This window comes from Sphingobium limneticum, from assembly GCF_008710155.1.
Lineage (GTDB): Bacteria > Pseudomonadota > Alphaproteobacteria > Sphingomonadales > Sphingomonadaceae > Sphingobium > Sphingobium limneticum.
This window is the reverse complement of record NZ_VYPZ01000008.1, coordinates 111,303-225,910: the sequence shown is the minus strand read 5'-3', so window position 1 is coordinate 225,910 and position 114,608 is coordinate 111,303. Positions and strand designations below refer to the sequence as shown.

General features: G+C 64.8%; 99 protein-coding genes, 5 tRNA genes, 2 rRNA genes and 1 riboswitch (1 of these 107 only partly in view). Of the genes, 40 read left to right on the top strand and 66 right to left on the bottom strand.

Annotated features, from left to right (window positions below):
• From F4U94_RS12495 to F4U94_RS12485, 3 genes are all read left to right on the top strand, one after another.
• A 23S ribosomal RNA gene (locus tag F4U94_RS12495) occupies positions 1-93 on the top strand; the annotation flags it as partial.
• Between the two features lie 174 nt (positions 94-267).
• Positions 268-382 (top strand): 5S ribosomal RNA (gene rrf, locus F4U94_RS12490).
• Positions 383-473: 91 nt separating this feature from the next.
• Positions 474-550: transfer RNA gene (locus F4U94_RS12485), tRNA-Met, on the top strand.
• A gap of 39 nt (positions 551-589) precedes the next feature.
• Here F4U94_RS12485 and F4U94_RS12480 read toward each other — a convergent pair.
• The gene (locus tag F4U94_RS12480; protein ID WP_150411922.1) at positions 590-2,698 is read right to left on the bottom strand and encodes a prolyl oligopeptidase family serine peptidase; all 2,109 of its coding nucleotides are present in this window, start codon (positions 2,696-2,698) and stop codon (positions 590-592) included.
• On the bottom strand, positions 2,698-2,991 hold the full coding sequence (locus tag F4U94_RS12475) for a hypothetical protein (protein ID WP_120252254.1): 294 nt from the start codon (positions 2,989-2,991) through the stop codon (positions 2,698-2,700). The genes F4U94_RS12480 and F4U94_RS12475 overlap by 1 nt, the downstream gene beginning before the upstream one ends.
• Positions 2,992-3,029: 38 nt before the next feature.
• Positions 3,030-3,140, top strand: a riboswitch (TPP riboswitch).
• Between the two features lie 55 nt (positions 3,141-3,195).
• Here F4U94_RS12475 and F4U94_RS12470 point away from each other — a divergent pair.
• The 3 genes from F4U94_RS12470 (at position 3,196) to F4U94_RS12455 (ending at position 6,595) form a co-directional block, all read left to right on the top strand.
• Complete coding sequence (locus F4U94_RS12470) at positions 3,196-3,603, top strand: DUF2065 domain-containing protein (RefSeq protein ID WP_120251402.1); 408 nt, start codon at positions 3,196-3,198, stop codon at positions 3,601-3,603.
• 11 nt (positions 3,604-3,614) lie between these two features.
• A complete protein-coding gene (gene thiC, locus F4U94_RS12465) occupies positions 3,615-5,588 on the top strand; it encodes a phosphomethylpyrimidine synthase ThiC (RefSeq protein ID WP_427771765.1) in 1,974 nt (657 codons plus the stop codon).
• Between the two features lie 686 nt (positions 5,589-6,274).
• Positions 6,275-6,595 carry a LysR family transcriptional regulator gene (locus tag F4U94_RS12455; protein ID WP_232015757.1) on the top strand — a complete coding sequence of 107 codons (321 nt, stop codon included), beginning with the start codon at positions 6,275-6,277 and terminating at the stop codon, positions 6,593-6,595.
• Positions 6,596-6,746: 151 nt separating this feature from the next.
• Here F4U94_RS12455 and F4U94_RS12450 read toward each other — a convergent pair whose 3' ends face one another.
• Positions 6,747-7,451 carry a DUF6891 domain-containing protein gene (locus F4U94_RS12450; protein ID WP_120251403.1) on the bottom strand — a complete coding sequence of 235 codons (705 nt, stop codon included), beginning with the start codon at positions 7,449-7,451 and terminating at the stop codon, positions 6,747-6,749.
• 400 nt (positions 7,452-7,851) lie between these two features.
• Between F4U94_RS12450 and F4U94_RS12445 the strand changes: the two genes are divergently transcribed.
• The gene (locus F4U94_RS12445; RefSeq protein WP_120251404.1) at positions 7,852-9,696 is read left to right on the top strand and encodes an ABCB family ABC transporter ATP-binding protein/permease; all 1,845 of its coding nucleotides are present in this window, start codon (positions 7,852-7,854) and stop codon (positions 9,694-9,696) included.
• Between the two features lie 18 nt (positions 9,697-9,714).
• On the opposite strand, the gene F4U94_RS12440 is transcribed toward F4U94_RS12445, so the two are convergent.
• On the bottom strand, positions 9,715-10,110 hold the full coding sequence (locus F4U94_RS12440) for an acyl-CoA thioesterase (RefSeq protein WP_120251405.1): 396 nt from the start codon (positions 10,108-10,110) through the stop codon (positions 9,715-9,717).
• The gene (locus tag F4U94_RS12435) at positions 10,110-12,170 is read right to left on the bottom strand and encodes a S9 family peptidase (RefSeq protein ID WP_120251406.1); all 2,061 of its coding nucleotides are present in this window, start codon (positions 12,168-12,170) and stop codon (positions 10,110-10,112) included. Before F4U94_RS12435 ends, F4U94_RS12440 begins: the two co-directional genes overlap by 1 nt.
• 110 nt (positions 12,171-12,280) lie before the next feature.
• Between F4U94_RS12435 and F4U94_RS12430 the strand changes: the two genes are divergently transcribed.
• Positions 12,281-14,062 carry an aminopeptidase P family protein gene (locus tag F4U94_RS12430; RefSeq protein WP_120251407.1) on the top strand — a complete coding sequence of 594 codons (1,782 nt, stop codon included), beginning with the start codon at positions 12,281-12,283 and terminating at the stop codon, positions 14,060-14,062.
• A gap of 3 nt (positions 14,063-14,065) precedes the next feature.
• Here F4U94_RS12430 and F4U94_RS25360 read toward each other — a convergent pair whose 3' ends face one another.
• Positions 14,066-14,194 carry a hypothetical protein gene (locus tag F4U94_RS25360; RefSeq protein ID WP_269462513.1) on the bottom strand — a complete coding sequence of 43 codons (129 nt, stop codon included), beginning with the start codon at positions 14,192-14,194 and terminating at the stop codon, positions 14,066-14,068.
• Positions 14,195-14,310: 116 nt separating this feature from the next.
• Between F4U94_RS25360 and F4U94_RS12425 the strand changes: the two genes are divergently transcribed.
• Positions 14,311-14,385 (top strand) — tRNA-Thr (locus F4U94_RS12425).
• A 23-nt stretch (positions 14,386-14,408) separates the two neighbouring features.
• Here the strand turns inward: F4U94_RS12425 and F4U94_RS12420 are convergent.
• From F4U94_RS12420 to F4U94_RS12405, 4 genes are all read right to left on the bottom strand, one after another.
• Positions 14,409-14,711, bottom strand: coding sequence for a DUF1294 domain-containing protein (locus F4U94_RS12420; RefSeq protein ID WP_346266169.1), 303 nt, complete (start codon positions 14,709-14,711; stop codon positions 14,409-14,411).
• Complete coding sequence (locus tag F4U94_RS12415; RefSeq protein ID WP_120251409.1) at positions 14,684-16,699, bottom strand: TonB-dependent receptor; 2,016 nt, start codon at positions 16,697-16,699, stop codon at positions 14,684-14,686. The genes F4U94_RS12420 and F4U94_RS12415 overlap by 28 nt, the downstream gene beginning before the upstream one ends.
• A gap of 115 nt (positions 16,700-16,814) precedes the next feature.
• A complete protein-coding gene (locus tag F4U94_RS12410; protein WP_120251410.1) occupies positions 16,815-18,212 on the bottom strand; it encodes a porin family protein in 1,398 nt (465 codons plus the stop codon).
• Between the two features lie 123 nt (positions 18,213-18,335).
• On the bottom strand, positions 18,336-19,292 hold the full coding sequence (locus F4U94_RS12405) for a PQQ-dependent catabolism-associated beta-propeller protein (protein WP_120251411.1): 957 nt from the start codon (positions 19,290-19,292) through the stop codon (positions 18,336-18,338).
• A gap of 152 nt (positions 19,293-19,444) precedes the next feature.
• On the opposite strand from F4U94_RS12405, the gene pedF reads away from it, so the two are divergent.
• From pedF to F4U94_RS12385, 4 genes are all read left to right on the top strand, one after another.
• Entirely contained in the window at positions 19,445-19,870 is a 426-nt protein-coding gene (gene pedF, locus F4U94_RS12400) for a cytochrome c-550 PedF (protein WP_172598838.1), read from the top strand.
• A gap of 5 nt (positions 19,871-19,875) precedes the next feature.
• A complete protein-coding gene (locus F4U94_RS12395) occupies positions 19,876-20,733 on the top strand; it encodes a substrate-binding periplasmic protein (RefSeq protein ID WP_120251413.1) in 858 nt (285 codons plus the stop codon).
• A 92-nt stretch (positions 20,734-20,825) separates the two neighbouring features.
• The gene (locus F4U94_RS12390; protein ID WP_120251414.1) at positions 20,826-22,565 is read left to right on the top strand and encodes a methanol/ethanol family PQQ-dependent dehydrogenase; all 1,740 of its coding nucleotides are present in this window, start codon (positions 20,826-20,828) and stop codon (positions 22,563-22,565) included.
• 13 nt (positions 22,566-22,578) lie between these two features.
• Positions 22,579-23,361 carry a response regulator gene (locus F4U94_RS12385; RefSeq protein ID WP_120251415.1) on the top strand — a complete coding sequence of 261 codons (783 nt, stop codon included), beginning with the start codon at positions 22,579-22,581 and terminating at the stop codon, positions 23,359-23,361.
• Positions 23,362-23,420: 59 nt separating this feature from the next.
• Here the strand turns inward: F4U94_RS12385 and F4U94_RS12380 are convergent, their stop codons facing one another.
• The 7 genes from F4U94_RS12380 to F4U94_RS12350 form a co-directional block, all read right to left on the bottom strand.
• Positions 23,421-25,004 carry a Na+/H+ antiporter gene (locus F4U94_RS12380; RefSeq protein ID WP_120251416.1) on the bottom strand — a complete coding sequence of 528 codons (1,584 nt, stop codon included), beginning with the start codon at positions 25,002-25,004 and terminating at the stop codon, positions 23,421-23,423.
• Positions 25,005-25,083: 79 nt separating this feature from the next.
• Complete coding sequence (locus F4U94_RS12375; RefSeq protein WP_150411921.1) at positions 25,084-27,297, bottom strand: hybrid sensor histidine kinase/response regulator; 2,214 nt, start codon at positions 27,295-27,297, stop codon at positions 25,084-25,086.
• Positions 27,294-28,436 (bottom strand): FIST N-terminal domain-containing protein, encoded by a 1,143-nt coding sequence (locus F4U94_RS12370; RefSeq protein WP_120251418.1) that lies wholly within the window; start codon positions 28,434-28,436, stop codon positions 27,294-27,296. The genes F4U94_RS12375 and F4U94_RS12370 overlap by 4 nt, the downstream gene beginning before the upstream one ends.
• A gap of 60 nt (positions 28,437-28,496) precedes the next feature.
• The gene (locus F4U94_RS12365; RefSeq protein ID WP_120251419.1) at positions 28,497-28,901 is read right to left on the bottom strand and encodes a DUF779 domain-containing protein; all 405 of its coding nucleotides are present in this window, start codon (positions 28,899-28,901) and stop codon (positions 28,497-28,499) included.
• Positions 28,902-29,014: 113 nt separating this feature from the next.
• Positions 29,015-30,535, bottom strand: coding sequence for an aldehyde dehydrogenase (gene adh / locus F4U94_RS12360; protein ID WP_120251420.1), 1,521 nt, complete (start codon positions 30,533-30,535; stop codon positions 29,015-29,017).
• A gap of 45 nt (positions 30,536-30,580) precedes the next feature.
• A complete protein-coding gene (locus tag F4U94_RS12355; protein WP_172598797.1) occupies positions 30,581-31,039 on the bottom strand; it encodes a pseudoazurin in 459 nt (152 codons plus the stop codon).
• 77 nt (positions 31,040-31,116) lie between these two features.
• Positions 31,117-31,644, bottom strand: a complete 528-nt coding sequence (locus F4U94_RS12350) for a rhodanese-like domain-containing protein (RefSeq protein ID WP_197716455.1) — start codon at positions 31,642-31,644, stop codon at positions 31,117-31,119.
• A 103-nt stretch (positions 31,645-31,747) separates the two neighbouring features.
• Between F4U94_RS12350 and F4U94_RS12345 the strand changes: the two genes are divergently transcribed.
• Together F4U94_RS12345 and F4U94_RS12340 are read left to right on the top strand one after the other, a co-directional pair.
• Positions 31,748-32,545 carry a quinoprotein dehydrogenase-associated SoxYZ-like carrier gene (locus F4U94_RS12345; protein WP_170271934.1) on the top strand — a complete coding sequence of 266 codons (798 nt, stop codon included), beginning with the start codon at positions 31,748-31,750 and terminating at the stop codon, positions 32,543-32,545.
• On the top strand, positions 32,542-33,483 hold the full coding sequence (locus F4U94_RS12340) for a quinoprotein relay system zinc metallohydrolase 1 (protein ID WP_120251422.1): 942 nt from the start codon (positions 32,542-32,544) through the stop codon (positions 33,481-33,483). Before F4U94_RS12345 ends, F4U94_RS12340 begins: the two co-directional genes overlap by 4 nt.
• 154 nt (positions 33,484-33,637) lie before the next feature.
• Here the strand turns inward: F4U94_RS12340 and F4U94_RS12335 are convergent, their stop codons facing one another.
• The 6 genes from F4U94_RS12335 to F4U94_RS12310 form a co-directional block, all read right to left on the bottom strand.
• A complete protein-coding gene (locus F4U94_RS12335) occupies positions 33,638-33,928 on the bottom strand; it encodes a DUF1330 domain-containing protein (RefSeq protein WP_120251423.1) in 291 nt (96 codons plus the stop codon).
• Between the two features lie 27 nt (positions 33,929-33,955).
• Positions 33,956-36,274, bottom strand: a complete 2,319-nt coding sequence (locus F4U94_RS12330; protein WP_120251424.1) for a TonB-dependent receptor — start codon at positions 36,272-36,274, stop codon at positions 33,956-33,958.
• Between the two features lie 196 nt (positions 36,275-36,470).
• Positions 36,471-38,663 (bottom strand): aldehyde oxidoreductase molybdenum-binding subunit PaoC, encoded by a 2,193-nt coding sequence (paoC, locus tag F4U94_RS12325; RefSeq protein ID WP_120251425.1) that lies wholly within the window; start codon positions 38,661-38,663, stop codon positions 36,471-36,473.
• A complete protein-coding gene (locus F4U94_RS12320) occupies positions 38,660-39,616 on the bottom strand; it encodes an FAD binding domain-containing protein (RefSeq protein WP_120251426.1) in 957 nt (318 codons plus the stop codon). Before F4U94_RS12320 ends, paoC begins: the two co-directional genes overlap by 4 nt.
• Positions 39,613-40,239, bottom strand: a complete 627-nt coding sequence (gene paoA, locus F4U94_RS12315) for an aldehyde dehydrogenase iron-sulfur subunit PaoA (protein ID WP_120251427.1) — start codon at positions 40,237-40,239, stop codon at positions 39,613-39,615. The genes F4U94_RS12320 and paoA overlap by 4 nt, the downstream gene beginning before the upstream one ends.
• Positions 40,240-40,278: 39 nt before the next feature.
• Entirely contained in the window at positions 40,279-40,497 is a 219-nt protein-coding gene (locus F4U94_RS12310) for a hypothetical protein (protein ID WP_145986241.1), read from the bottom strand.
• Positions 40,498-40,578: 81 nt separating this feature from the next.
• On the opposite strand from F4U94_RS12310, the gene F4U94_RS12305 reads away from it, so the two are divergent.
• Positions 40,579-40,653: transfer RNA gene (locus F4U94_RS12305), tRNA-Gly, on the top strand.
• A gap of 53 nt (positions 40,654-40,706) precedes the next feature.
• Positions 40,707-40,781: transfer RNA gene (locus F4U94_RS12300), tRNA-Gly, on the top strand.
• Positions 40,782-40,829: 48 nt separating this feature from the next.
• On the opposite strand, the gene F4U94_RS12295 is transcribed toward F4U94_RS12300, so the two are convergent.
• Genes F4U94_RS12295 through mutY form a run of 4 tightly spaced genes read right to left on the bottom strand, consistent with a single transcriptional unit; the run spans position 40,830 to position 45,003 of the window.
• Positions 40,830-41,633, bottom strand: a complete 804-nt coding sequence (locus F4U94_RS12295; protein ID WP_120251428.1) for an inositol monophosphatase family protein — start codon at positions 41,631-41,633, stop codon at positions 40,830-40,832.
• Positions 41,620-42,966: a TldD/PmbA family protein gene (locus F4U94_RS12290; protein ID WP_120251429.1), complete on the bottom strand. Its 1,347-nt coding sequence runs from the start codon at positions 42,964-42,966 to the stop codon at positions 41,620-41,622. Before F4U94_RS12290 ends, F4U94_RS12295 begins: the two co-directional genes overlap by 14 nt.
• Before the next feature lie 44 nt (positions 42,967-43,010).
• Entirely contained in the window at positions 43,011-43,949 is a 939-nt protein-coding gene (gene nudC / locus F4U94_RS12285; protein WP_120251430.1) for an NAD(+) diphosphatase, read from the bottom strand.
• The gene (mutY, locus tag F4U94_RS12280) at positions 43,936-45,003 is read right to left on the bottom strand and encodes an A/G-specific adenine glycosylase (RefSeq protein ID WP_120251431.1); all 1,068 of its coding nucleotides are present in this window, start codon (positions 45,001-45,003) and stop codon (positions 43,936-43,938) included. Before mutY ends, nudC begins: the two co-directional genes overlap by 14 nt.
• A gap of 26 nt (positions 45,004-45,029) precedes the next feature.
• Between mutY and F4U94_RS12275 the strand changes: the two genes are divergently transcribed.
• From F4U94_RS12275 to F4U94_RS12260, 4 genes are all read left to right on the top strand, one after another.
• On the top strand, positions 45,030-45,572 hold the full coding sequence (locus F4U94_RS12275) for a DUF721 domain-containing protein (protein ID WP_120251432.1): 543 nt from the start codon (positions 45,030-45,032) through the stop codon (positions 45,570-45,572).
• Positions 45,573-45,665: 93 nt separating this feature from the next.
• Positions 45,666-46,334, top strand: a complete 669-nt coding sequence (locus tag F4U94_RS12270) for a thioredoxin domain-containing protein (RefSeq protein WP_120251433.1) — start codon at positions 45,666-45,668, stop codon at positions 46,332-46,334.
• A 45-nt stretch (positions 46,335-46,379) separates the two neighbouring features.
• Entirely contained in the window at positions 46,380-47,111 is a 732-nt protein-coding gene (locus F4U94_RS12265) for a thioredoxin domain-containing protein (RefSeq protein WP_120252259.1), read from the top strand.
• A 74-nt stretch (positions 47,112-47,185) separates the two neighbouring features.
• Entirely contained in the window at positions 47,186-50,629 is a 3,444-nt protein-coding gene (locus tag F4U94_RS12260) for a chromosome segregation SMC family protein (RefSeq protein WP_120251434.1), read from the top strand.
• A 235-nt stretch (positions 50,630-50,864) separates the two neighbouring features.
• On the opposite strand, the gene F4U94_RS12255 is transcribed toward F4U94_RS12260, so the two are convergent.
• On the bottom strand, positions 50,865-52,319 hold the full coding sequence (locus F4U94_RS12255) for a phospholipase D-like domain-containing protein (protein ID WP_120251435.1): 1,455 nt from the start codon (positions 52,317-52,319) through the stop codon (positions 50,865-50,867).
• Positions 52,316-53,212: a 4-hydroxybenzoate octaprenyltransferase gene (ubiA, locus tag F4U94_RS12250; RefSeq protein WP_249042046.1), complete on the bottom strand. Its 897-nt coding sequence runs from the start codon at positions 53,210-53,212 to the stop codon at positions 52,316-52,318. Before ubiA ends, F4U94_RS12255 begins: the two co-directional genes overlap by 4 nt.
• A gap of 107 nt (positions 53,213-53,319) precedes the next feature.
• Between ubiA and F4U94_RS12245 the strand changes: the two genes are divergently transcribed.
• Positions 53,320-54,066, top strand: a complete 747-nt coding sequence (locus tag F4U94_RS12245; protein WP_120251437.1) for a 16S rRNA (uracil(1498)-N(3))-methyltransferase — start codon at positions 53,320-53,322, stop codon at positions 54,064-54,066.
• Between the two features lie 99 nt (positions 54,067-54,165).
• Positions 54,166-55,539: a glutamate--cysteine ligase gene (locus tag F4U94_RS12240; RefSeq protein ID WP_120251438.1), complete on the top strand. Its 1,374-nt coding sequence runs from the start codon at positions 54,166-54,168 to the stop codon at positions 55,537-55,539.
• Positions 55,540-55,637: 98 nt separating this feature from the next.
• Here the strand turns inward: F4U94_RS12240 and F4U94_RS12235 are convergent, their stop codons facing one another.
• The 17 genes from F4U94_RS12235 to F4U94_RS12150 all read right to left on the bottom strand — a co-directional run bounded on the left by F4U94_RS12235 (position 55,638) and on the right by F4U94_RS12150 (position 75,240).
• Positions 55,638-56,951 (bottom strand): methyltransferase family protein, encoded by a 1,314-nt coding sequence (locus F4U94_RS12235; protein WP_120252260.1) that lies wholly within the window; start codon positions 56,949-56,951, stop codon positions 55,638-55,640.
• A gap of 77 nt (positions 56,952-57,028) precedes the next feature.
• Positions 57,029-57,104 (bottom strand) — tRNA-Phe (locus F4U94_RS12230).
• A 50-nt stretch (positions 57,105-57,154) separates the two neighbouring features.
• A complete protein-coding gene (locus tag F4U94_RS12225; protein ID WP_120251507.1) occupies positions 57,155-57,349 on the bottom strand; it encodes a DNA gyrase inhibitor YacG in 195 nt (64 codons plus the stop codon).
• On the bottom strand, positions 57,339-58,328 hold the full coding sequence (locus F4U94_RS12220) for a ribonuclease (RefSeq protein ID WP_120251508.1): 990 nt from the start codon (positions 58,326-58,328) through the stop codon (positions 57,339-57,341). Before F4U94_RS12220 ends, F4U94_RS12225 begins: the two co-directional genes overlap by 11 nt.
• 63 nt (positions 58,329-58,391) lie before the next feature.
• Entirely contained in the window at positions 58,392-58,964 is a 573-nt protein-coding gene (locus F4U94_RS12215) for a Maf family protein (protein ID WP_120251509.1), read from the bottom strand.
• Between the two features lie 11 nt (positions 58,965-58,975).
• The gene (gene infA / locus F4U94_RS12210) at positions 58,976-59,194 is read right to left on the bottom strand and encodes a translation initiation factor IF-1 (RefSeq protein WP_003049127.1); all 219 of its coding nucleotides are present in this window, start codon (positions 59,192-59,194) and stop codon (positions 58,976-58,978) included.
• 57 nt (positions 59,195-59,251) lie between these two features.
• On the bottom strand, positions 59,252-60,541 hold the full coding sequence (locus F4U94_RS12205; RefSeq protein ID WP_120251510.1) for an adenosylmethionine--8-amino-7-oxononanoate transaminase: 1,290 nt from the start codon (positions 60,539-60,541) through the stop codon (positions 59,252-59,254).
• A 32-nt stretch (positions 60,542-60,573) separates the two neighbouring features.
• Complete coding sequence (locus F4U94_RS12200; protein ID WP_120251511.1) at positions 60,574-61,206, bottom strand: OmpA family protein; 633 nt, start codon at positions 61,204-61,206, stop codon at positions 60,574-60,576.
• Positions 61,203-63,014, bottom strand: coding sequence for a cation:proton antiporter (locus F4U94_RS12195; RefSeq protein ID WP_120252269.1), 1,812 nt, complete (start codon positions 63,012-63,014; stop codon positions 61,203-61,205). Before F4U94_RS12195 ends, F4U94_RS12200 begins: the two co-directional genes overlap by 4 nt.
• Before the next feature lie 146 nt (positions 63,015-63,160).
• Positions 63,161-63,577, bottom strand: a complete 417-nt coding sequence (locus F4U94_RS12190; RefSeq protein WP_120251512.1) for a DUF4168 domain-containing protein — start codon at positions 63,575-63,577, stop codon at positions 63,161-63,163.
• Between the two features lie 324 nt (positions 63,578-63,901).
• A complete protein-coding gene (locus tag F4U94_RS12185) occupies positions 63,902-65,947 on the bottom strand; it encodes a M13 family metallopeptidase (RefSeq protein WP_120251513.1) in 2,046 nt (681 codons plus the stop codon).
• A gap of 278 nt (positions 65,948-66,225) precedes the next feature.
• Positions 66,226-66,840, bottom strand: coding sequence for a dethiobiotin synthase (gene bioD / locus F4U94_RS12175; RefSeq protein ID WP_120251515.1), 615 nt, complete (start codon positions 66,838-66,840; stop codon positions 66,226-66,228).
• Positions 66,837-67,961 (bottom strand): 8-amino-7-oxononanoate synthase, encoded by a 1,125-nt coding sequence (locus tag F4U94_RS12170; protein ID WP_120251516.1) that lies wholly within the window; start codon positions 67,959-67,961, stop codon positions 66,837-66,839. The genes bioD and F4U94_RS12170 overlap by 4 nt, the downstream gene beginning before the upstream one ends.
• Before the next feature lie 172 nt (positions 67,962-68,133).
• Positions 68,134-70,872 carry a DNA methyltransferase gene (locus F4U94_RS12165; protein WP_120251517.1) on the bottom strand — a complete coding sequence of 913 codons (2,739 nt, stop codon included), beginning with the start codon at positions 70,870-70,872 and terminating at the stop codon, positions 68,134-68,136.
• Between the two features lie 93 nt (positions 70,873-70,965).
• Entirely contained in the window at positions 70,966-71,649 is a 684-nt protein-coding gene (locus F4U94_RS12160; protein ID WP_427771778.1) for a DUF2490 domain-containing protein, read from the bottom strand.
• Between the two features lie 253 nt (positions 71,650-71,902).
• The gene (locus tag F4U94_RS12155) at positions 71,903-72,898 is read right to left on the bottom strand and encodes a sensor domain-containing diguanylate cyclase (protein ID WP_120251519.1); all 996 of its coding nucleotides are present in this window, start codon (positions 72,896-72,898) and stop codon (positions 71,903-71,905) included.
• 218 nt (positions 72,899-73,116) lie between these two features.
• Positions 73,117-75,240 carry a sodium-translocating pyrophosphatase gene (locus tag F4U94_RS12150; RefSeq protein WP_120251520.1) on the bottom strand — a complete coding sequence of 708 codons (2,124 nt, stop codon included), beginning with the start codon at positions 75,238-75,240 and terminating at the stop codon, positions 73,117-73,119.
• 289 nt (positions 75,241-75,529) lie between these two features.
• Between F4U94_RS12150 and F4U94_RS12145 the strand changes: the two genes are divergently transcribed.
• Positions 75,530-76,867 (top strand): MFS transporter, encoded by a 1,338-nt coding sequence (locus tag F4U94_RS12145; protein ID WP_232015770.1) that lies wholly within the window; start codon positions 75,530-75,532, stop codon positions 76,865-76,867.
• Between the two features lie 9 nt (positions 76,868-76,876).
• Positions 76,877-77,890 carry a LacI family DNA-binding transcriptional regulator gene (locus tag F4U94_RS12140; RefSeq protein WP_150411919.1) on the top strand — a complete coding sequence of 338 codons (1,014 nt, stop codon included), beginning with the start codon at positions 76,877-76,879 and terminating at the stop codon, positions 77,888-77,890.
• A 167-nt stretch (positions 77,891-78,057) separates the two neighbouring features.
• On the opposite strand, the gene F4U94_RS12135 is transcribed toward F4U94_RS12140, so the two are convergent.
• Positions 78,058-78,516: a low molecular weight protein-tyrosine-phosphatase gene (locus F4U94_RS12135; protein WP_120251523.1), complete on the bottom strand. Its 459-nt coding sequence runs from the start codon at positions 78,514-78,516 to the stop codon at positions 78,058-78,060.
• Positions 78,516-79,964 carry a helicase HerA domain-containing protein gene (locus tag F4U94_RS12130; protein ID WP_120251524.1) on the bottom strand — a complete coding sequence of 483 codons (1,449 nt, stop codon included), beginning with the start codon at positions 79,962-79,964 and terminating at the stop codon, positions 78,516-78,518. Before F4U94_RS12130 ends, F4U94_RS12135 begins: the two co-directional genes overlap by 1 nt.
• Before the next feature lie 110 nt (positions 79,965-80,074).
• On the opposite strand from F4U94_RS12130, the gene F4U94_RS12125 reads away from it, so the two are divergent.
• Both F4U94_RS12125 and ppc read left to right on the top strand, forming a co-directional pair.
• Positions 80,075-80,512: a c-type cytochrome gene (locus F4U94_RS12125; protein WP_120251525.1), complete on the top strand. Its 438-nt coding sequence runs from the start codon at positions 80,075-80,077 to the stop codon at positions 80,510-80,512.
• 72 nt (positions 80,513-80,584) lie between these two features.
• Entirely contained in the window at positions 80,585-83,293 is a 2,709-nt protein-coding gene (gene ppc, locus F4U94_RS12120; RefSeq protein WP_120251526.1) for a phosphoenolpyruvate carboxylase, read from the top strand.
• A gap of 118 nt (positions 83,294-83,411) precedes the next feature.
• Here ppc and F4U94_RS12115 read toward each other — a convergent pair whose 3' ends face one another.
• Both F4U94_RS12115 and mgtE read right to left on the bottom strand, forming a co-directional pair.
• Positions 83,412-83,810 carry a DUF1489 family protein gene (locus tag F4U94_RS12115; protein ID WP_120251527.1) on the bottom strand — a complete coding sequence of 133 codons (399 nt, stop codon included), beginning with the start codon at positions 83,808-83,810 and terminating at the stop codon, positions 83,412-83,414.
• A gap of 43 nt (positions 83,811-83,853) precedes the next feature.
• Positions 83,854-85,290: a magnesium transporter gene (gene mgtE, locus F4U94_RS12110; RefSeq protein WP_120251528.1), complete on the bottom strand. Its 1,437-nt coding sequence runs from the start codon at positions 85,288-85,290 to the stop codon at positions 83,854-83,856.
• Positions 85,291-85,458: 168 nt separating this feature from the next.
• Between mgtE and F4U94_RS12105 the strand changes: the two genes are divergently transcribed.
• Positions 85,459-85,911, top strand: a complete 453-nt coding sequence (locus F4U94_RS12105) for a peptidylprolyl isomerase (RefSeq protein WP_120251529.1) — start codon at positions 85,459-85,461, stop codon at positions 85,909-85,911.
• Between the two features lie 180 nt (positions 85,912-86,091).
• Here F4U94_RS12105 and F4U94_RS12100 read toward each other — a convergent pair whose 3' ends face one another.
• Positions 86,092-86,769 carry a hypothetical protein gene (locus tag F4U94_RS12100; RefSeq protein WP_120251530.1) on the bottom strand — a complete coding sequence of 226 codons (678 nt, stop codon included), beginning with the start codon at positions 86,767-86,769 and terminating at the stop codon, positions 86,092-86,094.
• Entirely contained in the window at positions 86,769-87,470 is a 702-nt protein-coding gene (locus tag F4U94_RS12095; protein ID WP_120251531.1) for a peptidase, read from the bottom strand. Before F4U94_RS12095 ends, F4U94_RS12100 begins: the two co-directional genes overlap by 1 nt.
• 314 nt (positions 87,471-87,784) lie before the next feature.
• Between F4U94_RS12095 and F4U94_RS12090 the strand changes: the two genes are divergently transcribed.
• Positions 87,785-88,342 carry an outer membrane protein gene (locus tag F4U94_RS12090; RefSeq protein ID WP_120251532.1) on the top strand — a complete coding sequence of 186 codons (558 nt, stop codon included), beginning with the start codon at positions 87,785-87,787 and terminating at the stop codon, positions 88,340-88,342.
• Positions 88,343-88,631: 289 nt separating this feature from the next.
• Here F4U94_RS12090 and F4U94_RS12085 read toward each other — a convergent pair whose 3' ends face one another.
• From F4U94_RS12085 to F4U94_RS12070, 4 genes are all read right to left on the bottom strand, one after another.
• Positions 88,632-90,038, bottom strand: a complete 1,407-nt coding sequence (locus F4U94_RS12085; protein ID WP_120251533.1) for a UdgX family uracil-DNA binding protein — start codon at positions 90,036-90,038, stop codon at positions 88,632-88,634.
• A gap of 49 nt (positions 90,039-90,087) precedes the next feature.
• A complete protein-coding gene (locus tag F4U94_RS12080) occupies positions 90,088-90,558 on the bottom strand; it encodes a hemerythrin domain-containing protein (RefSeq protein WP_120251534.1) in 471 nt (156 codons plus the stop codon).
• Between the two features lie 59 nt (positions 90,559-90,617).
• Positions 90,618-90,965 (bottom strand): hypothetical protein, encoded by a 348-nt coding sequence (locus F4U94_RS12075; protein WP_120251535.1) that lies wholly within the window; start codon positions 90,963-90,965, stop codon positions 90,618-90,620.
• A 73-nt stretch (positions 90,966-91,038) separates the two neighbouring features.
• Positions 91,039-92,283, bottom strand: a complete 1,245-nt coding sequence (locus F4U94_RS12070) for a putative DNA modification/repair radical SAM protein (protein ID WP_120252270.1) — start codon at positions 92,281-92,283, stop codon at positions 91,039-91,041.
• Between the two features lie 127 nt (positions 92,284-92,410).
• Here F4U94_RS12070 and F4U94_RS12065 point away from each other — a divergent pair, with 127 nt between their 5' ends.
• Positions 92,411-95,986: a hydantoinase B/oxoprolinase family protein gene (locus F4U94_RS12065; RefSeq protein WP_120251536.1), complete on the top strand. Its 3,576-nt coding sequence runs from the start codon at positions 92,411-92,413 to the stop codon at positions 95,984-95,986.
• Positions 95,987-96,089: 103 nt separating this feature from the next.
• On the opposite strand, the gene F4U94_RS12060 is transcribed toward F4U94_RS12065, so the two are convergent.
• From F4U94_RS12060 to F4U94_RS12050, 3 genes are read right to left on the bottom strand one after another with little or no spacing between them, the layout of a single operon-like run.
• On the bottom strand, positions 96,090-97,634 hold the full coding sequence (locus F4U94_RS12060) for a C1 family peptidase (RefSeq protein ID WP_120251537.1): 1,545 nt from the start codon (positions 97,632-97,634) through the stop codon (positions 96,090-96,092).
• A 48-nt stretch (positions 97,635-97,682) separates the two neighbouring features.
• On the bottom strand, positions 97,683-99,311 hold the full coding sequence (locus F4U94_RS12055) for an SUMF1/EgtB/PvdO family nonheme iron enzyme (protein ID WP_120251538.1): 1,629 nt from the start codon (positions 99,309-99,311) through the stop codon (positions 97,683-97,685).
• A complete protein-coding gene (locus tag F4U94_RS12050) occupies positions 99,308-99,916 on the bottom strand; it encodes a hypothetical protein (RefSeq protein WP_120251539.1) in 609 nt (202 codons plus the stop codon). Before F4U94_RS12050 ends, F4U94_RS12055 begins: the two co-directional genes overlap by 4 nt.
• A 185-nt stretch (positions 99,917-100,101) precedes the next feature.
• Between F4U94_RS12050 and F4U94_RS12045 the strand changes: the two genes are divergently transcribed.
• Positions 100,102-101,718, top strand: coding sequence for a caspase family protein (locus F4U94_RS12045; protein WP_120251540.1), 1,617 nt, complete (start codon positions 100,102-100,104; stop codon positions 101,716-101,718).
• Positions 101,719-101,792: 74 nt separating this feature from the next.
• Here the strand turns inward: F4U94_RS12045 and F4U94_RS12040 are convergent, their stop codons facing one another.
• Complete coding sequence (locus tag F4U94_RS12040) at positions 101,793-102,551, bottom strand: class II aldolase/adducin family protein (RefSeq protein ID WP_120251541.1); 759 nt, start codon at positions 102,549-102,551, stop codon at positions 101,793-101,795.
• 225 nt (positions 102,552-102,776) lie between these two features.
• On the opposite strand from F4U94_RS12040, the gene rpsU reads away from it, so the two are divergent.
• Positions 102,777-102,983: a 30S ribosomal protein S21 gene (rpsU, locus tag F4U94_RS12035; RefSeq protein WP_056686590.1), complete on the top strand. Its 207-nt coding sequence runs from the start codon at positions 102,777-102,779 to the stop codon at positions 102,981-102,983.
• Positions 102,984-103,072: 89 nt separating this feature from the next.
• Positions 103,073-103,648 (top strand): FKBP-type peptidyl-prolyl cis-trans isomerase, encoded by a 576-nt coding sequence (locus F4U94_RS12030; protein WP_120251542.1) that lies wholly within the window; start codon positions 103,073-103,075, stop codon positions 103,646-103,648.
• A gap of 62 nt (positions 103,649-103,710) precedes the next feature.
• On the opposite strand, the gene F4U94_RS12025 is transcribed toward F4U94_RS12030, so the two are convergent.
• From F4U94_RS12025 to pyrE, 6 genes are all read right to left on the bottom strand, one after another.
• Positions 103,711-104,049, bottom strand: a complete 339-nt coding sequence (locus F4U94_RS12025; RefSeq protein ID WP_120251543.1) for a hypothetical protein — start codon at positions 104,047-104,049, stop codon at positions 103,711-103,713.
• A gap of 185 nt (positions 104,050-104,234) precedes the next feature.
• Positions 104,235-105,329, bottom strand: coding sequence for an AI-2E family transporter (locus F4U94_RS12020; RefSeq protein ID WP_120251544.1), 1,095 nt, complete (start codon positions 105,327-105,329; stop codon positions 104,235-104,237).
• Between the two features lie 21 nt (positions 105,330-105,350).
• Positions 105,351-106,229, bottom strand: a complete 879-nt coding sequence (gene lepB, locus F4U94_RS12015) for a signal peptidase I (RefSeq protein WP_427771775.1) — start codon at positions 106,227-106,229, stop codon at positions 105,351-105,353.
• 29 nt (positions 106,230-106,258) lie between these two features.
• Positions 106,259-106,660: a holo-ACP synthase gene (gene acpS, locus F4U94_RS12010; RefSeq protein ID WP_120251546.1), complete on the bottom strand. Its 402-nt coding sequence runs from the start codon at positions 106,658-106,660 to the stop codon at positions 106,259-106,261.
• A 133-nt stretch (positions 106,661-106,793) separates the two neighbouring features.
• Complete coding sequence (locus F4U94_RS12005; protein ID WP_120251547.1) at positions 106,794-107,522, bottom strand: pyridoxine 5'-phosphate synthase; 729 nt, start codon at positions 107,520-107,522, stop codon at positions 106,794-106,796.
• A 5-nt stretch (positions 107,523-107,527) separates the two neighbouring features.
• Positions 107,528-108,109, bottom strand: a complete 582-nt coding sequence (pyrE, locus tag F4U94_RS12000; RefSeq protein WP_120252271.1) for an orotate phosphoribosyltransferase — start codon at positions 108,107-108,109, stop codon at positions 107,528-107,530.
• A 290-nt stretch (positions 108,110-108,399) separates the two neighbouring features.
• Between pyrE and coxB the strand changes: the two genes are divergently transcribed.
• From coxB to F4U94_RS11970, 7 genes are all read left to right on the top strand, one after another.
• Complete coding sequence (coxB, locus tag F4U94_RS11995) at positions 108,400-109,407, top strand: cytochrome c oxidase subunit II (RefSeq protein ID WP_120251548.1); 1,008 nt, start codon at positions 108,400-108,402, stop codon at positions 109,405-109,407.
• A gap of 17 nt (positions 109,408-109,424) precedes the next feature.
• Positions 109,425-111,119: a cytochrome c oxidase subunit I gene (gene ctaD / locus F4U94_RS11990; RefSeq protein WP_120251549.1), complete on the top strand. Its 1,695-nt coding sequence runs from the start codon at positions 109,425-109,427 to the stop codon at positions 111,117-111,119.
• Positions 111,120-111,254: 135 nt separating this feature from the next.
• Positions 111,255-112,187 (top strand): heme o synthase, encoded by a 933-nt coding sequence (locus tag F4U94_RS11985; RefSeq protein WP_120251550.1) that lies wholly within the window; start codon positions 111,255-111,257, stop codon positions 112,185-112,187.
• Positions 112,184-112,312, top strand: coding sequence for a hypothetical protein (locus F4U94_RS25355; RefSeq protein ID WP_269462514.1), 129 nt, complete (start codon positions 112,184-112,186; stop codon positions 112,310-112,312). Before F4U94_RS11985 ends, F4U94_RS25355 begins: the two co-directional genes overlap by 4 nt.
• Positions 112,312-112,887, top strand: a complete 576-nt coding sequence (locus F4U94_RS11980) for a cytochrome c oxidase assembly protein (RefSeq protein WP_120251551.1) — start codon at positions 112,312-112,314, stop codon at positions 112,885-112,887. Before F4U94_RS25355 ends, F4U94_RS11980 begins: the two co-directional genes overlap by 1 nt.
• Before the next feature lie 40 nt (positions 112,888-112,927).
• On the top strand, positions 112,928-113,758 hold the full coding sequence (locus F4U94_RS11975) for a cytochrome c oxidase subunit 3 (protein WP_120251552.1): 831 nt from the start codon (positions 112,928-112,930) through the stop codon (positions 113,756-113,758).
• Between the two features lie 238 nt (positions 113,759-113,996).
• Positions 113,997-114,608, top strand: partial view of an SURF1 family cytochrome oxidase biogenesis protein gene (locus F4U94_RS11970; protein WP_120251553.1) — the 5' portion only. It continues 42 nt past the right edge of the window; the window shows 612 of its 654 coding nt (coding positions 1-612); it begins with the start codon at positions 113,997-113,999; its stop codon lies beyond the right edge, outside the window.

The following is a 114,608-nucleotide window of genomic DNA, read 5'->3' as shown; positions in this document are numbered from 1 at the left end:
AGCCGTCGTAGACCACGACGTTGATAGGCTGGATGTGGAAGTGCGGTAACGCATGGAGCTAACCAGTCCTAATTGCTCTTATCGCGCTTAAGAGTCCCACCATCAACATCAGCACTGGCAACAGTGAAGAATGTAACGATGGCGGTTGTTAAGCCAGCCCAGATATATAAATTACACATACCAAACGCGGCTGTTGCCGTGTTTGGCAAGCAAACACTTTTGTGCACGGCATCGATCAAAAAACCAATATATGCGCCAGCTTCATTGCTTGGTGACCATAGCGTCTGTGACCCACCCGATCCCATCCCGAACTCGGCCGTGAAACCAGTCTGCGCCGATGGTACTATTGCTCAAGCACTGGAAGAGTAGGGCGTCGCCAGGCATTGAAGCTCGCGCATATATCGGACACAAAACCCATTCATAAGTCTTGTAAAAGGGCGGCGTCGAAAGACCCGCCCTTTTATCATTGGTGGCGCGGGATGGAGCAGCCCGGTAGCTCGTCAGGCTCATAACCTGAAGGTCGTAGGTTCAAATCCTACTCCCGCAACCAAATGAAAAAGCCCGCCAATCCGGCGGGCTTTTTGCTTATCTACTTCCCCTCCAGAAACCGGCTGAAATACACCATCTGCATCGCCTGCAATCGCGCACCCTGCGCAATGTCGGAGTCGCCAGAATGGCCGCCGGCGGTATCCTCGTAAAAATAATAGGGCAACCCATAATCCTTCAGCCGCGCCGCGAATTTACGCGCATGCTGCGGACCCACGCGGTCGTCCTTCGTCGTGGTCCAGATATAGGGCGTGGGATATTTCACGCCCTTGCGGATGTTCGCATAGGGCGAAATCTTTTCCAGAAATGCCTTCTCCGCCGGCACCGACACGCTGCCATATTCGTCCACCCAGGACGCGCCGGCTGCGATCTGCTCGTACCGGACCATGTCCAGCAACGGCACCTGGATCGTCACGGCGTTCCACAGTTCGGGATGCTGGGTGAATTCCACCCCCATCAACAGCCCGCCGTTCGATCCGCCATAGATACCGAGCCGCCGGGGCGAGGATAATTTGCGCGCGAAGATGTCCTGCGCCACCGCCGCGAAATCATCATAGATGATCTGCCGCTTCGTCTTCAGCCCCGCCTCATGCCAGGCCGGGCCGAATTCGCCGCCGCCGCGAATATTCGCCAACACGAAGCTGTTGCCCCGCTCCAGCCACAGCTTGCCCGTGCTCGCGGCATAGCTGGGCGTCATGGCAATCTCGAACCCGCCATAGGCGGTCATGATCGTCGGGGTGGACCCGTCGGGCTTCATGTCCTTGCGATGGACGATGAAATAGGGGATTTTCGTCCCATCGCTCGACGTCGCCTCAAATTGATCGACGGTCAGGCCCTGCGCATCGAACCGGGCCGGCATGGCCTTCACTTGAGTCGGAGCAGGGTGGTTGGCATCCAGCGCCCAGAGCGTCGTGGGCGACAGGAAGCCGGCCACCGACAGATAGGCGTTATCATTCTTGTCGGTCGCGCTGGCGATCGCGATGGTCGCATTGTCGGGCAAGGCCAGCGGCCTGCTCGTCCATTTGCCGCTTCCCGGCGTCAGCACCAGCACCCGCCCACGCACATTATCGTTGAGGACCAGGATCACCCGGTTCTTCGTCGCCGCCACGCCGTCGATCGACTGGCGGGCATTGGGCGCGAACAATATCTGCGGCTTGAGCGTCTCGCCCGCTTCCAGCGCCTGCAATGGGACGGCCGCCAGCGATCCCGCCGGCACGGTCACGCCGCCGCTTTCCCAAAGCTCGCTGGTCTGGATCAGCACCTGTCCCTGCACCATGCCCTGCAACTGGCTCTTGGCGGGGAGGGGGAGCCTCTTCACCCCTTCACCCGTGACGAGATAGGTTTCGTTGCCGAAAAAGGTCACGCCGCGATAGAGAAAGGCCGCGCGGTTGCCCGATCCGTCCGACAACAGCATCGGGAAGGTGCCGACCTGATCGCTGGCCGCGCCCCGATAGATTTCCCGCGCCGCCGACAAGGGCTGCCCGCGTTGCACCAGCTTCACCACGAAGGGATAGCCCGACTTGGTCATGCTGCCTTCGCCCCAGTCGCGGGCCAGCAGCAGGGAGTCCTTGTCCAGCCACGCTTCATTCTGCTTGGAGGTGGGAATATCGAAACCGCCCTGCACGAACGCGCCCGACACCAGGTCGAACTCGCGCAGCGTCACCGCATCCTCGCCACCGTCCGACAGGTTGATCAGCGCCAGCCGTTCCTCGGGATCGAGGATGGTCGCACCCTTCCACACCCATTTCTTGCCGTCCGCCTTCGACAGGGCGTCCAGGTCCAGCACCGTCGTCCAGTGCGGCGCCTCGGTCGCATAATCGGCTTCAGAAGTGTAACGCCAGATACCCTGCGGATGATCGGCGTCGCGCCAGAAATTATAGACGCGGCCATGAACCAGCATCGGCATGGCGATCCGGTCCTTGGCCGATGCGATGGCGAGCGCGTCCCGATAGTAACCGGCATAGCGCGGATCGCCCTGTAGCGCGGCCTCTGTCGCCTTGTTCTCCGCCTCGACCCACTGCATCGCCCGCGGCCCGGTCCAATCCTCCAGCCAGATGAAGGGGTCATCCGCCGGCGCAGCGGAGGGGGAAGGGGGCGCGCCGGCCCCGGTCAGCATCGCGGCAGTCACCAACAGCATCATCCTCTTGTTCATCAGCACTTATCCCCCGGCAAGGTGAATCGCCCCTTCATATAGCGGGCGCGCAACACGGCGCTCGCTATCAGCAGGGGTAACGCGCCCAGCATCAGCAGGCTCCCGATCAGGCTGGGCGACCAGCCCCACAGGCTGTGCAGGCCAAAGGCGGCGGGCGCCATGACCAGCAGGAAGCCCAGCGTCAGCAGCCACAATCCCCATCGGCGCGGCCGCACCGCCACCATGCGCATTTCATGGCGCCAGGCCTTGCGGCCAGCCTTGGTCGACAGATCGGGGGGCGGGGTATCGAACATAAGCTGCTGGACCTTGTGCCGTTTCGCCCCTATCCTGTCCAGCATCCCCGGGGGACCGCGCACAAGCGGTTGAGAGGCAGCTGAAGTGGCTGCGACCCGTCGAACCTGATCCGGCTGACACCGGCGTAGGGAGGGAACGGCTTGTGTAATCCGCAAACCGCGTCCGCCCTGCGTCTTTGAGAAGAGACGAAAGAGAGGCGGCCCATGGATACGATTTCCGTTCTGACGCTGCGCCTGGCCGAAATTTTCGGCCTCTACATGATCGTCATCGGCATTGGTGGTCTGGCCAGCCCGCCGCGCTGGCGGGCGGTGATGGACGATCTCAACCGATCGCCGGGCCTGGTCGTGGCGCTGGGGTTCGCCGTCTTCGCGGTCGGCGGCACGCTGGTCCTGATCCACAGCATATGGACCGACCCGCTCGCCGTCGTTGTCAGCCTGATCGGCTATGTCGCGCTGATCGAGGGCGCGATGTTGCTTGCCGTGCCCGGCCCGCTCATCCGCATCGGCCACTGGTCGACCGGCTTCATCCGCGTCTGGGCCGGCATCGCGCTCATCCTCGGCATCCTCCTCTTCCTCGCCGGCCTCACCGGCCGCGCCACCATTTCCGTCTGAAAGGCTAATCCATGGCAGATGTCCCCGCCCGCACAGAAATGCCCGAAGCCGAAGGCTTCATCGGCCGGCAGGCCGCAATGCCCGAAGCCGAAGGCTTCATCGGCCGGCAGGCCGCAATGACCGTCACCACTGGTCCCATTCGCGGGTCGAAGAAGATCCATGTCGGCCCGCGCAAGGTCGCAATGCGCGAGATTCATCTGGAGCCGGGCAGCGGCGAGCCGCCGGTGCGCGTCTATGACACGTCTGGACCCTATACCGATCCCGATGCGCGGATCGACATCATGGCGGGCCTTCAGCAATTGCGCCGCGACTGGATAATCGAGCGCGGCGATGTGGAAGACTATGACGCCCGCGCGATCAAGCCGGAGGATAATGGGCTCAAGGGGCCGGACCGCTCAGGCGGCGTCCAGCCATTCCCGAATCTCGTAAAGCGGCCCCTACGTGCCAAGCCCGGCGCCAATGTCTCCCAGATGCACTATGCCCGGCGCGGTATCATCACGCCGGAAATGGAATATGTCGCGGAGCGCGAGAATCTGGGCCGCGCGCGCCTCGCCGAATATGTCCGCGACGGCGAAAGCTGGGGCGCGTCCATCCCCGACTATGTCACCCCCGAATTCGTTCGGGACGAAGTCGCCCGCGGCCGCGCCATCATCCCGTCGAACATCAACCACCCGGAATCCGAACCGATGGCGATCGGCCGCAATTTCCTGGTGAAGATCAACGCCAATATCGGCAACAGCGCGGTCGCCTCCGACGTCGCGGCCGAAGTCGACAAGCTGGTCTGGTCGATCCGCTGGGGCGCGGACACGGTGATGGACCTGTCCACCGGCCGCAACATCCACGACACGCGCGAATGGATCTTGCGCAACTCGCCGGTCCCGATCGGCACCGTCCCCATCTATCAGGCGCTCGAAAAGGTCGGCGGCATCGCCGAGGATCTGACATGGGACGTTTTCCGCGACACGCTGATCGAGCAGGCGGAACAGGGCGTCGATTATTTCACCATCCATGCCGGCGTGCGCCTGGCCTATATCCCGATGGCGGCCAAGCGCGTCACCGGCATCGTCTCGCGCGGTGGTTCCATCATGGCGAAATGGTGCCTCGCCCATCATCGCGAAAGCTTCCTCTACGAGCATTTCGACGAAATCACCGAGATCATGAAGGCTTATGACATCGCCTACAGCTTGGGCGACGGCCTGCGCCCCGGCTCCATCGCCGACGCCAACGACGAAGCGCAATTTTCCGAACTCTACACGCTGGGCGAACTGACCCACCGCGCCTGGAAACAGGATGTGCAGGTGATGATCGAAGGGCCGGGCCATGTGCCCATGCACAAGATCAAGCAGAATATGGAAAAGCAGCTGCAAGTCTGCGGCGAAGCGCCCTTCTATACGCTCGGGCCGCTCACCACCGACATCGCGCCGGGCTACGACCATATCACCAGCGGCATCGGCGCGGCGCAGATCGGTTGGTATGGCACGGCAATGCTTTGCTATGTCACGCCCAAGGAGCATCTGGGCCTGCCCGACCGCGACGACGTGAAGGTCGGCGTGGTGACGTACAAGCTGGCCGCCCACGCCGCCGACCTAGCCAAGGGCCATCCCGCAGCGCAGGTCCGCGACGACGCACTCAGCCGCGCGCGCTTCGAATTCCGCTGGCGCGACCAGTTCAACCTGAGCCTGGATCCCGAAACCGCCGAACATTATCACGACCAGACGCTCCCGGCCGAAGGCGCCAAGAGCGCGCATTTCTGCTCCATGTGCGGCCCCAAATTCTGCTCGATGAAGATCACGCAGGAAGTCCGGGATTTCGCGGCCAAAAAGAACCAGCCCGCCGACGGCTTCCTGGAAGCGGGCCTGACCGGCGCGGAAGTGGCGCAAGCCAGCAAGGCCGCCGCGCTCAAGGGCATGGAAGAGATGAGCAGGCTCTTCAAGGCCACCGGCAGCGAACTCTATATGGGCGCTGGCGGTAGGGAGCATGATTGAGGAAGGTGGCCGATGATCCGGGCTTGGCTGGCAGAGTTGTCGCGACGGTTCGCCCATAAAGGGGAATCGCATCGACTATACACACCCCGGCCACCGCATCCGGCTAATGTGCCGGGTACCTTCTATGTGGAGGACGGGTGCTGTATCTCCTGCGGCGTTTGGGAGGATGTCGCGCCCGACCTGCTGGCATGGTTGCCGGACGGGTCATATTCTCACTGCTACGTCGCGCGTCAGCCCGAAACGGATGAGGAATTTGTCAGAATGATGGATGCGATGCATGTCGGCGAAGTCGACTGCATTCGCGCCCGTCACTGCCGACCCGACTGGGCGGATCGACTCCGGCAGGCGGGATTGGGACATCATATTGATCCGAATGGGATATGATTATGTCTTGGTCTTCGCCGGCCATGGCATAGTCGGCGCATGGCCAACCGAAAACTCAAAGTCGAAGATTGCGATGACGGCGCAGCACTCATCCTTCCGGCGGATTTGCTGGCATATCTGGGTGTGGCTGTGGGCGACACTCTTCATGCTACATGGACTTCCAACGGGGTTGCGCTTTCTAAGATTTCTCCAACTCCGGATGGAAGAGGGAAAGAAGCGGGTGAGGCTGGGGATAGCATGAGGAATTGATCGGGCTTCGTCTCCCCTTTCCTATTAGGAAATCCTCTGATCTATCCTCATGGATGGAACAGACTTCTCCCCCCAATCCGCCCGCTTGCCCTGCCAAAAAACGCCGCGCCCGCTGGACGCCCGCGTTGCAGGCCAGCTTCCTTGGCACATTGCTCCACACCGGCAGCGTTCGCTACGCCGCGCGCGCGGTGGGCATGTCGCCGTCCAGTGCGCATCGCCTGCGTCGCCGCCTTGCCGGCACGGAGTTCGATCGCAACTGGGCGGAAGCGCTGATGTTGCATGAGCGCACGATGCATCACCCGCTGGCCGTATATATGGGCAGTGGTGGCGCTGCGTCCATAATAGGAAGGGGGGCGTCGCGAGAGCGTGTGTGAAGCCTGGCGAGCGCCATCCGAACGCCTCGCGAAAGCTTCGCGAGCGCTTCGGGCGCAAAAGCCGTGCCACGGTGTGAACTTCGGCGCTCAGGCACGATTGCCGATCGGGTGCAGCCATCCGATAACCGGGACATCGCGTAGAACCGATATTCTAGTCCTGGATCAGCACCGCGCTACGCCGCTTCTTCCATTCCAGCGACACGCCGATGCGCTGCTCCAGCCGCCCGTCCCAGCGGGTCGTCAGCCCATGCGCCTCCAACTGCTCGACGATGCGATGGCCGATCGCGACCGCCTTGTCCTCGCCCTGGTCGCAGGCGCCATAGTTCAAATAAAGGCCATGGCCCTCGACCGCGGATTCGGTGTCCTGCATGTGGAAAAAGGCGTATCCCTCCACGCCCAAGCCTTCATCCTGCGCCGCTTCGATCTCGTCCCAGATTTCGGACGCGCCGCATGTGCCGCAGCAGGTGAAATTCTGCCGCGCGACGATGCCTTCCTCTTCCAATGCGTCGAAGGCGGCATCCAGCCGGTCGCAATCGGTCATTTCCGACCAGTCCCGCTCGGCCGCGCGATGATCGGCCAGCGCCGCGCGCAGCGCCGCCGACGCCTCGACCCGCAACAGCGGCCGGGGCAATTCCTCCTCGAACACATCGTTGGCGTTGGTCAGGATCGCGTCATCGTCGAAAAAGCCGCCCGCGACATCCCGCCGCACCAGATCGCGCAAAGCGGCGACGGGATCGTAACTGGGCGCGGCGTTGCCAGTCGAATTAGACGTCGGGGCAGGGCCTTTCGCCTCGCATATCTGGTCGTTGCCGGCAGCCTGTTTTCCGAAAATCCGCTTCCACAAAGACCCGAACATGCGCCTGTCTTGCCTCCTGCGATGCGTCACGACGGTCCCATCATGCCGCGCTATGCCGCAAAGGAAAAGAGTCTAAAGCGTCGCTTTGTTCCGTTACGGGGGCGGTTCGATCACAATGGCCCCATGATCCTTGTTCAACGGACCCGGTTTCGCCGCCATCGGGCCGAACGGTGCCTGGTCGACAGTCCCGTCGATGATAGAGCCTTGCCGCCGCATATTGCGCAGCCATTCGGCCACGACGCAGGGCATCTTTCCGATAGGAACATGATTGCGCAATATTCAGTCGAGTTCAGCGGGAAATGTGCGAAGTTAAGCGCGACTTTTCTTATCGCTGGGCCGATCCGCATCCCTGGTGGCACAATCACTGGATTGCGGCGCCGCAACCCCTACATAGGCGCCGATGCCACCTTCCACGCCCGACTCCACGCCGATCCCGCCCGTCTGGGCGACGCTGCGCCGCTTCCTGCCCTATCTGTGGCCGGCCGATTCTGCCGCGCTGCGCCGCCGCGTCGCCATCGCCATGGGGCTGGTGCTGCTGGCTAAGATCGTCAGCCTCGCCATGCCCTTCGCCTACAAGGCGGCGATCGACCGGATGGCGCCGGGCATGGAGCCGGCAGTCGGCCTCGCCATGGCGCTGGTCGCCACCTATGCCGGCGCCCGTTTCGCCAGCGTCTTGTTCGACAATCTGCGCAATGCCGTGTTCGAAAAGGTCGGGCAGGAGGCTGGACGGCGCTTGGCGGACGATGTCTTCGTCCATCTGCACCGCCTGTCGCTGCGCTTCCACCTCGACCGCCGCACCGGCGCCGTGACGAAGATCGTGGAGCGCGGCACCAAAAGCATCGACACGATGCTCTATTTCCTGCTGTTCAACATCGCGCCGACCGTGCTGGAGCTGGTCGCGGTCTGCATCATCTTCTTCGTCAAATTCGGTGCCGGACTGGTCGTCGCCACGCTCGTCATGGTGGCGCTCTATATCGGCTTCACACGCACCGTCACCGAATGGCGCAACCAGTTGCGGCGCGACATGGTCGACATGGACACCAATGCCGTCGCCCATGCCGTCGACAGCCTGCTCAATTTCGAAACGGTCAAATATTTCGGCGCCGAGCAGCGGGAGGCGACCCGCTACGGCAGGGCGATGCGCCGCTATGCCAAGGCGGCGGTCAAGAGCGAGAACAGCCTCGCCTGGCTCAATATCGGTCAGTCGCTCATCACCAACCTGATGATGGCGGGCGCGATGGCGTACACCGTGTGGGGCTGGAGCCGGGGGCAATTCACCACCGGCGACGTCGTGCTGGTCAATACGCTGCTCAGCCAGCTGTTCCGGCCGCTCGACCTGCTCGGCATGGTCTATCGCACCATCCGCCAAGGGTTGATCGACATGGAGGCGATGTACAAGCTGATCGACACGCAGCAGGAAATCGCCGACCGGCCCGACGCCCCGGCGTTGCAGCCGCATGGTGGCGCCGTTCGCTTCGATCATGTGCGCTTCGGCTATGATCCCGAACGCGAAATCCTGCACGATGTCAGCTTCACCGTGCCGGCGGGCAAGACGTTGGCGATCGTCGGCCCATCCGGTGCCGGCAAATCCACCATCGCTCGCATCCTGTTCCGCTTCTACGATATCCAGTCGGGGCAAGTGTCGATCGACGGGCAGGATATCGCCGGCGTGACCCAGGCCTCGCTGCGCGCCGCGATCGGCATCGTGCCGCAGGACATGGTCCTGTTCAACGACACGGTCGGCTATAATATCGGCTATGGCCGGGAAGGGGCGAGCCAGGCGCAGATAGAGGCGGCGGCGAAATCGGCTTCCATCCACGACTTCATCATGGATATGCCGCAGGGCTATGCCACGCGGGTCGGCGAGCGCGGCCTCAAATTGTCGGGCGGCGAGAAACAGCGCGTCGCGATCGCCCGCACGCTGCTCAAGGATCCGCCGGTACTGGTGTTGGATGAAGCGACCAGCGCCTTGGACAGCCGCACGGAAACGGAAATCCAGACCGTCCTGCGCGACATCAGCCGCAAGCGCACGACTCTGGTGGTGGCCCACCGCCTATCGACCGTGGTCGATGCGGACGAAATCATCGTGCTGGACAAGGGCGTGATCGTGGAGCGCGGCCGCCATGCCGACCTCGTCCGCGCCGACGGCCTCTACGCGCTCATGTGGGCACGACAGGCCGCCGAGCGGGAGGAAATGCCGACCGAACCGGGCATAGCGGATGTGTTCGAGGTCGTCCGACCCTGACCGATCCTCTGAAAGGGGTCAGTCGATGAAGTTGGCCGCCACCTCGGCCGGAACCCGCAGGATTCGGCCGGTCGCCTTGTCGATGATCGCCCAGGTGGATTTGGCCGAAACCTTCACCTTGCCATCCGGCCCGGTAAATTCGATCAGCCGGTCGAACCGCGCCCCCCGTGGCGGTTCGGGAATCCATGTCCGCGCCGTCACCACGTCACCCTGCGTCACATTGCCGCGATAATCGACCTCATGCCGGGTCACGACCCAGATATAGGCATCGACATGGGCGGGATCGGCATCCTGCCGCCAATGCTCGACCGACACCTGCTCCATCCACTGGACCCAGACCGCATTGTTCACATGGCCCAGTTCGTCGATATGCTCGGGACAGGCGGTGATCTGCTTGGTGAAACTGGACGCCATCAGCCCTCCACACCCAATTGCCACAGGATGAACGCGAATTCCTCCGCCGTCTCATGCAGGCTTTCGAATCGCCCCGACTTGCCGCCATGGCCCGCGCCCATATTGGTCTTGAGCAGCAGGATATTCTGGTCCGTCTTGGTCGCCCGCAGCTTCGCCACCCACTTCGCCGGTTCCCAATAGGTAACGCGCGGGTCGTTGAGGCCCGCCGTGACCATCAGCGGCGGATAGGCCTGCGCGCTGACATGGGTATAGGGATCATAGCTCTGGATGGTGCGGAACGCGGCCTCATCCTCGATCGGATTGCCCCATTCGGGCCATTCGCCCGGCGTCAGTGGCAGCGTTTCGTCCAGCATGGTGTTGAGCACATCGACGAACGGCACATGCGCCACCACAGCGCCCCACAGGTCGGGATCGGAATTGATCACGGCACCCATCAATTCGCCGCCGGCCGATCCGCCCGAAATGCTGATCTTGCCCTTCGACGAATAGCCGAGATCGATCAGCCCCTTCGCGACATCGACGAAATCAGTGAAGGTATTGACCCGCTTGTCCAGCTTGCCGTCCAGATACCATTGCTGGCCCAGATCGTCGCCACCGCGAATATGGGCGATGGCAAAGGCGAAACCGCGATCCAGCAGCGACAGGCGGCTGGTCGAAAAGCCCGGCTCCATCGCCATGCCATAAGCGCCATAGCCATAAAGATGCAGCGGCGCGCTGCCGTCGCGTGGGAAATCCTTGGGATAAACGATCGATACGGGAATCTGCGTGCCATCGCGCGCCGCGATCATCAGCCGCTCGGCCGCATAGCCGGTGGCGTCATAGCCCGACGGGATTTCCTGGACCTTCAGCACCTCCAAAGCACCCGTGTCCAGATGATAGTCGTAGATGGTGTCCGGCGTGACCATCGATTCATAGCCGATGCGCAGCTTGGTCACGTCATATTCGGGATTGTCGTCCAGCGAAGCCGAATAGCTGGCTTCCGGGAAAGGGATGCGCTTGGGCGTGTGCGTCGCATAATCGCGCAATTCGATCTGGTCCAGGCCGTCCTGACGCCCTTCGGTGACGTAGAAACCCTTGAACAGGGTGAAATCGGTCAGGTAGAAATGCGCGTCCGCGCCGATCACTTCGGTCCACTGGTCGGGCGCTTCCAGCGTCGCCTTGACCAGCCGGAAATTGGGATGGCTGTCGTTGGTCTTGATGTAGAGCGTGCCCTCATGCTCATCGACGTCATATTCGCGGCCGGCCTTGCGCGCTGACACGAGCAGTGGCGTCGCGGTCGGGTCGTCGGACGGAATCAGCCAGGCTTCGCTGGTCACATGATCGCCGGTCGCAATGACGATCCACTTTTCCGAAGAGGTCAGGCCGATCGAGACGCGGAACCCTTCATCATCCTCATGGAACAGTTCGACATCGCTCTCGATGCTCTGGCCCAGCCAGTGCAGCCGCGCATTGTCGGTCCGCCAATTCTCGTTGGCCAGGCCGTAGAGCAGCCCCTTGCTGTCGGCCGTCCACACCAGCGATGACAGCGTATCCGGGATCACTTCGGGCAGTATCTCGCCGGAGAACAGATCCTTGATACGCGCCTCGAACCGCTCCGAGCCATTGGTATCGATCGCGTAGGCCAGATAGCGGCCATCCGGGCTGACCGACATGGCGCCCAGCCGGAAATAGTCATGCCCCGCCGCCAGTGCGGGTTCGTCCAATATCAGTTGGTCGTCACCGCCGGCGGACGGCTTGCGATACCATTTGCGATATTGCGCCCCCGTCTCGAAAGCGCGCCAATAGATATAGTCGCCATCCTTTTGCGGAACCGACTGATCATCTTCCTTGATGCGCCCCTTCATCTCCTGGAACAGCGTGTCGAGCAGAGGCTTGTGCGGCGCCATCGCCCCTTCGAACCAGCCATTTTCGGCCTCCAGATAGGCCAGGACATCCTTGTCCTTCACATCGGGATAGCCCGGATCGCGCAGCCATGCATAAGGGTCGTCCACCGTGATGCCGTGATGCGAGAAGCTGTGCTGGCGGCGGTCGGCGACGGGAGGCTGCATGTGATCGGTCATTAACTATCCATGGTTCAGACGGGGGCTGCGCTGGAATAAGCGCGCCTGTCCCTCTATGTTGTTGCCATTATGGCCAACGCAAGAGGCCGGAATGATCCAAGGGAAGTGCAATGTCCAGTTATGAAGATCGCCTGAAGGCCCTGCGCGCGCAACTGGTGCGCCAGACGCTGGACGGTTTCGTGGTCCCCCTGACCGACGAGCATATGAGCGAATATGTCGGCGCCTATGCCCAGCGCCTTGCCTGGCTGACGGGATTTCAGGGGTCGGCGGGTAGCGCGGTGGTGCTTCCGCAAGAAGCCGCGATCTTCATCGATGGCCGCTACACGCTTCAGGTCCGCGAGCAGGTGGACGGCGCGCACTGGCAATATGAAAGCGTGCCGCAGACGTCCATTGCCGCCTGGCTGAAGGATCATGCCGGGCAGGGTGCACGCATTGGCTATGATCCCTGGCTTCACACCCGTGCCTGGGTGATTCAGGCGACTGAAGCGCTGAGCCAGAAGGGCGCCGAACTGGTCGCCGTCGACACCAATCCGGTCGATGCCGTCTGGCCCGATCGCCCGGCGCCCAGCGATGCCAAGCTGGTGGTGCATGGCGATCGTTTCGCCGGTCAGTCCGCCGCCGAAAAGCGCGCCGCCATGGCCGACTGGCTGACGGAGAAGAAGGCGGACGCGGTCGTTCTTTCGGCCCTCGATTCGATCGCCTGGACTTTCAACATACGCGGCAAGGATGTGGAACGCACCCCGGTCGCGCTCGCTTATGCCATCGTCCATGCCGATGCGACCGCCGACCTTTATGTCGCGCCGGAGAAAATGGACGAGGCCGTCGCCCAGCATCTGGGCAACGCGGTGCGCATCCATGATCGCGCTGCCTTTGCCGATGCGCTGGCGGACCTTGAGGGCAAGACCGTCGTGGCAGACCCCGAACGGGCCGTCGCCGCGATCTTCAACGGCCTGGACGCTGGCGGCGCGACGATCCTGTCGCTGCGCGACCCCGCCGTCCTGCCCAAGGCGATCAAGAACGACACCGAAATAGCTGGGCATAAGGCCGCGCAGGCCCGCGACGGCGCGGCGCTCAGCCGCTTTCTCCATTGGGTCGCGGTGGAAGCCCCCAAGGGCGGCCTCACCGAACTCTCCGCCTCCGACCGGCTGGAGGCATTCCGCAAGGATACCGGCCTGCTCGAAGACCTGTCCTTCGATACGATCAGCGGCGCCGGCCCGAACGGCGCGGTCGTTCACTATCGCGCCGAGGAGAAGACGAATCGTCCGATCGAGCTGAACAGCCTCTATCTCGTCGATTCAGGTGGCCAGTATCGCGACGGCACCACCGACGTGACCCGCACGCTGGCCATCGGCACGCCGACGGACGAAATGCGCCATCGCTTCACCCTGGTGCTCAAGGGCCATATCGCGCTTGCCCGCGCGGTCTTCCCCAAGGGCACACGCGGCGGTCAACTTGACGCACTGGCACGCCAATATTTGTGGGCCGAAGGGTTGGATTATGCCCATGGCACCGGCCATGGCGTCGGCAGCTTCCTGTCGGTGCATGAAGGGCCGCAGCGGATCGCGACCTTTGGCGGTGGCGACGAGCCGCTGGCAGCGGGCATGATCCTGTCCAACGAGCCGGGTTATTACAAGACCGGCGAATATGGCATCCGCATCGAAAATCTGGTGCTGGTGGAGGAACGCGACGTTCCCGGCGCGGAAAAGCCGATGCTGGGCTTCCAGACGCTGACCTTCGCACCGATCGACCGCACGCTGATCGCGACCGATCTGCTCGACCGTGAAGAACAGGCCTGGCTCGACGCCTATCATGCCGCCGTGCTGGACCTGGTCGGCCCGCAACTGGAGGGCGATGCCCTGGCCTGGCTCAAAACCGCCTGTGCGCCGCTCTAAAGCCTAGTCGTCGGGCCTGTCAGCGGGAGGGGGCGGCGCGGCGCTCTCCCGCGCTTGGGCTTTGCGCCTGCGCAGATTGTCGCGCAGCGCCTGCGCCAACCGTGCCTTTTTCTCGTCCTGCGTTTCAGCCATGCAATGCGCATAAGCAAAATGCATGATCGACCGCAACCCGCCTTGACATGCGCAGCGAGGGCGGCCATAGGCCCGGCCTCCGAAGCGCACATAGCGCATCGGAACAGAAATAGAGTGCTGCCGTAGCTCAGTGGTAGAGCGCATCCTTGGTAAGGCTGAGGTCGGGAGTTCAATCCTCCCCGGCAGCACCATTTCTCCCCCCGACAATCTGAAATCAGATCATCGCCCATGCGGCGATCGTCATCGCCTGTGCCGCGGCGATCAGCCAGAGCAGCGTCGAAAAAGGCTGTTTGCGTGTCTTGTGGCGAAAGACGTGGCGGCCAAGGACCGCGCCGGGCGTTCCTCCGATCAAGGCCCACAGCAGCAGCGTGCGTTCGGAAAAGCGGCGCAAACCCATCCGGGCGCGCCGCTTGTCCATAGCAAACAGGGTGAAGGCGACCAGATTGACCGGCAACAACGCCGCTAGAATCAAGATCGTCCAAATAGTCGTCAGCGCCCGAAACTGACGCCGATCCACAGGGTGCGCGGCGTGCCCAGGTCCATCGATCCGCCGGCATTGCGGGTCACGACCGTTTCGTCGAACAGATTCTCGCCGCGCGCCACCAGGCTGATGCCATGGCCGATCGGCAGGCGGGCGATAGCGTCCAGCGTCAGCGCATCGGGCAGCACGTCGCTTTGCAGATCGTCCTCATATTGTTTCGCGACATAGCGCAGCGTGGTCGACAGCGATGGACCATGGGCCGGGCTGTAGGCGACCGTGGCACTGGCGGCATGGCGCGGCGTTTGCGCAGGCGTGAACCCGTCGAACGCAGCGCCGGGCGCACGGACGCGACTGTGGCTATAGGCGTAGGAGGCGGACAGGTTGAAGTCGCCCAGCTTGGCGGCGGCCGTCAGTTCGACGCCCTTGGCGACGATCCGGTCGACATTCTGGCGCTGACGCGTGTTGGTGGCGACGGTGACGTTGGCGATGGCATCGTCCAGCCGATTGTAGAAAGCGGTGGCCGACAAGGTGATCCCCTCGATCGGCGTCAGATCGACCCCGGCTTCGGCGCCCTTCAGCTTTTCGGGGGTCAGCGCCGCATTGGCCTGCGTCGTGATGGGGAAGACGACGAAGGGGCGATATAATTCGTTCAGCGTCGGCAGGCGGAAGCCGCTATAGGCCGATGCCCGCAGGGCGAAAGCGTCGCTGGCATGGTAAAGTGCGCCGACCCGGCCGGAAAATTCCCAGTCGGACCGATCGGCATAGTCGCTGCCCGTGGTCGCGCCGGTCGTGGCGCTCGCCTGATGATAGAAGCCATTGCTGATCGACCAGCGATCGGCCCGTCCGCCGCCCGTCAGGACCAGACGCCCGAGCGTCCAGTCATCTTCGACGAAGAAGCCCGTGGTCCACTGGTCGCCACCCGCATGGCGCAGGAAGGTGCGCGGATTGGTCGCGACATTGGCGTTATAGGCGTCCTCATACATATCGCCCGTCGCAAAACGCGTATCGACGCCCAGCCGCAGCATATGCGCATCGCCCACCGGCGGCCGGATCTCGATCTTGCCGCCGATGCCGGTGGACGGCGTGTTGCGCTGATCCAGCGACTTGCGGAAGGTCGAGGAGGACATGACGATGTTGGCGAAGTTACGCGCCTGGATATAGGCCAGCGCATCGACCTGCCACGCACCACGGTTGATATAGCGGATGCTGGCGTCCTGCCCCTGGCTCATGCTGTCCGCGCCCTTGAAGCGCAATATGCGGTTGTCCTCGAACAGGGTCGCGCGGAATTGCAGTTCCGACGTGGCGGAAAGGGGCGCGACCGCCCGCAAATTGGTAGACCAGCCATCATAGGCGGCCGGCACGGTGGCAGCGACGCGCTGATCCTTTGGCGTGGTCTGGAAACCGTCGCCACGATCCCAGCGGCCTGAGAGCGAAACATAGCCGCCACCCAGATCCTGCGTCAGTCCGGCCGACAGCTCGGTCGAATCACGACTGCCGTAGAAGGCGCTGGCTGAAAAGTCGGGCAGCTGATCGCGCGTGGCGCTGGCCATTTCGATCGTGCCGGCGACTGCGCCCGCGCCAAAGGCGCCAATGCCGCCACCGCGCGTCACCCGCACCACCGACAATCGTTCGGGCGCCAGCGCACTGAAGGGGATATAGCCGAAAAAGGGATCGGCGATCGGCACGCCGTCCAGCAGCATCAGCGTGCGGCTCGACGCATTGCCACCCAGCGCGCGCAGCGTCGCGCCCTGATTCGATGGGTTGGACGATCGGCTGTCCGACCGGCGGAATTGCTGGAAGCCGGCCACGTCGCCCAGCACGCTTTCGATCCGGCCCGATGCGCTGTCCAGCAGCCGTTGTCGGTCGATCACGACCGATCCATAGGCCGGCGTACCCGGCGGCAGTTCCAGCCCTTCGCCGGTGACGATGATGGTGGATGAATCCGCTGCAGCGTCGTCTGGCGCCTGGGCGAATGCGACGGTCGGAATGGCCAGCAGGACGGCGGGCAGAATGATATGTTTCATGACGATCCCCTCGCGCCCCTCGGCTTGTTTTTCAAGCCTTGTAATGGAAAGGGCCGCATCCTTTGTAGGATGCGGCCCTCGCCCCGCGACATTGTTCCTTGGGTCGAACAGCGGGTCAGAAGAACAGAATCGCGCCCGCCGCAATGGCGTCCGACGTCGCCTTGTTGCCGTTATGGGCTTTCGACCGGGTGTTGATATATTCGCCCAGCAACGTCACCCAGCTGTTCAGGCCATAGCGGACCTGCCCGACCCAGCTGCTATTCTTGTCGACCAGCGTGGGATTGGCCAGCGCATCGGCCGTGTTGGCATAATCGAGATTGCTTTCGCCATAGCTGCCGCCGACCGAAAATTTGCCAAAGGTCGTCAGGCCTTGCAGGTAGAAGCCATGGCTGTCGCGCTTGTTGCCGATCCCGTCGGTGTCGAACAGGTTGAGCGCCGTGGTGCCAAGGCCCGATGCGTCATAATAGGTGCCGACCATAGTGACCGGACCGAATGTGACCTTGGCGCCCGCATCCCAGCCCCAGCCGGTATAGTCCGGACCTGCGATCACATTATGCTTTTGCGATAGACCCGAAACCCAAAGGCGCGTGCCGACGTCGCCAAATTTGCCGTCATAAACGAACTTGGCCTGGAAACCCGGCTGCTTGTTCGATTCTTCGGGACCGGTCAGCGACGACAGCGGCTCGAAAATCCCGACACTGGCGGTAAAGCCGCTGAAATTGGGCGTGGTATAGGTGATTTGCGGCTGGAAATCGGTGTAGATGTAACCGGTGCCGATGCGGCCCAGCGTCGTGTTGGACGGGGCGACATTGCCCGCTGGCGTACCCGACGACAGCAAGGTGATGTCGTTCAGGATCGATTCGGACTGGAACAGCCCGATGTCGCGGCCGATTTTCACTTCGCCGAAGCTGGCGCGACCAAAGGTCAGGTAGGTCTGGCGAAAGTCGATCCCGGCGGTCTGAAGCGCACGGGGATTGCCGCCGCTATTGGCACCACCGCCGACATAGCTGACCGAGTTGATACCCGGATACATGCCGAAATGCGCGCCCACGTCCCAGCCATCCAGGCTGGTGGAGGCTTCCACCTTCAGGAAGCCGGGCAGCAGGCCGTTGCGAATGGCCGAGCTGTTGCCGCCCACCGTGGCGACTCCGCCCGTCACCGTCGTCGTGGCGCTGGGCGTATCGCCATTGTCATGCACATAGAAGCCGTTGACGGAGCCGGAGAATTTCAACGTCACGTCACCGATCTGGAGGCCGACGCCGCTATCGGTCATGCGCACATAGCCCGCACCGCCCGATGCATCGGGTGTCACCGCCGGGGCAGGCGCAGCGGCCGTCTGCGTGGCCTCGGCGCTCTGCCCCTTCGCCAGTTCCTGATATTCGTCGTCGGTCAGGATGCCCTTTTCATGCAGCCGCTTCAGCAGGTCTGCGGTGGTGCCGGCCATGGCCGGTGCTGCGGTGGCGGCGAGCATCAATGCTCCAGCCGCGCCCATCAGGCGCAACGTCCCTTTCATATCATCCTCCCTGTATATCGCCAGCTTGTCTCCGGCTGGGGCGGAGAGTGCGGCGGAAGGGGGAGGGGAGAAATTGGACTTAGGTTCTCGTCCCTTCGGACAGCAGGCCGGGCGCGGCGCGAATCAGGGCGCGGCGACGATGCCCCACGGCGCGGCGCCGACCGCGATCGTGCCGGTCACGGCCGCCTTGGCCAGATCGATCACGGAGACATTGTCCGAAAGGCCATTGGCGGCATAGGCATGGGCGCCGTCGGCGCCGATAGCGATATGCCAGACGCGCTTGCCGACCGGCACATAGCTGCGCACCTTGCGGGTCGCGACATCGACCAGCGCGACATGATCGGCGCGGCCCAGAGCGATCACGGCGGTCTTGCCATCGGGCGTGAAGCGGATGCCACAGGGCAGGATGCGATGCTCGGGGATGCCGGGAATGGCGAAGTGCAGCGTCTCGCTCACCTGCCGGGTGGCTGTGTCGATGATCTGTACGGTACCGCCCACCTCCGCCGCGACCCACAGCTGCTTGCCGTCGCCGGTAAATTCGACATGGCGTGGCCGCAGGTCGACCGGCGTTTCGGCCACCATCGTCTTCGTTTTCAGATCGATCCAGTTGACGACATTATCCTCTTCGGACGTGACCACGACCCACTGGCTATCCAGGCTTTGCGCCACGCCTTCCGGTTCGCCGCCGACATCGACCTGGAAGGCGACGGTGCGGGTGGCGAGGTCGATCGCAGTCAGTGCAGCGTCATCCTCATTGGCGACGAACAAGGTCTTGCCGTCGCGCGACAGGAAAAATTGCTCCGGGTCTTGCCCGGACGGCAGTTCGGCGACGACCTTGCCGGTTGCCCGCTCGATCACCTGCACCGCATGGTCCAGGCTGGCGCACAGATAGAGATATTGGCCGTCCTTCGACAGGGTAATGCCGCGCGGCCGGCCGCCCACCGGCCATGTCGCGGTGACGGTGCCGGATGCAGCATCGATCACGCTGACGCTGTTGCCCCGTTCGTTGGAGACATAGAGGGTTTCGGCATGGGCGGCGGCAGGCAGCAGCATCAGCCCGGCCATCAAGATGCGCTTCATATCGTCCTGTCCTCTCCGTCCCTTATCTCGTTCCAATGATCTATCCAGAGGGCGTCGACTACGGGATTGTACCAATGGCCAATGGGGGCGCGGCCCGCCCCGGCCTACACTCTGACCCATCAGGGGAAAACCGACCGGGTGAGGATATAATGATGAATTTGGGTAGGGTCGCGTTGCTGGGTGCCATGGCGATGCTGGGCATGACCGCAACCACAGCTTTGATGGCGCATGGCGACGTGACGCCGCAGGCGGTGGATACCTCGGCGCTGCCGGACATCGGCGAAGCCTGGCTGGAGAAAAACCCCTATAGCGGCAATGCCAAGGCGATCGAGATCGGTCAGTCCGCCTATGGCCAGAATTGCGCGCGCTGCCATGGGCTGGATGCGGAAAGCGGCGGCATCGCGCCGGACCTGCGCTATCTGGAGGCCGGCGAGTCGGGCGACCAGTGGTTCGCCGAACGCTTCCGTCACGGCTCCAGCCATGACGGCAAAGTCTATATGCCGCCCTTCGGCGACGTATTGGGCCAGAAGGCCGGCTGGGCGATCCGCGCCTGGCTCGAAACCAAGCACGAAGGCTGATCGCCATGCTCTCGCGGCGGGGGCTGATCGGCGGAGTGGGGGCGGCGCTGGCGCTTGGGCTGATGCCCGACGGGCTGGCGGCTGCCCCCCTTGCCAAGGTCAAGGCACTCGGCACCATCCGGGTGGTCGTCTATCAGAATAACCGGCCATGGTCCTGGGAAGAGGGCGGCAAGCTGGTCGGGCTGGACGTCGATCTGGCGCAGGCGATCGCGACCAAGCTGGGCGTGCGAGCCGACGTCGCCCAACTGGTGGCGGATGAAAGCGCGGACGACGATCTGCGCAACGGCGTGTGGAAGGGCGGCCTGCTCGGCTTCACGCCCGGCGACCTGATGCTGCATGTGCCGTTCGACCGGACCTTTGCGGCGCGGAACGATCAGGTCGCGATCATTGCGCCTTATTATCGCGAAAGCTTCGGACTGGCCGGTGGCAACGGACTGGCGGTGGAAGCGCTGCCGACCGAATGGAAGGGGCGCAAGCTGGCGGTCGAGCTGGACTCCATTCCCGATTTCTATCTGATCGGCAGCTTCGGCGGTGTGTTGGCGAAGGATGTGACCCATTATCCCACCGGATCGGAGGCTGTCGCCGCGGCCATGGCCGGGCAGGCCGATGCGGTTCTCGCCAGTCGTGCCCAGATCGAAGAAGGCGCCCATCGGTCCGACGGCAAGGCTTTGGCCCTGCGCAAGGGGCCGCTGCCCGCCTTTGTCTCGCCCGGCTGGGATATCGGCATGGCGGTCAAGGAAAATAGCCGCACGCTGGGCGACGCCGTGGAGGAAATCACGACCGCGATGGCGGCCAGCGGCGAGATGAAGGCGCTGTTCGAACGCTATGGCGTCACCTGGACGCCCGCTAACGCGGCCGGCTGAACGGCGACCCAAGGTCCAATTGCCGCTTTGTCGGGGTGGCATAGTTTGCACGTAAACGGGCGTAGAGCGCCCGTTCAATAGGGAGGATGGTTATGAAAGGACCGATGATGCGGGCGCTGTCGGGCGTTGCCGCACTGTCGCTGGCGGTCGCTGCGGCGCCGCTGCTGGCCAATGGGCCAACGGATGCGGATCTGATGAACGACGCGGCATCGACCGGCGACGTTCTGACCTATGGCATGGGGCCGCAGGCGCATCGTTTCAGCACATTGAAGGCGATCGACACCAGCAATGTGTCGAAGCTGGTGCCGGCCTTTGCCGCGTCGCTCGGTGGCGAAAAGCAGCGCGGTCAGGAAGCGCAGCCGATCGTCTATGACGGCACCATCTATGTGACGGGCAGCTATTCGCGCGTGTTCGCCTTCGACGCCCGCACCGGTGAAGAAAAATGGCAATATGACGCCCGCCTGCCCGATGGCATCATGCCCTGCTGCGACGTCGTCAATCGTGGCGCGGCCATTTATGGCGACAAGATCATCTTCGCCACGCTCGACGCGCGCCTCGTGGCGCTCAACCGCAACACCGGCAAGGTGATCTGGAACAAGCAGATCGCCGATTACAAGGAAGGCTATAGCGCCACCGCAGCGCCCCTGATCGTCAAGGGCATGGTCATCACCGGCAATTCGGGTGGCGAGTTCGGCGTGGTCGGCGCGGTGGATGCCCGCGACGTCAATACCGGCGAACTGATCTGGCACCGCCCCGTGATCGAAGGCCATATGGGCACGCTCAAGGGCAAGGACAACGGCATCACCGGCAAGCTCAACGCAACCTGGCAGGGCGACTTGTGGAAGAGCGGCGGCGGCGCGACATGGCTGGGCGGTACCTATGACCCGGAAACCAACCTGCTCTTCTTCGGCACCGGCAACCCTGCGCCGTGGAACAGCCATCTGCGCCCCGGCGACAATCTCTACACCGCCTCCACATTGGCGATCGACCCGGAAACTGGCGTCATCAAATGGCATTTCCAGACGACGCCCCATGACGGCTGGGATTTCGACGGGGTGAATGAATTCATCCCCTTCGACGCCACGATCAACGGCAAGCCGATGAAACTGGGCGCGAAGGCCGACCGCAACGGCTATTTCTTCGTCCTCGACCGCACCAACGGCAAGTTCATCAGCGCCAACAAATTCGTCATGCAGACGACCTGGGCGAACGGCTTCAACAAGAATGGCAAACCCAACGTCATTCCCGAAGGCCGTCCGCCGGCACCGGGTGAGGGCAAGGGCAAACCGGTCTTCGCCTCGCCATCCTTCCTGGGTGGCAAGAACTGGATGCCGATGGCCTATAGCCAGGACACAGGCCTGTTCTACATCCCGTCCAACGACTGGGGCATGGACATCTGGAACGAACCGATCGCCTACAAAAAGGGCGCGGCCTATCTGGGCGCGGGCTTCACCATCAAGCCGATCGCCGAGGATCATATCGGCGCGCTGCGCGCCATGGACCCCAAGACCGGCAAGATCGTGTGGGAATATAAGAACAAGGCGCCTTTGTGGGGCGGCGTTCTGACCACCGGCGGCAACCTCGTCTTCACCGGCACGCCTGAAGGCTATCTCAAGGCCTTCGACGCCAAGACCGGACAGGAATTGTGGAAATTCCAGACCGGCTCCGGCGTGGTCGGATCGCCCGTCACCTGGGAACAGGATGGCGAACAATATGTGGCGGTGATGTCGGGCTGGGGCGGCGCGGTGCCGCTATGGGGCGGCGAAGTCGCCAAATCGTTCAAGGACATCAACCAGGGTGGCGCCCTCTGGGTGTTCAAGCTGCCCAAATAAGGAATATTTCGTCATGATCGTCATGGGACGTGGACATCATACGCAGTCGGCCCCGGCATTCCCGCCCGGTATATTGCGGCTTGCCACGTCCCATGATGTGTCCGATCATCATGGGCAGGGGCAGGATATGGGGCATTATATGGGCGGGGACGCAATCATGGAGCGGGTGCTGATCATCGACGATCATCCGCTGGTGCGCGACGGGTTGCGCAGTGTGATCGCGATCAGTTTCGACAATATCGAGATTTTCGAGGCGGCCGGATTGGAAGAGGCCGTCGCCACGCTGGAAAAGCAGGATAATTTCGACCTCATCCTGCTCGACCTCAATATTCCCGACGTGCGTCGTCTGGATGGCCTGAAGCTGCTGCGCGATCGTTTTCCGATCCTGCCGGTGGTGATGGTGTCCGGGGCGTTCGACCGGGCCATCGTACAGGAAGCGCTGGCCGCCGGCGCGGCAGGGTTCATCCCCAAATCCTTGAAGCGCAGCGCGATCGTCGAAGCGCTGCATCGCGTGGTGTCGGGCGAAATCTACCTGCCCGAAACCATGGGCGAGGGCGCGGCCCCGTCAGCCGAGGAAGATGATATCGCCCGGCGTATCGACAGCCTGACCCCGCAGCAGAAGACGGTGCTGGGCCATCTGGTCAACGGCCGCCTCAACAAGCAGATCGCGCATGACCTCAACGTGTCGATGACCACGATCAAGGCGCATGTCTCGGCCATCCTCCAGAAGCTGGGCGTATTGAGCCGCACTCAGGCGGTGATCAAGGCTAACCGGGTACATTTCGGCACAGACTGACGGCGTCGACAGGCTGTTCGATGCGCCGCCTGCCTCCTGGCCGGCGGCGCATCGTCGTTTCAGGCCTTGGCCGCCAACGCGCTCATCTCTTCCAGATCGAGGTCGCGCTCCAGTTCCTGCAACACATGCTCGTCGATATCGCCGATCCGGTGCAGGCGCAGCAATTCAATCCGGCCGGCGGCGACGGCTTTCAGCACCAGATCGAAATGGGCGTGCAGGATATGGGCATGCTCCTCTTCCTGCCCGGCATAGCTGGCCGACAGCGTCGCATGGCGCTGATAGCGCTCCAGCAGGCGCGGATGGAGCAGCACACCGTCGGCATCATGGGCATGAACCTCGACCACGCGCAGCTGCGCCTGCGCCATGGCCGCCTCCGCTTCGCTCATGCTGAGGCGCGCGCGATCGCTGACGGGTTCCTCCAGCCGCATCAAGCGGATGACCCCGCCCAGCGTCGTCCCCTGAATCAGCACCGTGCCGATGATGACGGCGAAGGATGCGACCAGGATGAAGTCACGACCGGGGAAACCCTCCGGTACGCTGAGCGCCACAGCCAGCGTCACAACGCCGCGCATGCCGGCCCAGCCCAGCACCACGGCCGATCGCGCACCGATCGGCGTATAGCGGCGCACGCCTATCGCCCGTAGCAGGCGGATGACGCCGTCCGATCCGAAGACCCAGGCAAAGCGCGCCAGCGTCAGCGCCAGCAATATCGCCAGCACGGGGCCGGTCATCTGCGCCAGCACCAGTTGGAAGCCGCCGACCCGGTCGATCACCCCGCGCAGCGAGGAGCCGATCAGCAGGAAGACGAACGCCTCCATCAGGAAGATCATCACTGCCCAGAAGGCCGTGCCGTTCATCCGCACCGTCGCGGAGAAGACGACATGCTGGTACCAGCCGCAGATGAGGCCGGTGGTCACGGTGGCGATCACGCCGGACACATGCACCGTTTCGGCCAGCAGGTAGGAGGCCCAGGGCGCCAGCAGCGACGAGGCGATCATCAGATATTTGTCGTCCAGGCGCGGCGTCAGCCGGACCCAGGCGGCGCCCACGGCTGCGCCGATCGCCGCCCCGCCGATCGCCAGCAACAGGAAGCTTTCCACCGCCTCGACCAGGCTGAATGCGCCGGTCACGCCCGCGGCGATGGCGAAGCGGAAGAGGACGAGGCCGCTGGCATCGTTGAACAGGCTTTCGCCCTCCAGCAGGATGGAAAGGCGACGGGGCAGGCGGACATGCTGCAACACGGCGCGCGCCGATACCGCATCGGGCGGCGAGACGATCGCGCCCAGCGCGGCGCAGGCGGCCCAGGGCAGGCTGGGCACCAGCATATGCGTGACCAGCGCGATGATCGCCGTGGTGAAGACGACCGCGCCCACCGCCAGCGCGATGATGCCCAGCATATGGCGATGCAGGTGGCGGAGCGCGATGAACCAGGCGCCGTCCATCAATAGCGGGGGCAGGAAGATCACCAACACCAGCTCGGGATCAAGCGAGAGGACCGGCAGGCCCGGCACGAATGCGAACAGCACCCCGCCGGTCAGCAGCGCGACGGCGGGCGGCAGGCCCATCTTGTGCGCCGCATAGTGCAGCACGATGATCGCCAGCAGCATGGCGATCACCAGTTCGAACAATTGCATCGGATGCATGCGGCCCCCGCTTCCACCTATATCCGTCCCTAGTAGCGCGTGCGCGATGCAGGTCCAGCGTCGGGGTGGTCGGCAGGCGCTATTTCAGCATGGTGCGCAGCAATGCGCGCAACTGGGCGGGCTTTACCGGCTTGTTGAGCAGCGGGATGCCATCGGCATCGAGGCGCGCCTTCAATTCCTTGCCGCGGTCGGCGGAGATCATGACGGCTGGTACGGGCAGGACGAAATGGGCCCGTAGCCGGTCGAGCGCGGTATCGCCTGTCTCGCCATCGTTCAGATGATAGTCGATGAGGATGATATCGGGCGCTTCCCCTGGCGCGAACAGGCCCGTCGCCTCGGCAAAGCCGCCGGCGGTCTGCACGGTACAGCCCCATCCGCCCAGCAAGGTGCGCATGCCCGTCTGGATCGCCCGCTCATTGTCGATCACCAGCACATTGAGGCCGCGCATGCTGCGGTCGCGCCCGATGCTGGTCGGGCCGCTGTCCGGATCGGCCACCGGCTCGCCCACCGGCAGTGCGATCGCAAAGGTCGATCCGCGTCCCGGCGCAGATTCCAGCGTTACCCTGTGGCCCAGCATGTCGCTCGCCCGTTTGACGATGGCGAGGCCCAGCCCCTTGCCGCTGGTGCGCGTGTCGAACCGACGAAACTCGTCGAACACCAGTGGCTGCTTGTCGGCGGCAATGCCGGAACCGGTATCGGTGACGCTCACATGGATCGTGCCCGCATCGACAAGGCAGATGACGCGCACCGATCCCTGTTGGGTATAGCGCAGCGCATTGGATAGGAAATTCTGGAGGATGCGGCGGACCAGGCGGATGTCGGACCTGACCCATAGCGGTTCGCTCGTCATGTCCAGCGTCAGTCCTGCTGCACGCGCCACGGGGGCAAATTCGACCCGCAAGGTGCCGAGCAGCGTATCGAGGCGGAAGTCGCTGATCTCCGGCTGAATCGCGCCTGCGTCGAGGCGGCTGATTTCCAGCAGTGCCTCCAGCAGATCCTCGACCGAATCGAGCGCCGTCGATGTCTGGTTGACCAGCGCGCGGGTCGGTAACGCCAGTCGTCGGTCGCCCAATGCCGCGACGAACAGCCGCGCGGCATTCAATGGTTGCAACAGATCGTGGCTGGCCGCCGCCAGAAAGCTGGTCTTGGACAGGTTCGCCTTTTCGGCTGCCGTCTTGGCGTCGCGCAGCTGCCCCTCGATCTCGCGCCGTTCGGCGACTTCGGCACGCAGTTCGGCGGTGCGATCGGCCACGCGCCGTTCCAGCGTTTCGGCGGTTTCCTGCAAGCCGGCCTGCGCGCGCAGCATGTCGGTGACATCGGTAAAGCCGATCACCTGCCCGCCGCGATCCAGCGCGGTGCTGCGCAGTTCGAAATGGCGGTCGCCCGCTGACACCAGCGCATGGGCCGGCTCGCCCGGCTGGTCGCCGCGCCAGTCGAGGCATCCCCGATCGGCCATGCCCATATGCCCGCGGCACCAGTTAAGCAGGGCGGCATGGCTCGCGCCTTCCTGCACCCAGTCGTCGGGCAGGCCCAGCAGATGTTGCAACGCCTCGTTCCAGGCGGCGATGCGGGCCTGTGCGTCGAACAGGCACACGCCTTCGGACAGATTATCCAGCGTCGATTGCAGCACCAGATTGCGTTCGGCCAGTTCCAGCGCGCGATTGCGGGCATCCTCCGCCTTCACCTCGGTAATGTCGGTATAGATGCCGACGATCCCGCCTTCGTTGGTACGCAGCTCGTTGATCTGGACCCAGCGCCCGTCCGCCAATGCCTGCACATGGCCGCCATCGGCGATGCTGTGGCGGGCCAGCCGGTCAGATACCCAGCGGTCGGGGGCGACCACCGATCCCAGAGGCTGGTGATAGGCGGCGGCGAGGCGCGCGACATCCTCGAAGGCCAGACCTTCGCGCACATGGTCGGCGATTTCCGGCCAGAAGCCCAGATAGGCGTCGTTATAGAGGACCAGCCGATCCTCCGCATCGAACAGCACGAAACCTTCGTTGATCGAATCGATCGCGTCGCGCAGCCGACCCTGTGCCGCGTCCGCCATGGCGTGGGCCTGTGCCAGCTCGGCGTTAGCGGTCGCCAGCCGGCCCAGCGCATCTTCCAGCTCCATGGTCCGGTCGCGCACCATGGCTTCCAGCGTGATCGCTGTTTCGAACATCGAAAAGGCATTGCCGGCCATGTCGCTCGACCGTTCGACGCGATCGATCAGCGCCGCATTGATCTTGCGCAACTTGCGGTTTTCTTCCCGCAAATTGTCCAGTTCGCTGTCGCCTTCGATGGCCTTCATCGTCCGATCGCCAGCCCGCTGAACGTCTGGTTGACGTGCAGCGCATGATATTGCTCGCCATAGGTGTTGAAGCCGATGACCCGATGGCGGCCATAGAGTTCGGACACGGCGCGGCCGATCTGGCGTTGTTCCGCATCGATGCGGTTTAGCACGCAATCGAAGGCGATGATCCGGTCGACCTGCCCGACATGCGCCCCGATATCGGCGAACATCGTTTCCATGCCGGCGATACGGTCGATCGGTTCGCCCACCGTCAGCACGATCCCTTCGTCGATCGCGCAATAGAATGTCAGGCTGCCGTCCGCATTGGCGCTCTGGATCGAGCGGACATGATAGTCGCCGCCCGCCCGCACCATTGGCGGATGGGCGGCGTAGAAAGCCAGGCCCAGTTCCTCGCCGGCATGGCCCGCCAGTCGCAGATATTCCTGAGCCGCCGGCTCGGCATTGATTTCGGTCACGATCCGGTCGTGCGGGATGGCGCCGGTCACCACCATCTTGCCCGCGCCGGGGCGATAATGCTGCGCCTTGAACACATGGATCGGGCGGGGGGTGGACAGGATGGCGATCACGGCGGCGCGCTTGTGAAAACGGCCGCCCTCGAAGATCGCGGTTTCGCGAAAGGCCAGGCCATCGCCGGACGATCCGCCGATCAGCGGAATGTCGCCCAGCGCATCCTGCATCGTCATCGTCAGCAATTCCTCGCGATGCGACAGGCCATCGACCAGGAACAGCGCGACATGATTGACCTTGCCCCCCAGATGGCGGCTGTCGCGATCGGCGATGGCGGCCAGCGCGCGGATTTCCTCGCGCGCGGTCACCGGATCGAACGCATCGATATCGTCGAAAATATGGGATGTCAGATGAAAGGCGTCGGCCGGAAAGCCGATGACGCTCAGGCTGTCCTCATCATAGCCGGCCTCGGTCAGCTCGCCCGAACTGGTGCAGCCGATCGCCACGATATGTTCGCTATGGCGATTGACCGCGCGGGCCAGCGCATCGCGATCGAAACGGTGGGAGCAGAAGAGCAGCATACCCGCGAGCGGCGCATCGCCCAGCTGCCGCGCGACCTCCGCCATCGCGATGGCAGGATCGTGCGAGTGGCTTGATGCGAAGCCGATCTCCGACGCCAATATGGTCATGTCCCTCTCCTGCAACCTGCCCTTGTTTTTCAAGGTTATGCACTGTCCCGCATCAGATTGTCATCCGGGGAAATCATCGCCATGGGGCGGGTCGCCCGCCGCTTCCAGCCGGGCATTTTCCGCATCGTCGAATATGCGGGAACGGACGATGAAACGCACGCCTTCGGGGCTTTCCAGCGACATGCCCGCGCCGCGCCCCGGTACGACGTCGATCGTAACCTGGGTATGGCGCCAATATTCGAACTGCGCCGCGCCGATCCAGACCGGAATGTCTCCTGCGACATGGCCCAGCAGCACATCCTGTGCGCCGACCTTGAACTCGCCGCGCGGGAAGCACATCGGCGCGGAGCCGTCGCAGCAGCCGCCTGATTGGTGGAACATCAGCGGGCCGTGCATGGACGTCAGCCGCTGCATCAGTGCCTCAGCCTCCGCCGTTGCCAATATTCGTGGTGGCAGTGCCGTCATATCTGACTCCATTCCCTCAAAAACAACGGTGCGGCGGACACCGGGGAAGGGTGCCCGCCGCCGTCGAAGGCGTGTTGGAGAGGGAGAACGCCTTCTGACGAACCGTTCCCCGATTAGAAGAAGCCCAATGCCTTGGGACTGTAGCTAACCAGCAGATTCTTGGTCTGCTGATAATGATCCAGCATCATCTTGTGGTTTTCGCGGCCGATGCCCGACTGCTTATATCCGCCGAACGCCGCATGGGCGGGATAGGCGTGGTAGCAGTTGGTCCATACGCGGCCAGCCTGGATGCCCCGGCCCATGCGATAGGCGCGCGTTCCGTCGCGGGTCCATACCCCCGCGCCCAGCCCGTAGAGCGTGTCGTTGGCGATGGCGAGCGCTTCGGCCTCATCCTTGAAGGTGGTGACGGCCAGTACCGGGCCGAAAATCTCCTCCTGGAAGATGCGCATCTTGTTGTGGCCCTTCAGCACGGTCGGGGTCACATAATAGCCGTCGGCCAGTTCGCCATCCAGCGATGCCCGTTCGCCGCCGGTCAGCAGTTCGGCGCCTTCGTTCAGGCCGATCTCGATATAGGAGAGGATCTTTTCGAGCTGGTCGTTCGATGCCTGCGCACCGATCATGGTGCTGGGGTCGAGCGGGTTGCCCTGCTTGATCGCTTTCACTCGGGCGATCGCGCGTTCGATGAACTTTTCGTAGATGGATTCCTGGATCAGCGCGCGGCTGGGGCAGGTGCAGACTTCGCCCTGGTTCAGCGCGAACATCGCAAAGCCTTCCAGGCATTTGTCGAAATAATCGTCGTCGGCGTCCATCACGTCGGCGAAGAAGATGTTGGGCGACTTGCCGCCCAGTTCCAGCGTGACGGGGATCAGATTTTCCGAGGCATACTGCATGATCAGACGGCCGGTGGTGGTTTCACCGGTGAAGGCGATCTTGCTGATCCGCTTGTTGCTGGCGAGCGGCTTGCCCGCTTCGACGCCAAAGCCGTTGACGACGTTCAGCACGCCGGGCGGCAGCAGGTCGCCGATCACGTCCAGCAGGACCAGGATCGACATGGGCGTCTGTTCGGCGGGCTTCAGCACGATGCAGTTGCCGGCGGCCAGTGCCGGGGCCAGCTTCCACACGGCCATCAGGATCGGGAAGTTCCATGGGATGATCTGACCCACCACGCCCAGCGGCTCGTGGAAATGATAGGCGATCGTGTCATGGTCGATCTCGCTGATCGACCCTTCCTGCGCGCGGACGCAGCCGGCGAAATAGCGGAAATGATCGATGGCGAGGGGGATGTCGGCATGGGTCGTCTCGCGGATCGGCTTGCCGTTGTCGATCGTCTCGGCCATCGCGATGAGGTCCAGATTGGCCTCCATCCGGTCGGCGATCTTCAGCAGGATGTTCGACCGCTCGGTGGACGAGGTCTTGCCCCAGCCATCCTTCGCCTTGTGCGCGGCGTCCAGTGCCAGTTCGATGTCGGCGGCGGTGCCGCGCGCGATCCTGCCGACGACCTGACCGGTCACGGGCGAGATATTGTCGAAATAACCGCCCTGTACCGGGGCGACCCACTCGCCACCGATATAATTGTCATATTGATCGCGGATCAGCGTCTTTCCCGCGAAACGCTCCATTGCCTGCTGCAACATGCTTCTACTCCCGAATGCTATGCGTCTGAATGAAAGAGGCGGCGCTTACTTCACCTTGGCCAGCGCAGCGGTCATGCGCTTGGCGGCGAAGGGCGGCAGTTTCACGGCCTTGGCGGCGGCGATGTCGGCCGGCGTCACCTTGCCCACCTGCACCAGCGCGACCATGCCCATCGAATAATGCGGCATGCACTTGACCCCGTAGAGGCCCGGCTTGCTGACGGTCAGCACCGCTTCCTTGTTCATGCCACCCTTCATTGGCGTGGCGCCGGCGGGCAGCATGTTCGCCATGGTTTCGGCATTGTGGCTGGCGTCGGTCGGCTTGAAGTGGATCGTGTCGCCGGGCGCGGCCTTCACATAGCTGGGTTCGAATACCATGGCGCCATCGGTGCCCTGATTCTTCATCTGGACGACGATGTCCTTGGCAGCCGCAGGCAGCGAAAAGGCGAGGGCGGCGGCGGTCAGCAAGTAGGCCGGGATGCGCAGGTCAGTCAAATCACTCTCCATGGAATCGAACGGCTTGGTCTGCCGGATTGGCTGGAGAGTGCGGCCACAGGGGCGGCGCGCACAATTGACCTTTGGTCCTATGGAGCGACCCCGCCCTCTGGCCGGGCGGTGGAAAGCGGCCTTTTCAGGTCGGTCCAGCCTTCGACCCCTTCGGCCAGCCACCAGACATTGTCATAGCCCTGCGCGCGCAGTCTTTTGGCCGCGTTCCAGCCCATCCAGCAATCCGACCGGCAGAAGAGGATCAGCATCCGGTCGCGCCGCCCGCCCGTCAGCCGGGCGATGCCTTGCATGAACCAGTTGCCGATGCCGGGGGCCAGTTCGCCGCGGCCCGCTTCGGGGAACCAATGGGCGCCGGGGATGGATTCATGCGGCATGGCAAGCCGCCAGCGCCCGTCCGCCTCTCGATGGCCGCCCTCGGCCGGCAGGACGTCGATGAACAAGGCGTCCCGTCCGGGACGCAACTGCGCTGCGGCTTGCGGTGCGATGCGACCGACGCCGGGCGGCGCGCTATGCACCGGCGCCCGATAATGGGCGATGCGATAGCCTTCCGCATCGAACAGGGCATCCTGCGCCAGCGCAGGCGCGGGCAGCAGCAGGGCGGCCATCAGCACGCCGATATGGGCAAGGCGCATGTCTCTCTCCCGATACGACCAACGGCCAATAGTAACCGACCGCGAAGGAGAATAGACCCCACCATAAGGGAGAAGGATGTTGCAAAGGCAGGCAAGCCTTTGGGTCGCGCTCGCCCTGGTGTCGGTTGCGGCCGAGGCCAGGGCGAAAGCGCCCGCCGATCCGCTGGGGTCGCCGATGTGGGAGGCCCATGCCCGCACCCTGTTCGGTGACGATCCGGTGCGGTTCGATCCACGGGTGAAGGTCGATTTCCCGATGATCGCCGAAAATCAGCGATCCTTCCCGGTCGCGATCGACGCCCGCGCCATTCCCGGCGTCACCCGCATGGTGTTGCTGGTCGACCTCAATCCCATACCGATCGCGATCGACTATCGCCCCACCCATGCCGCCGCTTATGTCGCGACCCGGATCAAGCTGGACCAGCGGACCCCGGTGCGGGGCGCTGTGCAACTGGCGAGCGGGGAATGGCTGGTATCGGGCGGCTGGGTCGATGCGGCAGGTGGGGGCTGTTCCGCGCCCCCGGTCAGCCGGGTGAAGGGCGATTGGGCCGATCATCTGGGCGAAATACGGGGCGAAACTTGGCCGATGGCGAACGGCGTGAGCCGGGTGCGGCTCAGCTTCCGCCATCCGATGGACACCGGCTTCGTCGCCAACATCGCCACCTATCATCTGGAGGCACTGAGCGTGAAGGCGGGGGAGCGGACGCTGGGCGAGATGGAGATATGGGCGGCTGTGGCCGAAGACCCGGCCATCACCCTGATGGTCGATGGCGGGGCGGGCGAGCCGCTGCGTGTCGAGGCGCGCGATACCAATGGGCGCGATTATCGGGCGGCGCTGTCTGTGGCACGCCAGTCCCCCATGCCGGCGGGCCGATGATCCTGTCGCGGCGGTCCGTGCTGGGTGGCATGGCGGTGCTGGCGGCTGCGCCGGCGCGGGCCGCCGATTATGCGATCGCGCCAGAACCCATCGGCGAGGGTATGTGGCTGGTGTGCGGGGCGGACGAACCGATCGAGACGGATAATGGCGGGGCCATCGCCAATATCGCTATCATCGCCACGCCGGCCGGGACCGTGCTGTGGGAATGCGGGCCGTCCATCCGCTATGCCCGCGCGCTGGGCAAGCAGGCCGAGCAGCTGACGGGCAAGCCGGTGGTTCGGGTCTATGTCAGCCATCTTCATCCCGATCATGGCATGGGGCTTGGCGCGTTCGATCCGGCCATTGTCGCGGCGCTGCCCGGTACGATCGACGCGCTGCGCGCGGAGGGGCAGGGCTATGCCGACGGCATGTATCGGCTGCTGGGCGACTGGATGCGCGGCACGGATCTGGTCCTGCCGGGCAAGGTGATCGGGCAGGGTGAGGAGGATTTTGGCGGTCGGACACTGCGGCTGCTGGCATTGTCGGGGCATAGCGGCGCCGATCTGGCGTTGCTCGATTCGCAGACGGGGCTGCTGCTGGGCGGCGACCTCATCTTTCACAACCGGGCGCCGAGTACGCCGACGGCGGACCTTGCTAAATGGCGCGGCAGCCTCGACCAGTTGAAGGCGCTGCCGCACAAGGGGGTCGTGCCGGGCCATGGACCGTTCGATGCGGGCGGCATGGCGGCGATCGATCAGACGCGCGAGTGGATCGACTGGCTGGAGGCGACGCTGACGCAGGCGGTGCGGGACGGACTGGACATGGTGGAGGCGGGCGAACTGCCGATTCCGGACCGGTTCGCGGCAATGGCGGCGGCGCGCTATGAATTGCAGCGCAGCGTGTCGCATCTCTATCCGGGGCTGGAAGCCAAGCTGCTGCCGCGGGTGGATGTGCCCTGAATGAGACAGCGAGTTGGACAGTATTTGCGGTTTTTCTGAAGTTTAAGGCGTTGTTTAATGACGGATTTTAGGAAGGCATGCGTTCAAGTTGAACGCATGCCTTCCTATTTCTGTTTATAATCAATGGCTTGTATTCAATTTTCGGGTTTGAAGATCAGTCGACGCCCTGAATGATGAACGTCTGATAGTCGCCGCTTTTCAAGCGGTAACCCAATGCTTCCTGATAGGCGGGGCTGTCATACCAGGCTTCGGCCTCCTCAAAAGTCGGGAAGGCGATGATGACCGCGCTTTCGGTCGCCGGCCCGTCGGTGGCGCGCGTCTTGCCATAGACGGCCAGCGGCGTGATCGCATGACCCGCCATGGATTTCTGCGCGAGGTCGCCATAGGTGGCGAAGGTATCCGGGTCCGATATGCTGTTGCGCACGGCGACGAAATAAGCGGTCATGAGCGTCTCTCTCCTTATGTCTGCCGGTCAGAATAGCGCCTTCACGCCGACTTGCCAGCGGCGCGGCGCGCCGGGGCCGTAGGCGCGGGGGTTGGAGGCGCCGGGGGCTTCCTCCAGTTCGATCTCGTCCACTTCGCCGAAGGTGCCGAAGGTCGCGTAACGGCGATTGAAGGCGTTGTTGAGCGTGCCGAACAGGCTGACGCCACGCATCAGGGTGACGCTGGCGCGCAGGTTGACGACCGCATAGCCGCCCAGCTTCGCTTCGTCATTGCCTTCATCCCCGATCAGATATTGGCCGGAACGGGCCAGCAGATCGCCGCCGACGGACCAGCCCTTCGCAGCATAATCGAGGCTGAGTGTCGCACTGTGGCGGGGGATGCCGGGCAGGCGGTCGCCGCGTTCGACCGCTATCAGGCCATCCTCGTCCGCAGAAGGATTGGCGGGGCTGGAGAGGGTGAGCGGGGCGCGATAGCTGGCGTCGATAAAGGCGTAGCTGAGGCCGGCGGTGAACCCGCCCCGGCTGGCGTGCAGGGTGGCTTCGACGCCCTGCCGCCGGGTCATGCCGATATTGCGGAAATAGGCGCGACCGCGAATTTCCGACGCGACATATTGGATGTCGTTGCGATTGTCGGTGCGATAGGCGGACAACAGCCAGTCGATCGCGAAACCGCCGACCTGCCCCTTGCCCTTGGCGCCGGCTTCCCAGCTTTTGGCGACGACCTGCTTCAAGGGCGGGTCGGCCACGAAGAAGTTGGTGAGGCTGCATGGCGCATTTTCGTCAGCGCAGGAGAGTTCGGCCGGGGTCGGCACGCGATTGCTCTGCGCATAGCCGGCGCGCAGGCTGAGGCCGTCCGACAGGGCATAGTCGAATTCGATGCCGGGGTTCAGACGCTCGAAGCGATGGCGGCCGTTCAGGGCGGTGCCGATCTGGTCCTGCATCACGATGCGGGCATGGTTGTAGCGCAGGGCGATTTCGGCGGAGAGGCGCGACGTGATGGGCAGGCGATCCTGCGCGAAGACGCCCCAATAATCGGTATGGGCGATGAGGCCCACGGGCGCGATCGCGCCGTCCTCCTGCACGATGATCGACCCCAAGCCATCGACGCTGCGGTCGTCGGTCAGGGCGCCCAGTTCCGTGGCGGTATCGAAGCGGGTGCGGCTTGTGTCGTAGCTGAAGCCCAATGCGAAGACATTCTCACTCGCACCCAGCGTCCGCTTGTCGATCAACTGGACCAGCGCGCCCATCGCCCGCGTGGCGGTGCGGCCCCGGTTCAGCACGCCATAGCCTTCGCCGCCCAGCGTGTCGGCGATAGGATTGCCATTGGCGTCGGTCAGGACGGCCTGTTCCTCGTCATCATCGTCCGCGCCGACGGTTTCGAGGCAGACAAAGCCGGCATCATCGTCATCCTCGCACCCTTCGATATCGGCTGCGTCGCCATTGACGGTGCGCAGGGTGAGTTTCTGGGCGTAGAGCGTGCCTTCGATCCGGGTGGTGTCCGACAGGGCGACCCAGGGGTGGAGGCTCACCCGGCCATAGCGGCTGCGGCTATTGTCGGGCCAGGTGAAGACGGCGCGGCGGTCGGCGGCGAGCAGTTCGACCGGCGACACGCCATTGCCGGTAAGGTTGGTGTTGGCGCCGACGACCTTGAGGTGCAGGCCACCCGTCGCGGTGTCGAAACCCAGATCGGCATAGCCATTATAAAGAGTGGAGGGCGAATGATCGCGCCAGCCATCGTCATGCGTATATTGGAAGGCGCCGAAGGCGCTCCAGTCGCCCCAGGCGGCGCCGCCCGCGACGCTGGCTTCCGTCATGCCGAAGCGGCCGTGGGAGAGGCTGGCCTCCAGCCCCGGATCGCTCGCCCCGGTCTTGGTTTCCAGCGTCAGCGCGCCACCCAGGGCATTCAGGCCATAGACGGCGCTTTTGTCGAGCAGGGCGACGCTGCGGATCGCGGCTTGCGGCAGCAGATCGAATTGCACCGTGTCGCCGAAGGGCTGGTTGAAGCGGGCGCCGTCCAGATAGACGGCGATGCCCTGCGACTGGCCCTGCAATGGAGAGGCGGTGAAGCCGCGATAGACGAGATTGGGTTGCCAGGGATTATTCTGCGCATCCTGCAACGTCACGCCGGCGAAATTGCGGGTGAGGGCGCCCAGGATATCGGGGTTGCCGCTGCGGCCGATGTCGGCGGCGGTCAAGGTGAGTGCGTCGTCGATATCGACCGCGCCGCCCGGTGCGGTGACGATGATCGGCTGGCGGGTGCCCTCGCCCTGATCGGGCGTCTGTGCCCATGCCGTTCCGCCGACCAGCCCCATTGCGCTGCCGGCCAGAAGCGCCGCCAAAATCCGCATCCTGTCCTCTCCCCATCCGTCTTTGGCGGGGAGGGTAGGGGCGGGCCGGGCGGCGCTCCATTATACCTTGGGTCAAGTCCTTGATTTACAGCACCGGCCCGCACACCCACCCGACCGCCTACGGCAGTATCCTGATGGGTGGACGGGTGGGGGTGCGGGCCGGTGCGGGCTATGCGCCGTGAGGCGCATCAAAAATTCAAGCCGCCTGCGCTTTCAACAGCTTGTCGATGGTCAGCGGATAGTCCCTCAAGCGAAGGCCGGTGGCGTTGTAGATGGCGTTGGCCACCGCCGCGCCCGCCCCGCATATGCCCAGTTCGCCGACGCCCTTGGCCTTCATGGGGGAGCTTTTGTCGTCCAGCTCATCGATGAAGAGAACATCCTGCTGGGGAATGTCGGCATGGACCGGCACCATATATTCGGCCATGTCGTGATTGACGAAGAAGCCGAAGCGCGTGTCGACGTCCAGCGCTTCCATCAGCGCCGCGCCCACGCCCATCGTCATCGCACCGATCACCTGGCTGCGCGCCGATTTGGGGTTGAGGATGCGCCCAGCGGCAAAGGCCCCGCCCATGCGGCGGACGCGCACTTCGGCGGTGTCGATATCGACGCCGACCTCGCAGAAATGCGCGCCGAATGTCGCCTGCGCATAGCGTTTGTCGAGATCGCCATAGTCCATACTGTCTTCGGCCCAGAGGCCGTCGCGGCCGGCGAGCGATGCCAGCGTCTGCGATTTATTGGCGAGTTTGACCAGGCCATCCTCGAACAGGGCCTGATCGGCGGGGTAGCCGGCCTGTTCCGCCAGCTTCGCGCGCAGCGCCATGGCGGCGGCATAGACGCCGGCGGTCGCACTGTTCGCGCCCCACTGGCCGCCCGAACCGGCCGATACCGGGAAGCGGCTGTCGCCCAGGCGCACCGTCACTTGCTCCAGTGTCACGCCCAGCATTTCCGCCGCGGTCTGCGCCACGATGGTATAGCTGCCGGTGCCGATATCGGTCATGTCGGTTTCGACGATGATGCGACCTTTTGCATCGACACCGATGCGGGCGCCGGATTTCTGCACCAGATTGTTGCGGAACGCCGCCGCCACGCCCATGCCGACCATCCAGCGGCCGTCACGCACCTGGCCCGGTTTCGGGTCGCGCTTGGCCCAGCCGAAATGGTCGGCGCCCGTGCGCAGGCATTCCACCAGCTTGCGGCTGGAAAAGGGGCGCTGCGGGCCGGCTTCGGGATCATATTGCACATCGTTGCGGATGCGCAGTTCGACCGGATCGACGTTGCAGGCCTCGGCCAGTTCGTCCATCGCGATTTCCAGCGCCAATAGGCCGACCGCTTCGCCGGGCGCGCGCATGGCGTTGCCCTCCGGCAGGTCGAGCGTCACCAGCCGGTGCGCGGTCATCCGGTTCGGTCCGCGATAGAGGAGGCGGGTCTGCTGCGCCGCCGTTTCCGGGCCGCCGCCGGGCAGATCGCCCGACCAGACTTCATGCCCGATCGCGTCGATCACCCCGTCCTTGTTCGCGCCGATGCGGATGCGCTGGATCGTCGCGGGGCGGTGGGTGGTGTTGTTGGGGATCTGATGCCGGGCGATGGCGACCTTGACCGGGCGACCGACCTGCTTCGCGCCCAGCGCGGCGAGGATCGCGTCGGCGCGCACGAAGAGTTTCGACCCGAAGCCGCCGCCGATATAGGGGGAGACGAGGCGGACATTATCCTTGGGGATGCCCAGCGTCTTGGCGACTTCGCCCACGCCCCAGGCGATCATCTGGTTGGATGTCCACAGCGTCAGCTTGTCGCCATTCCAGGCGGCGGTGGTCGCGTGGGGCTCCATCATCGCATGGCTGTGGTCGGGCGTGGTGTAGCGCTGGTCGATCTTCACGGCGGCCTTTGCGAAGCCGCCGTCGAAATCGCCCGCCGCAGTATCGGCATCCTTGCCGGGATTGACCCCGCGCGCCTGATCGGCCGCCAGATCGAACCGGCCATCCGCTGCCGCATAGTCGATCCGTACCAGCTTGGCCGCGTCGCGCGCATTTTCGAACGTGTCGGCGATGACCAGGGCGACCGCCTGCTCATAATGGTCCACCTGCGGCCCGCCCAGCAGCGGCGCGGTGTTCATCGATCCCTTGCCCAGCTTCCCCGCATTGGCGTGGGTGACGATGCCCAGCACGCCCGGCGCGGCTTCGGCGGCGCGCAGGTCCATGGCGGCGATCCGCCCCTTGGCGATGGCCGATCCGACCATCCAGCCATAGGCGGCGTTGGGGGCGGCGTCGTGCCGTTCATAGGCATAGGGGGCGCTGCCCGTGACCTTGGCCGCGCCGTCGATGCGATCATGGGGGATGCCGATCACCCGGCCGCGATCGATCGGGTTGGGGCCGGCTGGCGTATCGAACTTCATGCCCGTGCCTCCCGCTGGCGGTAGAGGGACGTCAATGTCCGTTCGACCAGCAGCTTCTTGAAGTCGTTATGATGGGTGGTGCGGGCGCCGCTCAGGGCCGCCTCCGCCACGGCTTTGGCGCCCTGTTTCGCGGCGGCGTCGGCCGTTGGGGTGCGCCATGGCTTGGCGCCGATGCCGCCGAAGGCGAAGCGGGCGCTGCCGTCCTTGTCGAACACCGCTGCGACCGACACCAGAGCGAAGGCGTAGGAGGCGCGGTCGCGGACCTTGCGATAGACATGGGTGCCGCCGATGGGCTTGGGCAATGTCACCGACGTAATGATCTCGCCGGCTTTCAAGGCCGTTTCCTTGTGCGGCGTGTCGCCGGGCAAAAGGTGGAAGTCGGCGATCGGGATGGCGCGCGCCACGCCGTCCGCGCTCATCGTATCGACCTGCGCGTCGAGCAGGCGCATCGCGACGGCCATATCGCTGGGATGCTGGGCGATGCAGGCGTCGCTGACGCCCAATATGGCGAGACTCCGGCTCATCCCCTGCATCGCGCCGCAACCGCTGCCGGCCTTGCGCTTGTTGCAGGGCATGCGCGTGTCGTAGAAATAGGGGCAGCGGGTGCGTTGCAGCAGGTTGCCGCCGGTCGTCGCCTTGTTGCGCAATTGCCCCGATGCGCCGGCCAGCAGCGCCCGGCTGAGCACCGCATAGTCGCGGCGCACGGCCTTGTCGGCGGCCAGATCCGTATTGCGGACCAGCGCGCCGATGCGCAGGCCGCCATCGTCGGTCCTTTCGATCCGGTCGAGGCCCAGATGATTGACGTCGATCAGATGGGTCGGCGTTTCGATCTGGAGCTTCATCAGGTCGAGCAGGTTGGTGCCGCCGGCGATGAAGCGGGCGCCCTGGACCGAGCCGGCCGCCCTGGCTGCCGCTGCGACATCGGTCGCGCGTTCGTAGGTGAAGGGCCTCATGCCTTTGCCTCCCCGGCGACGTCGCGCATCGCCGCGATGATATTGGGATAGGCGGCGCAGCGGCAGATATTGCCGCTCATCCGCTCGCGCAGTTCGGCGTCGCTGATCGCGACATCGTCCAGATCGGCGGTCACATGGCTGGGGATGCCTGCCTCTATCTCCTCCAGCACCGAAACGGCGGAGCAGATCTGGCCCGGCGTGCAATAGCCGCACTGATAGCCGTCATGCACGATGAACGCCTTTTGCATGGCGTGCAGATGGTCGGAGGTGCCCAGCCCTTCGATCGTCGTCACCTTCTCGCCGTCATGCATCACCGCCAGCGTCAGGCAGCTGTTGATCCGGCGGCCTTCCACGATCACGGTGCAGGCGCCGCACTGGCCATGGTCGCAGCCCTTCTTGGTGCCAGTCAGGTGGAGATGTTCGCGCAGCGCATCGAGCAGGCTGGTGCGCGGGTCGAGTTGCAGATGCACCTCGCGGCCGTTGACGGTCAGTTCGACGGGCATCATGGCATTGGCTCCGCTGGTCTTGGGCGTCGGCGCTGCGGCTGACAAGGTGGGCGCGGCGGCGGCGAGCACGGCGCTGCCCTGCAACAGGCCGCGGCGCGTCAGTTGATCGGACGACATGGTTGATCTTCCCTGCTGTTTTGGCCTGTAGGCTTTTGTTCAGTACGAAGGGCGGCGGCAAATGATCCCGCCGCAAACAGATATGGGCCAGATTAGCAGATGGGCGGCCTGCGCCAAGTCGATCTTTTCCCAGAGCGCTGCCGCCCGATTCGCCAGGCAGCCATAAGGCGGCGTCAGGCGATGATTTTCTGCTCTGCGCCAAGTCACTGAAAAGGATGATTTTTTACGCTCGAGAACGCGGATTTCATTTTTCTGCAATTCTTCCCCTTGCCGATCTGGGAAAGCCTTGCTAGTTGGCCGCCACCCGCCGAGAGAGACACACTCTCCCGGCCGCCAAGAGCGGGCGTAGCTCAGGGGTAGAGCACAACCTTGCCAAGGTTGGGGTCGAGGGTTCGAATCCCTTCGCCCGCTCCAGTTTTCTGCTAGTTGGCCACATTTGCTGAAAAGGAAACTTTTCGGCCGCCCGAGCGGGCGTAGCTCAGGGGTAGAGCACAACCTTGCCAAGGTTGGGGTCGAGGGTTCGAATCCCTTCGCCCGCTCCAGTTTTTCGAAATCGACAGACTATTGCCTTCGGGCACCGCGTTGTCCGCCTAACCCTGCGGCTGGCCCAATATTTCGCGCGCGCGCGGGGTGAGGCGCTCGACGGCGGCGGCGTGGATGCCGGGGGCGGCGCAGAGCAGGCCGAAGGCGGTCGGCTGGGGCCGGTTGAACAGCAGGGGATCGCCCAGCGCATCGGTCACGGTGCCGCCGGCCTCCTGCACGATCAGCGCGGCGGCGGCGACATCCCATTCATTGCCCCAGCGCACGGTTGCGACCAGATCGGCCTCATCGGCGGCGACCATCGCCATGCGCAGCGCGATGCTGTTGGGCTTGTCCACCGTCACCAGATCGCGATCGATGCGGGGCAATTGTTCGGCGGGGACGCGCGCACCCGGCAGGGTTTTGCGGGAACCTGCCTGTAGCGTCACGCCGTTGCGGGTCGCGCCCTTGCCCAGTTGCGCCACCCACAATTCGTTGCGGGCCGGGGCGGCCAATATGCCGAGCGTCACCGCGCCCCGATCGACCAGCGCCACCGACACGGCCCAGCCCGGTCGCCCGCGCAGATAGTCGCGGGTGCCGTCGATCGGGTCGACCACCCAGACGCGCGGCACGCCCAGGCGATGCACGGTATCGGCTGTCTCTTCCGACAGCCAGCCGGCCTGCGGATCGATTGCCGAGAGGCGGTCGCGCAGCATGGCGTCGACCGACAGGTCGGCCTCGCACACCGGATGGCCGGGCACTTTTTCCCACTGGCGAACGCGCGTTTCGCCATTGGCCCACAGGGTCAGCGCATGGTCGGCCGCATCCGCCACGGCGGAGACGACGGCGCGCAGAGAGGCATCATCCCCCGGCAACGGTCATCCCGTCCACGCGCAGCGTCGGCACGTTCATGGCATAGCGGAATTGCAAGTCGCTGGCCGGCGTCAGGGCGCGGAACATCGCCTTCAAATTGCTGGCGATGGTGATTTCCGACACGGCATGGGTCACCGCGCCATTTTCGATCAGGAAGCCCGCAGCGCCGCGACTATAATCGCCGGTGACGCCGTTCACGCCCATGCCGATCAGTTCGGTGACGTAGAGGCCGCGCGTCACGTCCGCCATCAGGTCGCCGGGCGAGATGGTGCCGGCCTCCATATGGACGTTGGTGATGCTGGCGCCCGGCGCGCCGCTGCCGCCGCGGCTGGCATGGCCGGTGGGTTCCAGGCCCAGCTGACGGGCCGATGCGCTGTCCATCAGCCAGCCGGTCAGCACGCCTTTGTCGATCAGCGCGCGGCGGTCCACCGGCAGTCCTTCGCCATCGAACGGGCGCGAGCGCATGCCGCGCGGCAGCAGCGGATCGTCGATGATGGTGATCGCCGAATCGAACAAAGCTTCGCCGAGCGATTCCAGCAGAAAGCTGGAGCGGCGGGCGATCGCCGGGCCGACCATGCCGCCGATCAGATGGCCGAGCAGGCTGGCGCCGATGCGCGGATCGAAGATGACCGGCATGACGCCGCTTTCGACCTTTACGGGGTTCAGCCGCGCCACCGCCCGTTGGCCCGCGCGGATGCCGACCGATTCGGCATCGTCCAGATCTTCCAGATGGCGGACGCTGTGGCTGGCATGGTCGCGCTGCATGTCGGCGCCGGCGCCGGCCAGCACGCTGGCCCAGGTCGCATGGCTGGTGCCGGCATAGGCGCCGGCAAAGCCATGGCTTGTGGCCAGCGCCACCTGGCTGCGGCCGTTGGATGCGCCGCCGCCTTCGCTGTTGGTGATGCCCGGTACGCTGCGCGCGGCTTCTTCCGCGATCAGCGCGCGTTCGCGTAAGATAGCGGGTTCGGGCTCTTCCTCATCGGTCAGGTCGAGCGAAGGCGGACGCTTCTTGAGCAACCGATCTTCCGGCGCGAGGCCGGCATAAGGATCTTCGGGTGCCTCGCGCGCCATGGCGATGCTGCGATCGACCAGCGTGGCGAGCGTCGCGGGATTCATGTCCGACGCCGAAATGCTGGCGGACCGCTGGCCGATGAAGACGCGCAGGCCGATCTCCTCCCCCTCGGACCGTTCGACATCCTCCAGCGCGCCCAGGCGGACCGACACGTTGGTCGATGCGGTGCAGGCGTAAATGGCGTCGGCGGCATCCGCCCCGGCCTTGCGCGCGGCGTTGACCAGATCCTGCGCGCGCGACTGGGCTTCGTCTAGGCTGAGCATGGAGGGGAAATCGTCCTCGAATATGGGGAAAGAAGGGGTTGGCCTTACGCGCTTGCGTCAGCGCGAACAAGGCTGGGGGGCGCAACGCCGGCCAGCCAATGGTCGAGCAGGTGCCAGGCGACGGCCATTTGCGACGGGGCGAGAAAAGGGGCGTCGGGGTCGCCGGCCATGGCCGCGCGCACCTGGTCGGCGTCGCACCAGAAGGCGTCCTCGATCTCGGTTTCATCCAGCGTCAGGGCGTCATCCTGCGCCTGGGCGATGCAGGCGATCATCAGGGACGAAGGGAAGGGCCAGGGCTGGCTCATCACATAGCGCACATCATGGACGCGGACGCCGGCCTCCTCGAACACTTCGCGCGCGACCGCTTCCTCGATCGTCTCGCCCGGTTCGACGAAGCCGGCCAGCGCCGAATAGCGGCCGGGCGGCCAGGCATGCTGGCGACCGAGCAGGATGCGCCCGCGATATTCGGCCAGCATGATGACGACGGGGTCGGTGCGGGGGAAATGTTCGGCAGCGCAGGCGTCGGCATCGCATTTGCGCGACCAGCCGGCCTTGACCGGGCGGGTGGTCGCGCCGCAGACCGAGCAATGGCGATGCCGGGCATGCCAATGGACCAGGCTGCGCGCGGTGCCGTAGAGCGCGACCTCATCGGCCGGGACCAGCCCGGCGATGGCGCGGCTGCGCGGTGTGGGGGTGAGGGCCGGGCCAAGATCGGCGACCAGCCGGGCGAAGATCGGCCGGGCGGCCGGATCGACCCCCAGCAGCACATGATCCTCCACATGGGCGTCGGGGGCGAGCGGTTCCAGCAGCAGATGGCCGTCCACCTCCACCGGCTCCAGCCCGTCGAGCACCAGCAGGCGGGCGGCGGGATCGGCGAATGTTTCGGCGAGCAGCGCAGGATTGGAGCGGATAGGGTCGACGCGGTCCAGCCTGCTGCCGACGAAGCCCGGCACCTGTCTGTTGGTCGGGTCAGTTCCGTGCATTGGCTTGCCTTTCCTTCCTCACCGCATCGGCCGCGCGGGCGAATAATGTTGGCAATCCTGCCTCCCCGATCCGATCGATCGGCCACCATTCGCCTGCGCCCGGCGGCGTCATCTCCGCCCCCACATGGGCATGGTGGACGCGCAGCGCTAGTGAGAAATGGGTGAAGACATGCGCGACCGGCTCATCGATGGTCGACCAGTGCGCCCTCAGCGGCGGAGTGGCGTCGGGCGCGTCGCTCCAGTCGGAGCTGGGAAGCGCGCGCATGCCGCCCAGCAGCCCCTTGTCCGGACGGCGGATCAGCCAGACATTGCCATCCCGCTCGATCCACCAGCCATGGCCGGTGCGATGGGGGCGCGTTTTCTTGGGCGGCTTGACGGGATAAGCGGCAGGATCGGCGGTCAGTATGGCGGCGCAATCCGCGCGGATCGGGCAGATGCCGCAGGCGGGGTTGCGGGCGGTGCAGATGGTCGCGCCCAGATCCATCATCGCCTGCGCGAAGTCGCCGGCGCGGGCGTCGGGGGTGATGCGGTCGCAGGCTTCGCGAATGGCGGGCCGGGCGGCGGGCAAGGGCGTGGCGATCGCGAAGAGGCGGGCGACCACCCGCTCGACATTGGCGTCCACCACCACCGCGCGCCGGCCAAAGGCGATCGCGGCGACGGCGGCGGCGGTATAGGCGCCCACGCCGGGTAGAGCGCGCAGTCCGTCCTCGGTATCGGGGAAGATGCCGCCATGATCGCGTGCCACCGCCCGCGCACAGGCGAGCAGGTTGCGGGCGCGGGCATAATAGCCAAGCCCGGCCCAGGCGGCCATCAGGTCGGCGTCTTCGGCGGCGGCCAGATCCTGCACCGTCGGCCAGCGTTCCGTGAATTTCGCGAAATAGGGGCCGACGGCGGCCACCGTCGTCTGTTGCAGCATCACTTCCGACAGCCAGACCCGATAGGGGTCGGCGGCGTTGCTGCCGGGCGGCGCGCGCCAGGGCAGGCGCCGGGCATGCACATCATAGTGAGCGAGCAGGTCGCCCGCGATTTTTCTGTCTCTACCCTCGACGCGCATGCCAGCCCTATGCCATGTAGCGCGTCATGACGGAACGCCCGGCCCCCCCTAAATATAAGAGTCGTGCCAAGGCGCCGGCCGAGCGTCCCCGCACCGGCGCGCCGCGCGCGATCGCCGACCTGATGCCGGATATCGGCCGCGCGGCCTTCCGCAAGTTCGGCTTCGTTCAATCCAGCATCGTCACCCGCTGGGCGGAGATTGTCGGCAGCCATTATGCCGGCATTTCCGCGCCCGAATCGATCCGCTTCCCGGTGGGCCAAAAGGCTGGCGGCACGTTGCAGCTAACGGTGATGAGCGGCCATGCGCCGATGGTCCAGCATATGCTGCCCGACATCGTCGAGCGGGTGAACCGCTTCTTTGGCTATGCCGCCGTCGCCAAGGTGGCGATGCGGCAGGGCGAAATCACCCCGGCCCGGGCCGAACGTCGCCCGCCGCCCCGCAACCTGAAGCCCATTCCGGTCGAGCTGGGCGATTCGCTGCGCGACATTGGCGACCCGGAATTGCGCGCCGTGCTGGAATCGCTGGCACAGGGCCTTGCCAACAGCAGCGGATTGCCGAAAATTAACTAGAGTGGTGGCTGACCGGATGGCACAGCCGTTCATTCGCCGCACATGACCCCTATTCGGCTCCGGTTCAGCGGAGCCTTTCTACGGACGCGCCCCATGAAGAAACTGCTCCTGCCGCTTGCCTTGCTTGCCGTTCCCGCCGCTCTGGTCGCCGCGCCTGCCGCCAATTGGGTGAGCCGGGTCGTGCTGTCGCCGATCGGCGGCCATTTGATGGGCAATCCTGCCGCTGCGACCAAGCTGGTCGAATATGTGAGCTATACCTGTTCGCATTGCGCCCATTTCGTGGGTGAAGCGAGCGCGCCGCTCAAGACCGGCTATGTGAAGGGCGGCAAGGTCAGCGTCGAAGTGCGCAACGCCGTGCGCGACAAATATGACCTGACCGCCGCGCTGCTCGCCCGTTGCGGCGGCCCGGCCCGTTTCATGGGCAATCATGAGGCGCTGTTCGCCAACCAGACGCCCTGGATGGAGAAGATCGAAGCCTATGACGGCAGCGGCGAAAAGCCGGCCGACCAGGTCGCGGCGCTCAAGGATATCGGGCAGAAGACCGGCCTGTACGCGCTGATGAACAAGCGTGGCTTCACCAATGCGCAGCTGGACGCCTGCGTCGCCAATCCGGCGTCGATGAAGCAGGTGCTGGCGATGACGGACGAGGCATGGAACAAGGCCAAGATCACCGGCACGCCCGGTTTCGTCGTCAACGGGACCAAGGTGGACGGATCGAGCTGGTCGATCCTTCAGGCTGCATTGCCCCCCGCCGCGCGCTGATCTAAACCCCTTTTCATCCTGTTTGATTTCGGAGCCTTGCCCGTCGTGAAAGCCTTTTCCGGTATAGCCCTTATCGCCCTCAGCCTCACCCTTGCCGCCTGCGGCAAGAATGAGGAAGCCGCCAAGCCGACCGGCGAAGCGGTCGCCGCCGTCGCCGCACCCGCCGGCACCAGCTGGTCGGACACGATCGCGGAAACGCCGGACGGCTATTTCGTGATGGGCAACCCGTCGGCGAAGGTGAAGCTGATCGAATATGGCTCCTATACGTGCAGCCATTGCAAGGATTTCTCGGCCGAAGCGTCGGAGGAGATCAAGAAGATCGTCGACACCGGCAAGATGAGCTTCGAATTCCGCACCTATCTGCGCGATCCGATCGACCTGACCACCGCGCTGCTGGCCCGTTGCGGCGGCAAGGACATCTTCTACCCGCTGTCGGAGCAGTTCTTCGCTAACCAGTCGGCGATGTTCGAAAAGGTGCAGGGCGCGCAGGCCGCCTTCCAGGGCGTGGACAAGCTGCCCCCGGCGCAGCGTCCCGGCGCGATCGCCCAGATTGCGGGCCTGGTCGAATATGCGCAGCAGCGCGGCATTTCCGCCGATCAGGCGAAGGTGTGCCTGGCCGATACCGCCATTGCCGAGAAGCTGGCCAAGAATGTCGAGAAGGCCAATAGCGAATATCAGATTCAGGGGACGCCCAGCTTCCTGATCAACGGCGTGCTGCTGGACAATGTCGCCAGTTGGTCCGCACTTCAGCCCAAGCTCAAGGAAGCGGGACTCTGATTGCATCAGAGGGGGCTGACAGGCGCGCCTACGCATAGAGGAACCGGGGTGGCAGGCTGCCCCGGTTTTCCGTCATGCAGATAAAGCGCCTCAAACTCTCCGGCTTCAAAAGCTTCGTCGATGCGACGGAGTTGCGCATCGAGCCGGGGCTGACCGGCATCGTCGGCCCCAATGGGTGCGGCAAATCCAACCTGCTGGAAGCGATCCGGTGGGTCATGGGCGAATCCAGCGCCAAATCCATGCGCGGCGGTGGCATGGAGGATGTGATCTTCGCGGGCACCGCCACGCGGCCGCAACGCGACTTTGCCGAAGTGTCGCTGCTTACCGTCCAGGAACAGGGCGAGCTGTTTTCCGCCGTCGATGTCGGCGCGGACGGCGAACTGGAAGTCACGCGCCGGATCGAGCGCGGGGCGGGTAGCGCCTACAGAGCCAATGGCAAGGATGTGCGCGCCAAGGACGTGTCGCTGGTCTTCGCCGATGCCGCCACCGGGCCGCACAGTCCGGCGCTGGTCAGTCAGGGGCGGATCGCCGCCGTCATCGCTGCCCGGCCGCAGGAACGGCGCGCCATGCTGGAGGAAGCGGCGGGCATTGCCGGCCTGCATGTCCGGCGCAAGGATGCCGAGCAGAAATTGCGCGCGGCCGAGGCCAATCTGGCCCGGCTGGACGAGATTTTGCTGGATATGGACGCGCGCGCCAATGCGCTGCGGCGGCAGGCGAGGGCGGCGGAACGCTATATCCGCCTGTCGGACCAGATTCGGGTGGCCGAAGGACGGGTGCTGTTCGCCCGCTGGCGCGAGGCCAATGCCAGTGCGGAGGCTGCACGGGCGGAGGCGAAGCAGGCTGACACGGCCGTGTCGGCCGCGCAGGAGGGGCAGATGGCCGCCGCCGCCCATGCGCAGGCGGCCGTGGCAGCGCTGGCCGACCGACGCACGGCCGCGCAGAATGCGCGCGATGCCGCCAATGAGGCGGGGCATCGGCTGGCAGCGCTGCGGACCGAGCGGGAGTCGGTCGTCCGTCGCCTGGTCGACCTGACGCAGCAGGCGAGCCGGCTGGAGGAAGATCGGGCGCGCGAAGGGACGCTGGCCAATGATGCGGCCGATGCGATCGCCCGGCTGACGGCGGAGATCGCGACGCTGAAGGGGCGGGTGGCCGAAACGGAGAAATTGCGCCCAGCCTTTGCCACGCGGATCGCCGCGGCCGAGGATGCCGCGCGGGACGCCGAACTGGATCTTGCAAAGGCGATGGCGACGCAGGCGGCCGAGCAGGCGGAGTTGCGCGTGGCGGAGGCGGCGCTGGTGGCTGCGCGCACTCGGCTCGATCGGGCCGAGCGGGAAGTCGCGCGATTGACTGCGGAAGCGGCCGCCCTGCCCGATGCCGCCCCGCTGGAGGCGCAGCGCGAGACGGCGATCGCCGATCAGGATAAGTCGAAGGCCGAGCGCGATGCCGCCGAAAGCGCGATCCAGTCGGCCGATGCGGATCGGCAGTCCGCCGCCGAAGCACGAGCGTCGGCCGAAGCGGCGCTGGCATCGGCGCGCGCCGGGCTGGCGGCGCTCGATAGCGAGGCGGCGGCGCTGAAGCGGGCGGTCGATAGCGGTAGCGCCGGCAAAGCGCGAGCGCTGGATCGGCTGAAGGCGGCGCCGGGCTATGAGCGGGCACTCGCCGCCGCGCTGGGCGACGATCTGGAAGCGCCGGTCGGGGCGGAGGGCAAGCGGCGCTGGGCCGGGGCGGATTCGTTGCCCGGTGATCCCGCCTTGCCCGCTGGCGCCACGCCGCTGGCCGCGCATGTCATGGCGCCGGCCGAACTGGCCCGCCGTCTGGCGCAGATTGGCGTGGTGGACCGGGACGAAGGGCAGGCGCTGGGCGTCGGACAAAGGCTGGTCACGCGGGACGGGCAGTTGCGCCGCTGGGACGGATATGTCGCGGTAGAGGGCGGGGCGGCGGCGGCCGAGCGACTGATCCGGCTGAATCGGCTGGAGGCGATCGGCGCTGCGCGCCCGGCCATGCAGGCGGAGGTCGAGCAGGCGGCGACGGCGCAGGATGGCGCAAAGGCGCGCGAACAGGCGGCCGTGCAGGCGCTGGCCGCAGGACGCACCGCCCTGTCGCAGGCGGACCAGAAGTTGCGCACTGCGCTGCGCGCCGCCGATGAGGCGACGACGGCGCTGGAGCGGCTGGCGGGGCGGCGTGAGGGTGTCGAGGAACGATTGGCCGAAGCGCGGCGCGACCGGGATGGTGCGCAGGGCGAACATGAGAAGGCTGAAATCAACCGTGCCGCCGTGCCCGATGGCGCGGAAACCCGTGCGCTGGTCGCCACCCTGTCGCAAGCCAGCGAGAAGGCGCGGGGCGCCGTCAGCCAGTTGCAGGCGGATCAGGCGCTGGCCGATCGCGCCCTGACCATCGACCGGGAACGGCAGGCGGCGGCCGATGCCGAGGTGAAGGGCTGGCGCGCGCGCGCCGGCGAGGCGGCCAAGCGGATCGCCGCGATGGTCGCGCGGGCCGAGGAGATTGTCGGCGAGCGCGATGGACTTGCGGCGCAACCCGGTGCGCTGGCCAGCGCCATAGCGGGGCTGAGCGATCAGGGCACGGCCCTGACGCAGGCCGCCGATCAGGCTCGCGGTGCCGAGCAGGAAGCGGAGAGTGGGCTGCGCACGGCCGAGGGGCGTGCGGCGCAGGCGGGCGAGGCGCTGGCCGCCGCGCGCGAAGCCCGCGCCACCGCCGTCGCCCGCGCCGAGGCCGCCGACGAACGGCGGATCGAAACCAACCGCCTGTCGGGCGAGCGGTTCGAATGTCCGCCGCCGGTTCTGCCGGAGAAACTGGGCTTTGCCAGTGCCGAGATCCGCATCGCCCAAACCGAACTGGCCGATCATGACCGCTTCCATGCCGAGCGCGAGCGGATCGGCCCGGTCAATCTGGTCGCGGCGCAGGAATTGGAAGAACTGGAAGCTGCCCAAGCGACCAGCCGATCAGAAAGCGCGGAACTCACGCAGGCGATCAACCAGCTGCGCGGATCGATCGGCAGCCTCAATCGCGAGGGGCGGCAACGCCTGCTCGCCGCGTTCGAGGCCGTAGACGGGCATTTCCGGCGGCTTTTCACGACATTGTTCAATGGCGGGCAGGCGCATCTGGAACTGATCGACAGCGACGATCCGCTGGAGGCGGGGCTGGAGATCATGGCCCAGCCGCCGGGCAAGAAGCTGGCGGCGCTGACCTTGTTGTCGGGCGGCGAGCAGGCGCTGACCGCCGTGGCGCTGATCTTTGGCCTGTTCCTGACCAACCCCGCACCGATCTGCGTGCTGGATGAGGTCGACGCGCCGCTGGACGATGCCAATGTCGAGCGGTTCTGCGACCTGCTGGACGCGATGGTGGCGCAGACCAACACCCGCTACCTGATCGTCACCCACAATGCCGTCAGCATGGCGCGCATGCACCGCCTGTTCGGCGTGACCATGGTGGAGCGTGGCGTCAGCCGATTGGTGTCGGTCAACCTGCAAAGCGCCGAGGCGCTGCTCGCGGCGGAATAGCGTGACTGGTTCGAGATTCTCATCGGGCCGTTCGCGCTGAGCTTGTCGAAGGGCCACACTGTCTTGAAGAAAAAGCAGGGTTTCGACAGGCTCAGCCCGAACGGAATTTCGGGAGGGTCGGCCGCTTAACTTCGCACATTTCCCGCAGATTTCGACATTTTGTTACGTGGCGGTGATCCTATCGGAAAGCCGGGACGCCATGATAGCATCCAAGCCGTCCGATAGGACAGCGCCATCACCCTCGCCCGAACCAGCCCTTCATCCGGCGGAACAGGCCGCGTTCGCTGACCGGTTCGAACATTTCTTCCGGGCCTTCGGGGTCCAGCACCTCATGGTCGGCGATCCATTGCTGCACGTCGTTGAGGTCGGGCGTCACATAGGGGCGCAGCGTACGGCCGGGCTTCTGACGCAGTTCCTCGATCGCGGCGATCAGGCCGCGTTCGGCGATGACGGCGGATACGCGTTCGGCCGGCAGGTCGAGATGTTCGGCGATCAGGTCGTCGCGAATCTTCAGGATCGTCGCCTGCCGCCCTTCATTGGCGGGCAGCGCCGTGTCGATCGACACGTCGCATTCGGTATCCAGCCGCATCGACCGGTTGTTCATGTTGGACGAGCCGACGCGGATCAGCCGATCGTCCACGATCAGGATCTTGGCATGGACATAGATGGGCACGCCGCGATTGGTGAAGGGGTGGTAGATGCGGAAGCGGCCATGCGTGTCTCGCGCCTTCAGCGCCTCGTACAGGCGCGCACGGGCGGTATCCATCGCCTGCTGTTCCAGCCAGCCGTCCGCCTGCTCGGGATTGACGATGACGATGTCCGGCCCTTCCGCTTCGCCCAGACGCTTGGCGATCGCCTCGGCAATGCGGCGGGAGGCGAAATATTGGCTTTCGGCATAGATGTGCCGCTTCGCCGCGGCGATCTGATGCAGATAGAGCTGCTCGATCTCGGTCAGTTCTTCCTGATCGTCCATCTTGGGCGCGGATCGAGCGATGGCGACATCGACGCCCTCAAACTGCACCGGCAACCGGTCGGGCCAGCAATCGCTGATGCCCTCGACCGGCTCCAGCGGATCGCCGCCCGCGCCGATCCAGCGATTGCGGGCATGTTCGCCCAGCGCGGCGGCGACCGGGGCGGCCAGTGCCGTGGTGGCATCATGCCAGGGGCCATAGGGCGACCCGTCGGGATGCAGCCGGCCCGGCTCCTCGTCACGATGATGGCGCGTGTCCCAGCGATCGCCGGTCATGTCGATGCCGCCGCAGAAGGCGAAGCAATCGTCGATCACCACGATTTTCTGATGATGGGAAGCGGCCGGCGGATGATGGCTGTCCAGCTTCACCGTGATGCGCGGATGCGCCATCCAGCGCAGCGTGGTGACGAGGTGGGAGGGGCGCGCCATCGACTTGATCGCGCCGACATCCCAGCGCAGCAGGAAAATTTCCAATTCCGGCGTCTGTTCGACCAGCCAGGTAATGAAGTCGCCGATGACCATCGGCGCGTCATCCTTCGCCTCATCCTCGCGAATCAGGCTGATGGCCGGATCGAAATCCCATCCGATCAGCATGATGCGGCGCTTGGCCTTCATCATCGCGGCGCGGGCCTGACGGAAATAGGCGTCGGCGTCGATGATGACGCTGGCCCGGTCGGCGCGCGCGATGCGCCAGCAATCCTCGCCCGGCTGTGGCGTCATAGCGAAGCACTCCCCACGACCAGACAGCCCAGGAACATCAGCAAACCGGCAAAGCGGTTGGACCGGAATTTACGCAGGGGATCGACTCCATCTTCCTTCAACGTGCCTGTCTGCCACAGCAGATGCACCGCCATGGGCAGCAGGGCGGCCAGGGCCAGACCTTGCGGCCGTATCTGCCAGATTGCGCTTCCCCACAAGGCCAGAGCCGCCACATAACATAATGTCACGCCGCCGCGCACATGGCGGCCCATCGACAGCGCGCTGGATCCGATGCCGATCAGCGCGTCATCCTCCCGGTCCTGCAACGCATAGATGGTGTCATAGCCCACCACCCAGAAGAGGCTGCCGGCATAGAGAAGCAGGCCGGGCAGGGTGAGGGCGCCCGCCACCTCGCTCCAGCCCACTAGTGCCGCCCAGGAGAAGACGAGGCCGAGCCATACCTGCGGCCAGCCGGTGATCCGCTTCATGAAGGGATAGGCGGCGACCAGCGCCAGACTGCCCAGCGCCACGACCTGCGCATAAAAAGTGAGTTGCAGCAGCACGATCAGGCCGATGAGGCACAACGCAAGGAGCCAGGCCCAGGCGATCTTCACCGACATGGCGCCGCTGGCCAGCGGCCGTGCGGCGGTGCGCGCGACCTTCCGGTCCAGATCGCGGTCTACGATATCGTTGAACACGCAGCCTGCCCCGCGCATCGCGATGCTGCCGATCAGGAGCCAGCCGATCAGCGGCCAGCGGGCAAAGCCGCCCCCGGCCAGCGCTACGGCCCATGCGCCGGGCCAGAACAGCAGCCACCAACCGATCGGCCGATCGAATCGCGCCAGTTGCGCCAATATGCGGGGCGTGTCCGGCAGGCGGGCGAGCAGGCCGCGCGCTTCGCTGTCAGGCACGATCCCTTGATTTAACGGCGTCTGGTTCAACGGCTACTCCATAGCCCGCTTGTCGAAGGGCCATGCTTCTCTTTAGGGAAGAAGCATTACAGGACAAGCCACGAGAGAAAATGACCGCAACCCCCGCCTGGCCCCCGCAAAGCGCCCCCCGCCTGCATGTCGAAACCCAGCTGGGCGAAGGCGTGGTGGTGTCGATCGACGGCAATCCGGCCCATTATCTCATCAGCGTGATGCGGGTGAAGCTGGACGATATCGTCTTGCTGTTCGACGGCCGGTCCGGCGAATGGGCGGCGCGCGCCCGCGATATCCGCAAGCGCGACCTGGTGCTGGAATGTGTGAGCCAGACTAAGCCGCCCGAACATGTGCCCGATTTCTGGCTATGCTGTGCGCCGATCAAGAAGGGGCGCATCGACCTGATCGCCGAAAAAGCGTGCGAACTGGGCGTGGCGCGGCTTCAGCCGGTGCTGACCCGCCGGGCGGTGGTGGACAAGCTGAATCTGGATCGGCTCCATTCCCATCTGGTGGAAGCGGCGGAGCAATGCGGGCGCACTGCTCTACCTGAATTGACCGAAATGACGAAGCTGGACGCGTTGCTGAAGGGCTGGTCGCCCGATCGGCATCTGTTCTTCGCGGACGAGACGGGCGGCGCGCCGCTGGAGGCGACATTGCGCACCCATCCCGGACCCGCCGCCTTTCTGGTCGGGCCGGAGGGCGGATTCGATCCTGCCGAGCGGGATGCGATCCGCGCGACGCCCGGCGCCGTGCCGGTATCGCTGGGGCCGCGAATCCTGCGCGCGGAAACCGCCGCGATCGCGGCGACGGCGGCCTGGATGACGATCAATGGGGATTGGAAATAGTTTCATTCCGCTATTGGATTGAAGCCATTATAGGCAGGCCCTATGTGGTGATCGCCCGACTTTGTTTGACGGGCCGAGGGGAAGCAGTAAGGGCGGGGCATGAGCACCAGAACAGACTCAGGGGATCATGATCCCGTCATCGAGAATCGCGACCAGTTGATCGCGGCCTTTTCCAAGGGTGAAAAGCCCAAGGAACGCTGGCGGATCGGGACCGAGCACGAGAAATTCGTCTATAGCCGCAAGGATCATCACGCCCCTTCCTATGAGGAGATGGGCGGCATCCACACGCTGCTGATCGGCCTGACCCGCTATGGCTGGAACCCGGTGTTCGAGGGCGAGAATATCATCGCTTTGTCCGGCACCGACGGGACGATCAGCCTGGAGCCGGCGGGGCAGCTGGAACTGAGCGGCGCGCCGCTCGACAATCTGCACCAGACCTGCGCCGAAACCGGCCGTCATCTGGAGCAGGTGAAATATGTCGGCGACATGCTGGGCCTGGGCTTCCTTGGCCTTGGCATGTGGCCGGACAAGACGCGCGCAGAGCTGCCGATCATGCCCAAGGGCCGCTATGAGATCATGCTGCGGCACATGCCGCGCGTGGGGTCGATGGGCCTGGACATGATGTTGCGCACCTGCACCATTCAGACCAACCTCGACTATGGCAGCGAGGCGGACATGGCGCAGAAATTCCGTGTGTCGCTGGCCTTGCAACCGCTCGCGACCGCGCTGTTCGCCAATTCGCCCTTTACGGAAGGCAAGCCCAACGGCTTCCTCTCCTATCGCAGCCATATCTGGTCGGACACCGATCCGGGCCGCACCGGCATGCTGCCCTTCGTGTTCGAGGACGGCTTCGGCTATGAACGCTATGCCGACTATGCGCTCGATGTGCCGATGTATTTCGTCTACCGCGACGGCAAATATATCGACGCGGCAGGCCATAGTTTCCGCGACTTCCTGGACGGCAAGCTGGCGGTCCTGCCGGGCGAAAAGCCGACCGAGAAGGATTGGGAGGATCATCTGTCCACCGCCTTCCCCGAAGTGCGGATGAAGAGCTTCCTGGAGATGCGCGGCGCCGATGGTGGGCCGTGGAACCGCATCTGCGCGCTGCCGGCGCTGTGGGTCGGCCTGCTCTACGATCAGGGTGCGCTCGACGCGGCGTGGGACGTGGTGAAGGACTGGACCATGGAGGAACGGCAGACGCTGCGCGACTCCGTGCCCAAGCTGGGCCTGGACGCGCCGATCGGTGGCGGACGGAAACTGCGCGACATTGCGGGTCAGGTGGTCGATATCGCCCGTTCGGGCCTCACCGCGCGTGGTCGCCTCAACGGCGCGGGCGACAATGAGACGGGCTATCTGTCCTTTCTGGACGAGGTGGTCGCTTCGGGCAAGACCAACGCCGAACGGCTGCTGGAACGCTATCATGGCGAGTGGCAGGGCGACCTTGGCCGCGTCTATGACGAGGAAAGCTTCTAGGAAATGCGGTTTTCCGGCGGAGGCCGGAATCCAGTTCCACCCTCTATGTACAGCGCCATGGTGGAACTGGACTCCGGCCTTCGCCGGAGTACGCCATCCTATTCCGCCGGCTGCGCGGTAGCCGCCATCGTCTCGTGCTTCTTCCCCGTCATCCAGGCGAAGAAGCGCGGCACGGGGGCGTTGCGCTCCATCCATGCGCTATAGGCGCGATAGTCGGGGTCGGCGGACAGATGCTGCTCCTCCGTCTTCGCGCGCCAATAATAGACGGCGTTGGTGAGGGCCAGCATGGCGCAGTTGCGCACCATGTCGGTCAGGCTGCCCGACACCGCCAAAAAGGGCAGGGCGGAAAACCACCAGAAGAGATTCTTGGCCAGATAGGCCGGGTGGCGCGTCCAGCGATAGGGGCCGTGGGTCAATATGCCGCGATGGGTAAGGTTTGAAAAGCGCAGGCCGAACGCCACCGTCGCCCAAGCATAAAGGCCGGTCAGCAGCACCAGCCAGCCGCCCAGCAACCATTGCAGCGCGGGCATATTCTGCGTCCAATAATCCCACTCCGCGCCGCCCGCATGATAATCGAGCGGCCCGCCGCCACCCATCAGGACAAAGGGCGGGTAGCACATGAGCGCCGCCAGCCAGCCGCCCAGATAGGGGTTGGCGGTGCGGATATGCGAATCCAGCGGCTTGAAGGTCAGCATATAGCCGACCGTCGCTAGGCAGACGTCAATCATGAACATGACCGCGATCAGGAAACCGGCCATCGCCACCGGGTGGGCGAAGGCATCCTCGATCCGCCAGTCCACCACGCTGGCGAAATTGCCCGGCACGATCGACACCATGAAGGCGAGGAAGAAGCCCTTCACCGCCCAGGCGCGGGCGTGATGGGCGACCTGGACCATGTCCGCCTGCCCTGCGACGCCGCCGATGATCCATTGGCCAAAGCTGTAGGAGGCGTCCTTGGGCTCCACCAACCGCCGGTCGATCCACAGGATATAGGGGATGGACAGCGCCAGAAGCCAAGGCGCGGCGCCCATGAACAGGTCCATGGAGAAACGATAATTGCCGGACCAGTACCAGCGCGCGATGCAATAGAAGGTCGCGATGGCCAGCCAGGTCGCCCACAGGCCTGCGATCTTGACGATGCTGATGTCCATCACGTCGCGCACGGTGCGCGCGGGCGCTTTCCAATCGATCCCGGTGGATGCGTTGCGATGCACCTTGTCGACGATCAGCGACCACAGCACCATCGGCAGCCCGCAGGCGACCACGGCGGTCAGGCCCGCATTGGGCCCGTCCATGCCATAATGCCGCGCCACCAGCGTCCACAGGCCAAGCCCGACGAGCCCGGCGATGCCGACCCCATGGCTGACGGCGGATTTGGGGAGCGATGGTATAGGGGGATCAACCGTCTTCATGACTGCGGCCATTAGCAGATAATGGTAAGCAAGCCGTGAACCGCTTTGCGAGGCGGATGGTCTGTCGAGAAGGTTTGTGGTGCCCGGGGACGGATTCGAACCGCCGACACTGCGATTTTCAATCGCATGCTCTACCAACTGAGCTACCCGGGCATCGGGTCAACGGCGGAGGCGTCCGCCGGATGGAGGCGTGCCTATAAGCGTCAATCCGGCTCGCTGTCCAGCCCATAATTACCGTTTTTTTGCATGTCGCTATCGGCGGGCGGGCCGGCGACGCGATAGCCTTCGCCCAGCCATTGCAGCAGGTCGCGGTCGCGGCAGGCGGGGCTGCAAAATGGGCGGGTTTCGGCGTGCGACGGCTGGCCGCACACCGGGCAGGCGGCGGGTTTAGGCGACATGGCCGCCCGCCAGGTCGAGCGCGGCCTCGGCCTTGAGCGTCACCGCACCGCCACGACGCTTGGCCAGCAATTCGATCCAGTCGGTCCGCTTGTGCAGCAGGTCGATGATCGCGGGCGCGGCAGTGATGGTGGCGGCGCCGCCCTGACCATGGCGTTCCGCCCGGCGCAGCAGCGCCAGCGCGGCGGTCAGCACCGGGTCTTCGCGCAGCAATTCCATCAGATTCGCGCGTTCGCGGCGGCGGATGATCTGAAGGAAGCCGAAGCCATTGACGGCCGTGCGTTCGAACGGGAGGGGCAGGAATTTGTCGACCTGAGCGGCAGCGACCATCCGCTCGTCCTTGTTGTTCATCGTCGGCAGATCGATGCCGATCGAGCCGGAAAGACCCATGCGCCGCACCGCCTGCGCCGCCAGCTTCGCGCCCTTGGGGCCAAGCTGCGCGGGGGGGAGCGACCCGTCGACGTCGATCAGCACCATGGCAGGCGTCAGGAACAGGCGCAGCGCAGCATCCTCGGCGCCGACCTCGCCACTGATCGCCTCGTCCATCAACTCGCTCCAGCCATGGGCTTCCAGCCTGTCTTCCTCATGCGCGGGGCAGGGGACGACGGGCGTGCCGGTGGCGCGGATGCGCTGCAACAGGCTGGGGCCGGCGTGAGGTTTCGATCCGGGCTGGGGCATGCGGCCCTTGGCGCGCTTGGGGCGGCCTTCTTCCGCGATCGCCTCACGGATGATCTCGACCAGCACATTGGCGCCTTCGGACAGGCGGGGCGGGATCGGCTCCAGCAGCACTTCTTCGCCCGAGATCAGCCGCACGACGCCGCGCTTCTTGGGAATGAGGGTCGCGACCAGGCGCCCTTGCGCCACTGCGCCGGGACGAACCACGTCGCCGTCACGCTCGATCAACGCCTCGACCAGCTTGCCCTTTTCGATCAGCGCGGCGCGGGCCTCGCCAATGCCTTCTTCATAAAGCCATTCGGCCATCAGTATTTTCCTGTTGATCGTGATTTCCGAGCCGGGAAATGTACCATTTCCCTAGAAATCACTTTAATCCAGTGCGTATCCGGCCGCTTTCAGCAGCGTGCGGGTTTCGTAAAGCGGCAGGCCCATGATCGCGCTATGGCTGCCCTGTATCGTGCGGATGAGGCCCGCGGCGCGACCCTGGATCGCATAGCCGCCGGCCTTGCCGCGCCATTCGTCGCTGGCAATATAGGTGTCGATCTCCGCCTGCTCCAGCCGTTTGAAGATGACGATATTGGACGACAGGCGATGCCATGTGCGACCTTCGCCATCGATCAGCGTGATCGCGCTGAACACCTGATGCCGTCGCCCGGACAGCAGGGTAAGGCAGCGACGCGCCTCCTCCTCGCTTTCCGTCTTGGGCAATATGCGGCGGCCCACGGCCACCACTGTGTCGCCGGACAGAATCAGGGCGCCGGGGTGGCGCGCGGCCACCGCCACGCCCTTTTCCTCCGCCACGCGCGCGGCATAGGCGGCCGGCATTTCTGCCTTCCGGGGTGTTTCGTCGATATCCGCAGGGTCCACCGCATCGGGGACGACAGAAATCTGGCCCAGAAGGTCACGCCGTCTGGGGGAAGCCGAAGCTAGAATAAGCCGCATCACCTGCCGGCTTATTTGAAGCGGTACGTGATCCGACCCTTGGTCAGGTCGTAAGGGGTCAGCTCGACAAGCACTTCGTCACCCACCAGCACGCGGATGCGATTCTTGCGCATCTTGCCGGCGGTGTGGCCGAGAATTTCGTGGTCATTTTCAAGCCGGACACGGAACATGGCGTTGGGGAGAAGCTCCACAACCTGTCCGCGCATTTCAAGCAGTTCTTCTTTAGCCATATTATCCCGAATTCGCAAAATCGCGCCGCCATAGCGCCAAACTGCGGAAAATGAAAGTCAGGGTTGCATGCCGAATGAATCGCCGGCTTCGGCGAGCGCCGCGAACAGCCGATCGAGCTGATCGGCGTCCAGGCAATAAGGCGGCATCAGATAGATGGTGTTGCCCAGCGGCCTTAGCAAGAGGCCGCGTTCCAGGAAGAAAGCACGCAGGCGCGGGGCGAGGTCCGACAAGTAACCCGCATCGGCGGCGATCAGGTCGATCGCAGCGATCGTGCCCAGTTGGCGCGGATTGGCGAAGGCGGGGTGCGCCGCCAATATGCCGAGTCGCGTGGCGATGCCGTCGGCCAGCGTGGCGATGCGGCCCAGCACATCCTCCTCCCGCCAGATGGCGAGATTCGCGGCGGCGGCGGCGCAGGCGATGGCGTTGGCGGTGTAGCTGGACGAATGGTAGAAGAGCCGCGCACGGTCCGTGGACAGATGCGCGTCGAAGATCGGCGCGGTCGCCAGCGTCGCGGCCAGCGGAATCGCGCCGCCGGTAATGCCCTTCGCCACGGCCATGATGTCCGGCACGATGCCCGCCTGTTCGCAGGCGAAGAGCGTGCCGGTGCGACCCCAGCCGGTCATCACCTCGTCCGCGATGAACAGCACGTTATGGCGGCGGCAGATCGCCGCCATCTCCCGAAGCATGTCGGGCGAGTAGAGCAGCATGCCCCCGGCGCCGAGCAGTAATGGTTCGACGATGAAGGCGGCGGGCTTTTCGGCGCAAGCGGACTCCAGCGAGTCGAGGCAGGCCTGTTCCTGACCCGGCGCGGGGAAGGGGATGGTGCCGACATCGAACAGCAAAGGCTGCCAGGCAGCGTTATAAACGCCGCGCTCGCCGATCGACATCGTGCCGATCGTATCGCCATGATAGCTATGTTCGAGGACGAGGATGCGGCTGCGTGCTTCGGCGAGGCCATCCAGCGCCAGATTATGCCAGTAACCCAGCGCCATCTTCAACGCGACCTCGACCGCCGTCGATCCGCTGTCGGAATAGAAGACATGGGCGAGTGCGGGCTGGCCTTCGGCGCGGGGCGCCATGGCGATCAGACCGCGCGCGACCTCCTCGGCCGGCTCATGGGTGTAGGCGGCGAAGATCAGCTGGTCGAGCTGGCTCGCCTGCTGCGCAATGGCGGCGGCGATGCGCGGATGGCAATGGCCGTGCGTCGTCACCCACCAGCTGGAAATCGCGTCGATCAGCGTGCTGCCATCGGCCAGGTGCAGCGTCGCCCCCTGCGCCCGCACGACATGAGGGATCGGCTCGTTCAAGCCATGCTGGGTGAAGGGGTGCCAGACGGGAGAGGTCATGATGGGGCTTTAAGCCCGGCCGCGCGCAATTTCTACGGCTTTGACCCTGCCTGCGCGCTTGCCTGTGCCGGATCGGCCTGGTTGGCGACGACGGGCGGCGGCACCATGATGGTGGGCAGTGCGACATGCACCTCCACGCGGCGATTTTTCGCCCGGCCTTCCGGATCATCCTTGCCATCTTCGGTCGCATTGGGCGCGGCGGGGCGCGCTTCACCCAGGGCGACGATGCTGATCCGCCCCTTGTCCACGCCCTTTGCGACCAGATAGTCGCGGACCCTTTCCGCCCGGATGCGGGACGCCACCTTGTTGTCGCCGTCATTGCCGCGCGAATCGCTATGACCCCGCAACGTGACAGGGCCGCCTTCCTTGATCGCGGGGGTGGCGAGCAGCGTATCGAGCGCGGCCTTCGCGGTATCGTCGAGCGCCATCGGAGATGCCCCGAAACTTACCAGCGCATCGGCCGGTTCGACCTTCGCCTCCATGGCCTCCGGCACGACGTCCGGGCGCAGGATGGAGCGGGGCTGTTCGCCCCCATTGTCCGCGGCATTGGCATCCACGCCATGGGCGGCATTGTCCGCCGCGTTGATCGCGTTGCCGTCCGCAGGCGGCTGACAGGCGGCGAGCGTGGCGCTCAGGAGGATCGCGGCCGGGGCAAATCTTGTCATTCTTCCTCTCCTTTCGGCCTTTTACGGGACGGCGGTACATAGGACAATATCGTGTCGCCCGGCTGGGGCGTCGGGCGCGACGCATGGGTGAAGAAACGCAGCGCGCCGTTCTTCCGCAGCAGCAGCAGCATGTCGCCATCCTCCGGCAGCGAAGCGCGCGCGGCATCATAGTCGAACTGCTCGCTGATCCGCGTCTTGCGGAATTGCCAGCCCTGCTCCTCACGCTGCATGATATCCTCGACCCCATGGCCGGAGGCGAACAGCGCGCGTCCCCGCAGCGATTCCGGCAAGGTGCGCGGATCGTCATCGTCGCTGGCGTCGCCCAGCTGATGGACATTGTCGCGCCCGATTTCCGGCGCGAATTCATTGCAGACCAGCGTGTTATAGGCTTCGTTATCGGTGGTCGCGGCCAATACCTGGAACCGGGTCAGGTCCAGACGTTCCTCGGTCGCCTCCGACAATATTTCCCCATGATAGGTGGGAATGCCCTGATGCCGTGCGGGGGCAAGCCGCTGCCAGCTGGTATCGGCTATGGTCACCGGCACGTCCAGCAGGCGCAGCTGGGCCGCCATGCCGAGGCTGAAGGGAGTAGCCCCCACGATCAGCAATCCCCGTTCCGACGCGCCGGTGACCTTCAGCAGTCGCGCCACCGGCTTGATCGAAAAACCGTGGAAAAGGATCGTCGCCACCACCACGGAGAAGGACAAGGTGACCAGGATCGACCCGTCGCTATAGCCCAGGCGATCGAGCCGCAGCGCGAACAGCCCGGAAATGGCGACTGCAACGATACCGCGCGGCGCGATCCAGGCGACCAGCAAGCGTTCATTCCATGGCACGGGCGAGAAAGCGAGGCTGAGCAGGACCGTCGCCGGGCGGACCAGAAACAGCAGCGCCAGCAGGAAAGCCAGGAACCGCCATTCGAACTGGCGCAGGACATTGAGGTCGAGCGAGGCGGAAAGGATCACGAACACGCCCGAAATCAGCAGGACGGTGACATTTTCCTTGAACGGTTGAATGTCGCGCAGCGAATCCAGCCGCATATTGGCCAGGGCGATGCCCATCACCGTGACGGCCAGCAGCCCGGTTTCCTGCTGGATCATGTTCGATCCCACGAACACGCTGATGACCGACACCAGCAGCACGGGGGCCTTGAGATATTCGGGCACATGGCCGCGCGGGAACAGCCAGCCGAGCGCACGCGCAGCCAGCCAGCCGATCAGCCCGGCGATGACCGCCGCGGCCAGCAGCGACAGGATGACGGACGCCAACGTGCCGCCTTCACCCGAACGACGCAGATATTCATAGGTGACGACGCCCAGCAGCGCGCCGGTCGGATCGTTGACGATCGCTTCCCATTTCAGGATGGCGCGGGGGCGGGCGGCGACGTTGGACTGGCGCAGCAGCGGCAGCACCACGGTCGGGCCGGTCACGACCAATATGCCGGCAAACAGGATGGCGACGGGCCAGACCAGTCCCGCGACATAATAGCAGGCAAGCGATCCCAGCACCCAGCCGATCGGCGATCCCAGCAGCACCAGCCGGATGACCGCGCCGTCGGTTTTTCGCAACTCGCGGAAATTGAGGCTGAGGCCGCCTTCGAACAGGATCAGCGCGACCGCGACCGACACCATCGGTTCCAGCAGGTCGCCGAAGACGGCATGGGGATGGATCAGGCCCAATACCGGGCCGCCGATGACGCCGGCGGCGAGCATGAGCGCGATGGCAGGCCAGCCGGTCCGCCAGGCGATCCACTGCGCGCCGATCCCCAATATGCCGATCAGCGCGATGGAAAGAGCTTGTTGCTGCATCGCAACATAATAGACGGCACGAAATGCGTCCGTCACCCCCCGATATTTTTCAGGCCGTCGGGAACAATCGGACCGGTAATGTGTGGCGCGTCATGTGCGCACAAAGAAAAAGGGCCGGTCGATGACCGGCCCTTCCCTATATTGCCTTATTGCTGCGGCTGGCTCGGCTGTGCCGGGGCAGCGGGCGTTGCCGGAGCCGCCGGGGCCGGCGGCGCGGCGGCCTGAATGCGCTGCTGGAGCGCTGGATCGGCCGCGGCGGCCTGACCGATCTGGTTGAACTTTTCGGGCGGCAGGCCCGATGCCTGGAGCGCGGCCAGCATCTTGGGCTGCTTGTCCGCTTCGGCGATGGACGTGTCCGACTGGATCTTCGTCACTTCGACCGCGGCGGCGGCGAATTGCTTGATGTCGCTATCGCTGAAGTTGCTGGCGCCAGCCGCAGGGGCGGCGGGGGCCGGTGCTGCTGCCGGTGCGGCGGCATCCTGCGCGAGTGCGGGATAGGCTGCGAACAGAGCGATCGATGCGAAGCCCGTTTTCAGCAGAGCGGTGGTTTTCAGACCCGTCAACTTTTTTCTCCTCTTGATCGGTATGCTGATGAACAGACGGCCAAGCTGTTGAAATCGTTCCGGGCGGGAAAGGGCGCAACGGCAAGCCGTGCGATTCAAAAGGTAACAGGATTCGCCAAAACGGCTCGTCCCCCGACAGGCGCCATTCGTCGCACCGTCCATTCGCAGGTGCGGAATAAATAGCGGCCCGGATTCGTAATCGAACCCGGGCCGCTGTTCCGACGCAGCTTTCGATACAACGCATCGGCTCGGCTGCTCTAAATTTTGTTTGCCGCGTGTTCCGAGTCAGCAGGTGATTCCCCCTGCTTGGAAAACGCTTTTGGCTTACCAGATCTTCACGCGATCCTTGGGCGCCAGATAGATTTTGCCGCCCGGCGCGGGCTTGAACGCGTCATACCAGGCGTCGAAATTGCGCACGATGTCGGTGCGATATTGCGACGGCGCGTGCGGATCGGTCACCAGCCGCTGGCGCAGATTCGCCTCGCGATAGTTGCGGCGCCACACCTGAGCCCAGCCCAGGAAGAAGCGCTGGTCGCCGGTCATGCCGTCGATCACCGGCGCAGGCTTGCCGCCCAGCGAGGCATGATAGGCGTCGAGCGCGACGGCCAGGCCGCCCAGATCGCCGATATTCTCGCCCATGGTGAAGGCGCCCTTCACATGCGCGCCGGGGAACGGCTCATAGGCGTCATATTGTGCGCCCAACTTGCCCGTCAGCGCCTTGAAATTGGCGACGTCCTGATCGGTCCACCACTGGTTGAGCTTGCCCGTCTCGTCATATTTCGCGCCCTGATCGTCGAAATGATGGCTCAGTTCATGGCCGATCACCGCGCCGATGCCGCCATAATTGACCGCCGGGTCCGCCTTGGGATCGAAGAAGGGCGGTTGCAGGATGGCGGCGGGGAAAACGATCTCCACCATGCCGAAATTGGCATAGGCGTTGATCTCCATCGGGGTCATGCCCCATTCCCAGCGATAGATGGGCTTGCCCAGCTTGCCGATATTATAGTCGAACTCGAACTGGTTCGACCGCAGCGCATTGCCGAACAGGTCGCCGCCCTTGATCGTCAGGCCGGCATAGTCGCGCCACTTGTCGGGATAGCCGATCTTGGGGGTGAAGGCGGCCAGCTTCTTGTGCGCGCGCGCCTTGGCCGTGTCGCTCATCCACGGCAGCGCGTCGATGCGGCGGCCCATGGCGGCGAGCACATTCTTGACCAGCACGTCCATCGCCGCCTTGGTTTCGGGCGGGAAATATTGCGCGACATAGGCCTTGCCCACTTCTTCGCCGAGCGATTCCTTCAGGAAATCGACGCCGCGCTTCCAGCGGGCTTCGCGTTCCGGCGTGCCTGACAGGGTGGTGCCGTAGAAGGCGAAGTCGGCGTTCGCGATATTTTCGGGCAGCTTGTCGGCAAAACCGTGCAGGGTGCGCAGCAGCAGCGCGTCCTTCAGCACGCCGACCGGCGCCTTGGCGATCAGCGCGGCTTCGCCGGTGATGGCGCTGGGCTGGGCGACCAGCAGGCTGGTGGGGGTCAGGCCGTTCGCCTTGTAGAAAGCGGCGAAGTCGAAGCCGGGCGCGGCCTTTTGCAGCTCGGCCAGCGTCATCTTGTTATAGGTCTTGTCCGCGTCGCGGCTGTCGACCTGGGTCCAGTGGACCTTGGCGATGTCCGTCTCGAAAGCCATCAGTGCGGCGGCGCGCGCCTTGGCATCGCTTTCGCCCGCCAGCGTCAACATCTGTTCCAGATGCGCGACATAGGCGGTGCGGATCGCCGCCATCTTGGTGTCCTGATCCAGATAATAGTCGCGATCGGGCAGGCCCAGGCCACTTTGGCCCATGGACAGGATGTAGGTTTCGGGATCCTTGTCGTCCTGCCCGACATAGAAGCGGAACGGCCCGTCGATGCCGGCGCGTGCCGCCTTGGCCGCGACCAGCGCATAGCCCTTCTGGTCCTTGATCGCCTTGATCTCGGCCAGCCAGGGCTTGATCGGGGTCAGGCCCTGCTTTTCGACGGTGGCGCTGTCCAGATAGCTGGCATAAGCCGCGCCGATCTTGCTGTTGGGATCGGACTTGGCCGCTTCCAATATGCCCTTGGTGCGTTCACGCGACAGGTCGTCCAGCGTGTTGAACGCGCCATAATTGGACTTGTCGGCCGGGATCGGCGTGTTCTTCGCCCAGGTGCCGTTGGCATAGTCGTAGAAATCGTCGCCCGGCTTGACCGACGCGTCCATGCCGGTCGCGTCGAAACCATAGCTGCCATAGGTCGGCTTGGCTGTGCTGGCCGAAGCGGCGGCGGGGGTGGCGGGCTGATCGGCTTGCGCCATGGTGGCGGCCAGCGCCAGCGCGGTGGCGGCAGCGCCCATGAGGAGGGTTTTCATCAAAGCATCCCTTGCTTGTGACAGATGGGCAAGCGGTAGCAGGCCCGGCGTGACCGGGACTTGAACGCCCGTGCAACAGGCTTGTCCATGTCGTTGGTCGAAAATTGTCGGCCGTTGAAATATTAGGCTAGTCGCCGCCTGCCGGCTTTCTGCCCTCTCCGTTCGCTTCGAGCCCTTCGACTGCCTGCCAAGGCAGGCGCTCAGGACAGGCCAAGGTCGAGAAGCGGCTGGCGCTGTGCTTCCGTCCCTCGACTATGCGCGAAACGAGCGGGCCTTTTTCAGGGCAGTCGGATGTTCGCCGCGAACGCCGTCGCCAGCGATGCCGGATCGAGCCTGTCCAGATGCGGCAGCCGGCCGAGCGAGGGGACGCCCGCCAGTTGTGGCACGATCCGCTCATTTTCCGCATGGGGATCGCCGATGAAGGCGATGCCGGCCAGATGCGCGCCGCGCGATCGCAGCGCCTCTATGCTGAGCAGGCTGTGATTGATGGTGCCAAGCCCCGTGCGGGCGCACAGGATCACCGGCTGGCCCCAATGGGCGAACAGGTCGGCCATCAGCAGCGTTTCGGAAATGGGGACCAGCACGCCGCCGGCGCCCTCCACCACCAGCGGCCCGTCCACCTGGGGCAGCGGCAGCTGGTCGAGCGCGATGGTGACGCCGTCGATCCGCGCGGCCAGATGCGGGGAGGCCGGCGTGGTCAGGCGGAAGGCTTCGGGCAGGATGCGTGTCGAGGGCAGGCCGGACAGGGCGGCGACCGTTTCCTTGTCGCCCTCCGGATCGACGCCGGCCTGGATCGGTTTCCAATAATAAGCGCCCAACGCGCCGGCCAGGCCTGCGGCAAAGACGGTCTTGCCGATGCCGGTGTCCGTGCCGGTGACGATCAACACGCTCATTTCATCGCCTTTCGCAACACCTCGCCCAGCGCGGCGACATCGTTGCGCCCGACATTCAGGGTCAGGGATATGCGCAAACGGCTGGTGCCCGCCGGTACGGTCGGCGGGCGAATGCCGCGCACGTCGAAGCCGGCCTGCTGCAAGGCGGCGGCCACCGCCATGGTGCGCACGTCGTCGCCCAATATCACCGGTACGATCTGGCTGCGCGGCGCGGGCAGGCCCAATGGCGCACAGATCGCTTCGGCAGCATCCTGCCGCAAGGTCTTCAGCCGGTCGCGCAGGTCGCTCGCCTGTTCGATCCGGTCCAGCGCGGCCGATGCCGCCACCGCCATCAGCGGCGAGGGCGCGGTCGAGAAGATGAAGGCGCGGGCGCGGTTGATCAGATATTCGATATGGATGCGCGGGCCGCAGATCAGCGCGCCCTCCGTTCCCATCGCCTTGCCGCAGGTGTGCAGCGTGATGACATTGTGCAGGCCATCGAGCCCCGCCGACAGGCCGCGCCCGCCGGGACCGAACACGCCGGTGCCATGCGCTTCGTCCAGCAGCAGCATCCCGCCATGGGTGGCCGCCAGCTTGGCGAGGTCGGACAGCGGCGCCATGTCGCCGTCCATCGAATAGAGCGTCTCGACCGCGATCCAGATGCGGCCGGTGCCACCTTCCTTACGCCAGGCGACGATCAGGTCGGTGAAGCTCTGCACGTCATTATGGCGGGCGAAGACGGCCTGCGCCTTGCTCATGCGCATGCCGTCATGGGCGCTGGCGTGGATCAGCTCGTCCGCGACGATCAGGTCGCCGCGCTGGGGCAAGGTCGAGAACAGCGCCAGATTGCCGACATAGCCATTGGCTACGAACAGCGCGCCTTGCGTGCGGAAGAAGTCGGCGGCCTTCGCCTCCAGCCCTTCATGTTCGGGCGCATTGCCGCGCAGCAGGCGCGATCCGCCCGATCCCACTGGCACGCCGCGCCCGATCGCGTCGGCGACGGCCTGGGCGATGATCGGATCGCCGGCCAGGCCCAGATAATCGTTGGAAGCGAAGTCGCGGCCGGCGCGCGGGATCAGGCGGCGCAACCGCCCGCGCGACTCCAGCGCGGCAAGCTGCTTGGCATAGGGTTCGGCGGTCATGGCGCGGGCTATAGGCCTGGCTTCAGGAGGCGGCAAGCGGGGCCTTAACTTCGCACATTTCCCGCATATTTTGTCATTAAAATTCCTATTTCGGACATAGGCTTGCGCGGTGCGATGGTGCTGGGGACATGAGGGATATAGCCATTTTCCAGGCCTGTAGGACAGCTCGGCATCATTGGCTGGCGAGCTGTTGGTAAAGGGTGAAGAGATGCTCCACCCGCGCCCGGTCGGACGCGAAGGGCGCCCGGCGATAGAGCCGGTCCACGGCCTGATCGAGATCGCGATGCGCGCGGCGCAATTCGATCGGCATCGTGTCGGGATCGTAGAGGTCGGCCAAAGTGGAGCCGGCATTTTTGGGCAGGGCGCGCGCGTCGAGGACGGCTTTTGCCAGTAGCCCTATCTGACCGTTTTGCGTTGGGGTTGGATCGGGCCACGGGAAACTGTTGTACACGAGCGTATTGGAATATTGATAATCGCTTTTGGTTCGGCCGCCGACCGCGCGCATCCATGTCATGTGCATTCTGCTCATTACCATTCCCAGAGTCGTCAGATCTGCGTCGGCGATGAATTGGGCGCTGCCGCTGACGATCACGCTGTCGGGCAATATGCCGATCGGTACATAATCGCGGCGCTGGGACGATATTTTCGGAATGATGATGTAATCGCCCTGGGGTTGCCGATTTTCCCCGAACATGGACGGATATTCGGCCAATGCCCGCGTCCGGCTTTTGCTGCTTTCGCGTCTGCCGGCAGCGACCGCCTGCAACCGCGTTACAACAGCGCGGCATTGCCGGATCTCTGTGGGGTTGGCCTCTTCAAGCCAGAGGCACCATCGATCGATGCCATTGATATATTCGTCGCCGCCGACATACGGGCGCAGCCATTCCGGCCGAAAGCCCGGTTCTCGAAGCAGCTCTTCTCGCACCGTGGCGGATATGGTCAGATGACCGAAATCTGTCGCCTCGCTACCCTTGGCGATCGCTGGCCGTGGAGAGATCGGCTTGCGCGCCTTGCCGACATATACCGGTGCCGCATCGGCCAGATAGGCGTTGATGTTAGAGGCGCGTAATTCGGTCGCCGCACCCGTTCTGCTATGATCGAAAAGCCGCTTTTGCGCGGTCGGTCTGGACGTCAACCCGACGATGACAACATGGACATGCGCCATGCCGCGTGACTGGCTGTTCCATCCGAATGTACGGTGGGCGAAGCGGATCGTCAGTCCATGTTTCTCCAGAATATGCGGCCATATATGGGCTACTTGCTCGCCTTGGGTGATCGAATTTGTCGCAATGAAAGCAAATTCCATGTCTTGATTATGCACTTGGAACTGCGCCGCCTTCATGAACCAACAGGCGACATAATCGACTTCCCCCGCGCCCGGACTGTACGGGAACAAGCGGCGCACCTGGCCTTTTTGCGCAGCAGTCTGCTCTTTCTTTCCGATGAAGGGCGGATTGCCGAAGACATAGCTGCACCGGTCCGGCGGCAGCAGGTCCGTCCAGTCCATCTCCAGCGCGTCGCCATGGCGGATATTGGGCGCGGTGACGAGCGGGATGCGGGCATAGGGGCGGCCGAAATCCTCGCCCAGCCGGGTATTGGCGATATGGTCGGTCATCCACAGCGCGACTTGCGCGATCTGGCTGGGAAATTCGTCGATCTCGATACCGTGGAAGCGATCGACATTCAGCCGGGTGAGGTCGGCGACGTCCAGCACCTGCTGCACCGGGCCGTCCGCGATCAGCCGCTCACGGATGATTTCCCGTTCCAGCTCGCGCAGTTCGCGATAGGCGACGACCAGGAAATTGCCCGCGCCGCAGGCCGGATCGAGGAAGCTGAGGCTGGCCATCCTGTCCTGCAAGCGGCGCAGCGCCGCGTCCCGGCCGGACCGCAAGGCGCAGGCGCGCTCGAACTCGGCGCGCAGATCGTCCAGGAACAACGGGCCGATCACCTTCAATATCGCCTCTTCGGGGGTGTAATGGGCGCCCTGTTTCCGGCGAGTCACTTTATCGATCACACTTTCGAACAAAGATCCGAAAATGGCCGGCGATACCTCTCCCCAGTCGAAGATGCTGGCGTCGATCAGCATCTGGCGCATAGCCCGGTCGAACACGGGCGTGGCGATGCGGCCGGAAAAGAGCGCGCCGTTGATATAGGGAAATTCGGCGAGGTCGGCGTCCAGCCCGCGCTGTCGCCGATCGGGCGGGGTGTCGAGTATCTCGAACAATTCGATCAACCAGCGGCCCAGGTCGCCGCCATCGGCGCTGGTCCGGGTTTCGAGGAAGAGGAGGAATTGCTCGCGTCGTTCGAATATGCCGGTGTCGTCGGCGAAGAGGATGAAGAGCAGGCGCACCAGCAGCCGTTCCAGATCGTGACCGACATAGCCCTGGGCGGCCAGCGCATTGTGCAGGCGCCCCATCAGGTCGGTCGCCTTGCGATTGACCGGCGACTGGTTGCGCAGCAATTGCGGCTTGGCGCCCAGGATGAAGTCGAACGCTTCGACATGGCGTTTGAGGTCGGGCAGCGGGAAGTGCCAGTGCCGCCGCGTTTCCAGGTCGAGCAGTTCGAACCGCTGGAAATCGCACACCATCATGTGGCGCGGTCGCTGCGCCTCCGGCAGCCAGTCATGATAATCGAGCGCCTGCGTCATGGCGCGGTCGAGATTGCGGCCGATGCTCTTCTGCTCGACGATCAGCATGCCGGGCCAGAACAGGTCGATGAAGCCGCCGGTCCGGCGCGGATCGAGTGCCTTTACCCGATGTTCGTAGGATGCCACCTGTTTGCGGGGGACGCCGAAAATCGCGAAAAACTCGTCGTAGAAACTGTGGGTCTGGCCCTTTTCATAGCCCTTGCCGTGCCATTCCTCCGAAAAATGCGCCGCGTTCGCACGAATTTCCGGCCAGCTGAGACGCATGCTTTCCCTCCCCCGATGAGACGGGAAAAGGCTGGCGGATCAACGGGCTATATCAAGCGGAGTAGCATCCGTTTCCGAGTCATCGGCCATTGACTAGAAGCTGAAGCTCAGCGCGAACGATGCTACATGGTCGTTGCTGTCGTCGGCATGGCGACGAAAGCCATGCTGGTGCAGATAGCCGATTTCCGCATTCACATTCTTCGCGACCGGGGTGGTGATGGCGATCAGGTTGCGCATCCGCTCCTCTCCCTGGACCCGCTGGAAATTGGTCTTGTTGAGGTCGAAGAAGCTTTCATGGCTGAGGATGAGCGCGGTCTTGCCGCCTTCCTGGAAGGGCATGACCAGCTTCACATAGGGGCGCAGCCGCCAGGCGGTGCCGTCCACCCCCTCGCGCCACCGTTCCTCCATCCGCATCCGGGCGCTGATCGAAACGCGGCCGATCTTCGCGATATTGTCGAACGTCACCTGCTGGCGGCCGCGATGCTCCATAACGGTGAAATCACCGCCGGCATATTGCGGGTCATGGGTATAGCCGGCCCAGATCGTCACCACCTTGGACAGCTTGTATCCGACCAGCGTGTTGGATTCGATTTCGTACAGGCCCTGGCGATCGTCGCTGAAACGGGCGACGATTTCCTGCGACAGGCGCCAATGATCGCCCAGCTTCACCGTGGCGTTGGCCGTGGTCCACAGCTGTTCATCCTCGCTGGCATGCGCGCGCGTCGTGGCGGCCCATAAAAGGGGCAGGGCGGCGATAGACGACAGGCAAGGGCGAATGGAGCGCACGGCAATTCCTCTCCCAACAAAGGGTCGCCGCGCCCAATATGACCAACAGGTGACATTTGCGCGTCATTTATATTTCTATTTTATGACTATCATTGCCGCAAAGGCTCGTCGTCATGGCTGGACTCGGTCCGCCTTGTCCTATCCTGCCAACATGACAGACGCATGCGCCGCAGATGCGCTGAGCGCGTAGAATGCACCGATGGGCGGCATGGTACCACTTATGTCCGGGACTTCCGACCTCGGATCAGGCGGCGCACTCGGCCGCCAGCGGCGCCAGCACCGCCCGGTTGCGGCCACCGCGCTTGGCTTCGTAGAGGGCTGCATCGGCGGCCGACAGCCAGTCCTGGCTGCTCATCCGGCCGAGGCCGATCGCGGCCACGCCGAAACTGGCGGTAACATGAAGCGGCGGATCATGGGGGATGCGCATCGCCCCGATCGCGGCGCAGAAACGGCGCGCGGCGGCCAGCGCGTCCGCCTCGCTGGTTTCGGGCAGCAGCAGCGCGAATTCCTCGCCACCGATCCGGCCGAGCGAATCGCTGGGGCGGGAGAGTTCGGCGCAGCGTTTCGCGACCGCCTCGATCACCCGGTCGCCGACCGGATGGCCATATGTGTCGTTGATCCGCTTGAAATGGTCGATGTCCAGGATCAGCAGGGCGGCGGGGCGCTGGTGCCGGATATGCAGCGCGATCGCCTTGTCCAGTGCGGCGACGAAGGCGCGGCGGGTCAGTGCCCCGCTCAGATGGTCGCGCTCGGCCAGCAGGCGCAATTCCATCTGCTCGACCACGATCGGGGCCAGACTCTTCAATATCTCGATCTGTTCGGGCGCGAAGTCGCGCGCGCGAGTGTCGATGGCGCAGAGCGACCCGATATTATAGCCATCAGGCGTGCGCAGCGGCACGCCGGCATAGCTGCGAATGCCCGGATCGCCGGTGACCAGCGGATTGTCGCAAAAGCGCGGATCGTCGCGTGCATCGGTGATGATCAGCGGCTCGTCCTGCCGGATGGCATGGTCGCAAAAAGCTTCGCTGCGGGGGGTCTGCGTGGCGTCGAGGCCGGCGAGCGACTTGAACCATTGACGGTCGGTGTCGATCAGCGACACGGCGGACATGGGGACGCCGAACAGGGTGCGGATGAGGTTGGTGACCTTGTCGAACGCGCCTTCGGACGGGGTGTCGAGAATCTGGTAGCGGTGCAGGGCGGCGACACGGCCGGGTTCGTCGTTCACAATCGCGTGCATCATCAGGGCATCCGCTGCTCGAATGGGGCCACGCCTGCATGGCATGGCGGGGCATAAGCTGCGGTGCGGCCCGCCCCCTAACCGGCCGACCACGGCGACAGACTGCGCCCCTGCCCTGAAGAAAGGGTTAATGTGCGAGTGGGGAAGGCCCCGCGCGACCGGTTGGCCCAAAGATGAGAGGAGGAGAGGCGAAACCCCTCCTCCATCCCTTTTACGGACGATCAGGCGCCATGCGCCAGCGCGGCCAGCAGCAGCAGCGCGACGATATTCGTGATCTTGATCATCGGGTTGACCGCCGGGCCGGCGGTATCCTTGTACGGATCGCCGACCGTATCGCCGGTCACGGCGGCTTTATGGGCTTCGCTGCCCTTGCCGCCATGATGGCCGTCCTCGATATATTTCTTGGCATTGTCCCACGCGCCGCCGCCGCTTGTCATCGACAAGGCGACGAACAGGCCGGACACGATGACGCCCAGCAGCAGGGCGCCGAGCGCCGCAAAGCCATTGTCGCTGCCTGCCACCGCGGCGATCGCGAAGTAAACGACGATCGGCGCCAGTACGGGGAGCAGGCTGGGCACGATCATTTCCTTGATCGCGGCGCGGGTGACCAGGTCCACCGTGCGGGCATAATTGGGGCGCGACGTCCCTTCCATAATGCCCTTGTTGGTAGCGAACTGGTCGCGCACGTCCTTCACCACGTCACCCGCCGCGCGGCCCACGGCGGTCATGCCCATCGCCCCGAACAGATAGGGCAGCAGCGCCCCCAGCAGCAGGCCGACGATGACGTATGGGTTCTTCAAGGAGAAATCGACCGGCTGGGTCAGCCCCAATGCGGAGCCATAATAGTCCAGATCCTCCGTATAGGTGCCGAACAGCACCAGCGCGGCCAGGCCGGCGCTGCCGATGGCATAGCCCTTCGTCACGGCCTTGGTCGTGTTGCCCACCGCGTCCAGCGCGTCGGTCTTCACCCGGACGCTATCGTCCAGATGCGCCATTTCGGCGATGCCGCCGGCATTGTCGGTGACCGGGCCATAGGCGTCCAGCGCCACGACCATGCCGGCCAGCGCCAGCATCGCGGTGGCGGCAAAGGCGATGCCCATCAGGCCCGCCAGCTGATAGGCGACGATGATGCCGACCACGATCACCAAAGTCGGCAGCGCAGTCGATTCCAGGCTGATCGCCAGCCCCTGAATGACGTTGGTGCCATGGCCGGTTTCCGACGCTTTGGCGATGCTGCGGACCGGGCGATAGGCGGTGCCGGTATAATATTCGGTGATGACCACCAGCAGGCCGGTGACGGCCAGCCCCACCAGCATCGACCAGAAGAGGTTCATGCCGGTATAGCCGCCCACCCCGTCCAGATCCGCGCCGAACACGGCGCTGAGGTCGCCCAGCGTATATTGGGTGGCGAAATAGATGGCGGGGATGGACAGGATCGCCGTGGTCCAGAACCCCTTGTAGAGGGCGCCCATGATCGACTGACTGGCGCCCAGACGGACCATATAGGTGCCGATGATGGAGGTGATAATGCACACGCCGCCCACGATCAGCGGCAGGGCCATGAGCTTCATCAGAAAGGCGTTGTCCACGCCCGTCACCAATAGCGACGTCAGCACCATGGTCGCGCCGACGGTCACGACATAGGTTTCGAACAGATCGGCCGCCATGCCGGCGCAGTCGCCGACATTGTCGCCCACATTGTCCGCGATCACGGCGGGGTTGCGCGGGTCATCCTCCGGGATGCCGGCCTCGACCTTCCCCACCAGATCCGCGCCGACATCGGCCGCCTTGGTGAAGATGCCGCCGCCCAGCCGCGCGAAGATGGAGATGAGCGACGCGCCGAACGCCAGCGCGACGAGACTGTCGATCACCAGCCGGTCGTCGGGCGCATGGCCGGCGGGGCCGGTCAGATACCAGAAGAACAGGCTGATCGCGAGCAGGGCAAGGCCCGCCACCAGCATGCCGGTGATGGCGCCCGCCCGGAAGGCGACGGTCAGGCCGCTCTGCAACGTGCCACGACAGGCTTCGGCGGTGCGGACATTGGCGCGGACCGAGATGTTCATGCCGATAAACCCTGCCGCCCCCGACAGGATCGCCCCGATCAGGAAGCCGACCGCGGATGTGACGCCCAGGAACAGGGCGACCAGCACCGCCACGACCACGCCGACGATGGCAATGGTGGTATATTGTCGGCCCAGATAGGCTTTCGCGCCTTCCTGTATAGCGCCGGCAATCGCCTGCATGACGTCATTGCCGGGTGGCTGGCTCAAGACCTGGCGACTGGTGAAAAGCCCGTAGAGTACGGCCAGCAGGCCGCACCCTATGGCGATATAGACAATCTGCATGGATGTTCCTCTCCCCCTGTTATGGCTATCATCACGCCGCTCCGCAGGGAATGACGGGCAGGCGAAAGGCATGAAGGCGGGCGGCCGGACGAGGACGGTCCGGCATCGGGCACCGCGTCAATCAGCAACTGGACCATGCGCATCGTAAGCGCTCCAACCGGCTGAGAATAGGGTGGCAAGAAGCTACAGACCCGACAGCGTGCGTCAAGATGGCTGGGGAACAAGCGCGCTGCGCTCGCCATGACCAAATCTTGATCTATAAGGGGTGGGCGGAGAAGGGAAGCCAGCCATGGTTGACGTCGGACACAGGCCGATCATGCGATTGTCGCGCATCGTCGAAATGAATCTCGGCTTTCTGGGCATCCAATTTTCCTTCGGCCTGCAACAGGCGAATATGGGGCCGATCTACCGTTATCTGGGCGCGGATGAGGCCAGCTTGCCGTTGCTCTGGCTGGCAGGGCCGGTGACGGGGCTGCTGGTCCAACCGATCGTCGGCGCGATGAGCGACCGGACCGTCAGCACATGGGGCCGCCGCACGCCCTATTTCCTGCTCGGCGCGATCCTGTGCAGCATCGGCCTGCTGGCGATGCCCTACAGCCCCACGCTCTGGTTCGCGGCCAGCCTGCTCTGGATGCTCGACGCGGCGAACAATATCACCATGGAGCCCTATCGCGCCTATGTCAGCGACCGGCTGGACGAACGGCAGCGATCGGTCGGCTTCCTGACGCAAAGCGCCTTTACGGGCCTGGCCCAGACATTGTCCTATCTGGCGCCATCGCTGCTGGTCTGGTGGGGTGCGGACGCCGATCTGGTGGATGCCAACGGCATACCCGGCATCACCCGCATCGCCTTCCTGATCGGGGCGGTGGTGTCGATTTCCACCATCCTCTGGTCGGTGCTGCGGGTGCGCGAACTGCCGCTTTCGGCGGCGCAGGTCGCGCATATGCAGGCGCAGCCGCTGTCGCTGCGCACCGCCCTGCGGGATTTTGCGGCGGCGGTGCGGGACATGCCGGTGCCGATGCGGCAACTGGCGCTGTCCATGGCGTTCCAGTGGTTCGCCATGTTCGCCTATTGGCAATATATCGCCTTCGCGCTCGCCCGATCGCTTTTCGGCACCGCCGACCCGGCCAGCCCGGCCTTCCGCCAGGCGGTGCTGCTGGCGGGGCAGGCGGGCGCGCTCTACAATGCTGTCGCCTGCCTCGCCGCCTTTGCGATGATGCCGCTCAGCCGCCGGATAGGCGTGCGCAATCTGCATGCCGTGTCGGTCGCGCTGTCGGGCATGGCGATGATCACCCTGCCGCAGGCGCGCGATACCGCCACATTGTTCCTGCTGATGATCGGCATCGGCATCGGCTGGGCCAGCATGATGGGCAATCCCTATGTGCTGCTGTCGGGCGCGATCCCGCCGGAACGGACCGGCATTTACATGGGTATTTTCAACATGTTTATCGTCCTGCCCATGCTGGCGGAAACGCTGGTCGTGCCGATCGTCTATCGCCCGTTGCTGGGCGGGGATCCGCGCAACCTGATCGTCATGGCGGGCGTCATGATGCTCTGCGCCGGGGCTGCGACGCTACTCGTCCGGGGGACACGGCAAGACATTGTGAACAGTCCCGATTTACCCTAGTCTGCGGCCATGGACGATCAGGGTTCCGGGCCACTCAAGAGCATCGCCGATCTGGCGCGTCTGGCAGGCGTGTCAGTGTCCACCGTGTCGCGGGCGCTGACCGGCAAGGGCGCGCTGAACAAGGGGACGCGGGCACGCATCCAGGCGTTGGCCGATCATCATGGTTTCCGCATGAATGTCGCGGCGCAAAATCTGCGGCTGGGCCGCACCGGCGCGATCGCCGTGCTGATGCCGCTGGGCCATGCGCGTGGCCAGCAATTGTCCGATCCCTTCTTCCTCACGATGCTCGGCTATCTGGCCGATGCGCTGACGGATCGCGGCTATGATCTGCTGCTCTCGCGCGTGTTGCCGGATCGGGACGACTGGCTCGACACCTTCATCCGCACCGGCCGCACCGACGGCGTGATCGTCATCGGCCAGTCGGATCAGGGCGCGGCGCTGGCGCGGGCCGCGGCCAGTTATCGGCCGCTGGTGGTCTGGGGCGAACAGGTCCGCGGCGACGGCCCCGTCACGGTCGGCACCGACAATGAAGCGGGCGGCCGTCTGGCGGCGCAGCATCTGGTCGATCGCGGCCGGCGAACCCTCGCCTTTTTCGGCGATGTCGGCGTACCGGAATTTGCGGCGCGCCATGTCGGCTTCCTCGCCGGTTTGCCGCCGGAATTGCGCGATGACGTCGTGCTGGTCACCAGCCCGGTGACGCCCGAAGCGAGCGAGGCGACCGCGCGCGACTGGTTCGCCGCGGGCAACCGGCCCGACGGCATCTTCGCCGCGTCGGACGTCGTGGCGATGAGCCTGATCGCGGCGGCCCAGCAGCAGGGGTTGCAGGTGCCGCAGGACATATCGATCGTCGGCTTCGACGATATTCCGCTGGCCCGGCTCACGCGCCCGGCGCTCAGCACCATCCGTCAGGATATAGAGATGGGCGCGCATCATCTGGTCGATCTGCTGGTCCGCCGGATCGGTGGAGAAGATGCCGGATCGGTCCAGATCGCGCCCGAACTGCTGGTACGGGAATCCTCGTAATCAGCTAAAATCGTCATGCTGAACTTGTTTAGCTGCGCTGGCCTGCGGTTCAGCATCCATTTCTCATCGAAGGCCGACGGAGGAGCATGGAGGCGCGACGGATCCTGAAACAAGTTCAGGATGACGCGGTGCAGTTTCGCGATCTCGCGTGTGAATTTTATTTCAGTCTAAAGGTCCGCGACAATCGCCTTCGCCGCGCGGGTCACGTCGTCCCAGGTCTGGTCGAACCCGGCATCGTCGCCGAAATAGGGATCGACCACGCCCGTCCCTTCACGGCCCGGCACCATGTCCATCAGCAGGCGCAGCTCTGCCGTCCCGTCCGACGGGCGGATGCGGCGCAGATTTTTCAGATTTTCCGCATCCAGCGCGAAGACATGGGTGAAGCGGTGGAAATCCTCCGCGCTGACCTGCCGCCCGGCATAGGTGCTGATGTCGATGCCATGGCGCTGCGCCACCGCCTGCGCGCGCGGATCGGGTGGGCTGCCGATATGCCAGTCGCCGGTGCCGGCCGAATCTACCACGATATCCACGCCGGCCTTCTCCGCTTCCGCCCGCAGCGCGGCTTCGGCCAGCGGCGACCGGCAGATATTGCCGAGGCAGACGAAGAGGACCGAAGGCGTCGCCATCAATCCGCCGCTGCCGTCGAGAGGCCAAGCCCCGGCACGCCGATCGAGCGCTTGCCCGAAAAATCGGTCCGCGCGACGATGACGCCCAATTTCTCCATATAGTCGATCAGCCGGCGGACGCGGCCCGGCGAGCTGGTGCCATAGGCACGGCCCAGCGCTGCGTCGTCGGGGCAGGTCTGCCCGTCCAGCGCCGCGCGCGCGATCAGCAGGAAGGGAGCCAGCATATCCTCCGGCACCGGCTCCGCCGCGCGAATGGCATCCTGCCACCGCACATCGTCGGCATCGGCCATCCCTGCCTGCGCCATGGCGAAGCGCTTGCGGAAGGCAGGCAGGTCGAGCGGCGATCGCTTCAGGCCCCTCATCCGGCACCGCACGCCGAAATCCTGATACAGCGCCGCCACGCTGGGCGCGGCATCGCCAAGGTCAGCGACGATATCCTCCAGCACGGCGATGACGACCGGCTCGTTCTCGCCGAAATCCAGTTCCGGCGCGGCGGGCTTGGCGGACGGCGTATCGGCCAGCGCGCGCATGATCTCTTCGGCCGGGCGAGCGGTCGGCTCGGGGCGGGGCGGGGGCGGCGGCAATGCCTCTTCCTCGACCTTGGCGAACAGCATTTCCTGAAAATCCCCGCCGGTCGTGACCGGGGGCGGCATCAGCTTGTGCGTGCCGCCGCGCGTGCCGGTCTTCACCGTGCCGATCTTCACCGCCACCGGCCGCCGCGCGATGGCTGGGCCAAGGCCCAGGAAGCGGCCGCGCTCCAGATCGCGAATCTGCTCCGCCTGCCGCCGTTCCATGCCCAGCAGGTCGGCTGCGCGCGCCATGTCGATGTCCAGGAAGGTGCGCCCCATCAGGAAGTTGGAGGCTTCGGCCGCGACATTCTTCGCCAGTTTCGCCAACCGCTGCGTCGCGATCACGCCAGCCAGGCCACGCTTGCGCCCCCGGCACATCAGGTTGGTCATGGCGGCAAGGCTCAGCCGCCGCGCTTCGTCCGACACATCGCCGGCGGAGACGGGCGCGAACATCTGCGCTTCGTCCACCACCACCAAGGCGGGATACCAATGGTCGCGCGGCGCATCGAACAGGGTGGACAGGAAGGAGGCGGCGCATTTCATCTGCGCCTCCAGCTCCAGCGATTCGAGGCTCAGGACCACGGACGCGCGATGTTCGCGGATACGCGTCGCCATCTTCACGATCTCGCGCTCATTATAGTCGCCCGCGTCGATCACCACATGGCCATATTGATCGGCCAGCGTCACGAAGTCGCCTTCCGGATCGATCACCACCTGCTGCACCATCGGCGCGCTTTCTTCCAGCAGCCGGCGCAGGAGGTGCGATTTGCCCGACCCGGAATTGCCCTGGACGAGCAGACGGGTGGCGAGCAATTCCTCGACATCGACCAGCACGTCCTTGCCGTGATGGTCGGTTCCTATGCTGATGCTGGCGGTCACTGATGCCCTTTGGCCCAAGGGAGCGGGGGAGCGCAAGGGCGCTCATGGACTGGCGGGACAATCGGTCCGCTATGCGTCATGCCGCTCGCTGCGCTACAGGCGATCGGGCTATGCGAATAGGCTTTCATTTTGTGGCGGCGGCGATCCTGCTGCTGTCGGCCTGCGGCGACGATCGGCGGGAAGAGCGTCTGCGCGCGGCCGGCCCCAATCCGTCGCTGGACGCGCTGATCAAGGTGGCGGATGCCGATGCCGGCGCCCGCAAATTCGGCGTCTGCGCCGGCTGTCACAAGGCCAGCAAGGGCGCGCCCGATTTCGGCGGTCCCAATCTCTACGGCGTTTTCGGCCAGCCCATGGGGCAGCATAGTGGCCGTTTCGGCTATACGGCGGCCCTGGTCGAGGCCGGCGGGCGATGGGATGCGCCGACGCTCGACGCCTGGATCGCCAATCCGCGCAAGCTCGTGCCCGGCACCAACATGCAATTTGCCGGGATCGGCGATCCGCTCGACCGGGCGGATATCATCGCCTTTCTCAAAAGGCAGTCGGATTGAACCCGGCCGACCGATAAATATCCATGCCGGTGCCTTGACCATAGGATTGTTGCGGTGCAGCATCGGCGCATTATGGAGAGAACAGCACCCGCTTCGGCGCAGGCAGCCCCTGCGATCACGCAGAATCCCGATATCCGCTATCTGGGGCGGCTGCTCGGCGACGTCATTCGCGCCTATGGCGGGGACAAGCTCTACAAGCAGACCGAATATATCCGCTCCGCCTCGGTCGATCGGGCGCGAGGGCTTCAGGGTGCGGACCTGACCGACACCGGGTTGGATGCGCTGAACCTCGACGATACGCTTAATTTCACCCGTGGTTTCATGCTCTTCTCGATGCTCGCCAATCTGGCCGAGGATCGGCAGGGCGTGGCGGCGGAACCGGGCGCTGACGTCGCCTCCGCCGTCGAGCGGCTCGCCGCCCATGGGGTCGATCGCGATGCCGTGCTGGACCTGTTGTCGCATAGCCTGATCGTGCCGGTCCTGACCGCCCACCCGACCGAGGTGCGGCGCAAGAGCATGATCGATCACAAGAATCGCATCGCCGACCTGATGCAGCTCAAGGATGCCGGCCGCACCGAAACGGCCGAGGGCGAGCAACTGGACGAAGCGATTTTCCGCCAGATTGCGCTGCTGTGGCAGACGCGCCCGCTGCGCCGCGAAAAATTGTTCGTGCAGGATGAGATCGACAATGTCCTGACCTATTTCCGCGACGTCTTCCTGCCCGTGCTGCCAGCGCTCTATGCGCGCTGGGAAAGGGTGCTGGGCGCGCGACCGCACAGTTTCCTGCGCGTGGGCAACTGGATCGGCGGCGATCGGGACGGCAATCCCTTCGTTCAGGCGGACCAGCTGCGCTCGGCGCTGGGGCGTGGCTGCGATGCGGCGCTGGCTTTCTATATGGAGGGCATCCACGGACTGGGTGCGGAACTCTCGCTCTCGACCGAACTCGCCCATGTCCCGCAAGCGGTGCTGGACCTGGCGGAGGCCAGCGGCGATGCGTCGCCCAGCCGGCAGGACGAACCCTATCGCCGGGCGCTGTCGGGCATTTATGCGCGTCTCGCCGCCACCTATGCCGCCCTGGTCGGCAAAGCGCCGCCGCGTCCCTCGGCGTTGAAGGGGGAGGCCTATGCCACGCCGGGCGACCTGCGCCATGATCTGGTCGTCGTCGCACAGGGGCTGGCGAGCGAAGGCGATGGCGCGCTCTCGACCGGGGGCGCTCTGGGTCGGTTGATCCGCGCGGTCGAGACGTTCGGCTTCCACCTCGCCACGCTCGACATGCGCCAGAACAGCGCCGTGCATGAGCGGGTCGTGGCCGAATTGCTCAAGGTCGCGGGGGTGGAGGGCGACTATCTGGCGCTCGACGAATATGCCCGCATCGCGCTGCTGCGCCGGGAACTGGCGAACAACCGGCCGCTGGGTGGGCGTTTCTCCGACTATTCGGAGGAAACGACGTCCGAACTGGCGATCGTCCATGCCGCTGCGCAGGCGCACCGCACCTACGGGCCGCAGAGCATCACCCATTATATCATTTCCAAGGCTGAAAGCGTGTCGGACCTGCTGGAAGTGAATATCCTGCTCAAGGAAGCGGGCCTGTGGCAGGCCGGCACGGATGGTGCGTCGCCGCAGGCCGCGATCATGGCGATCCCCCTGTTCGAAACCATCGCCGATCTCGAAGCCGCGCCGTCCATCATGACCGCCTATTTCGGCCTGCCCGAAATCGCCGGCGTGGTGAAGGCGCGCGGCCATCAGGAAGTGATGATCGGCTATAGCGACAGCAACAAGGATGGCGGCTACATCACCTCCACCTGGAGTCTGTACAAGGCGAGCCAGGCGCTGGAGCCTGTCTTTGCCGATGCGGGCGCGGCGATGCAGCTGTTCCATGGTCGCGGCGGCGCGGTGGGGCGTGGTGGCGGCTCCGCCTTCAAGGCGATCCAGGCGCAACCGCGCGGTAGCGTGCAGGGCCGCATCCGCATCACTGAACAGGGCGAGGTGATCGCCGCCAAATTCGGCACGCGCGACGTCGCCATGACCAATTTGGAAGCGATGACCAGCGCGACCCTGCTCGCCAGCCTGGAGCCGGACGGCATTTCGGATCGCGACGCCGCCCGGTTCAGTGCGGCGATGGACGAGCTGTCCAAGAACGCCTTCGCCGCCTATCGCGACCTCGTCTACGGCACCGATGGCTTCAAGGAATTCTTCCGCCAGCTGACCCCGATTCAGGAAATTTCCGGCCTCAAGATCGGTTCGCGCCCCGCCAGCCGGACCAAGAGCAACGCGATCGAGGATCTGCGCGCCATCCCTTGGGTGTTCAGCTGGGCGCAGGCGCGCGTCATGCTGCCGGGATGGTATGGCGTGGGGCAGGCGCTGTCCGCGTTCGAGGACAAGGCGCTGCTGGCCGATATGGGGCAGCATTGGTCCTTCCTGCAATCCGCGCTGGCCAATCTGGAAATGGTGCTGGCCAAGTCGGACCTGGGCATCGCCGCGCGCTATCTGCCGCTGGTCGAGGATCAGGCGGCGGGCGAAGCGATCTTCAGCCGCATCCGCGAAGGTTGGCAACAGGCGCATGACGGGCTGCTCGCCGCGACCGGCCAGTCGCGTCTGCTGGAAAAGAACGCGGCGCTCGACGAATCCATCCGGCTGCGCCTGCCCTATATCGAGCCGCTCAACCTGTTGCAGGTCGAATTGCTCAAGCGCCACCGCGCGGGCGAGGATGATGCACGGATCAAGGAAGGCATCGAACTGTCGATCAACGCGATCGCCACGGCGCTGCGCAACAGCGGGTAGGGAAATCGGGCAGCACTTGCTGAATCCATAGCATCACGTTCCCCGGCGAAGGCCGGGGTCCAGTTGTGAGCGCGGGACTGGACCCCGGCCTTCGCCGGGGAACGGTCTGTCTGGCCCGCTAAACCAGCCCCAATTTCGTCAATTCGCTCATCAGCGCTGGCGGCATCGCGTCCAGATCGTCGGCCTCGCCGCCTTCCAGATCGGCTGGCGCATCGGCATCCTCCAGATAGCGCCAGCCCTGATGGGCGCGCTTGGGCTTGGCGCGCACCGGGATCAACTTTGGCTCCAGCCTGATCCAATATCTGCCCTGTCCCGTCTCCTCGAACCCGATGATCGGGCTGCGCCCCACCAGCATATGGCCGTGAATCCAGAAGAGCGATCCGCCCGCCATCTCCTCCACCCGCTTGGGCAGGTAACGGGTGCTGGTCCGTGCTTCGCCATCATGGCTTTCCAGCCAGGCGCGTAAAGTGGCGGGGCTTTCGGCGCCAAAGGCGATCTTGGTCATGTGCAGCGGCATGGACCGGCAGATGGGTGACGCAACCCCACGGGTCAATGCGTCATCAGGTCAGGAAGAGCGTGGCCAGACCCAAAAATGTGAAAAAGCCCAGGGAATCGGTCATCATCGTCACGAACACCGCCGACGACACGGCCGGATCGATATTGCTGCGGTCTAGCGTGACCGGGATCAGAACCCCCGCGAGGCCCGCCACCATATTGTTGATGAGGATGGCGGCGGCAAACACCAGCGACAGGCCCAATTGGCCATAGACCAGATAGGAACCGATCCCGATCAGGAAGCCAAGCACCGACCCGTTGGTCGCAGCAATCCGAAATTCCCGGACGATCATGCGCAGCGTATTCGAACTGGTGACCTGATTGGTGGCGATCGCGCGCACCATCACGGCCAGCGTCTGGGTGCCGGCATTGCCGCCCATGCCCGACACGATGCCCATCAGCGCCGCCAGCATCGCAAGATGCTCGATCGTCCTTTCGAACAGGCCCACGACCGACGCGGCGATCATCGCCGTGCCCAGATTGACCACCAGCCAGACCAGGCGGGTGCGTACGGTCATCAGGATCGGCTGGTTGATGTCGCCTTCGCCCGCACCCGACAGGCGCAGGATGTCTTCGCCGGCTTCTTCCGAAATGATGTGGACGACGTCATCGACCGTGATCATGCCGACCAGCCGGCCCGCGCTGTCCACCACGGCGGCGGAGATCAGCGCATATTTCTGGAAGCGCAGCGCTACCTCTTCCTGGTCCATGTCGACCGGGATCAGCGTCTGTTCGCGCTTCATCAGGTCGAGCATGGATATGCCGCGCGGGCAGGTGAGGATCCAGCTGAGCTGGCAATAGCCGATCGGCCGATGCGCCGCGTCGACCACGTAGATTTCCCAGAAATCGCGGGTCAGGTCGGCATTGTCGCGCAGATAGTCGATCACCTGACCGACCGTCATATGTTCGGGCACCGCGACCAGATCGCGCTGCATCAGGCGACCGGCGGATTCCTCCGGATAGGAAAGGGCGGATTCGATCGCGGCGCGATCTTCCGGCTCCATCGCATCGAGGACGGCCTGCTGGTCGGCCTCCTCCATATCCTCGATGATGGCGACGGCATCGTCGGTATCCAGCTCGGCGGCGAATTCGGCGACCTGTTCCGGGGCCAGCGCGCCGATCAGGTCGTCGCGGACATAATCGTTCAGCTCGGACAGGACTTCCGCGCCGACCAGATCGCCCAGCGCGGCGGCCACATCGCCACGCCGCTCCGACGGGGTCAATTCCAGAAGGTCGGCGATATCGGCAGGGTGCAGCGGCGACACCAGCTCCCGCGCTGTCTCATTGTCGCCCTCTTCCACCGCGTCCAGCACGGCGGACAGGAATTCGGGCCTCAGCCGGTCATCCTCGTCCAAGCCGGTTTCGGCCTGTTCCAGGACGATATCTTCGTCAGTCTCGACCCCATGCGACAGGGGTTCGGCTGGATCGCCGCGCTCGCTCATGGCGCCCCCTACTGTCCGGTTCCTGTAACATGGGGCTGCTTTCGCTTATGCACGACCATATTGCAATGGGCGTCTGGCCGCTTGCGGGCGTTCGTCACAAGAAACTTCCATCCCCTTTTGAAGCCTCTATATGGGGGCATCACTCCTTCAACCACGAGAGGTATCCTCATGGCCGACGAAACGCTTACATTCACCCTCGACAGCGGCGGCGACGTCGTGATCAAGCTGCGCCCCGATCTGGCCCCCGGCCATGTCGAGCGCATCACGACGCTGGCCAAGGACGGCTTCTATGACGGCGTGGTCTTCCATCGCGTCATCCCCGGCTTCATGGCGCAGGGCGGCGATCCGACCGGCACCGGCATGGGCGGATCGAAGCTGCCCGACATCAAGGCCGAATTCAGCCGTCAGCCGCACGTTCGTGGCGTCTGCTCGATGGCCCGTTCGTCCAACCCGAACAGCGCCAACAGCCAGTTCTTCATCTGCTTCGACGACGCCACCTTCCTCGACGGCCAGTACACCGTCTGGGGTGAAGTGACGTCGGGCATGGACCATGTCGACGCCCTGCCCAAGGGCGAGCCGCCGCGCACGCCGGGCAAGATCCTCAAGGCGACCGTCGCTTAATTCACGGTCTGAACGGACAGCAAAAGGGCGCCCGGTCGCATGACCGGGCGCCCTTTTTCATGATCCGTTTACATCAACGCACCATGTGGCTGTCTCATATCAAGCGTTCCCTAGTGCAGGCCGGGGATCGCAAAGCCATAGGTTCACATCAGGGCTTGTCGGTACGGCCTGTTTCGCCATTCACTGCTTTTTCGCCATGCCGTCCGTCATGGAAATGGCATGAGCCGGCTCTGCGCCTTCTGTCTCGGCAGGAGCGACATAGGCACCGATCGATTCGATATGCCAGCGCCGCTGCTCTGCCTTGTCATCCGGCGCATCGGCGACCCGGCGCAAGACCACCTGCCGCAATGTGTGCCAGGGCTTGCCGGTCGCGGCGATGCGGCCATAGACCTGCACCGGGACCGTCACCTGCATCGCACCCTCGGCCTCTGTGGGGTCAGACGGCGCGCCGATATTGGCGTGGATTTCGCTGAAACCGCGGAAGCGCGCGGTAAAATGCGCGTCATCCTGCGATCCGATCGTGCCGGCCTGATCCCATAGATCCTGCGCGTCCACGAACCGCTTTTCCTCCAGCAGGCCATAATAGCCCTGCACCACCTGAGCGGCGCCCTGTGCGCTGTCGGGCGTGATCGATCCTTCGGCGATCGGTTCGGGATCGACCGGCAGGCCGCCGGGCGTGCCCGGCTCCGGCGGATTCAACGGTTCCATCACGGCCATCGCTTCGGCCCGGACATTATTATCCACCTGCGCCGCATTCGCGCCATTGGCCAGATTGTCGATCGCGCTCTCCTCCCGCCCGTCGCAGGCCGCGACGAGCAGGAGGGGCAGCAGAAAGACGGTCTTCGTCAAAGTCCGCATCAGTTGGGACGAACCCGTTCGCCGCCACGACCACCCGGGCGTCCGCCGCCGCCCCAACTGCGCTGCGGGCGCGGCTGGTTCATCTGCGGACGACTGGGCCGGGGTTGCTGCGCCTGCGGCTGGCGCAGGCCGGGCTGCGGCGTCGGCACCGCACCGTCTCTTCGGCCGCCATTGCCGCGCCAGCGGTTTCCGCCCTCACCCGGCGTACGGTCCCGGCCCCAGTTGCGGTCGCCGGGATTACGGTCGCGCCCCCAATTGCGGTCGCCCTGATTGCCGTTATTGGCGTCGCTGCCCTGCGGCGGGCGCGGTGGGCGCGTCCAGTTGCCCGGCCGTCCGTCGCTATCCCGATCCCGGCCACGCCAGCCGTCGCCGCGGCCACGATCATCGCGGCGTTCGGCCCGGCGGCCTTCCCAATAGCGGCGCTGGCCGTCATTCCAGCGCTGGCGCCGGCCGCCACGGTCGTAGACATAATAGCCGTTGCCCGGATAATAATAATTGTCGTACCAGCCGCTATAGAGGCCGGGCTGATAATAGCCCGACGGCCCATAATAGCCGTCGCCATAATAGCCACCGCCGCCATAATAGCCGGTGCCCACGTTCACGCCGCCATAGCCATAACCGTCGTCATAGGCGCAACCGCCCAGTGCCAGCGCGCCCGCCAGCCCGATCACAGCCAGAAACCGATGTCGGATGCCCGTCATCGTCTTTCTCCTCATCATCATCTTCTGTCGGCTTAACGCAGTCCGGTTGAATTGGTTGTGAATGGATTATCCTTTCTGCGCCAGCGTTTATCGCAGGTTCAGAAAAAGGGGGTTTCGTTCATCGGACTGACAGAAAGCGTGTTCTTTCCGTCACATAATCGCCTTTTACCGCGCTTTTCGGAATCGTTCAGGAAACCTTCCGCCCCGGCCGGCCATTATCCCCCCTGTCGACACGCAGCCGCTTTGAGCGCTCGCATCGACCCGGCGGGTCCAAACCGCCGCATAAAATCCACGATAGAAAAAGGGTCACCCCCATGAAGACACTGCTTTTTTCGGCAGCCGCTGCCGCTGTCCTGTTGCCTGCCGCTGCCATGGCCCAGGACGACGCCGGTTCCTCCACACGCCGCATCGAACCCTATGTCGGCGTCATGGGCGGCGTGCATAATTTCGACAGCGAAACCGGCAAGGAAGGCATCCCGCCCGTCGGTTACAAGGGCCGCATGGTCGAAGGCGTCGCAGGCGTGAATTACAATGTCGCCGGCCCCATCGTCGTCGGCGTCGAAGGCACTGCGTCCAAGGGCGTATCGGGCGATATCGACTGGGAATATGGCGTGGCGGGCCGCGCCGGCGTGAAGGCGGGCAAGGACAGCCTGATCTTCGGCAAGGTCGGTTATAAGTGGGTCAATTTCGACGCGCTTGGTCCCGACAGCCCCGACTTCCATGGCACCACCTATGGCGCCGGCGTCGAACTGTCGCCCGCCGACATGGGCGGTTCGGCCCAGAGCAGCAACATCCGCCTGCGCGTTCAGGCCGACACGATGGGCAATTTCCGCTCGATCCGCCCGATGGCGGGTGTGGTCGCGAAATTCTGATCTGACATAGATAGACCGGGGCGGGTCCACGCGATCCGCCCCCGTCCTTTCAGTCAACCTCCTGTTCCTCTTGATGCAGGAGTTTGGGGTGCGGAACGGTTTTTAGGACTGCAAACCGTTCCGCATTCCCCCGATTTTGCGCAGGGTCGGCGTCGCCACAGGCGACCAGCCTTCATCGTCACCCCAGCGAATGCTGGGGTCGCAGGAAGGGAAGCGCAACGCGGCCTGAGATCCCAGCATTCGCTGGGATGACGGCGAAAAGCGGACCTTCCCCACACAGCACTTCCACTCACCCCTGCGCCGTCACCCGCTCGGCCACCATCCGCAAATCATCCACAAACCGCGCCTGCTCCGCCGCTTGCCTCTCCGCATCGGGCAAGCGCAGCAGATAGCTTGGATGCACCGTCACCCATCCTTCCGCGCCATCCTTCAGCGCGATCGCGGCGCCGCGCGTGCGGCCGATCGTCACGGCCTTGCCCAGCATCGCGCGCGCCGCGCTGGCCCCCAGCGCGACGATGATTTGCGGCCGGATGAGGTCGATTTCCTGCCCCAGCCACCAGCGACATGCTTCGATCTCGCCCGCATCCGGCGACTGGTGCAACCGCCGCTTGCCCTGCCGTTCGAATTTGAAATGCTTGACCGCGTTGGTGACATAGGCGCGGGATCGGTCCACGCCTGCCTGCGCCAGCGCCCGATCCAGAAATTGCCCCGCCGGCCCGACGAACGGGCGGCCTGCCAGATCCTCCTGATCGCCCGGTTGCTCACCGATGATCATCAGCGGCGCGTCGAGTGGCCCTTCGCCGAATATCATCTGCGTCGCATCGCGGTGGAGCGGACAACGGGTGCAGCCCATCGCTTCATGCCGAACCGTCGCCCATATGGTCGCGACATCCCCCTGCCGCTTCGGCACCTTTTCCGGCAATGGCGCGGTCGCAATCATCGCCGCTTCGCGCGCCTGTGCGCCGGCGATCAGGTCGGGGATCAACGCCGCCTCGGGCAGGTTGCGCCAATATTTTTTCGGCATTTCCGACAGCATCGCCCCGGTCTTGAGCCGTGCCGGGTTGAAGATGGCGGCATAATAGCCCTTCCACAGCGCCTCGACCGGATCGCCGTCGGGCGCGTCCGTCCGTTTCGCGCCCGGCCCTTCGAGCAGCGCCTCGCCATCCCAATGGATGCTGATCTCGGGCGTCAGGATCGACCAGCGCATCGCGGCGAAGCGGCGCATGAAGAAGCCCGCATTGGCGCGCACGATATGATGGTCCGGCTCGAACCAGGCGACGAAGCGTTCGCCCCCGTCATCCGATATTTCGCGAAAACGCACGAAGGCGCGCATCTTGTGGATATCGCGCCGCACCGCCTTGGCCAGCACATCCACCCGGCGCAGCAGCGGATCGGCCTTGTCCTCCATCAGCCCCGGCCGGCCGCGTAACCGGCACAGCAGCGCATAAAGCAAGGCAAAGCGCGCCGGTTCGCTATGGAGGATGGCCTTCTCGGCCAAATCGACAAAGGCGCGCGGCACGGCAAAGCCCGCACCGGGCCTCTCGGCCGGCAGCGGCGTGTCGCCGAACAGGTCGATGCTCTGATCGCCCACCTGCCACACGATATCCGCCGGATCGACGCTCGCCAGCGCCAGCCGCCGCGCCGCCGCCCGCCAGCCGTCGAAATCGTCTGGCGCCGTCAGCGCGACACGGTACATTTTGGCCCGCTACACCATGACCCGTTCGAAACGATTGGTCGTTGGCGGATCAATCCTCGGCCTGCGCTCGCTCCAGTTCGGCGGGCTTGCGCTTGGCGAACAGCTTGCCCAGCTTCTCCTCTTCGGCCGCCGTCAGTTCCTTGGCCGCGTCGGGGAACATCTCTTCCTCCTCCTCGTCGATATGGTGGAGGTAGCGCTTCTTCATCTCGGCGAATTTCTTCCGCCATGCCTCGCCATTGAATTTCAGGTCGTCCAGCTCTTCCAGATAATCGTCGATTTCCTTGTGCTCGGACACGCTGTGCTGCGCATCCTCGCGCAGGTCCGGCCGCGCTAGCATGGTGGCGTAGAGCGTTTCTTCCTCCGCCGCGGCATGGGCGGACACTTCGACCTTGAACTGTTCGAACAGCTTTTCCAGCCGCTCCTCGTCCTTCTCGCGATCCGCCTCCGCCATCTTGGCGAACAGCTGGCGATGGGCGTCGTGATCCTGTTTCAGGCGATCGAAAATGGTGGCGTCGGCCATGGATATTCCTCCTCGTGCGAGGAAGAAGAACGACGGTCGCGGCAATTGGCTCCGAAGGATCAGCCGAACAGGAAGCGGAAGATGATCGCCACGGGAATCCACAGCAATGCGCCAAGGATGCTGGCGCCCCAAAGCTGCAATATGCCGCGGCGGAACCGCAGCGTGAGGCCATGCTGCGACAGTCCGCCTTGCTCCAGCATCTGCCAGCGCCGTTCCAGCCCGCGCGCCGCCACGCCATAGCCGCCGATCGCGACGATGATGCCAAGGTGCAGGACCAGCGATCCGCCCATCTTGGCGACGACGAAAATCTGCGCGAGACAGAAGACGACCAGGGCAGCGGCCAGATGCGAACTGATGCGCTTGGCGAAACCCTTACCCTGTGCGCGATTGCCGACTGCGGTCGCCAAGACCCCATTCTCCTTTTTTGACCCTGGCAACAGAATTTCATGTGTGGCGCGCTCAATCAACCCGAAATTACGGTTATGTGAACAAATCGAGCTGTTTCGCGGGTGGAGCGAGACGGGCGCGCAGGTCGGCCCGGTCGATCAGGGCGACCGGCCGCCAGTCCGCCGCGATGAGGAACGGCCGCAATTTTTTGATCGACGTGGTCAGCCGCGCCACATCGTCCAGCCGCAACCGGCGATGGCGTCGGCTCATCAGGATGCGATCGACCGCCTTCACACCCAGCCCAGGCACGCGCAGCAGCGCCTCACGCGGGGCGCGGTTGACGTCCACAGGAAAGGCGGCCCGATGGTTGAGCGCCCAGGCCAGCTTCGGGTCGATGTCCAGCGGCAGGCAGCCGGTCGCCGCATCGGTCGCCGCCGCAATCTCCCGCGCATCATAGCCGTAAAAGCGGATCATCCAGTCGGATTGATACAGCCGATGTTCCCGCATCAGCGGCGGCCGCTTCAACGGCAGTACCGCGCTGGGCGAAGGAATGGGGGAAAAGGCGCTGTAATAGACGCGGCGCAGCTTGTGCCGGTCGTACAGGCTGCTTGCCTTGGCGATGATCGCCCGGTCGTCCGCCGCATCGGCGCCCACGATCATCTGGGTCGACTGGCCGGCGGGGGCGAAGCGGGGCGCGCTCTTATATTTGCGTTTCGCGTCGATCTTTTCGTCGATCTCGCCACGCAAATGGCCCATCGCCCCTTCGATCCGCCCGCCATCCTTTTCCGGCGCGAGCCGTTTCAGCCCACTGTCCGTCGGCAATTCGACATTGATCGACAGCCGATCGGCATAGAGGCCCGCCAGGTTGAGCAGCGCCGGGTCGGCATCGGGAATCGTCTTCAAATGGATATAGCCGCGAAAATCATGGTCCTCGCGCAGCGACCGGGCGACCTCGACCATCTGCTCCATCGTATAGTCGGACGACGCGATGATGCCCGACGAGAGAAACAGCCCCTCGATATAATTGCGGCGGTAGAAGTTGAGCGTCAGCTCCACCACTTCCTGCGCGGTAAAGCGCGCGCGGCGCACATCGCTCGACCGGCGGTTGATGCAATAATGGCAATCGAAAATGCAGCTGTTGGTCAGCAATATCTTGAGGAGGGATATGCAGCGGCCATCGGGCGCATAGGCGTGGCATATGCCCATGCCCTCGGTCGATCCGATCCCCTTGCCATCGCTGCTGTTCCGCTTCGCCGTGCCGGACGACGCGCAGGAGGCATCATATTTGGCGGCATCGGCCAGGATTTCGAGTTTCTGCCGGGTGGAAAGCTGCGCCATTCGTTCCTGATATGTTCGGAATCGCCACCTGTCCACAACCTCGATCAACTCTGCACCAAGGGACAGGGGTTGTCGCAGGTGCGGCCAACCCTTGCCATCGCGCGCCCGCGCCGCCATCACCCGCCCCATGACATGGCATTTCTGGATCGACCGCGGCGGCACCTTCACCGATGTGGTGGCGCGCGCCCCCGACGGGCAACTGCACACCGCCAAATTGCTGTCGAGCGATCCGGAACGCTATGCCGATGCCGCGGTCGAAGCGGTGCGCCGCCTGACCGGCGCGGGTGATGGCCCGATCCCGCCCTGCACCCTGCGCATCGGCACCACCATCGCCACCAACGCCCTGCTGGAGCGCAAGGGCGAACCGGTGCTGCTGGCGATCACGCGCGGTTATCGCGACGCGATCCGTATCGGTACGCAGGAACGGCCGGACCTGTTTGCCCGCCGCATCATCCTGCCCGATCCGCTGCATGCCGATGTGGTCGAAATCGACGAGCGGTTGATGGCCGACGGCACCATCCGCACCCCGCTGGATGAAACCGCCGCCCGCGCCGCGTTGCAATCCGCCTATGACAAGGGCCTGCGCGCCGTCGCGATCGTGCTGATGCACGGCTATCTCCATTCCGCCCATGAACGGGCGCTGGCCCGCATCGCCGCCGATATCGGCTTCACCCAGATCAGCGCCAGCCATGACGTCGCGCCGCTCATCAAGCTGATCGGTCGCGGCGATACCACGCTGGCCGATGCCTATCTTTCCCCCGTCCTGCGCACCTATGTCGATGGCCTGCGCACTGCGTTGGGCGAAGACGCCGACATGCTGTTCATGCAATCGAGCGGCGGCCTGACCGACGGCGCGCTGTTCCGGGGCAAGGACGCCGTCCTGTCAGGTCCGGCCGGCGGCATCGTCGGCCTCGCCCGCACGGCCGAGCAGGCGGGCTTCCGCGAAGTCATCGGCTTCGACATGGGCGGCACGTCGACCGACGTGTCGCACTATGCCGGCGCCTATGAGCGCGACAATGAAGCGCGCGTCGCGGGCGTCCGCCTGCGCGCGCCGATGATGCGCATCCACACCATCGCGGCGGGCGGCGGCTCCATCTGTTCCTTCGTCGACGGCCGTTTCCGCGTCGGCCCTGAAAGCGCGGGCGCGGTCCCCGGTCCGGCCTGCTATCGGCGCGGCGGCCCGCTCACCATTACCGACTGCAACGTCATGCTGGGTAAGATCCAGCCCGCCCATTTCCCCAGCCTGTTCGGTCCGAAGGGCGACCAGCCGCTCGACCGGGCGGCGGTGGAGGCGCGCTTCGCCACCCTCTGCGCGCAGGTGGAGGCGGACACGGGCCGCACCATGACGGCCCGCGACGCGGCGCAGGGCTTCATCGCCGTCGCCGTCGCCAGCATGGCGAACGCGATCAAGCGCATCTCCGTCGCGCGGGGCCATGATGTGTCGCGCTATATGCTCGCCAGCTTCGGCGGGGCGGGCGGGCAACATGCCTGCCTGGTCGCTGACGCGCTAGGCATGGACCGGGTGATGATCCACCCGTTGGGCGGCGTGCTGTCCGCTTATGGCATGGGCTTGGCCGATCGTCGCGCGGTGCGGGAACGGACGCTGGCCCTCCCGCTGGGTGACGCGGGACTGGACGCTGCGCTCGCCGCGCTCGCCAATGACGCCCGGACCGACCTGCCCGACGCCGATCGCACCGAAACGCTGCTGCGCCTGCGCTATGACGGCACGGACAGTCTGTTCGACGTGCCGCTGGCCGATGCCGACACCATGCGCGCCGATTTCCTGGCCCAGCATCAGGCCCGCTTCGGCTTTGCGGGCAAGGGCCGCATCCTGATCGACATGGCCCGCGTCGAAGCGATCGCCTCGACCCGCGAAGCCATGGACGGCATCGTCGCCATCGCCGCGCAGGCCGCGCCGCCGCTGGCCCATGTCGACTATGCCGGCGACATGGCCCCCGTCCATGATCGCGCCGGTGTGTCGGCAGACAGCCTGATAGATGGCCCCGCGCTCATCATCGACCCTGTCTCGACCACAGCGGTCGAACCGGGCTGGCGGGCGCAGCTGGACGCACATGGCAACCTCATCCTCACCCGCCACATCCCCCGCGCCAAGCCCGAAAGCGGTGACGCGACCAGCGTCGATCCCGTCCGGCTGGAGGTGATGGGTGGCCTGTTCATGGCGATCGCCGAGGAAATGGGCGCCGCGCTTCAGCATAGCGCTTCTTCGGTCAATATCCGGGAACGGCTGGATTTCTCCTGCGCCTTGTTCGACGCGGCCGGCAATCTGGTCGCCAACGCGCCGCACATGCCCGTCCACCTCGGCAGCATGGGTGACAGCATCCGCACGATCATGCGCCGGCGCGGCATTGTCGCGAATGGGGGCCCGGACGGACAGCCGATCGACGGGCGCGGCATGCTGCCGGGCGACGTCTATGCGCTCAACGCCCCTTATGATGGCGGCACCCATCTGCCCGACGTCACGCTCATCATGCCGGTTTTCGTGGGGGCGGGCGCGCCGCGCTTCTATGTCGCGGCGCGTGGCCATCATGCCGATATCGGCGGCATCACGCCCGGCTCCATGCCGCCCGGCAGCATCAGCGTCGAAGAAGAGGGCATCGTCCTCGACAATCTGCTGCTGGTCGATCGGGGCGCATTCCGCGAAGCCGCCATCCGCGACCTGCTGGCCTCCGGCCCCTGGCCCGCCCGCAATATCGACCAGAATATCGCCGACCTCTCCGCGCAAATCGCCGCCTGCGCCAAGGGGGCGAGCGAACTGCGCCGCATCAGTGATAGTTACGGAGTCGAAACGGTATCGGCCTATATGGGCCATGTGCAGGATCAGGCCGAAGCCGCCGTCCGCCGCCTGATCGATCGCCTGTCCGACGGGCAGTTTCACTATGCGATGGATAGCGGCGATACTGTCCAACTCGCTGTCCATGTCGATCGCGCCGCCCGCGCCGCGACCATCGACTTCAACGGCACGGCCGACCAGTTGCCTAATAATTTCAACGCCCCCGCCTCCGTCGTGCGCGCCGCCGTCCTCTATGTCGTGCGCACGCTGATCGACGAAGCCGTGCCGATGAACGACGGGTGCCTCAAACCCATCACCATCCGCATTCCCGAAGGCTCGATGCTGCGCCCGCGCTTTCCCGCCGCCGTGGTCGCAGGGAATGTCGAAACCAGCCAAGTCGTGACCGACGCCCTGTTCGGCGCGCTCGGCGTCCTGGCCGGGGCGCAGGGGACGATGAACAATTTCACCTTCGGCAACGACCGCCACCAATATTATGAGACGATTGCGGGGGGTGCCGGCGCCGGTCCCGACTTTGACGGCGCCGATGTGGTGCAGACGCATATGACCAACAGCCGCCTGACCGATCCCGAAATATTGGAGACGCGCTTCCCCGTGCTGCTGGAGGAATTTTCTGTGCGCACGGGGTCGGGCGGGCAGGGGCGCCATCGCGGTGGCCATGGCGCGCTACGCCGCATACGCTTCCTGGAGGATATGACCGCCGGCATCCTGTCCAACCGCCGCATCGTGCCGCCCTTCGGCCTAGACGGCGGATCGCCCGGCGCGCTGGGCCGCAACAGCGTGGCGCGCGCCGATGGCAGCATCGAACCGCTCGGCCCGACCGCCACGGTGCAACTGCGCGCGGGCGACGCGTTGGTCATCGAAACGCCGGGCGGCGGGGGTTTCGGAACCTGATCCAATAGCCGTAAGCAGAGATACGAACCCATGGCTTTGTGTTCCCCGGCCTACGCCGGGGAACACTCCGTCTGAGTCAGCCGCATGCCACCCTGGTATGAAGTCAGTTGCTGGTCTGGAGCCTCACAAAGGCGGCCGATACGCCCTCGCCCCGTTGCGCGGCCAGCCTGGCGCGCAGCCGGGTCAGGAATTGCCGCTCGGTACCGTTCACGACCTCGTCGTCGCCGAACAGCGGTTTGGCGGAAGCCAGCGCGATGATCAGTTCCGGGCCGAAAGGCGGCGCGACCTGATAGCGCTGCGCGGTCTGGCTGAGGCCGATGGTGACGCGACGCACGCCCTTGCGATCCGGCTCGGGATGGCCGCGATGCAGCTCCACCGCGCTGCCGTCCGCCTGTAGGTAGATGATGCTCAAATAGGGCCGCGCCGCGCTGGTGGTCGCGCTGACGCCGAAAATATCATTCTCGCGCATCACGACCGGATCGCCCGCGCGATCCTTGCCGTCGGCAGTCAGCACGCCGATGCCGGTGCCCTCGCGCGCCAGCGGCGCGGCCAGCGTCAGCGCCGCTTCGCATTGCGGCCAGGGCAGGTGACGCACCGCGAAACTGCGGCGCGGATCGGCCTTGGCCGACGCCTCGCGCAGCGCGGCGATAGCGTTGACGTCGCCCGAAAAACCGGTGACGCTCGTGCCCTGTACCGACACCGTGCCGCACGGCATGGCGGCTATCTGCTCGGCGAAGATCTGCGCATCGCTGCGCGGCGGCGGGGGCGCGTCCGCTGGGGTTGGGGCGACCGGCGCTTCGAGCGAATAGGCCTCGCCAGCCAGCAGCTTGAACGTGTCATAGGCGATCCAGGCATAGCCCTTGTCGCCCCAGCCCACGCCCCAGCTGTTCATGATGCGCAGCGCCTGTCGATCCTCGTCATAGCCCACGATCGCCATGGCATGATAGCCGGCCCTGTCCGGCTTTTCCGCGCGGCCATAGACGCCGTCCCCGCGAAACGCCTTGAAATCCGCCGGGGCGGGCATGGCGAAGATGACCGGCACGCCGCGCGCCAGCGCGCCCTTCACATCGTCCAGCACGATCGGCGTGCGCCAATCGTCCTTCACCTCGCGATCGACCGCGCGCCAGTCGAGCAGGCGAAAATCGCCCGCCCTGGTCTTGAGCGTGTCGGGCGCGGGAATGGCGCATTTGGTCATGTCGTCGGGGAAATCGGCCAGTGTGACCGCCCCTTCATTCTTGAGCAGGGTCAGCGCCGCGACGATGCTGATGGTGCCGGTGCAGGGCGACCCCGCCGGGCGCAACCGGTTATAGACATAGGCCGGGCTCATCTGGTCGCCCGGTTCGTCCGGCTGCATATTCTTGTCGCGGAAATTGAGGAAGGTGCGCGCGGCATAGGTGGTGGCCCAGGCGACGCAATTGGGTTGCGGCCCCTGCGATCCCGGCGGGGGATAGGCATTGGACAGGTCCACTTGCTTGGGCAGATAGGCACGGAACCGCCCCTGTTTGGGCAGCTTGGCATAATCTTGTGGAGACACCGGCTCCGCCCCGGTCATGAACAGCGCGTCGTCGGCCGGCTGCTGGGCGGACGATCCCGCCGCGCACAGCGCCAGCACGGCCGGCGTGCCCCATCGCACAAGGTGGCGTGTCATCACTCTATTCCCCCAATTATTGCAGCGCCGGACCTGCCAACTCGTCATTTAGGACGATCCCCCGATTTCATCCTGGTCCAGGTCGCGCACGACGCGCAGCCCGGCATCCTGCCGGCGTTTGCCCGGCGGCACGGTAAAGCGGTTGGCCGATCGCAGCGCATTGGGCGCGCTTTCGAACGATCCGCCGCGCATGATCCGGCCCTTGCACGACATATCGGTGCAGCCCGCCGTCCATTCCCACATATTGCCCTGCATCTGGTTGAGGCCGAAGGCGTTGGCGGGATAGCCGTTCACCGCTTCGGGATAGCCGCGATAGGGGGCCGTTTCCGATCCGCGATAGCGCGCCGTATGATCGTAATTAGCCATGGACGGCCCGATATCATCGCCCCAGGGAAAGGCCGTGGCCGCGCCCGCGCGGCTGGCATATTCCCATTCCTGCTCGCTCGGCAGGCGATAGGCGCGGCCCGACTGGACCGTCAGCCAGGCAAGGAAAGCCTGCGCATCCTCATAGCTGATGTCGCTCGCCGGGATCAGCGGATTGGGATTTTCCTTCGACCAGTTGCCCAGCTTGGGGCAGGCATTGTCGCGCACGCAGCCATTCCATTCGGCGATCGTCACTTCATACACACCGATCGCGAAGGACCGGTCGATCTTCACCTCCGCCTGAACCGCTTCGTCGCCGTCGCGCCCCGGTTCCGACTGGGGCGATCCGAAGGGCGTGATGCCAGCGGGAATCGCGCGCATCCATGGGCAGTTGGCGCAATCGTAGAAGCGGTCGCTCGCCGCCCGGTCGCAACTGATGAAGCAGGGCGGCGCGCCCTGAAGCCCATAGTCGAAGGTCGGCTTCTGGAAATTCTTGCCCGACGACAGCGCGACGCGGTCCGACACGCGCTTCAGCGCATCGGCGATGGTCTGTTGCGGGCGGCGGATTTCCTCGGCCAATATCTTGGAAAAGACGCCGTCGTCGAAGGCGACCTGATCGGCGCTGGTGGAAAAGGCGACCAGATAGCCCTGATCCGGCCGGATTGCGGCGGCAGGCGCGCGCACCATGCGGCGCAGGCCCTTGCTGCCGGCCAGCTCGCCCACTGCGCTCGCTTCGGTTCCCGTCTCGGCGGCGATCATCTGGGTCAGGGACGGCGGCGGCGCGGGCAGGACGTTGCGGCACATATCCAGCACGATCAATATCGTCCGGGCGCCCGACCCCAGCAGATGATGCGTCAACGCCGCGCGGGTCAGCGTCGCGCTTTCCGGCGTCAGGTCGCGTCCGGCATCGACCGGCAACAGCATGACGTCGCCATAGCTGCCCAGCGCCGCGCCATGGCCGGAAAAATAGAGGGTGCCGAATGCCTTGGGGCCAGCCGCGGCCAGCTGCGCGCGAAATTGCGCGACCGCCTGGCCCATCGCCTCGCGCGTCAGGTCGCGGCGGACCTGCACCGGGCCGGCCCCGCTGGCATCGATAAAGCCGGTGGCATTGAGCGCGGTCGCGACTCGATCGCCGTCGGTGTAGGTAGAACCGAGCTTGTCGAAGGCCGCATAGGCGCCGTTGACGATCACCAGCGCCAGGCGCGGTTCGTCCGCCGCGCGCGCCGGTCCCGCCAGCGCCAGCACCAAGGTCGCCAGCATGGCAATCAGCGCGCGGAACCATCCACGCCCGCCCCCCGGCAGTGGCTGGATCATTGCGCCGCCTTGCGCGGGGTGAATTCTACCTGGGTCACGACCTGATCGACCGCGTCGACATGCAGCACCGCGTCATAGCGGCGTACGGCCTTATAGGGTTCTGCCGGCCCGCCACCGAACAGCTTGGCGAAGAAGCCGCCGAAACCGCGCCCCTTCTGGCAATAGGGCGCAACGCTGACCGTGCCGCCGCTCTGCTTGATCTCGTTCAGCCATGCGCCCAGCGGTGCCGGCGCCTCCCGGTCCGCCGGATAGGGCGTTTCCATATCCACCACCACGGCCCGGCCGCGCAATTTCGTCCTGAAGGCGCGGTCGAATTTGGTGGGATCGTCGAAGCGCAGGGTCGGCTTGGCCATCGGCCGATCGCAGCTTTTGAGGATGGGCAGGGTCATGGCCTGCTTGCCCGGCACGGCCGCAGATGTGGGCGTGACCGCATGCGCCGGTGCCTGCTGCACGGGCTGGCCGTTTGCAACGGTGGTGGGGGCAGGCGATTCCGGCGGCAATATGCGCACGCCACGACCGGCCGCACCGGCCGACGCATCATTGCCCGTCTGCGCAAGCAAGTCGCCGCTCGTCCCCGCCGATGCAAGCATAATGAATATAGCCATGGTGCCGCGAACAGTATTCATATGCCAATCTCTAATGATGATATAATTATTGCAGAATATATATGTATCTGACTATGAATATATCAGTTTTCATTGAATATATAGCGTGAAGAAATTGGATGTCGAATTGGCTGTGTGCGTTGCGGGCAATAATATTGGCCGGATTCATAACAACAATACCCCATATGGGTTATGCGCATGCGGAAACGCGCGCGCTTCTGGTTGGGGCATGGCAGTTCAAGTCCAGCCTGATCATGGATCTGGTCGGGCCGGAAAATGATCTGGCGGCGATGGAGACGCTGATTCGCGGGCAGGGGGCCAGCGATGTGACCGTCCTGCGCAATGACGGCGTCAGCCGCACCACGGTGGAAACCGCCCTCCATGCGCTGGGGCTGCGCTCCAAGCCGGGCGACTGGATCTTCCTTTATTATACCGGCCATGGCGCGCTGGCCGAAGCGGCGGTGAAGGGCACGCGCGACGGCGATACCGACCAGTTTTTGCCGCTGCCCGGCTTCGATCCCGATGTGAAGGATGCCGAACGCTTCATCGTCGACAAGGATTTCTACACCTGGCTTTCCATCTATGTGCCCAACGGGGTGCAGGTATTGATGATGGCCGATACCTGCCATTCGGGCACGCTGCACCGTTCGGTGGATCCGCGTGTCAGGGGCATGGCGCCGCGCCTGACGCTGGGCGCCCGCAATGTGGAGCTGGGTGCTCGGCCCGCGCCGCGATTCGCCTCCGTACTGGCCGCCGCCGACGCCGGGGCAGACGCGACGCGCGACGACCTGCCCAATCTTTTCTACATAGCCGCCGCGCGCGACGACCAGATCGCCTGGGAAAATGCGCTGCCGGTGGAAGGAGCGCCGACGCGCGGCTTCCTGACCTGGTCGTTCGAACAGGGTGTGACGACGCCGCGCGCCGACGGCAATGGCATGGCCGCCGATCAGGATGGCGACGGCACGCTCTCGATCGGCGAACTGGGCGCCTATCTCAACGTGCAGGTGCGGATGCTGAGCGGCCAGCGGCAGGAAAGCAGTACGATCATCCCGCCGGGGCGCGAGCGGCAGGGCCTGTTTGCCACCGTGCCGCCGCCACCCGCACCGCCTGCCCCGCCGCCGCTCCCCGGCCTTTACGTCGCGGACGTAAAAGCGCGGGCCAGCGTCAGCGGCGATCATCCCTGGCGCATCCTGACCGACGGGCAGGGCGCCGATTTCGTGTGGGACGCGCGGGCGCAGGCGATGCTCCGCCGCACCGGCGATATCGTCGCGCAAAATGTGAAGACGCCGGCACAGGTGCGCGGCGTGATCGACACATGGGCCGCGCTGGAGGCGCTGCGCCCGCTGCTGTCGGAACGCAGCGCCCGGCTGATGGTCGGTCCGCTCGACAATGGCGCGCGCTATCCGTCCGGCGCGCCGGTGACGCTGGCGCTGGCCCAGACGCAACCTCAGCCGCAAGCGGGGCAGGGCGATAGTGCCGCGCCGCGCTACGCCACCGTGTTCAATATCGCGTCGGACGGCACGATCCAGCGGCTGTTTCCCGTCACCGAATCGGATGGCGATGGCCGACTCGCCACAGGGCAGTCGCTCCCCATCCTCGACAGTCAGGTCATTCCGCCCTTCGGCGCCGATCATGTCGTCGCGCTGGTGACGCCGCAGCCGCCGGACGATGTCCGCCTGCTGCTGCGCACGGTGGAAAATCAGCGCGCCGCATTACGGCTGGTCGAACCGATTCGCGCACTGCTGGCCGGCGCCGGCGGCCAAGCCAGCCTGTCGATCGGCGAACTTTACACGGGCAACTAAAGTCAGCAAAAAACGATGCGAACCTGAGGCATTATTTTCCCCGGCGCAGGCCTAGCTGCACCTTGCCATAAACCTTATTCCCGCCAGCTGGGGTCGATCCGGTCGATTCGCCGCACCATGGACTGGAAATCGGGCACGCCCGGCCCGACCGGCAATTGCACGGCGTGAAGGTCGCGCTGATGCACAGCGATCACCTCGGCCGGAATGTCGATCGGCGTGCCCGCCGCGCCGGCCGCCACCTGAATCTCGCAGGCACGTTGCAGCAGCCAATGCGTCAGGAAGGCCTCGGGCAGGCTGCCCGCCATCACCAGCGTGCCATGATTGCGCAGCAGCATCACCCGCCGCGCGCCCAGATTGGCGATCAGCCGCTCCCCTTCCTCGGGCCGAATCGTCACGCCCTCAAAATCATGATGAGCGATTCGCCCGATGAAGGCGGCGGCGTAGAAGCTGATCGGGCGTAGCCCCTCGGCGCAGGCGCTCACCGCCATGCCCGCCGTCGTATGGGTATGGATGATGCAATGGGCGTCGGGCAGGTGCCGGTGGAACACGCTATGCTGGGTAAAGCCGGCGCGATTGACCGGGTAGGGGCTGCCGTCCAGCACATGACCGTCTATGTCGATTTTCACCAGGTTCGATGCCGTCACCTCGTCATAGCCCAGGCCAAAGGGATTGATGAGAAAAGCGCCGTCTTCGCCCGGTACGCGCAGGGTGATGTGGTTGTAGATCAGTTCCGACCAGCCCATATGGTCGAAGATGCGATAGCAGGCGGCGAGTTGCTGTCGCGCCTCCCATTCGGCGGCGGGCATGTCTGGGCGTTTGGCAGCTGTAGCCATGGGCATCCTCCTGTATCTTTATCGCACCACTATCGCTCCGGGCGCCTGGAATGTCGAGATTAGGCCCTTTGGGGTTGAATTTGCATGGGCCTGCTGGTAGGGCGCCGCCCACATGGCGTGGGGTGACCCGCGACGACTCACTGGCTTTGCTATTCGGTCGGCCCGTCGGGATGGACAGACAAGTCCCGGCGAACCGCTCGTTTTCGATTGGAGATTGACGGACTTATGCAGATCATCGTTCGCGACAACAATGTCGACCAGGCTCTTCGCGCGCTCAAGAAGAAGCTGCAGCGTGAAGGCGTGTATCGCGAAATGAAGCTGCGTCGCCACTACGAGAAGCCGTCGGAAAAGCGCGCCCGTGAAAAGGCGGCTGCTGTCCGTCGTGCGCGTAAGATGGAGCGCAAGCGCGCCGAGCGCGACGGCGCGAAGTAAGCGCCGTTCGGGGCGGCTTGGTGCATGTCACCTCGGCCGCCTCGCTCCCTTGAAGCTGCTTTCCTGCCCTTAATTGCGAGCTAACGCCCATGTCCACGACGGCCGTTCCCCTTCGTCCTATCGCCAAGGGGTCTTTGACGCGCCTCTGGATCGGCGTTGCCGCCGTGGCGCTGGCCGCAGGCGGCCTCGCCTGGGCGGGTCAGCAGGGCGTCGAGTCCTCGCCGGCAGCCTTCCTGACGCAGAACAGCCATGCTGACGGCGTCGTGACCACCGAATCGGGCCTTCAGTATAAGGTTCTTTCGGAAGGTACCGGTGCCAGCCCGACCACCGCCGACGTGGCGCTGGTGGGTTATAAGGGCACGTTGCTCGACGGTACGGTGTTCGACGAGAACCCGCAGGCGCCGATGCCGATCGACGGCGTCGTGCCGGGCTTCTCCGAAGGTCTTCAGAAGATGAAGAAGGGCGGCAAGTATCGCCTCTGGATTCCGCCGCAGCTTGGCTATGGCGATCAGGCCGCCGGCCCGATCCCGGCCGGATCGGTGCTGGTGTTCGACGTGACGCTGCACGACTTCAAGTCGAAGGCGGAATTGATGCAGATCCAGCAGCAGATGCAGCAGCAGCAGGGCGGGATGCCGCAGGGCGCTATCCCGCATCCGGGCAACTGAGTCGGGCCGCAAAGCCGGAATGAAGAAGGGGCCGTTTTGCGGCCCCTTTTTTCATGCCCGAATCAGGCGTGACCCTGACAGACCGAATCGTCGCCCGCCGGGCCGACGCCAAAGGCCAGCGCATCGGCGCTACCGATTTTCTCTTCGCCGGTGAACAGCTTGTCGAGCCGCGCCTTGATGTCGCGACGATATTCGGCATTGGCGACCGACCTGGGGGCCGACACCTCGATATCGCAGGCGATCGCGCCCTTGATGCGCTCGATCGCGCCTTCATCCAGGATACCCGCGCTGCGCAATTCCAGGCAAAGCTGCAACAGCCCCACGGCGGTCGCCTGCGCCCGCATCCCGACATTGGTCAGGTCGAAATGCAGCTTCTTCTGTTTGTCCAATGGCATGGTCATGGTCCTATCCTCTCCAGTGCCGGTCTTTAGACCCTGTCACAACGCCAATGGCCGGACGGGGCAACCGGTTCCCCATAATGTCCTACAGGCGGACAAATTGCTATAAGGAGCGATACGGACCGATCGCGACAGAAAATGTCCTGCTTGGGTTCGATCATGTCGAAATCAGCGGGACATGTGCGAAGTTAAGCGCCGCCCGTCTCTGCCGATCCGGTCTGGATCAGCGTCTTCTTGCCCGAAAGCGCCTTGGACCGTTCCTCCAGATAGACCTTGATCATCGCGACGATCGGGTCGGCCAGGAACAGCCCCATGATGCCGAACAGCGCGCCGAACAGGATCTGCGCCCCCAGCACCAGCGCCGGGGCGAGATCGGTGGCGCGCTTCGCCACCATCGGCACGATCAGATAGCCGTCGACGATCTGCACCGCCATATAGACGCCAAAGGCATAGAGGCCGGTATTCATGCCCCCGGAAAAGCCGACGATGATGATGAGCGCGCCCGATATGATCGACCCGATATTGGGCAGGAAGGCGAACAGGCCGGTCAATATGCCCAGCAACCCCGCCATCGGCACGCCACCGGCCCACAGCAGCAGCCAGGTGCCCACACCCTCCACCGCCATGCCGATCAGCCGCCCGAACATCAGCCGGCGCAGCGTCCAGCCCATCTTGTCGGCAACGGTGTAGAAATGGGCGCGCTTGTCGATCGGCAGCATCCAGGCGACGCCACGTTCATAAAGTTTCGGCTCCACCGCGATGAAGATCGCCAGCACCAGCATCATGACGCCGCTGGTGATCGCGCCGACCGCCGTGCCGACTGCCGCCGTCACCCGGCCCATGCTGCTCATCGCTTGGCTCGCCAGGCCCTTCAGGTCGTCGGGCGTCGTCGTGATGCCCAATTGCTGCATCCAGCCGCCAATTCGCATCACCTGCGCCTCGACAATGGCGCGCATCGCCTGCGCCTGCGCCGCCAGGCTCGATCCGGTCAGGTAGAAAGTATAGGCCATGAAGGCGACCGCGCCGAGCAGCACGATCGTCAGCCGCCATCCGCGCGATATCGGCAGGATGCGGCCGAGCAGCCGCGTGCCGCCATCCATCATCGTCGCCAGCACCAGCGCACCCATGATCAGCATCAACGGTTGCGCCAGCAGCACGACCAGTGCCACGGCGATGGCCAGCGCGAACCACACGCCGGCGCGCTTCAATTCATGGCTGACTAACGGGCTGCGGACTTCACTGGGGCCGGGCAATTCCACATGATGCTCGTGCGCGTCGCTCAAAACCCGGTGCCCCTTCTGCGATTATTCCGGGGCTGTAACGCTTTGTGGCCGCAGGCTGTTCCCGGCCCGCCCGCTGCGGAACGCATGAAGCCATGTCATCGGGTTCCAGCTTGCGTCGCCATCCAGGCTGAAGGTGATGAATTCCGCCCGGCCACCGATCGCCTCGAACGGCACCGGCCCGCCCAGGCCATTTTCCTCCAGCGGTGCACGGCTGTCCGCGCTGTTGTCGCGATTGTCCCCCATCAGGAAGACATGATCGGCCGGCACCCGCACCGGTCCGTACCAGTCGAGCGCGCTCGGCCCCATGTCGATCGTCACATAGGTCTTGCCGTTGGGCAGGATTTCCTGCCGCACCGGCAATTCGCAATATTCCTTGCCATTCTTGTCCGTCACCAGCGCGCCGGGGAATTGCAGCGGCGGGCAGGGGGCATTGCCATCGACGGCCAGCCGCATGGGCTTCAACATCTTCTGCTTTATCGCCACACCGTTCAGGATCACCTGCCCGCCGCGTACTTCGATGATGTCGCCGGGCAGGCCGATCACCCGCTTGATATAATCCTCGCGCCGATTTTGGGGGGACACGATGACGATGTCGCCCCGTTCGGGCAGGCGACCCAGCACCCGCCCCTTCAGGAAGGGCAGGGGGTGGAAGCTGGGCGAGACATAGGACCAGCCATAGGGGAATTTGCTCACCACCAACCGGTCGCCGGTCAGCAGCACCGGCATCATCGATTCGGATGGAATGTAGAAGGGCTTGGCGATGAAGCTGTGAAAGGCGAGCACCGCCAGGATCAGCAGGACGATGCTCTTCAATTCGTGGAACCAGTTGACGCCGGGCGCCTTGCTTTCCTGCGGCAGGTCGGCGGCGGGCTGGTCTTCTGGCAGGTCGATGGCCGTCACGGGCTGGCTTTCGCTTGGGGGAGTATCGCTCACAGGGGCAGCGCTTCGATGATGACGAAGGCCTGCGCCCATGGATGATCGTCGGTGAGCGTCAGGTGAATGACCGGCTTATGTCCGGCCGGCACCAGGGATTCCAGCCGCTTGAGCGCCCCGCCGGTCAGCGCCAGCGTGGGCGCGCCCGACGGCGCGTTGACGACGCCGATATCCTTCATGAACACGCCGGCCTTGAACCCGGTGCCGACCGCCTTGGAGAATGCTTCCTTGGCCGCGAAGCGCTTGGCCAGCGTCCCGGCCTTGGTGAAGGGGCGGCGCTGTGCCTTGGCTTGTTCCACATCGGTGAAGACGCGGCTCTCGAACCGCTCACCGAAGCGATCGAGTGAATTCTGGATTCGCTCGATATTGCAGAGGTCGGAACCGAGGCCGATGATCATGACGGCCCCCCCAGGCCGTAACCCCAGCGAAGGCTGGGGTTTCGTGCCTCCAAGTTGAACCTTTGAGGCCTGCGGTCCTTGGGGCGAGGCACGTGACTCGCCTCAACTTCGCTGGGATGACCACCTGCGCTGCTCACCGCGCCAGATCCATCTGCCGCCGCATTTCGCGAATAGCGCCTTCCAGCCCGCCGAAGATCGCCTCGCCGATCAGGAAATGGCCGATATTTAGTTCGGCGATCTGCGGGATGGCGGCGATCGGCGCCACATTGTCGAAGGTCAGGCCATGGCCGGCATGGGGTTCGATCCCGTTCTTGGCCGCCAGCGCGGCGGCGTCGGCGATCCGGCGCAATTCGGTCGCGCGCGCTTCGCCGGTCAGATGCGCATAAGCCCCGGTATGAAATTCCACCACCGGCGCGCCCAGCTTGATCGCGGCCTCGATCTGCGCGGCGTCGGCCTCGATGAACAGGCTGACGCGGATGCCCGCTTCGTTCAGCTCCGCGACGATGGGCGTCAGCGCTTCCAACTGCCCGGCCGCGTCCAGCCCGCCCTCGGTCGTGCGCTCCTCGCGCTTTTCCGGCACGATGCAGGCGGCATGCGGTTTGTAGCGCAGCGCGATGTCCAGCATCTCGTCCGTCGCCGCCATTTCCAGATTGAGCGGCACGGTCAGCGCCGCCATCAGCGTCGCGATATCGGCGTCGCGAATATGGCGGCGATCCTCGCGCAGATGCGCCGTGATGCCGTCCGCCCCGGCCTTCACCGCCAGCAACGCGGCCTTGACCGGATCGGGATGTTCACCCCCGCGCGCGTTGCGGATGGTCGCCACATGGTCGATATTGACGCCAAGGCGCAGGGGCGTGGTCATAAGGCTTACTGCTTCCGGCTGCCGGGCTTGATCGCCGGCACCGCCGCCAGTTCGGGCGGCACCGCATCGGCTTCATAGACCGGGAAATTGATGGAGACGAGGGGGTAGAAGGGCACGCCCAGATCCACTTCGCCCGCCGACCGGTCGACCAATGCGACTTCGGCGACGACGATGCCGCCTTCGGCTTCGACCGCTTCGATCGCCTGGCGCGAAGACAGGCCGGTGGTGACCACGTCCTCGACCATCAGCACTTTCTGCCCCGGCGTGATCGCGAAACCGCGACGCAGTTCGAACGTGCCCTCGGGCCGCTCCAGGAACACCGCATCCTTGTCCAGTGCGCGGCCGACTTCATGGCCGATGATCAGGCCGCCCATGGCGGGCGACACGACCAGGTCGATCTCCTGCCGCAATTCGCGCGGCAGCTGCTGCACCGTGGCGCGGGCCAATTTGCCGGCGCGCTCGGCATTCATCAGCACGCGGGCGCATTGCAGATAATTGGCGCTGCGACGGCCCGACGACAGGATGAAATGTCCTTCGAGCAACGCCCCCGCTGCCCGAAATTCCGCCAATACTTCCTCGTCTGTCATGCCGTCATAAATCCATGTCGTGCGACCCGGTGCCATGCGGTCCGGTCGGTTTTTATTCGCATGGCACGCGCGCCGGCGCGCCATGATCGCGCCCCTGTGCGCGGAGCTTGCCGAATAGGCGGCCAAGGGAAGCGTTGCAACAGCGAAGAAAATCTGCTCCGTCATGCTTGAGGCAGGGGAAAACCATGCCTATAAGCCGCGGCAGAACCGAAACGGGCGAGGACTATATAGCGCATGACATGCGCGTCTTCGTTGCAGCGGCGCCAAGGGGTTACGGGGTAGAAGACGCTATGAAGAAGGTGAAATCGCTCGTTCTAGCCGGGTTGTTGGCCTTAGCGCCCACACTCGTTTCGAACGGACCGGCACTGGCTCAGGAGAATGCGGCAACTGCCGCGCCGGCTGCTGAAAATGCCGCCGCACCGGCCGAATCGGCTGCCAACGCCACCGCACCGGCCGCGCAAGCGGCACCCGCCGCCACCGTCGCCGCCCCGCCCCGGATGAAGCCGACCGAAGGCATCGGCATGCCCAAGCCGGGCGAAATCACCCTGCAGGAACAGTTCACCTCCACCGGCCACACCGCGCGCTGGCTGCATGACGTGATGTTGCTGCCGCTGATCTTCGCGATCTCGATCTTCGTCCTGATCCTGATGATCTATGCGATGTGGAAATTCCGTCGCAGCGCCAATCCGGTCCCGTCGAAGACGTCGCACAACACGCTGATCGAAGTGATCTGGACCGTCGTTCCGGTCGTGATCCTGCTGGTCGTCGCGGTGCCCTCCATCGGCCTGCTCGCCGACCAGTATAAGCCCGCGCCCAAGGATGCCGTCGTCGTCAAGGTGACCGGCTATCAATGGTATTGGGGCTATGAATATCCCGACAACGGCATTCCGGAATTCGTGTCCAACATGCTGCCGGAAGACAAGGCGAAGGCCAATGGCGAGCCCTATCTGCTCGCGCCCGACAATCGTCTGGTCCTGCCTGCCGGTCGCCCGATCAAGCTGATCATCACCGGCGCGGACGTGATCCACGCCTTCGCCGTGCCTTCACTCTGGGTGAAGATGGATGCGGTCCCCGGCCGCCTCAATGAGAAGAGCTTCACCATCGACAAGCCGGGCGTCTATTACGGCCAGTGTTCCGAACTGTGCGGCGCCCGCCACGGCTTCATGCCCATCGCGATCGAGGCGCTGCCGCCCGAACAGTTCGACCAGTGGGTGCTTTCGCAGGGCGGCAAGCCCGCCACCGCAGCAGCAGCGGAAAAGACGGCTGACGCCGCGCCCGCCGCCGACGCGAAAATCTGATCAGGGGTAGGAACGTCATGACCACCATCACCGCGGACCATCATCTCGATCATGCCCATGATCATCATGATGCCGATCACAAGCCGGCCTTTTTCCAGCGCTGGTTCATGTCGACGAACCACAAGGATATCGGCACCCTCTACCTGATCTTCGCGATTATCGCGGGCATCATCGGCGGCGCCATTTCCGGCCTGATGCGCGCCGAACTGGCGCATCCGGGCATCCAGTATCTTCAGACCTGGGCGAACATTCAGCACAGCTTGCTGGGCGTCGAGCCTGCGTCGCTGGATCAGGCCTATCATCTGTGGAACGCGCTGATCACCGCCCACGGTCTGATCATGGTCTTCTTCATGGTCATGCCCGCCATGATCGGCGGTTTTGGCAACTGGTTCGTCCCGATCATGATCGGCGCGCCGGACATGGCCTTCCCGCGGATGAACAATGTCAGCTTCTGGCTGCTCATCCCCGCCTTCGCCCTGCTGCTCGGATCGGCCTTCGTACCCGGCGGCACCGGCTATGGCGCGGGCACCGGCTGGACGGTCTATGCCCCGCTCTCGACCAGCGGGTCGGCCGGCCCTGCCGTCGACATGGCGATCCTGTCGCTGCACATCGCGGGCGCTTCGTCGATCCTGGGCGCGATCAACTTCATCACCACCATCCTGAACATGCGCGCGCCGGGCATGACCCTGCATAAAATGCCGCTGTTCGTCTGGTCGGTGCTGGTCACCGCCTTCCTGCTGCTGCTCGCCCTGCCGGTTCTGGCCGCCGCGATCACCATGTTGCTGACCGACCGCAATTTCGGCACCACCTTTTACGACGCGGCCGGTGGCGGCGATCCCGAACTCTACCAGCATCTCTTCTGGTTCTTCGGCCATCCCGAAGTCTACATCATGATCCTGCCGGGCTTCGGCATCGTCAGCCAGATCATCTCGACCTTCAGCCGCAAGCCTGTGTTCGGCTATCTCGGCATGGCCTATGCCATGGTGGCGATCGGCGTCGTCGGCTTCGTCGTGTGGGCGCACCACATGTTCACCACTGGCATGTCGGTGAACGTGAAGATGTATTTCACCGCGGCGACGATGGTCATCGCCGTGCCCACGGGTATCAAGATCTTCTCGTGGATCGCCACCATCTGGGGCGGATCGATCAGCTTCAAGACCCCGATGGTCTGGGCGCTGGGCTTCATCTTCCTCTTCACCGTGGGCGGCGTCACCGGCGTCGTGCTGGCCAATGGCGGCGTGGACGACGTGCTGCACGACACCTATTATGTCGTCGCGCATTTCCACTACGTGCTCTCGCTGGGTGCGGTGTTCGGCCTGTTCGCCGGCTTCTATTACTGGTTCCCGAAAATGTCGGGCAAGATGTACAACGAGTTCCTAGGCCACCTGCACTTCTGGGTGTTCTTCGCCGGCGTGAACCTGTTGTTCTTCCCGATGCACTTCCTGGGTCTGTCGGGTATGCCGCGTCGCTATCCCGACTATCCGGCCGCGTTCGAAAAGTGGAACTCGGTCGCCACTCATGGCTATGAAATCATGGCCGCCGGCATGGGCATCTTCTTCATCAACCTGATCTGGTCGCTGGCGGCCGGCAAGAAGGCGGAAGGCAATCCCTGGGGCGAAGGCGCCACCACGCTGGAATGGACCCTGACCAGCCCGCCGCCCTTCCACCAGTTCGAAACCCTGCCGGTGATCGACGACACGGCGCATCATTAAGCGTTGCCATCATGGGCGCTCCGGTTCGCCGGGGCGCCCCAAGGGTGCCGGGGCGGACAATCTGCCCACAGGCGAGCCCGTTGCCCGGATCAGCCCGGCCGTGTAAAGGCGCCGGGCTGAACCCACGAGGAGATTATGGCCAGTTCGCCGTTCGCCACAGGGGCCCAAACCCCTACAGACAGCCTCATGCTGCCCGCCCATTGGCGCGATTTCGTCGCGCTGACCAAGCCCAGAGTCATGACTCTGGTCGTGTTCACGGGCCTGTGCGGACTGCTCGCCGCGCCAGAGCATATCCACCCCATCCTCGCCTTCACGACGATTCTCTGCATCGCCATCGGCGCCGGCGCCGCTGCCGCGCTCAACCAATGGTATGAGGCGGACATCGACGCAAAGATGAAGCGCACCGCCAATCGTCCGCTGCCCGCCGGCCGGATGGAGCGGCAATCGGCGCTGCATTTCGGCGTCGGCCTCTCCTTTTTCTCGGTGGTCCTGCTGGGGCTGGCGACCAACTGGCTTGCCGCTGCCGTGCTGGCCGTGTCGATCCTCTTCTATGTGCTGGTCTATACGATCTGGCTGAAACCCCGCACCGCGCAGAATATCGTCATCGGCGGCGCGGCCGGCGCCTTCCCGCCGGTCATCGGCTGGGCCGCCGTAACGGGCGACATCAGCGCGCTGCCGGTCGCGCTCTTCATGCTGATCTTCTTCTGGACGCCACCCCATTTCTGGGCGCTCGCGCTGTTCGTGAAGACCGATTATGCCGCCGCCGGCATCCCGATGCTGCCTGTCGTGTCCGGCGAAGTCGTGACCCGTCGCCAGATCTGGGGCTATACCGCGATCATGGCGATCGCTGCGATGGCGCCGGTGCTGCTGCAACTGACCGGCATCGTCTATGGCACAGCCGCGCTGCTGGGCACCGCGCTCTTCGCTGTCTTCGCCTTCCAGGTCTATCGTCGGCGTGAAAGCGATCCGGCCCGCATGGCCCCGGAAAAGCGGTTGTTCAAATATTCGATCCTCTATCTCTTCCTCCTGTTCGGGGCAGTGGTCGTCGACCGCTGGCTGCTCGCATGACGCCCGAGGAAAATGACCGCATCCGCGCCCGGCAAAAATCGCGCGCGCTGGTGATGGGCCTGCTGCTCGGCGCGCTCGTCCTGCTTTTCTACGGCATTACCATTGCCAAGATGGGCGGCAATTGATGGCCAGCCTGCCGCCTTCCCCCTTCGACCGCGATCGCCGTAACCGGCGCACGCTGGTCGCGATGGCGGCGGTGGGCCTCTCCATGCTGGGCCTCGGCTTCGCGTCGGTCCCGCTATATCGCATCTTCTGCGAACAGACCGGTTTTGGCGGCACCACCATGCGTGCCGCCGCCAATGTGCAGGTGCAGCAGGCCACCGGCCACACCATGTCGATCCGCTTCGATTCCAATGTGCAGCCCGGCATGCCCTGGCAATTCTATCCCGAACATCGCACGGATACGGTGACGATCGGGCGCAAGGACATGGCGATCTTCATCGCGAAGAATATGTCGGACAAGCCGGTGACCGGCACCGCCAGCTTTAACGTGACCCCTACGCAGGCGGGCGCCTATTTCACCAAGATCCAATGTTTCTGCTTCACGCAGCAGACGTTGAAGCCCGGTGAAGAGGTCCGCATGCCGGTACTTTATTATGTCGATCCGAAGATTTTGCAGGATCCCGACAACAAGGACACCCAGCAAATTACCTTGAGCTACACCTTCTACCCTGTTGAGCAGGATGGGAAGCCAAGCTAAAGCTGGAAACGATAACGGAAAAGCGAACAGGGAAGAGACGATGGCAGGCGCCAAGAACCACGATTATCACATCCTTCCGCCCAGCATCTGGCCGTTCTTCGGCTCCATGTCGGCGCTGGTCATGGCTCTGGGCGCGATCATGTGGCTGCATCCCGATGCCATGGGGCCGGGGGGTGGCTGGGTCTTCCTGCTGGGCGTGGGCGGCGTGCTCTTCACCTTCTACAGCTGGTGGGCCAATGTCATCGCCGAAGCCCATGCCGGCGACCATACGCCGGTGGTGCAGTTGCACCTGCGCTACGGCATGATCCTGTTCATCGCTTCGGAAGTCATGTTCTTCGTCGGCTGGTTCTGGGCCTTTTTCGACTTCTCGCTTTTCCCCAGCGCGCTCGCCCCGATCGAAGGGATGTTCCCGTCCAAGGGTATCGAGGTCATGAACGCGTTCGAGCTGCCCTTGCTCAACACGCTGATCCTGCTCTGCTCGGGCACCACCGTCACCTGGGCGCATCACGCGCTGATCCATGGCGACCGCGACGGCCTGAAAAAGGGTCTGTGGTGCACGATCCTGCTCGGCCTGCTCTTCTCGTCGATCCAGGCCTATGAATATGCCCATGCGCCGTTCCCGTTCGGCGGATCGCCCTACAGCTCGGGCTTCTACATGGCGACCGGCTTCCACGGCTTCCACGTCATCGTCGGCACCATCTTCCTGATCGTGAACCTGGTGCGCGTTTATAAGGGCCACTTCACCCCGCGCCAGCATTTCGGCTTCGAAGCGGCTGCTTGGTACTGGCATTTCGTCGACGTGGTGTGGCTGTTCCTGTTCGTCGCCATCTATGTCTGGGGCGGCTGGGGCGCACCGGTCCACGGCGGCTGAGGCAACGAACCGCGCCTATGAGATCAAACGGCCGGGGCATCTGCTCCGGCCGTTTTCTTTTGTGTTGATCGGCGATATCCAAAATAGATCCGTTCGCTTCGAGCGAAGTCGAGAAGCGTGCAGCGCCATATCTGCGTTTGGCTTCGCTGAACTCGGCGTTGCCTCGTTTCTCGACTAGGCTCGAAACGAACGGAGAAAATATGCACGTTCTGCGCCATTCCGCGATAAAGATGAAAGTATGACCGATCAGCCCACGCTCGCCCCAGCGCCCGCCCGCATCCCGCTCATCCCGACGATCCTCGTCGCGCTGGCGGTGCTGGTGATGATCGGCCTGGGCGTCTGGCAGGTCCAGCGTCGCGGCGAAAAGGCGGCCGCCCTTGCGCTGGCTGCCGCCAACCCCGGCCGACCGGCAGTTGCCTTCCCGAAACTGCCGCCGGTCGATGCCGACATCCTCTTCCGCCCCTCCTCGCTCCATTGCCTGCGCGTCGTCGGCTGGCGGGTGGAGGCGGGGCGCGCCGCCGACGGATCGACCGGCTATCGCCATATCGCCGAATGTTCGACCGGGGCGGAAGGGCCGGGCGCGCTGGTCGCGATCGGTGTGGGGCAAAAGCCTGACGACAAGCCTGCCTGGACCGGCGGCCAGGTCAGCGGCTGGATTTCGCAAGAGCCCGACCACCGCGCCCTGATAGAACGCATCGGTGGCAAGGCGCCGCCGCTGCGCCCGATGCTGATCGCGCGCACCGCGCCTGCCGGCCTCAAGCCCGCCGCCCCGCCCAGCGCGGCCGATGTGCCCAACAACCATCTCGCCTACGCGGTGCAATGGTTCATCTTCGCCGCCGTCGCGGTCATC

What these genes read in the sequence shown, in the direction of transcription:
- mutY (WP_120251431.1), bottom strand. Translation starts at nt 45,003, where the DNA reads ATGCGCGTCGAGGGTAGAGACAGAAAAATCGCGGGCGACCTGCTCGCT.
- F4U94_RS12455 (WP_232015757.1), top strand. Translation starts at nt 6,275, where the DNA reads ATGGAACAGACTTCTCCCCCCAATCCGCCCGCTTGCCCTGCCAAAAAA.
- F4U94_RS12200 (WP_120251511.1), bottom strand. Translation starts at nt 61,206, where the DNA reads ATGACAAGATTTGCCCCGGCCGCGATCCTCCTGAGCGCCACGCTCGCC.
- F4U94_RS12480 (WP_150411922.1), bottom strand. Translation starts at nt 2,698, where the DNA reads ATGAACAAGAGGATGATGCTGTTGGTGACTGCCGCGATGCTGACCGGG.
- F4U94_RS12355 (WP_172598797.1), bottom strand. Translation starts at nt 31,039, where the DNA reads ATGGAGAGTGATTTGACTGACCTGCGCATCCCGGCCTACTTGCTGACC.
- F4U94_RS12270 (WP_120251433.1), top strand. Translation starts at nt 45,666, where the DNA reads ATGAAGAAACTGCTCCTGCCGCTTGCCTTGCTTGCCGTTCCCGCCGCT.
- infA (WP_003049127.1), bottom strand. Translation starts at nt 59,194, where the DNA reads ATGGCTAAAGAAGAACTGCTTGAAATGCGCGGACAGGTTGTGGAGCTT.
- F4U94_RS12430 (WP_120251407.1), top strand. Translation starts at nt 12,281, where the DNA reads ATGTCCAGTTATGAAGATCGCCTGAAGGCCCTGCGCGCGCAACTGGTG.
- F4U94_RS12215 (WP_120251509.1), bottom strand. Translation starts at nt 58,964, where the DNA reads ATGCGGCTTATTCTAGCTTCGGCTTCCCCCAGACGGCGTGACCTTCTG.
- F4U94_RS12405 (WP_120251411.1), bottom strand. Translation starts at nt 19,292, where the DNA reads ATGAAGCGCATCTTGATGGCCGGGCTGATGCTGCTGCCTGCCGCCGCC.
- F4U94_RS12320 (WP_120251426.1), bottom strand. Translation starts at nt 39,616, where the DNA reads ATGAGGCCCTTCACCTACGAACGCGCGACCGATGTCGCAGCGGCAGCC.
- F4U94_RS12045 (WP_120251540.1), top strand. Translation starts at nt 100,102, where the DNA reads ATGGGTTATGCGCATGCGGAAACGCGCGCGCTTCTGGTTGGGGCATGG.
- F4U94_RS12055 (WP_120251538.1), bottom strand. Translation starts at nt 99,311, where the DNA reads ATGATCCAGCCACTGCCGGGGGGCGGGCGTGGATGGTTCCGCGCGCTG.
- F4U94_RS12470 (WP_120251402.1), top strand. Translation starts at nt 3,196, where the DNA reads ATGGATACGATTTCCGTTCTGACGCTGCGCCTGGCCGAAATTTTCGGC.
- F4U94_RS12415 (WP_120251409.1), bottom strand. Translation starts at nt 16,699, where the DNA reads ATGAAACATATCATTCTGCCCGCCGTCCTGCTGGCCATTCCGACCGTC.
- F4U94_RS12085 (WP_120251533.1), bottom strand. Translation starts at nt 90,038, where the DNA reads ATGTACCGTGTCGCGCTGACGGCGCCAGACGATTTCGACGGCTGGCGG.
- F4U94_RS12090 (WP_120251532.1), top strand. Translation starts at nt 87,785, where the DNA reads ATGAAGACACTGCTTTTTTCGGCAGCCGCTGCCGCTGTCCTGTTGCCT.
- F4U94_RS12330 (WP_120251424.1), bottom strand. Translation starts at nt 36,274, where the DNA reads ATGCGGATTTTGGCGGCGCTTCTGGCCGGCAGCGCAATGGGGCTGGTC.
- F4U94_RS12125 (WP_120251525.1), top strand. Translation starts at nt 80,075, where the DNA reads ATGCGAATAGGCTTTCATTTTGTGGCGGCGGCGATCCTGCTGCTGTCG.
- F4U94_RS12240 (WP_120251438.1), top strand. Translation starts at nt 54,166, where the DNA reads ATGAGCACCAGAACAGACTCAGGGGATCATGATCCCGTCATCGAGAAT.
- F4U94_RS12145 (WP_232015770.1), top strand. Translation starts at nt 75,530, where the DNA reads ATGGTTGACGTCGGACACAGGCCGATCATGCGATTGTCGCGCATCGTC.
- thiC (WP_427771765.1), top strand. Translation starts at nt 3,615, where the DNA reads ATGGCAGATGTCCCCGCCCGCACAGAAATGCCCGAAGCCGAAGGCTTC.
- F4U94_RS12105 (WP_120251529.1), top strand. Translation starts at nt 85,459, where the DNA reads ATGGCCGACGAAACGCTTACATTCACCCTCGACAGCGGCGGCGACGTC.
- F4U94_RS12380 (WP_120251416.1), bottom strand. Translation starts at nt 25,004, where the DNA reads ATGCATCCGATGCAATTGTTCGAACTGGTGATCGCCATGCTGCTGGCG.
- paoC (WP_120251425.1), bottom strand. Translation starts at nt 38,663, where the DNA reads ATGAAGTTCGATACGCCAGCCGGCCCCAACCCGATCGATCGCGGCCGG.
- F4U94_RS11985 (WP_120251550.1), top strand. Translation starts at nt 111,255, where the DNA reads ATGGCCAGTTCGCCGTTCGCCACAGGGGCCCAAACCCCTACAGACAGC.
- F4U94_RS12065 (WP_120251536.1), top strand. Translation starts at nt 92,411, where the DNA reads ATGACATGGCATTTCTGGATCGACCGCGGCGGCACCTTCACCGATGTG.
- F4U94_RS12235 (WP_120252260.1), bottom strand. Translation starts at nt 56,951, where the DNA reads ATGAAGACGGTTGATCCCCCTATACCATCGCTCCCCAAATCCGCCGTC.
- ppc (WP_120251526.1), top strand. Translation starts at nt 80,585, where the DNA reads ATGGAGAGAACAGCACCCGCTTCGGCGCAGGCAGCCCCTGCGATCACG.
- F4U94_RS12375 (WP_150411921.1), bottom strand. Translation starts at nt 27,297, where the DNA reads ATGAAGGCCATCGAAGGCGACAGCGAACTGGACAATTTGCGGGAAGAA.
- F4U94_RS12220 (WP_120251508.1), bottom strand. Translation starts at nt 58,328, where the DNA reads ATGGCCGAATGGCTTTATGAAGAAGGCATTGGCGAGGCCCGCGCCGCG.
- F4U94_RS12155 (WP_120251519.1), bottom strand. Translation starts at nt 72,898, where the DNA reads ATGATGCACGCGATTGTGAACGACGAACCCGGCCGTGTCGCCGCCCTG.
- F4U94_RS12080 (WP_120251534.1), bottom strand. Translation starts at nt 90,558, where the DNA reads ATGGCCGACGCCACCATTTTCGATCGCCTGAAACAGGATCACGACGCC.
- F4U94_RS12275 (WP_120251432.1), top strand. Translation starts at nt 45,030, where the DNA reads ATGACGGAACGCCCGGCCCCCCCTAAATATAAGAGTCGTGCCAAGGCG.
- F4U94_RS12365 (WP_120251419.1), bottom strand. Translation starts at nt 28,901, where the DNA reads ATGACGGCACTGCCACCACGAATATTGGCAACGGCGGAGGCTGAGGCA.
- F4U94_RS25355 (WP_269462514.1), top strand. Translation starts at nt 112,184, where the DNA reads ATGACGCCCGAGGAAAATGACCGCATCCGCGCCCGGCAAAAATCGCGC.
- F4U94_RS12410 (WP_120251410.1), bottom strand. Translation starts at nt 18,212, where the DNA reads ATGAAAGGGACGTTGCGCCTGATGGGCGCGGCTGGAGCATTGATGCTC.
- F4U94_RS12225 (WP_120251507.1), bottom strand. Translation starts at nt 57,349, where the DNA reads ATGTCGCCTAAACCCGCCGCCTGCCCGGTGTGCGGCCAGCCGTCGCAC.
- F4U94_RS12445 (WP_120251404.1), top strand. Translation starts at nt 7,852, where the DNA reads ATGCCACCTTCCACGCCCGACTCCACGCCGATCCCGCCCGTCTGGGCG.
- F4U94_RS12395 (WP_120251413.1), top strand. Translation starts at nt 19,876, where the DNA reads ATGCTCTCGCGGCGGGGGCTGATCGGCGGAGTGGGGGCGGCGCTGGCG.
- F4U94_RS12025 (WP_120251543.1), bottom strand. Translation starts at nt 104,049, where the DNA reads ATGACCATGCCATTGGACAAACAGAAGAAGCTGCATTTCGACCTGACC.
- F4U94_RS12030 (WP_120251542.1), top strand. Translation starts at nt 103,073, where the DNA reads ATGTCCACGACGGCCGTTCCCCTTCGTCCTATCGCCAAGGGGTCTTTG.
- F4U94_RS12255 (WP_120251435.1), bottom strand. Translation starts at nt 52,319, where the DNA reads ATGACGCCACAGCCGGGCGAGGATTGCTGGCGCATCGCGCGCGCCGAC.
- F4U94_RS12340 (WP_120251422.1), top strand. Translation starts at nt 32,542, where the DNA reads ATGATCCTGTCGCGGCGGTCCGTGCTGGGTGGCATGGCGGTGCTGGCG.
- F4U94_RS12165 (WP_120251517.1), bottom strand. Translation starts at nt 70,872, where the DNA reads ATGCGTCTCAGCTGGCCGGAAATTCGTGCGAACGCGGCGCATTTTTCG.
- adh (WP_120251420.1), bottom strand. Translation starts at nt 30,535, where the DNA reads ATGTTGCAGCAGGCAATGGAGCGTTTCGCGGGAAAGACGCTGATCCGC.
- F4U94_RS12095 (WP_120251531.1), bottom strand. Translation starts at nt 87,470, where the DNA reads ATGACGGGCATCCGACATCGGTTTCTGGCTGTGATCGGGCTGGCGGGC.
- pyrE (WP_120252271.1), bottom strand. Translation starts at nt 108,109, where the DNA reads ATGACAGACGAGGAAGTATTGGCGGAATTTCGGGCAGCGGGGGCGTTG.
- F4U94_RS12185 (WP_120251513.1), bottom strand. Translation starts at nt 65,947, where the DNA reads ATGAAAACCCTCCTCATGGGCGCTGCCGCCACCGCGCTGGCGCTGGCC.
- F4U94_RS25360 (WP_269462513.1), bottom strand. Translation starts at nt 14,194, where the DNA reads ATGGCTGAAACGCAGGACGAGAAAAAGGCACGGTTGGCGCAGGCGCTG.
- nudC (WP_120251430.1), bottom strand. Translation starts at nt 43,949, where the DNA reads ATGCACGGAACTGACCCGACCAACAGACAGGTGCCGGGCTTCGTCGGC.
- F4U94_RS12195 (WP_120252269.1), bottom strand. Translation starts at nt 63,014, where the DNA reads ATGCAGCAACAAGCTCTTTCCATCGCGCTGATCGGCATATTGGGGATC.
- rpsU (WP_056686590.1), top strand. Translation starts at nt 102,777, where the DNA reads ATGCAGATCATCGTTCGCGACAACAATGTCGACCAGGCTCTTCGCGCG.
- mgtE (WP_120251528.1), bottom strand. Translation starts at nt 85,290, where the DNA reads ATGAGCGAGCGCGGCGATCCAGCCGAACCCCTGTCGCATGGGGTCGAG.
- F4U94_RS12135 (WP_120251523.1), bottom strand. Translation starts at nt 78,516, where the DNA reads ATGGCGACGCCTTCGGTCCTCTTCGTCTGCCTCGGCAATATCTGCCGG.
- F4U94_RS12140 (WP_150411919.1), top strand. Translation starts at nt 76,877, where the DNA reads ATGGACGATCAGGGTTCCGGGCCACTCAAGAGCATCGCCGATCTGGCG.
- F4U94_RS12170 (WP_120251516.1), bottom strand. Translation starts at nt 67,961, where the DNA reads ATGACCGCCGAACCCTATGCCAAGCAGCTTGCCGCGCTGGAGTCGCGC.
- F4U94_RS11980 (WP_120251551.1), top strand. Translation starts at nt 112,312, where the DNA reads ATGGCCAGCCTGCCGCCTTCCCCCTTCGACCGCGATCGCCGTAACCGG.
- F4U94_RS12100 (WP_120251530.1), bottom strand. Translation starts at nt 86,769, where the DNA reads ATGCGGACTTTGACGAAGACCGTCTTTCTGCTGCCCCTCCTGCTCGTC.
- paoA (WP_120251427.1), bottom strand. Translation starts at nt 40,239, where the DNA reads ATGTCGTCCGATCAACTGACGCGCCGCGGCCTGTTGCAGGGCAGCGCC.
- acpS (WP_120251546.1), bottom strand. Translation starts at nt 106,660, where the DNA reads ATGATCATCGGCCTCGGTTCCGACCTCTGCAATATCGAGCGAATCCAG.
- F4U94_RS12005 (WP_120251547.1), bottom strand. Translation starts at nt 107,522, where the DNA reads ATGACCACGCCCCTGCGCCTTGGCGTCAATATCGACCATGTGGCGACC.
- F4U94_RS12260 (WP_120251434.1), top strand. Translation starts at nt 47,186, where the DNA reads ATGCAGATAAAGCGCCTCAAACTCTCCGGCTTCAAAAGCTTCGTCGAT.
- F4U94_RS12150 (WP_120251520.1), bottom strand. Translation starts at nt 75,240, where the DNA reads ATGCAGATTGTCTATATCGCCATAGGGTGCGGCCTGCTGGCCGTACTC.
- F4U94_RS12450 (WP_120251403.1), bottom strand. Translation starts at nt 7,451, where the DNA reads ATGTTCGGGTCTTTGTGGAAGCGGATTTTCGGAAAACAGGCTGCCGGC.
- F4U94_RS12335 (WP_120251423.1), bottom strand. Translation starts at nt 33,928, where the DNA reads ATGACCGCTTATTTCGTCGCCGTGCGCAACAGCATATCGGACCCGGAT.
- F4U94_RS12435 (WP_120251406.1), bottom strand. Translation starts at nt 12,170, where the DNA reads ATGACCGATCACATGCAGCCTCCCGTCGCCGACCGCCGCCAGCACAGC.
- bioD (WP_120251515.1), bottom strand. Translation starts at nt 66,840, where the DNA reads ATGAGCGTGTTGATCGTCACCGGCACGGACACCGGCATCGGCAAGACC.
- F4U94_RS12350 (WP_197716455.1), bottom strand. Translation starts at nt 31,644, where the DNA reads ATGGCCGCCCTGCTGCTGCCCGCGCCTGCGCTGGCGCAGGATGCCCTG.
- F4U94_RS11975 (WP_120251552.1), top strand. Translation starts at nt 112,928, where the DNA reads ATGGCAGGCGCCAAGAACCACGATTATCACATCCTTCCGCCCAGCATC.
- F4U94_RS12050 (WP_120251539.1), bottom strand. Translation starts at nt 99,916, where the DNA reads ATGGCTATATTCATTATGCTTGCATCGGCGGGGACGAGCGGCGACTTG.
- F4U94_RS12385 (WP_120251415.1), top strand. Translation starts at nt 22,579, where the DNA reads ATGATCGTCATGGGACGTGGACATCATACGCAGTCGGCCCCGGCATTC.
- F4U94_RS12245 (WP_120251437.1), top strand. Translation starts at nt 53,320, where the DNA reads ATGACCGCAACCCCCGCCTGGCCCCCGCAAAGCGCCCCCCGCCTGCAT.
- F4U94_RS12115 (WP_120251527.1), bottom strand. Translation starts at nt 83,810, where the DNA reads ATGCCGCTGCACATGACCAAGATCGCCTTTGGCGCCGAAAGCCCCGCC.
- F4U94_RS12070 (WP_120252270.1), bottom strand. Translation starts at nt 92,283, where the DNA reads ATGGCGCAGCTTTCCACCCGGCAGAAACTCGAAATCCTGGCCGATGCC.
- F4U94_RS12060 (WP_120251537.1), bottom strand. Translation starts at nt 97,634, where the DNA reads ATGACACGCCACCTTGTGCGATGGGGCACGCCGGCCGTGCTGGCGCTG.
- pedF (WP_172598838.1), top strand. Translation starts at nt 19,445, where the DNA reads ATGAATTTGGGTAGGGTCGCGTTGCTGGGTGCCATGGCGATGCTGGGC.
- F4U94_RS12390 (WP_120251414.1), top strand. Translation starts at nt 20,826, where the DNA reads ATGAAAGGACCGATGATGCGGGCGCTGTCGGGCGTTGCCGCACTGTCG.
- coxB (WP_120251548.1), top strand. Translation starts at nt 108,400, where the DNA reads ATGAAGAAGGTGAAATCGCTCGTTCTAGCCGGGTTGTTGGCCTTAGCG.
- F4U94_RS12205 (WP_120251510.1), bottom strand. Translation starts at nt 60,541, where the DNA reads ATGACCTCTCCCGTCTGGCACCCCTTCACCCAGCATGGCTTGAACGAG.
- F4U94_RS12040 (WP_120251541.1), bottom strand. Translation starts at nt 102,551, where the DNA reads ATGGCTACAGCTGCCAAACGCCCAGACATGCCCGCCGCCGAATGGGAG.
- ctaD (WP_120251549.1), top strand. Translation starts at nt 109,425, where the DNA reads ATGACCACCATCACCGCGGACCATCATCTCGATCATGCCCATGATCAT.
- F4U94_RS12475 (WP_120252254.1), bottom strand. Translation starts at nt 2,991, where the DNA reads ATGTTCGATACCCCGCCCCCCGATCTGTCGACCAAGGCTGGCCGCAAG.
- F4U94_RS12440 (WP_120251405.1), bottom strand. Translation starts at nt 10,110, where the DNA reads ATGGCGTCCAGTTTCACCAAGCAGATCACCGCCTGTCCCGAGCATATC.
- F4U94_RS12370 (WP_120251418.1), bottom strand. Translation starts at nt 28,436, where the DNA reads ATGACCATATTGGCGTCGGAGATCGGCTTCGCATCAAGCCACTCGCAC.
- F4U94_RS12345 (WP_170271934.1), top strand. Translation starts at nt 31,748, where the DNA reads ATGTTGCAAAGGCAGGCAAGCCTTTGGGTCGCGCTCGCCCTGGTGTCG.
- F4U94_RS12290 (WP_120251429.1), bottom strand. Translation starts at nt 42,966, where the DNA reads ATGCTCAGCCTAGACGAAGCCCAGTCGCGCGCGCAGGATCTGGTCAAC.